Origin of the sequence: Shewanella alkalitolerans, from assembly GCF_019457575.1 — a bacterium.
In the GTDB taxonomy this organism is placed as follows: domain Bacteria; phylum Pseudomonadota; class Gammaproteobacteria; order Enterobacterales; family Shewanellaceae; genus Shewanella; species Shewanella loihica.
Map to the genome: position 1 here is coordinate 2,357,297 of NZ_CP080422.1, position 115,343 is coordinate 2,472,639.

The 115,343-nt window shown below is 54.3% G+C and carries 93 protein-coding genes, 2 tRNA genes and 1 riboswitch (2 of these 96 running past the window's edge); of the genes, 48 read left to right on the forward strand and 47 right to left on the reverse strand.

Annotated elements, in window-relative coordinates:
• The 8 genes from rsxA to gloA form a co-directional block, all read left to right on the forward strand.
• A protein-coding gene (gene rsxA / locus K0J45_RS10580; protein WP_011865864.1) for an electron transport complex subunit RsxA crosses the window boundary here: on the forward strand, positions 1-331 show its 3' portion. Its footprint begins 248 nt before the window's first position; the window shows 331 of its 579 coding nt (coding positions 249-579); the start codon falls outside the window, past its left edge; its stop codon occupies positions 329-331.
• Positions 332-333: 2 nt separating this feature from the next.
• Positions 334-903: an electron transport complex subunit RsxB gene (gene rsxB, locus K0J45_RS10585; protein WP_220042527.1), complete on the forward strand. Its 570-nt coding sequence runs from the start codon at positions 334-336 to the stop codon at positions 901-903.
• Complete coding sequence (gene rsxC, locus K0J45_RS10590) at positions 897-3,506, forward strand: electron transport complex subunit RsxC (protein ID WP_220042528.1); 2,610 nt, start codon at positions 897-899, stop codon at positions 3,504-3,506. Before rsxB ends, rsxC begins: the two co-directional genes overlap by 7 nt.
• Positions 3,507-3,508: 2 nt before the next feature.
• Positions 3,509-4,564: an electron transport complex subunit RsxD gene (rsxD, locus tag K0J45_RS10595; RefSeq protein WP_220042529.1), complete on the forward strand. Its 1,056-nt coding sequence runs from the start codon at positions 3,509-3,511 to the stop codon at positions 4,562-4,564.
• 20 nt (positions 4,565-4,584) lie between these two features.
• Complete coding sequence (rsxG, locus tag K0J45_RS10600; protein ID WP_011865868.1) at positions 4,585-5,223, forward strand: electron transport complex subunit RsxG; 639 nt, start codon at positions 4,585-4,587, stop codon at positions 5,221-5,223.
• Positions 5,216-5,914: an electron transport complex subunit E gene (locus K0J45_RS10605; protein ID WP_220042530.1), complete on the forward strand. Its 699-nt coding sequence runs from the start codon at positions 5,216-5,218 to the stop codon at positions 5,912-5,914. The genes rsxG and K0J45_RS10605 overlap by 8 nt, the downstream gene beginning before the upstream one ends.
• A gap of 3 nt (positions 5,915-5,917) precedes the next feature.
• The gene (gene nth, locus K0J45_RS10610; RefSeq protein WP_011865870.1) at positions 5,918-6,559 is read left to right on the forward strand and encodes an endonuclease III; all 642 of its coding nucleotides are present in this window, start codon (positions 5,918-5,920) and stop codon (positions 6,557-6,559) included.
• A gap of 604 nt (positions 6,560-7,163) precedes the next feature.
• Positions 7,164-7,574 carry a lactoylglutathione lyase gene (gene gloA / locus K0J45_RS10615; RefSeq protein WP_220042531.1) on the forward strand — a complete coding sequence of 137 codons (411 nt, stop codon included), beginning with the start codon at positions 7,164-7,166 and terminating at the stop codon, positions 7,572-7,574.
• Positions 7,575-7,630: 56 nt separating this feature from the next.
• On the opposite strand, the gene K0J45_RS10620 is transcribed toward gloA, so the two are convergent.
• From K0J45_RS10620 to K0J45_RS10650, 7 genes are all read right to left on the reverse strand, one after another.
• Positions 7,631-10,141 carry a TonB-dependent receptor plug domain-containing protein gene (locus K0J45_RS10620; protein ID WP_220042532.1) on the reverse strand — a complete coding sequence of 837 codons (2,511 nt, stop codon included), beginning with the start codon at positions 10,139-10,141 and terminating at the stop codon, positions 7,631-7,633.
• Between the two features lie 1,130 nt (positions 10,142-11,271).
• Positions 11,272-12,285 carry a Holliday junction branch migration DNA helicase RuvB gene (ruvB, locus tag K0J45_RS10625; RefSeq protein ID WP_220042533.1) on the reverse strand — a complete coding sequence of 338 codons (1,014 nt, stop codon included), beginning with the start codon at positions 12,283-12,285 and terminating at the stop codon, positions 11,272-11,274.
• Between the two features lie 19 nt (positions 12,286-12,304).
• Complete coding sequence (ruvA, locus tag K0J45_RS10630) at positions 12,305-12,922, reverse strand: Holliday junction branch migration protein RuvA (RefSeq protein WP_220042534.1); 618 nt, start codon at positions 12,920-12,922, stop codon at positions 12,305-12,307.
• Positions 12,919-13,440, reverse strand: coding sequence for a crossover junction endodeoxyribonuclease RuvC (gene ruvC / locus K0J45_RS10635; RefSeq protein ID WP_220042535.1), 522 nt, complete (start codon positions 13,438-13,440; stop codon positions 12,919-12,921). Before ruvC ends, ruvA begins: the two co-directional genes overlap by 4 nt.
• Positions 13,441-13,447: 7 nt before the next feature.
• A complete protein-coding gene (locus tag K0J45_RS10640) occupies positions 13,448-14,194 on the reverse strand; it encodes a YebC/PmpR family DNA-binding transcriptional regulator (protein WP_220042536.1) in 747 nt (248 codons plus the stop codon).
• A gap of 70 nt (positions 14,195-14,264) precedes the next feature.
• Positions 14,265-16,043, reverse strand: a complete 1,779-nt coding sequence (aspS, locus tag K0J45_RS10645) for an aspartate--tRNA ligase (protein WP_220042537.1) — start codon at positions 16,041-16,043, stop codon at positions 14,265-14,267.
• A gap of 169 nt (positions 16,044-16,212) precedes the next feature.
• The gene (locus K0J45_RS10650) at positions 16,213-19,017 is read right to left on the reverse strand and encodes a transporter substrate-binding domain-containing protein (RefSeq protein WP_220042538.1); all 2,805 of its coding nucleotides are present in this window, start codon (positions 19,015-19,017) and stop codon (positions 16,213-16,215) included.
• Positions 19,018-19,383: 366 nt separating this feature from the next.
• On the opposite strand from K0J45_RS10650, the gene cmoA reads away from it, so the two are divergent.
• The 8 genes from cmoA to K0J45_RS10690 are packed head-to-tail and all read left to right on the forward strand — an operon-like array spanning position 19,384 to position 28,150.
• Positions 19,384-20,115, forward strand: a complete 732-nt coding sequence (gene cmoA / locus K0J45_RS10655; protein WP_011865879.1) for a carboxy-S-adenosyl-L-methionine synthase CmoA — start codon at positions 19,384-19,386, stop codon at positions 20,113-20,115.
• A complete protein-coding gene (gene cmoB, locus K0J45_RS10660; RefSeq protein WP_220042539.1) occupies positions 20,112-21,104 on the forward strand; it encodes a tRNA 5-methoxyuridine(34)/uridine 5-oxyacetic acid(34) synthase CmoB in 993 nt (330 codons plus the stop codon). Before cmoA ends, cmoB begins: the two co-directional genes overlap by 4 nt.
• Before the next feature lie 25 nt (positions 21,105-21,129).
• Complete coding sequence (locus K0J45_RS10665) at positions 21,130-21,867, forward strand: ATP-dependent zinc protease family protein (RefSeq protein ID WP_220042540.1); 738 nt, start codon at positions 21,130-21,132, stop codon at positions 21,865-21,867.
• Between the two features lie 15 nt (positions 21,868-21,882).
• Positions 21,883-23,388 (forward strand): inactive transglutaminase family protein, encoded by a 1,506-nt coding sequence (locus tag K0J45_RS10670; protein ID WP_220042541.1) that lies wholly within the window; start codon positions 21,883-21,885, stop codon positions 23,386-23,388.
• Positions 23,389-23,390: 2 nt separating this feature from the next.
• Complete coding sequence (locus K0J45_RS10675; RefSeq protein ID WP_011865883.1) at positions 23,391-24,347, forward strand: alpha-L-glutamate ligase-like protein; 957 nt, start codon at positions 23,391-23,393, stop codon at positions 24,345-24,347.
• Positions 24,310-26,085: a gluzincin family metallopeptidase gene (locus K0J45_RS10680; RefSeq protein ID WP_220042542.1), complete on the forward strand. Its 1,776-nt coding sequence runs from the start codon at positions 24,310-24,312 to the stop codon at positions 26,083-26,085. The genes K0J45_RS10675 and K0J45_RS10680 overlap by 38 nt, the downstream gene beginning before the upstream one ends.
• The gene (locus tag K0J45_RS10685) at positions 26,060-27,211 is read left to right on the forward strand and encodes a DUF3541 domain-containing protein (RefSeq protein WP_220042543.1); all 1,152 of its coding nucleotides are present in this window, start codon (positions 26,060-26,062) and stop codon (positions 27,209-27,211) included. Before K0J45_RS10680 ends, K0J45_RS10685 begins: the two co-directional genes overlap by 26 nt.
• 15 nt (positions 27,212-27,226) lie before the next feature.
• Positions 27,227-28,150 carry a LysR family transcriptional regulator gene (locus K0J45_RS10690; protein WP_220042544.1) on the forward strand — a complete coding sequence of 308 codons (924 nt, stop codon included), beginning with the start codon at positions 27,227-27,229 and terminating at the stop codon, positions 28,148-28,150.
• On the opposite strand, the gene K0J45_RS10695 is transcribed toward K0J45_RS10690, so the two are convergent.
• The 9 genes from K0J45_RS10695 to K0J45_RS10735 form a co-directional block, all read right to left on the reverse strand.
• Positions 28,115-29,095 carry a putative metalloprotease CJM1_0395 family protein gene (locus tag K0J45_RS10695; RefSeq protein ID WP_220042545.1) on the reverse strand — a complete coding sequence of 327 codons (981 nt, stop codon included), beginning with the start codon at positions 29,093-29,095 and terminating at the stop codon, positions 28,115-28,117. The two genes, K0J45_RS10690 and K0J45_RS10695, sit on opposite strands and share 36 nt — an antisense overlap.
• A 432-nt stretch (positions 29,096-29,527) precedes the next feature.
• The gene (locus K0J45_RS10700; RefSeq protein WP_011865888.1) at positions 29,528-29,797 is read right to left on the reverse strand and encodes a hypothetical protein; all 270 of its coding nucleotides are present in this window, start codon (positions 29,795-29,797) and stop codon (positions 29,528-29,530) included.
• 102 nt (positions 29,798-29,899) lie between these two features.
• A complete protein-coding gene (thiH, locus tag K0J45_RS10705) occupies positions 29,900-31,018 on the reverse strand; it encodes a 2-iminoacetate synthase ThiH (RefSeq protein ID WP_220042546.1) in 1,119 nt (372 codons plus the stop codon).
• A 4-nt stretch (positions 31,019-31,022) separates the two neighbouring features.
• The gene (locus K0J45_RS10710) at positions 31,023-31,796 is read right to left on the reverse strand and encodes a thiazole synthase (protein ID WP_220042547.1); all 774 of its coding nucleotides are present in this window, start codon (positions 31,794-31,796) and stop codon (positions 31,023-31,025) included.
• A gap of 1 nt (position 31,797) precedes the next feature.
• Positions 31,798-32,007: a sulfur carrier protein ThiS gene (gene thiS / locus K0J45_RS10715; RefSeq protein ID WP_220042548.1), complete on the reverse strand. Its 210-nt coding sequence runs from the start codon at positions 32,005-32,007 to the stop codon at positions 31,798-31,800.
• Positions 32,000-32,848: a HesA/MoeB/ThiF family protein gene (locus K0J45_RS10720; protein ID WP_220042549.1), complete on the reverse strand. Its 849-nt coding sequence runs from the start codon at positions 32,846-32,848 to the stop codon at positions 32,000-32,002. The genes thiS and K0J45_RS10720 overlap by 8 nt, the downstream gene beginning before the upstream one ends.
• On the reverse strand, positions 32,835-34,586 hold the full coding sequence (locus K0J45_RS10725; RefSeq protein WP_220042550.1) for a bifunctional hydroxymethylpyrimidine kinase/phosphomethylpyrimidine kinase: 1,752 nt from the start codon (positions 34,584-34,586) through the stop codon (positions 32,835-32,837). The genes K0J45_RS10720 and K0J45_RS10725 overlap by 14 nt, the downstream gene beginning before the upstream one ends.
• Positions 34,587-34,588: 2 nt before the next feature.
• Positions 34,589-36,625, reverse strand: coding sequence for a phosphomethylpyrimidine synthase ThiC (thiC, locus tag K0J45_RS10730; RefSeq protein ID WP_220042551.1), 2,037 nt, complete (start codon positions 36,623-36,625; stop codon positions 34,589-34,591).
• A gap of 177 nt (positions 36,626-36,802) precedes the next feature.
• Positions 36,803-36,901: riboswitch (TPP riboswitch) on the reverse strand.
• A 146-nt stretch (positions 36,902-37,047) separates the two neighbouring features.
• Positions 37,048-38,220, reverse strand: coding sequence for a hypothetical protein (locus K0J45_RS10735; RefSeq protein ID WP_220042552.1), 1,173 nt, complete (start codon positions 38,218-38,220; stop codon positions 37,048-37,050).
• 223 nt (positions 38,221-38,443) lie between these two features.
• Between K0J45_RS10735 and trhA the strand changes: the two genes are divergently transcribed.
• The gene (trhA, locus tag K0J45_RS10740; RefSeq protein ID WP_258406668.1) at positions 38,444-39,154 is read left to right on the forward strand and encodes a PAQR family membrane homeostasis protein TrhA; all 711 of its coding nucleotides are present in this window, start codon (positions 38,444-38,446) and stop codon (positions 39,152-39,154) included.
• Here trhA and K0J45_RS10745 read toward each other — a convergent pair.
• The 5 genes from K0J45_RS10745 to def form a co-directional block, all read right to left on the reverse strand.
• Positions 39,128-39,679 (reverse strand): DTW domain-containing protein, encoded by a 552-nt coding sequence (locus K0J45_RS10745; protein WP_220042553.1) that lies wholly within the window; start codon positions 39,677-39,679, stop codon positions 39,128-39,130. The genes trhA and K0J45_RS10745 overlap by 27 nt on opposite strands.
• A 166-nt stretch (positions 39,680-39,845) precedes the next feature.
• Positions 39,846-43,067 carry an error-prone DNA polymerase gene (locus K0J45_RS10750; RefSeq protein WP_220042554.1) on the reverse strand — a complete coding sequence of 1,074 codons (3,222 nt, stop codon included), beginning with the start codon at positions 43,065-43,067 and terminating at the stop codon, positions 39,846-39,848.
• Positions 43,067-45,106: a Y-family DNA polymerase gene (locus tag K0J45_RS10755; protein ID WP_220042555.1), complete on the reverse strand. Its 2,040-nt coding sequence runs from the start codon at positions 45,104-45,106 to the stop codon at positions 43,067-43,069. Before K0J45_RS10755 ends, K0J45_RS10750 begins: the two co-directional genes overlap by 1 nt.
• Entirely contained in the window at positions 45,107-45,943 is an 837-nt protein-coding gene (gene imuA / locus K0J45_RS10760; RefSeq protein ID WP_220042556.1) for a translesion DNA synthesis-associated protein ImuA, read from the reverse strand.
• Between the two features lie 345 nt (positions 45,944-46,288).
• On the reverse strand, positions 46,289-46,780 hold the full coding sequence (gene def / locus K0J45_RS10765) for a peptide deformylase (protein WP_220042557.1): 492 nt from the start codon (positions 46,778-46,780) through the stop codon (positions 46,289-46,291).
• A gap of 179 nt (positions 46,781-46,959) precedes the next feature.
• Here def and K0J45_RS10770 point away from each other — a divergent pair, with 179 nt between their 5' ends.
• The 3 genes from K0J45_RS10770 (at position 46,960) to K0J45_RS10780 (ending at position 50,225) form a co-directional block, all read left to right on the forward strand.
• Entirely contained in the window at positions 46,960-48,681 is a 1,722-nt protein-coding gene (locus tag K0J45_RS10770) for an MFS transporter (protein ID WP_220042558.1), read from the forward strand.
• Between the two features lie 366 nt (positions 48,682-49,047).
• The gene (locus tag K0J45_RS10775) at positions 49,048-49,374 is read left to right on the forward strand and encodes an MGMT family protein (protein ID WP_041406634.1); all 327 of its coding nucleotides are present in this window, start codon (positions 49,048-49,050) and stop codon (positions 49,372-49,374) included.
• 47 nt (positions 49,375-49,421) lie between these two features.
• Positions 49,422-50,225 carry a DUF3108 domain-containing protein gene (locus K0J45_RS10780; protein ID WP_220045277.1) on the forward strand — a complete coding sequence of 268 codons (804 nt, stop codon included), beginning with the start codon at positions 49,422-49,424 and terminating at the stop codon, positions 50,223-50,225.
• A gap of 171 nt (positions 50,226-50,396) precedes the next feature.
• Here K0J45_RS10780 and K0J45_RS10785 read toward each other — a convergent pair whose 3' ends face one another.
• On the reverse strand, positions 50,397-51,182 hold the full coding sequence (locus K0J45_RS10785; RefSeq protein ID WP_220042559.1) for a class II glutamine amidotransferase: 786 nt from the start codon (positions 51,180-51,182) through the stop codon (positions 50,397-50,399).
• Between the two features lie 240 nt (positions 51,183-51,422).
• On the opposite strand from K0J45_RS10785, the gene fadE reads away from it, so the two are divergent.
• Positions 51,423-53,870 (forward strand): acyl-CoA dehydrogenase FadE, encoded by a 2,448-nt coding sequence (fadE, locus tag K0J45_RS10790; RefSeq protein ID WP_220042560.1) that lies wholly within the window; start codon positions 51,423-51,425, stop codon positions 53,868-53,870.
• Between the two features lie 107 nt (positions 53,871-53,977).
• On the opposite strand, the gene K0J45_RS10795 is transcribed toward fadE, so the two are convergent.
• The 5 genes from K0J45_RS10795 to dnaQ all read right to left on the reverse strand — a co-directional run bounded on the left by K0J45_RS10795 (position 53,978) and on the right by dnaQ (position 58,885).
• Positions 53,978-55,909, reverse strand: coding sequence for a cation:proton antiporter (locus K0J45_RS10795; RefSeq protein ID WP_220042561.1), 1,932 nt, complete (start codon positions 55,907-55,909; stop codon positions 53,978-53,980).
• Between the two features lie 594 nt (positions 55,910-56,503).
• Positions 56,504-56,580: transfer RNA gene (locus K0J45_RS10800), tRNA-Asp, on the reverse strand.
• 49 nt (positions 56,581-56,629) lie between these two features.
• Positions 56,630-56,706: transfer RNA gene (locus tag K0J45_RS10805), tRNA-Asp, on the reverse strand.
• A 117-nt stretch (positions 56,707-56,823) separates the two neighbouring features.
• Complete coding sequence (locus tag K0J45_RS10810) at positions 56,824-58,146, reverse strand: TIGR03503 family protein (RefSeq protein ID WP_220042562.1); 1,323 nt, start codon at positions 58,144-58,146, stop codon at positions 56,824-56,826.
• Positions 58,147-58,156: 10 nt separating this feature from the next.
• Positions 58,157-58,885, reverse strand: coding sequence for a DNA polymerase III subunit epsilon (gene dnaQ, locus K0J45_RS10815; RefSeq protein ID WP_220042563.1), 729 nt, complete (start codon positions 58,883-58,885; stop codon positions 58,157-58,159).
• 68 nt (positions 58,886-58,953) lie between these two features.
• Between dnaQ and rnhA the strand changes: the two genes are divergently transcribed.
• Positions 58,954-59,430, forward strand: coding sequence for a ribonuclease HI (gene rnhA / locus K0J45_RS10820; protein WP_220042564.1), 477 nt, complete (start codon positions 58,954-58,956; stop codon positions 59,428-59,430).
• 44 nt (positions 59,431-59,474) lie between these two features.
• On the opposite strand, the gene K0J45_RS10825 is transcribed toward rnhA, so the two are convergent.
• A complete protein-coding gene (locus K0J45_RS10825; RefSeq protein WP_220042565.1) occupies positions 59,475-60,197 on the reverse strand; it encodes a methyltransferase domain-containing protein in 723 nt (240 codons plus the stop codon).
• Positions 60,198-60,334: 137 nt separating this feature from the next.
• Between K0J45_RS10825 and gloB the strand changes: the two genes are divergently transcribed.
• Positions 60,335-61,114, forward strand: coding sequence for a hydroxyacylglutathione hydrolase (gene gloB / locus K0J45_RS10830; protein ID WP_220042566.1), 780 nt, complete (start codon positions 60,335-60,337; stop codon positions 61,112-61,114).
• A 98-nt stretch (positions 61,115-61,212) separates the two neighbouring features.
• Complete coding sequence (locus tag K0J45_RS10835; protein WP_220042567.1) at positions 61,213-62,748, forward strand: LysM peptidoglycan-binding domain-containing protein; 1,536 nt, start codon at positions 61,213-61,215, stop codon at positions 62,746-62,748.
• 213 nt (positions 62,749-62,961) lie between these two features.
• Here the strand turns inward: K0J45_RS10835 and K0J45_RS10840 are convergent, their stop codons facing one another.
• Positions 62,962-64,806: an AsmA family protein gene (locus K0J45_RS10840; protein WP_220042568.1), complete on the reverse strand. Its 1,845-nt coding sequence runs from the start codon at positions 64,804-64,806 to the stop codon at positions 62,962-62,964.
• A gap of 37 nt (positions 64,807-64,843) precedes the next feature.
• The gene (locus K0J45_RS10845) at positions 64,844-65,338 is read right to left on the reverse strand and encodes a putative 4-hydroxy-4-methyl-2-oxoglutarate aldolase (protein ID WP_220042569.1); all 495 of its coding nucleotides are present in this window, start codon (positions 65,336-65,338) and stop codon (positions 64,844-64,846) included.
• A 209-nt stretch (positions 65,339-65,547) separates the two neighbouring features.
• Between K0J45_RS10845 and K0J45_RS10850 the strand changes: the two genes are divergently transcribed.
• Complete coding sequence (locus K0J45_RS10850; protein WP_220042570.1) at positions 65,548-65,862, forward strand: hypothetical protein; 315 nt, start codon at positions 65,548-65,550, stop codon at positions 65,860-65,862.
• A gap of 35 nt (positions 65,863-65,897) precedes the next feature.
• Here K0J45_RS10850 and K0J45_RS10855 read toward each other — a convergent pair whose 3' ends face one another.
• Positions 65,898-67,544 (reverse strand): methyl-accepting chemotaxis protein, encoded by a 1,647-nt coding sequence (locus tag K0J45_RS10855; RefSeq protein WP_220042571.1) that lies wholly within the window; start codon positions 67,542-67,544, stop codon positions 65,898-65,900.
• A 225-nt stretch (positions 67,545-67,769) separates the two neighbouring features.
• On the opposite strand from K0J45_RS10855, the gene K0J45_RS10860 reads away from it, so the two are divergent.
• Together K0J45_RS10860 and K0J45_RS10865 are read left to right on the forward strand one after the other, a co-directional pair.
• Positions 67,770-68,750: an ABC transporter substrate-binding protein gene (locus tag K0J45_RS10860; RefSeq protein WP_220042572.1), complete on the forward strand. Its 981-nt coding sequence runs from the start codon at positions 67,770-67,772 to the stop codon at positions 68,748-68,750.
• Between the two features lie 14 nt (positions 68,751-68,764).
• Positions 68,765-70,123 carry a GGDEF domain-containing protein gene (locus K0J45_RS10865; protein ID WP_220042573.1) on the forward strand — a complete coding sequence of 453 codons (1,359 nt, stop codon included), beginning with the start codon at positions 68,765-68,767 and terminating at the stop codon, positions 70,121-70,123.
• Here the strand turns inward: K0J45_RS10865 and msrQ are convergent.
• Together msrQ and msrP are read right to left on the reverse strand one after the other, a co-directional pair.
• Entirely contained in the window at positions 70,120-70,737 is a 618-nt protein-coding gene (msrQ, locus tag K0J45_RS10870) for a protein-methionine-sulfoxide reductase heme-binding subunit MsrQ (RefSeq protein ID WP_220042574.1), read from the reverse strand. The genes K0J45_RS10865 and msrQ overlap by 4 nt on opposite strands.
• A gap of 38 nt (positions 70,738-70,775) precedes the next feature.
• Positions 70,776-71,786 (reverse strand): protein-methionine-sulfoxide reductase catalytic subunit MsrP, encoded by a 1,011-nt coding sequence (msrP, locus tag K0J45_RS10875; RefSeq protein ID WP_220045278.1) that lies wholly within the window; start codon positions 71,784-71,786, stop codon positions 70,776-70,778.
• A 196-nt stretch (positions 71,787-71,982) separates the two neighbouring features.
• On the opposite strand from msrP, the gene rmuC reads away from it, so the two are divergent.
• From rmuC to K0J45_RS10925, 10 genes are all read left to right on the forward strand, one after another.
• Positions 71,983-73,458, forward strand: coding sequence for a DNA recombination protein RmuC (rmuC, locus tag K0J45_RS10880; protein ID WP_220042575.1), 1,476 nt, complete (start codon positions 71,983-71,985; stop codon positions 73,456-73,458).
• 91 nt (positions 73,459-73,549) lie between these two features.
• A complete protein-coding gene (locus K0J45_RS10885; RefSeq protein ID WP_220042576.1) occupies positions 73,550-75,487 on the forward strand; it encodes a transglycosylase SLT domain-containing protein in 1,938 nt (645 codons plus the stop codon).
• A 307-nt stretch (positions 75,488-75,794) separates the two neighbouring features.
• The gene (locus K0J45_RS10890; protein ID WP_220042577.1) at positions 75,795-76,706 is read left to right on the forward strand and encodes an AAA family ATPase; all 912 of its coding nucleotides are present in this window, start codon (positions 75,795-75,797) and stop codon (positions 76,704-76,706) included.
• 26 nt (positions 76,707-76,732) lie between these two features.
• The gene (locus tag K0J45_RS10895; RefSeq protein ID WP_258406669.1) at positions 76,733-77,728 is read left to right on the forward strand and encodes a DUF58 domain-containing protein; all 996 of its coding nucleotides are present in this window, start codon (positions 76,733-76,735) and stop codon (positions 77,726-77,728) included.
• A complete protein-coding gene (locus tag K0J45_RS10900) occupies positions 77,718-79,760 on the forward strand; it encodes a transglutaminase TgpA family protein (protein WP_220042579.1) in 2,043 nt (680 codons plus the stop codon). The genes K0J45_RS10895 and K0J45_RS10900 overlap by 11 nt, the downstream gene beginning before the upstream one ends.
• A 218-nt stretch (positions 79,761-79,978) precedes the next feature.
• On the forward strand, positions 79,979-83,593 hold the full coding sequence (gene recC / locus K0J45_RS10905) for an exodeoxyribonuclease V subunit gamma (RefSeq protein WP_220042580.1): 3,615 nt from the start codon (positions 79,979-79,981) through the stop codon (positions 83,591-83,593).
• A gap of 1 nt (position 83,594) precedes the next feature.
• Entirely contained in the window at positions 83,595-87,266 is a 3,672-nt protein-coding gene (gene recB / locus K0J45_RS10910) for an exodeoxyribonuclease V subunit beta (protein WP_220042581.1), read from the forward strand.
• Positions 87,263-89,251, forward strand: a complete 1,989-nt coding sequence (recD, locus tag K0J45_RS10915; protein WP_220042582.1) for an exodeoxyribonuclease V subunit alpha — start codon at positions 87,263-87,265, stop codon at positions 89,249-89,251. Before recB ends, recD begins: the two co-directional genes overlap by 4 nt.
• Complete coding sequence (locus K0J45_RS10920; protein ID WP_220042583.1) at positions 89,248-90,186, forward strand: hypothetical protein; 939 nt, start codon at positions 89,248-89,250, stop codon at positions 90,184-90,186. Before recD ends, K0J45_RS10920 begins: the two co-directional genes overlap by 4 nt.
• A 127-nt stretch (positions 90,187-90,313) precedes the next feature.
• Positions 90,314-91,318 (forward strand): D-alanine--D-alanine ligase, encoded by a 1,005-nt coding sequence (locus K0J45_RS10925; protein ID WP_220042584.1) that lies wholly within the window; start codon positions 90,314-90,316, stop codon positions 91,316-91,318.
• Between the two features lie 94 nt (positions 91,319-91,412).
• Here K0J45_RS10925 and K0J45_RS10930 read toward each other — a convergent pair whose 3' ends face one another.
• The 3 genes from K0J45_RS10930 to K0J45_RS10940 all read right to left on the reverse strand — a co-directional run bounded on the left by K0J45_RS10930 (position 91,413) and on the right by K0J45_RS10940 (position 95,279).
• A complete protein-coding gene (locus tag K0J45_RS10930; RefSeq protein ID WP_011865932.1) occupies positions 91,413-91,850 on the reverse strand; it encodes an Hsp20 family protein in 438 nt (145 codons plus the stop codon).
• A gap of 446 nt (positions 91,851-92,296) precedes the next feature.
• Positions 92,297-94,000 (reverse strand): bifunctional UDP-sugar hydrolase/5'-nucleotidase UshA, encoded by a 1,704-nt coding sequence (gene ushA, locus K0J45_RS10935; protein ID WP_011865933.1) that lies wholly within the window; start codon positions 93,998-94,000, stop codon positions 92,297-92,299.
• Between the two features lie 604 nt (positions 94,001-94,604).
• On the reverse strand, positions 94,605-95,279 hold the full coding sequence (locus K0J45_RS10940) for an alpha/beta hydrolase (protein ID WP_220042585.1): 675 nt from the start codon (positions 95,277-95,279) through the stop codon (positions 94,605-94,607).
• 192 nt (positions 95,280-95,471) lie between these two features.
• Here K0J45_RS10940 and K0J45_RS10945 point away from each other — a divergent pair, with 192 nt between their 5' ends.
• The gene (locus K0J45_RS10945) at positions 95,472-96,479 is read left to right on the forward strand and encodes a glutathione S-transferase family protein (RefSeq protein ID WP_220042586.1); all 1,008 of its coding nucleotides are present in this window, start codon (positions 95,472-95,474) and stop codon (positions 96,477-96,479) included.
• 88 nt (positions 96,480-96,567) lie between these two features.
• Here K0J45_RS10945 and K0J45_RS10950 read toward each other — a convergent pair whose 3' ends face one another.
• From K0J45_RS10950 to K0J45_RS10965, 4 genes are all read right to left on the reverse strand, one after another.
• Complete coding sequence (locus tag K0J45_RS10950) at positions 96,568-96,792, reverse strand: DUF3389 family protein (protein ID WP_220042587.1); 225 nt, start codon at positions 96,790-96,792, stop codon at positions 96,568-96,570.
• A gap of 95 nt (positions 96,793-96,887) precedes the next feature.
• Complete coding sequence (locus K0J45_RS10955) at positions 96,888-97,370, reverse strand: FKBP-type peptidyl-prolyl cis-trans isomerase (RefSeq protein ID WP_011865937.1); 483 nt, start codon at positions 97,368-97,370, stop codon at positions 96,888-96,890.
• Positions 97,371-97,444: 74 nt separating this feature from the next.
• Entirely contained in the window at positions 97,445-98,317 is an 873-nt protein-coding gene (locus K0J45_RS10960; RefSeq protein ID WP_220042588.1) for a WYL domain-containing protein, read from the reverse strand.
• A gap of 282 nt (positions 98,318-98,599) precedes the next feature.
• On the reverse strand, positions 98,600-99,787 hold the full coding sequence (locus tag K0J45_RS10965) for a lytic murein transglycosylase (RefSeq protein WP_220042589.1): 1,188 nt from the start codon (positions 99,785-99,787) through the stop codon (positions 98,600-98,602).
• Between the two features lie 256 nt (positions 99,788-100,043).
• On the opposite strand from K0J45_RS10965, the gene K0J45_RS10970 reads away from it, so the two are divergent.
• On the forward strand, positions 100,044-100,418 hold the full coding sequence (locus K0J45_RS10970) for a DUF2750 domain-containing protein (RefSeq protein WP_434086934.1): 375 nt from the start codon (positions 100,044-100,046) through the stop codon (positions 100,416-100,418).
• 57 nt (positions 100,419-100,475) lie between these two features.
• Positions 100,476-101,174: a hypothetical protein gene (locus K0J45_RS10975; RefSeq protein ID WP_220042590.1), complete on the forward strand. Its 699-nt coding sequence runs from the start codon at positions 100,476-100,478 to the stop codon at positions 101,172-101,174.
• A gap of 54 nt (positions 101,175-101,228) precedes the next feature.
• Here the strand turns inward: K0J45_RS10975 and K0J45_RS10980 are convergent, their stop codons facing one another.
• Together K0J45_RS10980 and K0J45_RS10985 are read right to left on the reverse strand one after the other, a co-directional pair.
• A complete protein-coding gene (locus K0J45_RS10980) occupies positions 101,229-102,182 on the reverse strand; it encodes a chemotaxis protein CheV (RefSeq protein WP_220042591.1) in 954 nt (317 codons plus the stop codon).
• A 108-nt stretch (positions 102,183-102,290) separates the two neighbouring features.
• A complete protein-coding gene (locus tag K0J45_RS10985; protein WP_220042592.1) occupies positions 102,291-103,904 on the reverse strand; it encodes a mechanosensitive ion channel family protein in 1,614 nt (537 codons plus the stop codon).
• A 490-nt stretch (positions 103,905-104,394) separates the two neighbouring features.
• On the opposite strand from K0J45_RS10985, the gene K0J45_RS10990 reads away from it, so the two are divergent.
• Positions 104,395-104,568 carry a hypothetical protein gene (locus K0J45_RS10990; protein ID WP_011865944.1) on the forward strand — a complete coding sequence of 58 codons (174 nt, stop codon included), beginning with the start codon at positions 104,395-104,397 and terminating at the stop codon, positions 104,566-104,568.
• A 149-nt stretch (positions 104,569-104,717) separates the two neighbouring features.
• Here K0J45_RS10990 and K0J45_RS10995 read toward each other — a convergent pair whose 3' ends face one another.
• The gene (locus K0J45_RS10995) at positions 104,718-105,644 is read right to left on the reverse strand and encodes a 1-aminocyclopropane-1-carboxylate deaminase/D-cysteine desulfhydrase (protein WP_220042593.1); all 927 of its coding nucleotides are present in this window, start codon (positions 105,642-105,644) and stop codon (positions 104,718-104,720) included.
• Positions 105,645-105,873: 229 nt separating this feature from the next.
• Between K0J45_RS10995 and K0J45_RS11000 the strand changes: the two genes are divergently transcribed.
• Complete coding sequence (locus K0J45_RS11000; protein ID WP_011865946.1) at positions 105,874-106,281, forward strand: YccF domain-containing protein; 408 nt, start codon at positions 105,874-105,876, stop codon at positions 106,279-106,281.
• An 87-nt stretch (positions 106,282-106,368) separates the two neighbouring features.
• Here the strand turns inward: K0J45_RS11000 and K0J45_RS11005 are convergent, their stop codons facing one another.
• Positions 106,369-107,214, reverse strand: coding sequence for a substrate-binding periplasmic protein (locus K0J45_RS11005; protein ID WP_258406832.1), 846 nt, complete (start codon positions 107,212-107,214; stop codon positions 106,369-106,371).
• A gap of 136 nt (positions 107,215-107,350) precedes the next feature.
• Here K0J45_RS11005 and K0J45_RS11010 point away from each other — a divergent pair, with 136 nt between their 5' ends.
• Positions 107,351-107,578 (forward strand): PGPGW domain-containing protein, encoded by a 228-nt coding sequence (locus K0J45_RS11010; protein WP_220042594.1) that lies wholly within the window; start codon positions 107,351-107,353, stop codon positions 107,576-107,578.
• Positions 107,579-107,729: 151 nt separating this feature from the next.
• Here K0J45_RS11010 and K0J45_RS11015 read toward each other — a convergent pair whose 3' ends face one another.
• Positions 107,730-108,107, reverse strand: coding sequence for a DUF6508 domain-containing protein (locus K0J45_RS11015; protein ID WP_220042595.1), 378 nt, complete (start codon positions 108,105-108,107; stop codon positions 107,730-107,732).
• Positions 108,108-108,462: 355 nt separating this feature from the next.
• Here K0J45_RS11015 and K0J45_RS11020 point away from each other — a divergent pair, with 355 nt between their 5' ends.
• Positions 108,463-108,807: a hypothetical protein gene (locus K0J45_RS11020; protein WP_011865950.1), complete on the forward strand. Its 345-nt coding sequence runs from the start codon at positions 108,463-108,465 to the stop codon at positions 108,805-108,807.
• Between the two features lie 87 nt (positions 108,808-108,894).
• Here K0J45_RS11020 and K0J45_RS11025 read toward each other — a convergent pair whose 3' ends face one another.
• The gene (locus K0J45_RS11025) at positions 108,895-109,800 is read right to left on the reverse strand and encodes a LysR family transcriptional regulator (RefSeq protein ID WP_011865951.1); all 906 of its coding nucleotides are present in this window, start codon (positions 109,798-109,800) and stop codon (positions 108,895-108,897) included.
• A gap of 154 nt (positions 109,801-109,954) precedes the next feature.
• On the opposite strand from K0J45_RS11025, the gene K0J45_RS11030 reads away from it, so the two are divergent.
• From K0J45_RS11030 to K0J45_RS11040, 3 genes are all read left to right on the forward strand, one after another.
• Complete coding sequence (locus tag K0J45_RS11030; RefSeq protein WP_220042596.1) at positions 109,955-111,115, forward strand: homogentisate 1,2-dioxygenase; 1,161 nt, start codon at positions 109,955-109,957, stop codon at positions 111,113-111,115.
• 91 nt (positions 111,116-111,206) lie between these two features.
• Positions 111,207-112,247 (forward strand): 4-hydroxyphenylpyruvate dioxygenase, encoded by a 1,041-nt coding sequence (hppD, locus tag K0J45_RS11035; protein ID WP_220042597.1) that lies wholly within the window; start codon positions 111,207-111,209, stop codon positions 112,245-112,247.
• 125 nt (positions 112,248-112,372) lie between these two features.
• Positions 112,373-112,990: a LysE family translocator gene (locus tag K0J45_RS11040; protein ID WP_220042598.1), complete on the forward strand. Its 618-nt coding sequence runs from the start codon at positions 112,373-112,375 to the stop codon at positions 112,988-112,990.
• Positions 112,991-113,046: 56 nt separating this feature from the next.
• On the opposite strand, the gene K0J45_RS11045 is transcribed toward K0J45_RS11040, so the two are convergent.
• Positions 113,047-114,438 carry a GNAT family N-acetyltransferase gene (locus K0J45_RS11045; RefSeq protein WP_220042599.1) on the reverse strand — a complete coding sequence of 464 codons (1,392 nt, stop codon included), beginning with the start codon at positions 114,436-114,438 and terminating at the stop codon, positions 113,047-113,049.
• 118 nt (positions 114,439-114,556) lie between these two features.
• Here K0J45_RS11045 and ggt point away from each other — a divergent pair, with 118 nt between their 5' ends.
• Positions 114,557-115,343 carry the beginning of a gamma-glutamyltransferase gene (gene ggt / locus K0J45_RS11050; protein ID WP_220042600.1) on the forward strand. The gene runs 944 nt beyond the window's last position, so 787 of the gene's 1,731 nt are visible here — the first part of the coding sequence; the start codon lies at positions 114,557-114,559; its stop codon lies beyond the right edge, outside the window.

Consider the following 115,343-nt stretch of genomic DNA (forward strand, 5'->3'; position numbering starts at 1 on the left):
CGTGGTGCAGTTTACCGAGATGCTGGTACAGAAGACCAGCGCCGCCCTACACAGGGCCCTGGGTATCTATCTGCCGCTGATCACCACCAACTGCGCCGTACTGGGTGTAGCCCTGCTCAACGTCAACGAGAAGCACGACTTTATCGAGTCGGCCATCTATGGTTTTGGCGCGGCGGTCGGTTTCTCCATCGTCTTGATCCTCTTCTCCGCCATGCGTGAGCGCCTCGCCGCAGCCGATGTTCCGGCGCCCTTCAAGGGCGGCGCCATCGCCATGATCACCGCAGGCCTGATGTCTCTGGCCTTCATGGGCTTCACAGGTTTGGTTAATTAAGCATGAGCCAAGTTATTATTGCCATCATCCTATTAGGATTACTCGCCCTCGCCTTCGGGGCGCTTCTAGGCTACGCCGCCGAAAAATTTAAGGTCGAAGGCGATCCCATTATCGACCAGGCCGAGGCACTACTGCCGCAAACCCAATGTGGCCAATGCGGCTACCCAGGCTGTCGTCCCTACGCCGAGGCGATCGCCAACGGCGATAAGATCAACAAGTGTCCGCCGGGCGGCACCGCCACCATGGAGAAGCTTGCCGAGCTGATGGGCGTCGACCCAGAGCCGCTTACCGCCAGCGCCGAGACCCAGGTGAAGAAGGTTGCCTTCATTCGCGAGGCCGAATGTATCGGCTGCACTAAATGTATTCAGGCCTGTCCGGTCGATGCCATCCTAGGCACAGGCAAACAGATGCACACGGTTATTACTGACTACTGCACAGGTTGCGATCTGTGTGTCGAGCCTTGCCCTGTAGACTGTATCGACATGATCCCCGTTGCCGAGACACTGCAAAACTGGAGCTGGCAGCTCAATGCCATACCCGTGGTCAATATTAGCGAGGAATCTAAGTGTTAACCTTGTTAGAACAGATAGATAAAGGCACACTCTGGCGTATCCCCGGCGGTATTCACCCACCCGAACATAAAACGCTTTCCAACCAGAGCAAGATAAGCCGCTTGCCCCTTGCGGATCACTACCTCGTTCCTGTCCCGGGCGTCGGCGAAAACTGCACCTTAGCAGTGAAAGTCGGCGACACTGTCGCCAAGGGACAGCCCCTGACCCTGGGCGAAGGCTTTCGCCATCTGCCTGTCCATGCCCCTGTCTCGGGTAAAGTCGTCGCCATCGAAGAGCGTGCCAGCAACCACGCCTCTGCACTACCCGTGCTCACCTGCGTGATTGAAAACGATCATCAGGAGCAGTGGATCGAAAGTGTTCATGTGCCACTGAGTCTTGAGCAAGTGGCTGAGATGGACAATGATGCCATCATCAGGCGGATTCAGTCGGCTGGCATAGCGGGCCTTGGCGGCGCCGCCTTCCCAACCCATATCAAACTCAAACCTGTTAGCGAAATTGAGCTGCTGATCATCAACGGCGTCGAGTGTGAACCCTATATCACCTCTGACGACAAGCTGATGCAGGAAAGCAGCGATGAGATTGTCCGCGGCATAGAAATAGTCCATCAGTTACTCAGCCCGAAACGCATTATTGTCGCCATCGAAGACAATAAACCAGAGGCCATCGAGCAGATGGGCCATGCGCTCAACCGCAGCCAGCTGCCGAGTCACTGCGCGCGAGTGAGCAAGATCCCCACGCTCTATCCGTCAGGCGGCGAGAAGCAACTTATCCAGATCCTCACAGGACAAGAGGTGCCATCGGGTGCCATTCCGGCCAACCTGGGCATTCTGGTGCAAAACGTAGGCACCGCCTACAGCATCGCCCAGGCAGTCTATCGCAATATGCCGCTGATCGAGCGCGTGGTGACCCTGACCGGTCAAAATATCGCTAAGCCCGGCAACTACTGGGTCCCTATCGGCACGCCAGTCGAGCATCTGCTAGAGGTGGGTCAGTTTAGGGGCGATGCCAATGCCCCGGTGATCATCGGCGGCCCCATGATGGGCTACATGCTGCCGAATGTCGCGGCGCCTATCACCAAGGGCACCAACTGTGTGCTGATGCCGAGCGAGCAAGAGGTTGCACCGCCGAGTCCGGAGCAGCCCTGCATCCGCTGCGGCGAGTGTGCCCAGGCCTGTCCGGCGCAGTTGCTGCCCCAGCAGCTGTTCTGGCATGCCAAGGCCCAGGAATATGACAAGGCTGCCAGCTACAATCTGCGTGACTGTATCGAGTGTGGCTGCTGCAGCTATGTCTGCCCCAGCGACATTCCTCTAGTCGAATATTATCGCGTCGCCAAATCTGCACTACGCCAAGAGGCGGAAGAGAAGAAACAGGCGGAGCTTGCCAAGCAGAGATTCGATTCCCGCACCCTGCGCCTCGAGCAGGAGAAACAGGCGCGTGAAGAGAAAGCCAAACAGGCGGCCGAGCGTCGCAAGGCGCAGATGACAGGCTCTGATAAAGATGCCGTTGCCGCCGCCATGGCAAGAATCCAGGCCAAGAAGGCCGCAGAAGCCCAAGCCTCGGCAGGCGCTACGACAGAGCAGCCACAAGACAAGGTCGCCGCCGCTATCGCGAGGGCTAAGGCTAAGAAAGCCGCGCAGAAAGCTTCCAGCGAAACAGAAACTGAGACGAGCGAGCAGCCAGCATCACAAGTCATGGGGGCCGACAATAGTGAATCGGCCGCTATGAGTCAGAAAGATAAAGTCGCCGCCGCCATCGCCAGAGCCAAGGCGAAGAAAGCCGCACAAGACACGAGCGATACCACTGAAACAAGCCAAGCGCCCGCTCAGCAAGGTGCTGAGACTGCGCCATTAAGCCAGAAAGAGAAAGTCGCGGCGGCAATCGCCCGCGCCAAGGCCAAGAAAGCCGCTCAGGCTGGCTCAAATGAGCAGCAAACCGCGACTGTTGAGCACAGCGACGAGCCAATTGAGCGCAGCGACGAACCAGTTGAGCCAAGCGAAAACCAGAGTGCTAGCACAGACAATGTCGAAGGCACCGAAAAGGCAGATGCTGCGGCTGCTAAGAAGGCAAAAATTGCCGCCGCCATTGCTAAGGCCAAGGCAAAAAAGGCACAGCAAGAAGCTGAGGCTTCCGATGAGCCAGACGTCATGACCCCAGCTGAGGATATTGAAGCCAACAGTCCTGAAGCCATCAAGAAGGCAAAGATAGCCGCGGCAGTCGCCAAGGCCAAGGCGAAGAAGGCACTGCAGGCCGGATCAGGCGATGAGCCAAAAGCAGAAGTCGTAACTGATAAAGAGACTGCTAAAGCGGCAACTTTACAAGCTGAGGCGAATGATGATGCCGAGGCCAACAGTCCTGAAGCGATCAAGAAGACCAAGATAGCCGCCGCTGTCGCCAAGGCCAAGGCGAAAAAAGCCGCTCAGGCAAGCGCAAGTGATGAACAGCTCGCGCCCAGTGAAAGCCAGACCGATATCGAAGACTTTGCCGATACCAGCAGTCCTGAAGCCATCAAGAAGGCCAAGATAGCCGCCGCTGTCGCCAAGGCCAAGGCGAAGAAGCAGGCTAAGGCCCAGGCAGAGACCCCAAACAATGAGCACAAGGATTAATCATGGCATTTAAGTTGGCCTCATCGCCACACCTATCCACCAAGGCACAAACCCGTGGCCTGATGTTTAAGGTCATGCTGTGCGCCCTTCCCGGTGCGCTGGCCCAGTGCTACTTTTTCGGTTGGGGAACCCTGATCCAGATAGCCTTGGCTATTGCTATAGCAGTGGCTACAGAGGCGGCGGTATTAAAGTTACGTGCGCGTCCTGTGGGCAAGACCATCAGTGACAACAGCGCGGCCCTTACCGGCCTGCTCATCGGTGTGGCGATTCCCGCGCTGGCGCCATGGTGGATTGCGGCCATAGGCGTAGTCTTTGCCATCTTAGTGGTCAAACAGCTCTACGGTGGCCTTGGCAACAACATCTTCAACCCGGCCATGGCGGCCTATGTGATGCTGCTGATCTCCTTCCCGGTGCAGATGACCACCTGGGTCGCCCCAAGCGGCGCTGCCCTGCATGACCTGGGGCTGATGCAGAGCCTGAGCATCATCTTCCAAGGCGCCGACGCCGAGCAGATCCTCGCCTATCGCGCCGGCATAGACGGCGTGACCATGGCCACCCCTCTGGATGCGGTTAAGACAGGCCTCTCCACCGGCCTGACCCTGAATGAGATTTTAACTAAGGCCAGCTTTAGCGACGGCTTTGGCATCGGCTGGGCGCTAATAAATCTGGCCTACCTGGCTGGCGGTCTGGTGATGCTCAAGCTGAAGCTGATCCGCTGGCAGATAAGCACCGCCATCCTGGCCAGTTTGTTTGTCTGCGCCAGCATAGGTTATCTGCTGAGCCCTGATACCCACATGGGCCCCTTGCTGCATCTGTTTTCCGGCGCCACCATGTTAGCAGCCTTCTTTATCGCAACCGATCCTGTAACCGCGGCGACCAGCACCCGCGGCCGACTGATCTTCGGCGCCCTGATCGGTCTCCTGGTCTATCTGATCCGCAGTTTCGGCGGCTATTATCCCGATGCCTTTGCCTTTGCCGTGCTGCTGGCAAACCTGTGCGCGCCCTTTATCGATTATTATGTCAAACCCCGAGCCTACGGCCACAGAGCAAGCCGCTAAGCCCACGGCAGGAGTATGAAGTGAAACGTTCTATCGTCAAAAATGCTAGCTTATTGGGGTTATTCGCCCTCCTGTGTACCGCCTTGGTGGCCCTTGTTAACCAGTTCACCTTCGAGCGGATCAAGCAGCAGCAAGATCTCGAGCTGATGCGCACCTTGCATCAGATCATCCCTGATGAGATGCATGACAACGCGCTTATTGAGCACTGCATCCTGATCCAGGACGCCGATGTCCTGGGTATAGATGAGCCCCTGCCCGCCTACATCGCCAGCCAAGGCGGTGAGCCGGTAGCCATCGCCATGGAAACCGTCGCGCCAGACGGCTACAACGGTCAGATTAAGCTGATCGTCGCCATCGATGCCAAGGGCGAGGTTCTTGGCGTGCGAACGCTCAACCATAACGAGACGCCGGGCCTTGGGGATAAGATCGATCTGCGTAAGTCTTCCTGGGTACTCGGCTTTAAGGGCCAGAGTATTCAGGGCGAGCAAGATAAGCGCTGGGCGGTGAAAAAAGATGGCGGTCAGTTTGATCAGTTTACCGGCGCCACCATCACGCCAAGGGCCTATGTCGGCGCGGTTAAGCGCACCCTGGCCTATTTCAATGCCAACCAGCAGACCCTGTTAAACCGCCCTGCCAACTGTGAGGTCCAGTATGAGTAACTATCGTGATATCGCCTGGCAAGGACTGTGGAAGAATAACCCGGGCCTAGTACAGCTCCTGGGCCTATGCCCGCTGCTGGCGGTCACCGCTACCCTGACCAACGCCATAGGCCTCGGCTTGGCAACACTTGTGGTGCTGGTGGGCTCCAACGTGCTTGTCTCTCTGGTGCGAGAGTTTGTACCCAAAGAGATCCGCATCCCGGTGTTTGTGATGATCATCGCCGCCCTGGTGACCTGTGTGCAGCTGCTGATCAATGCCTATGCCTATGGCCTCTATCTGTCACTGGGGATCTTCCTGCCGCTTATCGTCACTAACTGCGTCATCATTGGCCGCGCCGAGGCCTTCGCCTCACGTAACAGCGTGGTTAAGGCGGCGTTCGATGGTCTGATGATGGGACTGGGCTTTACCCTAGTGCTCATGCTGTTAGGCGCTTGCCGCGAGATTTTGGGCCAGGGCACACTGTTTGACGGTGCCGATCTGCTGCTTGGCGACTGGGCCAAGGGACTAACGATTCATCTCTGGCAGGTAGATACCAACTTCCTGCTGGCCATGCTGCCGCCTGGCGCCTTTATCGCCATGGGTTTCCTCATTGCCATCAAGAACATGATCGACAAGCAGCTCGAGGCGCGTCAACCAGCCCCAGAGGCCGCGCCAGCCGTCACCCGCGCACGCATTACCAAGGTGAGTTAAGTTATGAATACCGAGAAGCGCCGTAAGATCCTGGAGATCTTTCGCGATAACAATCCTAAGCCAGAGACCGAGCTTAACTTCTCCTCTCCCTTCGAGCTGCTGGTTGCCGTCACCCTGTCGGCCCAGGCCACGGACGTGAGCGTCAACAAGGCCACCGACAAGTTATTTCCCGTCGCAAATACCGCCCAAGCCATCTATGACCTGGGCGTCGAGGGACTCAAAGACTATATCAAGACCATAGGCCTGTATAACAACAAGGCAATCAACGTCATCAAGGCCTGTGAGATCTTGCTGGAAAAGCACGGTGGCGAGGTGCCCGAAGATAGAGAGGCGCTCGAAGCCCTGCCTGGCGTGGGTCGTAAGACGGCCAACGTAGTATTAAACACCGCCTTCGGCTGGCCGACCATTGCCGTCGATACCCATATCTTTCGCGTCGCCAACCGCACCAAGTTTGCCATGGGCAAGAATGTGGATCAGGTGGAGCAGAAGATGTTAAAGGTGGTACCGGCCGAGTTTAAGGTAGATGTGCACCACTGGTTTATTCTTCACGGGCGATATACCTGTGTCGCCCGTAAGCCTAGATGCGGCAGTTGTTTGATTGAAGAGCATTGCGAGTTTAAAGAGAAGGTCTATCCAGACGAATAGGCGTTCAGGCTTGAGCTGATTCTTGAGCTAATACTTGAGTAAACTATTGAGCAAACACTTAAGCAAACTCTTGAATAAAAATAAGCTCTCAAAGATAAAAAAGCCGCAGATGCGGCTTTTTTCAGACTCAGTAGCGAGGGTTCGCTGATGAGTTATACCAATCACGGTAAGTAAGTGATCAGAAATAACACGGGAAAAACGTTCGAGAACAAGGCAGCATTTTTTGATAAGTAGTTATTCTACAATCACAAATGATAACACCGTTATCGGACGTTTTAACACGCTAGAGTGATCAGTTATTTACTACGATTGGTATCAAAACATACAGACAAAAAACACAGATAGAAACAGTGCTATGGTGGCCGTTAATCCCAGGGCCATTTTCAATTCGTTTGGCATCGACAACTCCTCTAGTAACCAAGCTCAATTATCTCAGCCATCCGGGTTAACACCAGTGACATCACCCCATTCTGTGACAAGGATCATGGCGATTTACGCCTGTTATTCCCAGGCTGTTATTGAGCAAGCAAACCGATAGCGCAGATTTAAATGGCGGATAAATAAGGTATACTTGGGCCTAGCATTCCCCTAAAAAGAGGTCCTTATGGCACAACTTTTACACACCATGCTGAGGGTCGGCGATCTCGATCGTAGCATACATTTTTACACCGAGATCCTGGGCATGAAGCTACTGCGCAAGTCCGAGAATCCAGAATACCGCTATACCCTGGCCTTCGTTGGCTTCGACGAAGAGGCGACTGGCGCCGCTGTGGTCGAGCTCACCTACAACTGGGACACGGACAAGTATGATCTCGGCACCGGTTTTGGTCATCTGGCCATTGGCGAAGAGGATATCTACAGCCGCTGCGCCGCTATCGAAGCCGCCGGTGGCAAGGTGACCCGTCAGCCTGGCCCGGTTGCCGGTGGCACGACTGAGATTGCCTTCGTAGAAGACCCTGATGGCTACAAGATTGAGTTCATTCAGATGAAATCTGCCCAGCACGGCTTAGGCTAATCTTGATACCCACATAAAAAAGCGCCCTAGGGCGCTTTTTTATTTCCAACTACTCGTTAGAACTTAACGGTTACACCGCCGTAGATCTGACGACCGATAGTGTCGTAAACCTCAGGCACTGTGCCAGCCTCGTTACCACTTGCCACCATCACAGGCTTCTCGTCGGTGAAGTTCTTCACGCCCAGGCTTGCCGTAATGCTGTCGTTGATGTGGTACATACCCGAGATGTTGTGGTACAGCACTGAATCAACTGTGTCACCATAGTTGATGTCATCCATCTCACCGATATAACGGTTAGAGTACATCAGACTCCAGTCACCCTGGCCGGCCTTCACACTAAAGTTGTTCTTCACCTTAGCGTAACCACCAAACATGCCGCCGATGGTGCCAGTGTAGTCGATGCCATCCTGTTCAAACTCGAGCAGGTAGGTCAGATCGTTGCTGATGCTCCAATCTAGGCCCAGGCCTTCGAAACGGTAAGCCAAGTTAAAGTCGATACCACTGGTGTCTTGATAGCCCACGTTGGTTAGCGGGTTAGTCAGGTTCTCCAGGTTACCGTCAGGCGTGATGCCGAAGGTTTCACAAGCTGTAGTATCACCGGCGTGACAAGCATTCAGACCCGCTTGAACGTCCAGACGCGAGATGGCGTCTTTGATCTTGAAGCGCCAGTAATCCAGCGTCAGTGACATGCCGTCGATATAGCTTGGCGAGTAGACCAGACCAGCTGTGTAAGACTCTGAAGACTCAGCCTTCAGATCGGGATCTGAGGTGTAGTTCACCAGGATCTGTGGGTCTTGCTCGTTGCCCCAAGGATCGTCCAGATAGTCGTATGAACCCACGTTACCACCGAACAGCTCGCTCACGTTTGGCGCGCGGAAACCGGTTGCCGCTACGGCGCGAAGCATAAGGTCATCGGTCGCCTCATAGGTCAAACCTATCTTCCAGGTCGATGCGTTACCAAAAGTTGAGTAGTCATCGAAACGCAGCGCAAATTCACCTGTCAGCTTGTCGGTGAAAGGTACGCTCACCTCCTGATAGACAGACACCACGCTGTAGCTACCATCAGTAGGATCTTGCTGGGCTGCAGTGCCTTCACCGGCGACGATCACTGGATCTGGATTGTAGTAACCACTGTCATGGCGATACTCGGCGCCAATTGCATAAGCCACTGGGCCCGCTTCCAGGTCGAAGGCTTCGCCGCTGATCACGCCAGAGACGATGTGCTGCTCGTTACCACCGGTAGTGCTTTCCTGGTAGCTGATGTCATCGACGATGGCTTGAGACAGTGGGTCACCGCTGAACCAGGCATCCTGGTTGTCATAGACAGACTGCGCCATGTTCTTAGCGTTGATTGAGTTGTGCACCCAAGTCTCTGCCTTGTTCTTACCATAGGTGTAGGAAAGATCCCAGGCGATGCCTGTGTGAACATCGAATTCACCAGCTAGACCCGCTGAGACACGCAGAGTGTCAGTGTCTTGCTCATAGATACGGTTACCCGCATCTGTGGTTCTTCTGCGATATTCGACGCGGCCTTGGTCGTCAGGCGTGATGCCACCGGCAAGCATCTCGTCGGTTAGCGTGATGCAGTTACCTGTAGAAGTTGGCGTGCACACATCTAACATCACAGAGGCTGGCTGAGCCGCCATCATCTGCTCAGATTGACGCTTGGTGTAAAGCAGGTCGCCGGTAAAGACGATTTCGTTCGCAAACTCTTGGGTCGCGTTGGCGAAGAAGCTGTAACGCTCGTTAGGCGTCTGTAGCCAGCTGTCCTGGGTATAGTCATAACCTTCGGTGCGATCGACCCAGTTGCCGTTCTCGTCTTGTACCTTGCCGCCTAATGATCCGGTTGGGATGAAGCTACTGGCACCCTTCTCTACCCAGTCGCGATCTTTTTGCATCACGCCGCCACGGTCTGAGTAAGCCACACCAAAGGTATAGTTACCACCGTCTGTGTTGAATCCGTAAAGCGCGCTGATCTCAACGTTTTCGCCATCGCCCTTGTCGGTCGCGCCGCCATTGATGTCCAGCTGGAAGCCTTCGAAATCTTTCTTGGTGATGATGTTCACTACACCGGCAATGGCGTCAGAGCCATAAACAGCTGAGGCACCGTCTTTCAGGATCTCCACACGGGCGATCATCGCCACTGGGATAGTGTTCAGATCCACTGCACTGTCGGCGCCCGAACCTGAGTTCACCATGCGGCGGCCATTTAACAGCACTAGCGTACGGCTTGCGCCCATACCACGTAGATCCACCTGGGCGACACCGTCGGCACCATTGTTAGTGGTAGAGCCTACTGCCATACCCGCCATGGCAGGTTGCGCCTGTAGGATCTCATCGACCGAGTTGTAACCCTCGGCGCGAATGGCACTGGCGTCGATAACCGTAACAGGTGAAGCCGTTTCCATGTCTTGACGTTGAATGCGTGAACCCGTTACCGCGATACGTTCAAAAGAGGCACTTTCTTCGGCAGCAACGGCATTGTTGGCAACAAAATATCCGCTGGTCGACACTGTCGCAATTAAACTTAATTTAACTGCCGCAGCTAATCTGCTTGTTTTAATCATGTAGGTCTACTCCCTAATTCAATTTTTATTCGGCGCCGTTCTTTTATTTATTCAACGCTCGATTCGATACTCTCCTTTCACCCCAAATGCGTCAATCCACCAATTTATTAACCAATGAAAAATAAACGTTAATACAAAGTATTATTTAAGTAACAACGCAAGTTTAATATTTCACCCCAGAGAGTGAATAAGCATTCACCTAGTTTAATTAACTAGAAAATTTGATCCGAGCCAGTGTTTTACTCGGCAAGAGTTGCAACACAATCACAACGCACACAAAAGGCAAAAATGTGATCACTATCACAAAACAATGGTCTAAACACTTGTTTCAATCTGGCGTTTTTACGCCGCAGGCACATAAACACGCCAACATTAACAATTCCACCGACCTGAGCCTTAAATGAATAAGGATGCTGAGCGATGATTAGACTTGCTTGTTACAATATTTTACAAACGCGCAGAAACTCAGCGTTAGTCAATTTATCTCTCTACCTAGTTTCCACGCCACTGCATTAAATCAATTACTGACTTAACGCATTTAATTTTAAGGAGTAACTAAGTGCGGAATTAATAAAATGGATATAAATCAAGACTCAATTTAAATACAGTCAATCTTTGTGGAGAATTAACAAAATAACTAACAAGTAGGCTTATTAAATTATATAAGTGTAACGCTTTGTATCTCTTATTCCCTTAACGGGAACTCTTTTAGCTTATATTTTAAACGAAAGGATTCTGAAATAGGATTCAAGAATAAGTAGATAGCAACCGACTCAAATCACCGACCTGATTGCATAGAAATTCGAGTGCGTCCCCAGCAACGACAGAGTGACAGCAGCAAGATCATGACGCTCACGGCACACCCATGAAGACGTTTATTAGCGCCTTAGATTAAAGGCTTTGATTGAATGCTTTGATTGAATGCTTTGATTGAATGCTTTGATTGAATGCTTTGATTGAAGGCGTTGATTGAAAGCTTTGATTAAATGCTCAGACAGGGAGGTACTGGGTAGACAGCAAAGGCGTCGTATGTCGAGCCAGTAGGTGACAACAAAAAAGCGCAGTCTTTCGACCACGCCTCTTAACGCTCAACTCACTACTGTGAGAGATAATAGCCGTTCGCCTAGCGATTATTCCGGCTGGATCAGGTTGAAGTGCTGATAGGCTCTCGCCGTCGCGATACGCCCTCTTGGGGTGCGCTGGATGAAGCCTTGCTGGATCAGGAAGGGTTCGAGCACATCTTCGATAGTCTCACGCTCCTCGCCGATGGCCGCGGCCAGGTTATCCAGGCCCACAGGGCCGCCCATAAACTTATCTATGATGGCCAGCAGCAGCTTACGGTCCATATAATCGAAGCCTTCGACATCCACATCCAGCATATCCAAAGCGCTCTCGGCGACCACCTTGTTGACCTCGCCATCATGCTTCACCTCGGCGTAGTCTCGCACCCGTCTAAGCAAACGGTTAGCGATACGCGGCGTGCCGCGAGAACGTCTGGCGACCTCTACCGCGCCTTCTTGATCGATCGGCAGCTCAAGCACCTTGGCCGAGCGCGTGACGATACTGCTAAGATCTTTGACGTTATAGAACTCGAGACGCAGTGGGATGCCAAAACGGGCACGCAGCGGCGATGTCAGTGCGCCGGCACGAGTGGTGGCGCCAATCAGGGTGAAAGGAGGCAGCTCTAGCTTAATGGAGCGCGCCGCCGGGCCCTCGCCTATCATGATATCCAGCTGATAGTCTTCCATCGCCGGGTAGAGGATCTCCTCCACCACAGGGCTTAGTCTGTGGATCTCGTCGATAAAGAGCACGTCACCGGCCTCGAGATTGGTAAGCAGGGCTGCGAGATCACCCGCCTTCTCCAGCACGGGACCCGAGGTGGACTTGATGTTAACCCCCATCTCGTTGGCGACGATCATGGCAAGCGTGGTCTTACCCAGCCCTGGTGGTCCGTAGATCAACATATGATCCAGGGCCTCGCCGCGCTTCTGCGCCGCCTCGATAAACACCTTGAGCTGGGCCCTGGCATCGTCCTGGCCCGTGTATTCATCCAGCAGCTTAGGACGCATCGCCCTATCTATCTGCTCGTCCCGCTCCTCAGTGCCTTGGGGCTGGGCGTGAACTAACCTATCGGCTTCAATCATCTATTTCTCACTCTGAGCGCTAGAGCATCGATTTCAGCGATGCCTTAATCAAGGTTTCTGAATCCATGCCCTCTTCGAAGACACTGGACACCGCCTTACTGGCCTGTGCCGGCTTATATCCTAACGCCAAAAGCGCCGAGATGGCATCTTCTTCGGCCGTGTTGGCCACAGGTGCAGGAGTATAGTTAGACTGCAGCACAAACTCGCGCTCGTTGCCATGGGAGGCTTCCATCAGGCTCTTGAGCTTATCGCGCATCTCAACCAGCAGACGCTCGGCAGTCTTCTTGCCGACACCCGGCAGCTTAACCAGGGTTGCGATATCGTCATGCTCGACGCATTTCACGAATTCGCCCGCCGTCATGCCAGAGAGTATGGTCAGTGCCAGCTTAGGACCGACGCCATTGGTCTTGATCAGCAGCCTGAACAGCGCCCTCTCCTGCTTGGTGATGAAACCGTACAGCAGCTGGGCGTCTTCACGCACCACGAAGTGGGTGTAGATCACCGCCTCTTGATTTAATTCCGGCAATTCATAAAAACTGGTCAGCGGCATCTGCACCTCATAGCCGACACCGCCAGCTTCAATCAGCACCTCGGGCGCCTGCTTCTCGACGAGTAATCCCCGTAAACGACCTATCATCTATATCTTCCGTAAGTTCTCGCGCTAGCCTTACCGCCCATGGCGATCAGGCTCTGATATGTGTGGAAATGGCACAGGGCAACGCCTAACGCATCGGCCGCATCGGCCTGCGGCGCCGCCGGCAACTTGAGGATCTGCTGCACCATGTGCTGTACCTGGCTCTTCTGCGCCCGCCCCGTGCCAACCACGGCATTCTTGATCTGGGTGGCCGAATATTCGGCCACAGGCAATTGAGCATTGGTGGCGGCGACGATGGCCGCCCCCCGCGCCTGCCCAAGCTTTAACGCCGAATCGGCATTCTTCGCCAAAAACACCCGCTCGATGGCAAATTCGTCCGGCTGGTATTGGCGGATGATCTCGCTTATCCCGTCGAAAATTACCTTGAGACGGGAAGGCAGATCATCGGATTGGGTACGAATACAGCCGCTGCCCAGGTAGATCTGCTGCCTGCCCTGGCACTGGATCACCCCATAGCCTGTGATCCGCGAGCCGGGATCCACCCCCAAGATTATCGGCATAGTCTGCCTATTCGAGGCTGGCTAAGATCTCATCGGAGATCTCGGCGTTATGATAGACCTCTTGTACATCGTCGTGATCTTCAAGGTTATCGATGAGACGCAGGAATTTAGGCGCCGTTTCAGCATCAAGCTCAGCCTTAGTCGATGGCACCATGGTCACCTCGGCGTTAACCGCCTCGAGCCCGGCGCCGTCCAGTGCATCCTTAACCGTACCAAAGGCCTCAGGCGTGGTGTAGACATCGATAGAGGTATCATCATTGGTCACCACATCTTCGGCGCCGGCGTCGAGCGCCGCATCCATGATGGTGTCTTCATCGCTGCCTTCGGCGTAAGAGATCACGCCACGCTTCTCGAACAGATAGGCTACAGAGCCATCCGTGCCCAAGTTACCGCCCGACTTGCTAAAGGCGTTACGTACGCCAGAAACGGTGCGGTTACGGTTATCTGTCATGGTCTCGACCATCACGGCGGTGCCGCCAGGACCATAACCTTCATACATGATGGTTTCCAGCACCTGACCGTCTAGCTCACCGGCGCCGCGCTTGATGGCGCGCTCGACCGTGTCGCGGGTCATGTTATTTGACAGCGCCTTATCAATTGCAGCCCTGAGTCTCGGGTTAGAATCGGGATCCGAGCCGCCTTCTCTGGCCGCTACCGTGAGTTCGCGAATGAATTTGGTGAAGAGTTTACCGCGTTTGGCGTCTTGTGCCGCCTTGCGGTGCTTGATGTTGGCCCATTTACTGTGACCGGCCATAGGGACTCCTTATTCGAGTTTGCCTCGAAAAAGCCGAGCAAGATGCTCGGCTTATTGGTTCAATCTTGATCTATTCCTGCTCTTTTTTCGCTTCCACTACGCTGACCCCGAGCTCCTCGAGCTGTACCGGGTTAGCAAAGCCAGGGGCATTGGTTAGCGGACAGGCTGCCGTGGTGGTCTTAGGGAAGGCCATCACGTCACGAATCGAGCTGGCACCTGTCATCAGCATGACCATACGGTCTAGGCCGAACGCCAAACCTGCGTGTGGCGGCGTGCCATACTTGAGCGCTTCGAGCAGGAAACCAAACTTCTCTTGTGCTTCCTCGTCGTTGATCCCCAGGATTCTGAATACGGCCGACTGCATCTCGGCGTCATAGATACGTACCGAGCCACCGCCCAGTTCGCAACCGTTAAGTACCATGTCATAGGCATCAGAGATGGCCGCCGTTGGATCCGCTTCCAGCTCGGCTGGCGTGATACCACTTGGCGCAGTGAATGGGTGATGCATGGCGTGCAGGCCACCGTCAGAGGTGCGCTCGAACATTGGGAAGTCAACCACCCATAGTGGTTTCCAGTCGCCTTGAAGCAGGTCGAAATCTTCACCAACCTTGAGACGCAGCGCGCCCATGGCTTCTGCTACTATGTTCGCCTTGTCGGCGCCAAATAGGATTAGGTCACCGTTGGCCGCACCTGTGCGCTCAAGGATCCCCTTAACCACCTCTTCGCTTAAGAACTTAAGCACTGGCGACTGAATGCCTTCCAGGCCTTTCTCCAGCTCATTGACCTTCATCCATGCCAAGCCTTTGGCGCCATAGATGTTGACATACTTGCCATACTCATCGAGCTGCTTACGTGACAGGCTAGCACCGCCCGGCACACACAGCACGGCAACACGGCCTTCGCTGTCGTTGGCTGGCTCTTGGAACACCTTGAAATCGACATCTTTAACCAGATCGGCAACATCGACCAGCTCTAGCGGGTTACGCAGGTCTGGCTTGTCTGAGCCATAACGACGCATCGCCTCGGCGAAGGTCATCTTAGGGAATTCGCCTAGGTCGACATTAAGTAGCTCTCTAAACAGGCCGCGTACCATCTCTTCAGTCTTGTCCATCACCTGAGCTGAGGTCATGAAAGAGGTTTCGATATCGATCTGGGTAAATTCAGGCTGACGGTCGGCGCGTAAGTCTTCGTCGCGGAAACACTTGACGATCTGGTAGTAACGGTCGAAGCCAGACATCATCAGCAGCTGCTTAAACAGCTGTGGTGATTGTGGCAGCGCGAAGAACTGGCCCTTGTAGGTACGGCTAGGCACCAGATAGTCCCTGGCACCCTCTGGGGTTGCCTTGGTCAGAATTGGTGTCTCAATATCGAGGAAACCATTGCCGTCGAGGAAACGACGCACGGCGCTGGTCACCTTAGAGCGGAAGATGATGCGCTCGGCCATCTCTGGGCGGCGCAGATCCAGGTAGCGATACTTCAGGCGCTGCTCTTCGGTGTTGTGTTGATTTTTGTCCATGTTGATCGGCAGTGCCGGTGCGCTGTTGAGTATGGTCAGGGCCTTGCCCAGCACCTCAATCTCACCTGTGCGCATCTGGTCGTTGATCTGGCTGTCTGGACGGGCGCGTACCAAGCCTTTCACCTGAACACAGAACTCACTGCGCAGTGTGCTGGCGACATCGAATACCTCGGGCAGATCAGGATCATATACTACCTGAATCACGCCTTCACGGTCGCGCAAATCCAGAAAAACCACGCCGCCGAGATCGCGACTGCGGTTAACCCAACCTACGAGAGTAACTTCTTCCCCAACATGAGACCGATTAACGTCTCCACAATAATGACTGCGCATCTAACACTTTCCTTTCATCCGTCAAGGCCGTGCTTGAGGATATTCAATACATGACAAAAGCGGCATTATAGTGAAATATTGCCGATTTCAAAACAACTTCATCCGCTTAAAATGAAGTAAACCTTTGGGTTGGATAAATATCCATCAAATCCTGAACTGGGGTCACAGATCAGGCGCTCTGGTAACAGCGCCCACCCTGTTTAACCGCCCGTGACATCAACTTGTCGGCGGTCTTGAGTAGCTCCACCACAGTATCGCCATCGCTTGGGAACATGGCCACCCCTATGCTGACCGATAGTGCCACATCCAGGCCGTTGATCGCAAAGGGAGCGCTAAAGCCGCCTACTATACCGTCGGCCACCTGGCACACGGTATCGAGATCTTTGCTGCGATTAAGCACCATCACAAATTCGTTGCCGCCAAAACGCGCCAGAGTATCAGACTTACGCACCGCAGACTTAAGGCGCTGCGCGCCCTTGGCCAGCACCCTGTCGCCCACCTGATGGCCATAGGTCTGGTTGATTTCACGCATATTGTCGAAGCTGATAAAGAGTACGGCAAAGGACTGCATCTCGCGGCGATGTAAGAGCACAGACTGCTGCAATCTGTCATCGAGCAGGCTGCGATTCGGCAAGCCGGTGAGTGCATCAAACTGCCCCGCTCGGGTCAGCTCATGGGCCAGCTCCTTGGCGGCCGCCAGGCGGCTACGCTGAGCGCGCCAGATAAGATAGACAAACACCACAAAGCTGAGTAGCGCCAGAAGATAGAAGGCACTCTGATAGTTCACCCAGGCCCTCCAGCTGCTAGGTTCTTCTTTCACCCAGTGCTGATAAATCTCCTCTTGCCGCTCAGGAGTGATCTGGGCGATGGCCTGATCCCACAAGGGCACAAGCGCATCAAACTTGGGGCTTAAGGCGAAATGGCTCTGCTGCTGGGAAAAGTCCGCCAGCACAGACATCTTAAGTGCCTTGTAGTCTGACTCCTTAAGCACCATGGTCATGTTGATCACCTTCTCGATGAAGGCATCGGCCTTGCCCTGGGCCACCGCATCCACACCGGCGCGGCTGTTGGGCACAATCACCAGCTCGATGCCCAGCGCCTTGTTCATCAGATTGGCGATGAGATGATACCCCTCGACGATCGCCAGGCGTTTACCACTCATCTGACTCAGGTTAAATACCGTCACCTGACTGAGGTTAGTCACCAATCCCCAGGGCGATGGCCAATAGGGGGTGGTAAAGACCATCTCCCGCTCGCGTTCTGGGGTATGGGCGACGCTGCCGACGATATCGATGTCACCCTGTTTAAGCGCCTCCAGCAGACTGCTCCAGCGATCGAACGGCACCCCCTCAATGGTTAAACCCAGCTGCTCGGCGACCCAGTGGCTTATCTCGCTGTTGATCCCCATAAACTCGCCGGACGGCCCCTGATACTCCATGGGCGCCCAGGCAGCAAGGTAGCCCACTTTAAGCGTACCCAAGCTGTCTAGATAACGGCGCTGCTCCTCTGTGATAGCGAGCGGATTAAGCAAAGACTGCACGCTTCTGTCGTCTCTATCCAAGATCCATTTATTCTCTATCGCGGCAAGCTCGGCGTTGCTGATCAGACGAAAGCCCGCCGCAATGCGCTGAGCCAGTCCCTTGTCCTCATTGCGGGTCAAGGCATAGATATCTGTGGTAAAGGCCAGCTTGCGATACTGGTGAAAGTCAGACCAGGATTCGGCGCGCAGCAGATAGTGCTGAGTCCAGGCAGACGCAGCCACGAAGGCGGCGATATGCCCCTGCTGGGCGGCCTGGATCATCTGGGTCACATCGGTATAGAGCTTAAGCTCGGAGTTTGGCAGCGCCTGCTTGAGTTTATCCAGATAAGGCGCGGTAGGCACTGCGCCGACACGCTTACCCTTTAGCTCATCCAGACTATTGATCGCCTTACCATAACTGAACAGGCGACTCTTGACCTGATAGGTGCGCCAGGCCCGGGTGAGATTGGTCTTCATGGTGTCGCTCTCGGGATACCCCACATGAATATCGGCGCGGTGAAACTTGAGTTCATCCAGGCCATCTTCCATAGCGGCCGGGCGAAACTCCACTTCTATGCCCGTCTTCTTAGACCAGAGCTTCCAGATATCGATATAGAGACCGTGAGGTTCGCCGTCACCGCCGGTATCGACAAAGGGTTGAATTCCTGTCGTGGTGGCAATCACTAAGGTGTTGGCATCATGGCTAAAACCTAGCCAACGCTTGTCTATCTCGGCGCGGCTGGTTTGACTCAAGCGGTCAAAGCCGCGGTTGATCTCTGTGATAAGATCCAGCCTTCCCTTGCTGACGGCGGGCACCAGCGCCGTCTTCTTGATAAGCAAACGATTATCCAGGGGAAACTCTTCCAGAACGGCGCGGCTAACGGCGTTATCCTTTAAGTAGCCTTCCATGCCGGCGAAGACATCGACCTCACCGGCCACCACGCCACGAAGCAGTTCGGCGCGGCTATTATAGTAGCGATAACTCAAACCAGTAACTTGCTGATTGAGAATGGATTCATGGGATGAACCCGTCACTATGCCGATGCGATAGGGCTGGAGATCGCTAAAACTCTTCTTACCCTTTAGCGTGTTGCGCACATAGAGATAGGTACTGACATAGGCGATGGGCGCCGCGAAATCGAAATCTTTATCCCGCTCCTTGGTGATCCCAAGGCCGATGTGAATATCGGCATCCCCCTGCGCCAGCTGTTTCAAGGAGTCCTGCCAATGACGGGCGACAAATACAACGGGCACCTGAGTCTGAGACGACCACTCACGCCAAAGATCCACCAAGACCCCCTTGACATCGCCATTCTCATCGACGAACTGATAAGGGTAGCTGTCCTCCCCCATTACCAAGACTAGCGGGGCTTGCTGCTCTTCTGCAGACACCTGAAAACTGAGCATTAAACTCAGCGCCAACGCGGCAGTTCCCAGCACAAAACGGGCCATCATAAGGGGCGCAAAGACTAAGCATGCCGACAGGATACGTCGCCAGGCAACACAGGCCGAAGCAAAAGAGTGTAGTGGTGTCAAAGGTAGGTCCCAGTTTCTATTATCATTTTTATATCAAGCCAAGCTATCACTTGTTCTAAAAACAGTCCCTTATAAAAAGGGCTTATAAAAGGCAGCTTATATTACAAGCTGGCTACAAAAAATAACCTTAGCATCCCTGCGTCGAGCGCAAAGTCACCGCGCTGTAAAATATATGTTGTTATTAGGATATTAGACAGAATTTTATTCCTAATTACCAGTACCAGACTTGCTGCGAACTGTTATCATTAGCTAGAATGAAATATTGAATTTACTCAAAAAACTCTGATGAACTCAACTCAAGATACTATTTACGCACAGGCCTGTGAACATATCAGTGACTTTCAATTCGACGATAGAGTCGCAGGCGTCTTTAGCGATATGATCCGCCGTTCTGTTCCCGGCTATGGACAGATCATCAACACCCTGGGCGATTTCGCCGACAAATGTGTCACCCCCAATAGCAAGATATATGATTTAGGCTGCTCCCTTGGCGCGGCCACCCTGAGCGTGCGTCGCCGCATCGAAGGTCGCGGATGTGAGATCATCGCCGTCGACAACAGCGAGTCTATGATCGAACGCTGTAAACAGAACCTCAGCGCCTATGTCAGCGAAACCCCGGTCGACCTTATCTGCGCCGATATACGCGATATCGAGATCCAAGATGCCTCCATGGTCATCTTAAACTTCACCATGCAGTTTTTGGCCCCGGAAGACAGACAGACGCTGATCGCCAAGATCTATCAGGGACTCAAGCCCGGCGGCATTCTGGTGCTGTCAGAGAAATTAGTGTTCGAAGACGAGCCGGTGCAGCATCTGCTGGACGAGCTACACCTCGACTTTAAGCGCGCCAACGGCTATAGCGAGCTTGAGATCAGCCAAAAGCGCAGCTCGCTCGAGCATGTAATGAAACCTGACACCCTGCCCCAGCATCAGCAAAGGCTTAAAGCCCAGGGCTTTAGCCATTTCAGCGTCTGGTTCCAATGTTTTAATTTCGCATCTATGGTGGCCATCAAGTGATCAGCTTCAGCTCCTTTTATCAACAAATCGCCGATTCCAATCTTCAACATTGGTTAGAAGAGCTGCCGGCGATCCTCGGCCAGTGGCAACGTGAACATAAGCATGGCAACCTACCCAAGTGGGAGAAGGTGCTCAATAAGTTGCACTATCCTGCGCCGGACAGAATCGATTTCACCACTAAGGTAGAAGTGGGCAGCGGCGAGCAGCTCAGCAAGGGACAGCAGGAGAAACTCAAGAACCTGCTAAAACTCTTCTGCCCCTGGCGCAAGGGGCCCTTCGATCTACACGGCATCCATATCGACACCGAGTGGCGCTCAGATTGGAAATGGGAGCGAGTTCAGCCCCATATCTCACCACTGAAGAATCGCACCGTGCTGGATGTCGGCTGTGGCAGCGGCTATCACATGTGGCGTATGCTAGGTGACGGCGCTAAACGCGTCGTGGGTATCGACCCCTCGCCGTTGTTTCTGTGTCAATTTGAGGCGGTAAAACGCCTGGCGGGCAATGACCACCCAGTGCACCTGCTGCCACTTGGCATAGAGCAGCTACCGCCACTGGATGCCTTCGACACCGTCTTCTCCATGGGCGTGCTCTATCACAGACGCTCCCCCATAGATCACCTGCTGCAACTGAGGGATCAACTGAGGACCGGCGGTGAACTCGTCCTCGAGACCTTAGTGGTCGATGGCGATGAAAATACCGTACTGGTCCCAGGGGAGCGCTACGGCAAGATGAACAATGTCTGGTTCCTGCCGTCGGCCAATGCGCTGGAAGCCTGGCTGAAGAAGGCGGATTTTGTCGATGTTCGCTGCGTCGATATCGATGTGACTTCACTTGCAGAGCAGCGCAGCACAGAATGGATGCCTAATGAGTCCTTGGTGGACTACCTGGATCCTAACGATGTCAGCATGACGGTTGAGGGGTATCCGGCGCCCAAACGCGCCACTTTTATCGCCGTTAAGAATCAACCCAACAAAGATTTGGTTTAAACAAGAATAGTAAACGGGAAGCACTATGTTAAAACAGATGACCACTCTCGCCCTGGTAACCAGCCTGGTAGGCTGCGCGGCCACCCAAGATCCTAAGCAGCCCGCGCCTGTCGATGTCGACACCTTCAATGCCAGCCTGAGCGAGCAGAAGAGCGAGCTAGTCACCCTGATCAGCACCAGCCAAAGCGAGCAGCAGGCGGCGCTGACTTCCCTGTCTGCCCAGCTAGAGCAGCTGTCCAAGCAGGTGGCGGCCGTTAAGACCCAGCCCGAGAAGCAGGTGGTACAGGTGCCAGTGCAGTGTGACCCATCTCCTATCGGTGACAAGTTTATCCTGGGGGCGGTAGAACACGTCTATGTCGATGAGATCAAGGCAGGCTTCGAGACCCGTATCGATACCGGCGCCGAATCCTCATCGCTGGATGCCCACAACATCATACTGTTCGAGCGTAATGGCAAGCAGTGGGTGCGCTTCGATGTGTTCACTCAAGGCGCTGATAAGCCATCACAGACCTTCGAGTCAAAGGTCGAGCGCTTCGTGCGCATCAAGCAAGATGCCGATGATAAGAATGACAGACGCCCGGTGATCCATGCCCATCTACAGATTGGCAACTACAAGGCGGAAACCGATCTCAACCTGGTCGATCGTAGTCACCTCGACTATCAGCTGCTGCTGGGACGTAAGTTTATGCAAGACATTGCCGTCGTCGATGTAGGACAGACTTTTGTGCACGGTAAGAACAATCCATCAAAAACAGCCAAATAATAGGATGTAAATTCGATGCACTCTAAAAAACCTTTTTATATCTTAGTGGCCCTGCTGTTTATCGCAGGCATCGCCGCCAGCGTCTATCGCGGCATAGAACATAATGTCCCCTTCCTCCCTGGCGAGCAGGTACAGAGCTGGGCCGTGGATGCCAAGGTGAGCTTCCAAGGAACCGGCGAACCTGCCGAGGTGACCTTCTCGCTGCCCAAGGATCCTGCCTTTGAGATCTTAGCGGAAAACGCCACCTCACCTGGCTACGGCTTGTCAGCCACAGAGGATGACACAGGCCGTCAGGTCACCTGGTCGACCCGCGAGGCGATTGGTCAGCAAGATCTCTACTATAAGGTGACACTAGTACCGACCGGCAAGAATGAGATCCCGGCCGACAAAGAACCCGACGCGCCGCAGGCCTACAACTGGCCCGCCACAGAGAAAGCCGCCGCCGAGCAGGTGATGAACGAGATCTGGTCTCGCAGCGCCACTAACCTGTCGTTTGCTCAGCAGCTTAACAAGAGCTTCAATGCTACAGAACGTAGCCAGAACCTTGAGCTACTGCTGACCAGCAACTCCCGCGCCGAGCTGTTTATCCGCATGCTCAACAGCAAGGGGATCCCGGCGAAGAAAGTCAGCGGTCTGTTTTTAGAAGATCAACGTCGTCGTCAGCAGCTGACCAACTATGTTGAGGTCTATCATCAGGGTCAGTGGATCATCTTCAATCCCAACGATGGTACTCAGGGACGCCCTGACAACCTGCTCATCTGGGATAGAACCGCCAAGTCGACCCTGGACGTAGTAGGCGGGGTTAACTCTCAGGTTAACTTCTCTATGTTACAAGACACCCGCTCGGCGCTCGCCACCTCTATCGACATGCTGAAGAACAAGAATGCCTTGGACTTCTCCCTCTATCAGCTACCGCTGGAAGAGCAGAGCCTGTTTAAGGGTATCTTACTGATCCCTATCGGCGTGCTTATGGTGGTGTTCCTGCGGGTGATTATCGGCATCAAGACCTCGGGTACCTTCATGCCCGTGCTGATCGCCCTGGCCTTTATTCAGACCACACTGCTGACCGGCCTTGTTGGCTTCCTGCTGATCGTCGCCTTCGGCCTGATGATCCGCTCTTATCTATCGGATCTCAACCTCTTGCTGATCTCGCGGATCTCGGCGGTGATCATTGTGGTGATCGGCATCATAGGCCTGTTTACCCTGCTCTCTTACAAATTCGGTTTGAGCGAGGGTCTCACCATCACCTTCTTCCCGATGATCATCTTGGCATGGACCATCGAACGTATGTCGATTCTCTGGGAAGAGGAAGGCGCCAAAGAGGTAATGGTTCAGGGCGGTGGCAGCCTGTTTGTTGCCACCTTAGCCTACCTGGCCATGAGCGCTACCTGGGTACAACACTGGGTATTTAACTTCCTGGGTATCCACCTGGTGATCCTGGCAACTGTACTCCTGATGGGCCAATACACAGGTTATAAGTTATTGGAACTTAGACGCTTTAGACCTTTAGCGGGAGAATAACTATGCTGTTTGCAAAGCCCCGAAAGCTGAAGGAAAACGGCGTACTTGGCATGAACAAGCGCAACATCGACTACATAGGTCGCTATAACCCGCGCAAGTTCTACAAGCGAGTGGATGACAAGCTCACCACCAAGCAGCTGGCCCTGGCGAACGATATCGCCGTGCCGGCGCTAATCGGCACCGTCTGTCAGCAACATGAGATCATGCACATACCCGAGATGGTCAACAACCGTGACGGTTTCGTGATCAAGCCGTCACAGGGCTCTGGCGGTAAAGGGATCTTGGTGATCACTAAGGTGGAAAATGGCCACTATTTCAAGCCCAACGGTCATGAGGTGACCCCAAGCGAGATCGACCGCCATATCTCTAACATCTTGAGCGGCCTCTTCTCCCTGGGCGGCAAGCCAGATGTGGCCATCGTCGAGGGACTCATCGAGTTCGACCCCGTGTTCGACGGCTACTCCTTCGAAGGGGTACCCGACATTCGTTTGATCGTTTTCAAGGGCTTCCCCGTGATGGGCATGCTCAGGCTATCCACTGCAGCGTCCGACGGTAAGGCCAACCTGCACCAAGGCGCCGTGGGCGTTGGCTTGGATATCGGCACAGGCCGTGGCCTGCATGCGGTGCAGTTTGACCGTCCGCTCGATCTGCATCCGGATACCGACAAGAAGCTCACCGAGATCCAGGTGCCCCACTGGGACACGCTTCTGCATACGGCCTCTAAGGCCTATGAGATGAGTGAGCTGGGTTATCTGGGTACCGACATGGTACTGGATCAAAAGCTTGGTCCTCTGCTGCTTGAGCTCAACGCCCGTCCTGGTCTGGCGATTCAGATCGCCAACGGACAGGGCCTGCTGCCAAGGCTCAAACATGTCGAGCAGATGAAGAACAAATCTATGTCAGTGGAAGAGCGCGTCGCCTATGCTAAAACGCATTTTAGCAGTCTCCCTAGCGCTTAACTTCAGCCCGGCGGCCCAGGCCGCCTCTCCTATCACACTGCTCAGCGAGCAGTGTATCGACTATCAGGTTTCCCTGTCTCAAGCTCAGGAAAGCCCCACGCAGCTCGATGCCAGTGTACGACTCGAACGCGAGTTGATCGGCCTGTTTAACCTCAAAGACAGCGTGCGCTTCTATCGCCACTATCCCTTAAATGCCGAAGATAAAGAGGCGCTGCTTCAATGTCAGCTGCATCTGGCCGATGAGTTTGACCGCCTGGCACACGAGCCTTGGCTCCAGACCCAAAGCCAGAACTGGTCTCAAAGCGACGCGCCAGGGCTGCGCCAGTTTGGTCAGCTGCTGACGCAGCAGATTGCCGAGCAGATTGACCAGCAGCAGAAGGCAAAGATCCATACCGCCCAGGCCAGCGTCGCCCACGGCCTGAAGCAGAAAGACCTGTCGCTCAGCATAGGTCAGAGTCAGTGTCGCCTTACTGATGAAGAAACTCAGCATGCTGACCGACCAGAACAGGCCTTCGATAATTCGATAGCCAGCTACCTTATCCATCAAAAAGATGAAAGCTGTAAGCGTCAGGTGTGGCAGGCCTACCAAGTCAGGGCCAAACAGAAAAATCAGGCGGCCATCTCCCTCATCATGGCGACCAAACAAACGATAGCGCTCGAGCATGGCGCCGACGACTATGCAAGCTGGGCCCTGAGCCATCAGCGGCTCGCCAATCCCGCACAGGTCAAGCATTTCCTCGACAGCCAGACTCAGCTAGCCCCAGCCCCCTGGACACTGGGTTCCAAGCTTGCCGTGCTTTCCAAGGTCGAAGTAACACCGCGCTCGGGTGAGCAGCTGCTGGATGATATTCAAGCCGAACTTTCGCCATTCGGCCTTGAGTTTGAAACCGTTAACACCAATATGCTGCGGCTTTGGCATAAGGGGCGTTTGCTGGGAGATGTTTTTCTCGATCGCCCGCCCAAACCCCAATTAACAGGTTCGCAGCGAGCTAATCCGCCGCTAGGAAAACAAAAGCACCCCCCAACAGAGAAGGCGCAAACGCCGACAATTAAGACGCCGACGTTTAAGGAACCTAAGGCCCAGTTGAGCCCCCTGAGACAAACCGTAGTCGGGCAGCAATTTGGTCAGCTGACCCTGACCCTACCAGACCAGTTAAATGATTATCGCAGTCAGGAGCAGCTTATCGCAGCGGTGGCCGAGATGATGTCTCGCCTGCTCACCGGTGGGCGCTACTATCTCAACAACACCTTAGGCGATGGCCAGGCGATCGCCAGTCTCTGGCTGAATCAATATCTGAGCCAACAGCTGCTACCCGAGTTGCCATCCAATAGCCGCGAAGCCGAGCTTAAGGCCTTCTCCAAGCAGCTAAAGGTATTTCGCAGCAAGCTGGCTTTGTCTGCGTATCAAACCTCTGATAATCGTCTCTACCGGAATCTCAGCCAGGAATTTGGTGCCAGTTTCGGCGCGCCCTGGCCAGGTGCCGATGACGCCCTCTACAGTTTTACCGGTGTGGTGACTCAAGGGCCACTTTATTACCTCACGCTGTGGCATCAGCGCCTGGCTGAGCAGATCTTGAGTGACGCTCAGCTGGAGGCAACAAGCGTTTTTGAACTCCTTCTCATCAACGAGCAGCAACAGCCCCTTGATGAGCAACTCACCGCAATTTTTGGCAGCGCGCAATCTGTCGCCACCATCCTAGAAAGGAGCCAACATGATCAACCTAAGCCCGTACTCTAGAATCTTTGGTGCACTCGCACTCACCTCCGCCCTGCTGCTCCCTAGCCTGCCCGCCTCGGCTAAGGCGACAGCATCACTGGACGCACAGGGCGTCAAACAGGCGATCCAACAAAATCTGGAAGATAACCTCTACCAGCTGCCACCAAGGGTGCAGGGACATTACGGCATCCGCCTCTATCGCATGACGGGCGATGACAAGTATGCCAATGCGGCCCTGGTCGATCTGTACGCCGTCACAGAGTCTCAGGCCTTTTATGCCTGCCAGCTGGATAAACCGGGTTTTATCGAGCAAGAAGCTCAGGCCGCCATCGACGTGCTGGGTAAGGGCCCAAGAGCCAAGGCGCGCAAGAAGGCGCTGGCTCCCTTCCCCGAATTTCTCTTCTATACCGACGTGCTACTAAGGTTCTCCAGCCGCATCGATGAGTTTGGTCTACAAGGTCCCTGCCACGACAAGTTGATCAAGGCGCTAAAGGCCACCGATCTTCAACGCGGGCTCACCGACAAGGCGATGATCGAAGCCTGGGCGGCGCAGCTGGTGAACTATGTTTACTGGGCGAAGCAGCTTGGTGTGGGTGATTATGTGCAGGAGTATAAGGACGGCTTCAATCGCGTCTATCCTCAGAGTCGCGATGCCAAACTCGATAAGAAGCAGTTTCGCAACAAAATCTACGGCATGACACACTTTATCTTTGCCGCCAGTGAGTACTATCAGCATCCGGTCGATAGAAAGGAATTTGCCTGGATCTTAGATTACTTCGAGGCCAACATAGACAGGATCCTGAAAGACGCCACCGACGATATCATCGCCGAGGTGGGCATCAGCTTCCACCTGGCGGGAATGTCAGACAATCCTGTGGTGAAGAAGACCCAGGCGCACATCATGGCCGCCTTCGATCCTAAGGCGCAGACCATACCCTCACCCCGTGGCAACCCAGATCTCGCCTTGGGCGAGCACCGCAACGTATTAGCCATGATGCTGTTAGATTGGCCTAAGACTCTGCATCAGGGCCCCTATTTCCATAATCTTAAGGCAACCAAGAAGTACCTGCCTAAGCTGGTCAGCATCAAGGCTGATGCTGCAAAGGAAAAAGCCGATAAAGCAAAATCTAAAGCCGAAACGCATTAGGAGCGCAGGAGCAGTATGAGTCAGGCAAAATCGACCTTCGAGCAGTGGCGCATCCTACAGGCGGTCGTCGACTGTGGTGGCTACGCCCAGGCGGCAGAGAAGCTCAACAAGAGTCAATCTTCCCTTAACCATGCGGTGGCCAAACTGCAGACCCAGTTGGGGGTCGCCCTGCTGGAAGTCAGAGGACGCAAGGCTTACCTTACCGAGAGCGGCGAGGTGCTACTGCGACGCTCTCGCCACATCACCCGCTCGGTGAGTGAGTTGGAGCAGTTAGCCAGCAATCTGGAGAAAGGCTGGGAGCCGAGCCTATTGATCTCCCGCGAGATGATCTATCCCATGGAGCATCTCATCGACGCCCTGGCCGAGTTTGAGCCTCAGGGGCGCGGCACCCGGATCACCATCTTAGATTCGGTGATCAGCGGCAGTGCAGAACTGGTAGAGTCGGAAGCCGTGGATCTCGCCATCATAGGCGGCGCGCCGCCAAAGGGTCATCTGGCTCAGCCCCTATGTAACGTCGATTTTCACCTGGTCTGTCACCCCTCTCATCCCCTGGCGAGCATGGAGTTACCGCTGGACGATCAGACGCTAGCTGAGCAGCTACAGATAGTGATCAAAGATACGGGCCAGATCGCCCGCGGCGAGCTGGGTTGGCTCAAGGCGGAGCGGCGCTGGACGGTAGCCAATTTCCATGAGGCCCTGGTGGTTCTGTCCAAGGGGCTGGGCTTTTGCTGGATCCCCAGTCATCTGATCTGCGATGCTATCAAGGAAGGTCGCCTCACCCGCTTGACGCTCAAGGGCTCGAGTCACCGTCAGGTGCCGCTCAGCCTGGTTATCCCCAACCGCGATAAGCAAGGACCCGCCTCACAGCTGCTCGAGCAGTTGATCCTTAAGAATCATTCAGTCTTAGAGGGAGAAGGCGAAGGACGAGGAAGATGCTGAAGAAGCGTCAGACTCTCCCGCTTGGTAGCGCATCGACAGGGCTTCAGCGCTAAACAGAAGACCATTGGCGGCCAGGAGCTGGCGACTGATCCGCTCTATCGATTGTGAAGGGCTTCTATCATCATCCAGCGGTGAGGGGGAATCGATTCTGGCCGCAGAGATCTTGCCCTTTTCATCCACGCTACCGCTCACCTTTGGCGTCACTGGCTCTGGCAGCTGACGCTGCTGCTCACTCTTACCGGCATCGATAAGCGGCTTCATCTGCTCTGGGGTGATAGCGCTTTGCTGACGCGTCTTAGCCAGCTCGGCCTTGGCCGTATTCATCTTACGCAGGGCTTCGCTGGCCACCCGGATATCTGCCATCGAAGGGGTCGCGGGCGCCATCGCCGCCGCGTAGACCTGCTTCATCTTGTTCAGGGTAGCCAGGGGATCTCCAGGCACAGAGGAGATATCGATCGCCACCTCGCCATCAACCGCATAACGCCTGCCATCGCTACCCTGTTCATACTTAAAACTTGGGCTGCGGGCGAAGGTGCCGCCAACGCTGGCGTGGGCCTGCTCATGGGCTCTCACCTCGGCGTCACGTCTGGACAGCTCTTTCAGCTCAGCTTCCTGACGGGCAAGTTCAGGATCTTGTGAGTGGCTCTCATCACCTGGTGCGTCCTTTCGATCTTGCTTATCCGCGAAGGGGTTGTATGCCTCGCCGCGGGTTTCCTTGGCCCCACCAAAGATATCGACTACCGGCTTTTCACCCTCAATTGAACTGCCGCGACTAACGTCAACGCCGCCTTGTCCGCCTGCTGTACTCGGACTTTGTCCTTCATGACGACTTGTATCAGGCGCTAGACCGGGAGTTAAACCAAAGTCAGGTATTACGCCGCCTCCAGTGCCCGGTAGTGCAGGAGCGACATCGGCCCCGCCGCCATTGCCCATGCCTTTGCTCAAGCCACTGCTAAAACCAGAGCTCGCCGTTTGGTTGAGTAGGCCGCCGACTCCGAGCGGCCCGCTGGAGAGGCTATACCCCCCTTGAGTCGACGAACTGCTATTGAAGATAGGCTGGCTTATACTTGAGCCGCTTTGTGTTAACAGGCCAGAACTTAAGTGACCAGAGGTAAGTACACTGGTTGCACCCGAAGGCGTCGAAGAAACCGCCGTGTTGGCCTTTAGGCTGGCATGCGACGCTTGTTGAGTGACTGCTGGCGTTGAAGCGGAGCTTATGGAACTTGAAACAGCACTTACAGAACTTGAAGCTCTATTTGAAGAAGATAAAGAAGCTGTAGAGGATGAGGAAATTGAAGACGTTGAAGCAGAAGAAGACGGCAATGCGCTAAGGCGCATTGCCGTTAAGGGGGGCGTAGTCATGGCGCCGGCCATGGCCTACACCTTGATATCTATCACTGTACCTAGGGTCTCGTTAGCGGTCTCTAATACTTCAACCGCGGCTTCCCCTTGGTTTTTCGATTCTATCGCCGAGACCAGGGCCTCAGTTTTATCTGTGGCGTTGACCGGATTGGTCGTCTCTGTGCCGCCAGCTTCACTCACCTGAGGTTGGCTGGGTTTGGCGACATCCACAGTAGCCTGAGTCAGGCCAGACTGAGCGCTCTGCAAGCCGGCCAGACCGGAAGAAAAGCTCGATGGTATTTCCATAATTGATGGCCCTTTTTCATGAGTCACAGTTATGGCTAATTATTAATCAAAGGCCAAGCAAAGTACAGCATTACAGAGGGCTCGGCTAACATCTTGAATTGGTTAGCCTGCGCCTATCCAGCCAGCCTCCCAGTCTTTCCACACAGGGGTAAAGCCACGGCTTCGAAGGACACTGGCAACCTCGGCGGCGCTACGTTCATCGCTGATCTCAAACTGATCTAGCTGAGCGGCCGGATTGACATAGCCACCCGGTTCGGTGCGACTACCGGCGCTCATCTGGGTGATGCCGAGCCCTATCAGGTTATCTCTCAAACTAGGCGTCTCTCGGGTCGAGAGGCTGATCTCAAGCTGCTCGTTGAAGAGACGAAAGGCGCAGATAAGTTGTACTAAACCTTTGTCGGTCAACTGCACCTTGGGCGTGATACCGCCGACGCAGGGTCTGAGCCTAGGCAGGGATATGCTGTAACGACTGCGCCAGAAGCGGCGCTCGAGATAATCCAGGTGATAGCCCATCAAGAGCGCGTCCATGCGCCAATCATCGAGACCCAGTAACACACCTAGGCCTATCTTATCTACGCCCGCCTGGGCGATCCGCTCCGGCGATTCGAGACGATAGCCATAGTCCTGCTTATTGCCCCTCAGGTGATGTCTGCGATAGGTCTCAGGATCGTAGGTTTCCTGATAGAGCATCACGGCATCCAGCCCCTTCTCCACCAAAATCCCATAGTGTTCACGGCTCAGCGGCTGCACCTCCATGGCCACATGGCTAAATTCCGCCTTCACCAAGGGTAAGATATCGGCAAAGTAATCTATGCCGACCTTGGTTTCATGCTCGCCGGAGACCAACAAGATGGAATCAAATCCCTGAGGCTTGATCACCGCCATCTCCGCCGCCAGTTCATCATGGCTAAGCACCTTGCGCTTAAGCTTGTTGCTCATGGTGAAACCACAGTAGTCACACTCGTTGGCGCAGAGATTTGAGAGATAGAGCGGCAGATAGAGGCCGATGTTGTGACCAAATCGCTGCCGGGTTAAGGCGGCAGCACGTTGCGCCATCGGCTCTAGGTACTCCTCGGCGGCCGGCGACAGCAGGGCTAACAGATGATCCAAGTTGCCCTGCTCACCCTCGATCGCCGCTTCTACCTGGGCCGCCGTGGTGGAATAGAGCGCCATACGCAACTGCTCGCGAGAGAGTCCACTCAAGGTATCGAAGAAACTCATTGGGTTACTCCGATAAGAAGGCGGTGAGCGCCTGCTGGGGACTGGTGCCAATCGCCCTCTGGTGAACCTGGGCCAGGCCCGCCTCATAGGCCTTACGCCCAGTGGCGACTGCATCGGCAAAGCAGAGCGCCATCTTCACCGGATCGCGGCTGGCGGCAATTGCCGTGTTCACTAGTACGGCGCTCGCGCCCATCTCCATCGCCGCCATCGCCTGAGAGGGTGAGCCGATCCCGGCATCGACCACCACGGGCACCTTGGCCTGCTCTATGATGATCTTCAAAAATGCAGCCGTCTCCAGTCCGCGATTTGAGCCTATTGGGCTACCCAGAGGCATCACGGCCGCGCAGCCCACAGACTCAAGATTACGGCAGAGCACAGGATCGGCATGCACATAGGGCAATACGGTAAAGCCGCGCTCACACAGCACCTTGGCGGCGTTAAAGGTCTCGATGGGATCTGGCATCAAATACTTAGGATCGGGGTGGATCTCAAGTTTTACCCAGGAGGTACCCAGCACCTCACGAGCTAGCTCGGCGACGAAGATCGCCTCCTTGGCATTGCGCGCCCCCGAGGTGTTGGGCAGCAGCTTAACGCCGCTCTGACGTATGGGCGCCAGAATATCATCGAAACCCGCCTTAAGATCGAGCCGCTTCATCGCCAGTGTCACCAACTGTGAACCGCTGGCCGCCAAGGCCGCCAACATCTGATCGGCACTGGCAAACTTTCCCGTGCCGGTAAATAAGCGTGAAGAGAACCGATTATCGCCTATCGTTAACATATTAACCTCCTGCCACTACGCCAAAGAGTTCAATCACATCGCCCGCTTCACACAGGGTCAACGCCCACTGTGACTTGGGGACCACCTCGCCTGCCCGCACCAGCGCCACACTATCCAGGGCTATCTGCTGGCTCTCCAACATGGACTGCAGACTCGCGTTATCTGGCACCTGTATTATCTGACCATTCAAACTTAAGCTGATCTCACTCATCTATCTCTCCTAAGGCCGATGAACAGGTAGTCTCGTCATGTGTCGCATAAACCTCTTCATTCAATTCTTTAATTGCCGCACAGACCGAGCACTTGGGATCCCGGCGCAGCGTGAACTTTCGCATCTCGCCAGTTAATCCATCGAACCTATGCAGCAAGCCTAGACCCGGTAATCCCAAAAATAACTTTATCGCCAGCAGCGCCTGCATAGAGGCCATGGTGCCCACCATGGGCCCAAGTATGCCGATAGTGCTGCAGCTCTCGCTCACCCTTAGCTCTGCCGGAAACAGACAGTGATAACAGCCGCTGTCTGGAGATTTACTCAGATCGAACGCCATCAACTGACCGGCAAAGTGGGCCGCTGCCGCCACCACGTTAGGCGTGCTCAGCGCCACACAGGCGGCATTGATATGCTGGCGCGTGGCGAAGTTGTCGCTGCAATCGAGCACCAGATCCACACCTGAGAGCAGAGACTCGGCGTTATCGCCATCCAGACGGACAACCTTGGCCGATATCTGCACTTGTGCTGAGAGTGGGCTGTTTTGAGCCGAGCCTTTTTCTACCAGCCTGTCTCTGGCGAGTTCGACCTTATACTGGCCGCAATCGTCATGGGAAAACAGCAGCTGCCTGGGCAGGTTACTCAGCTCCACCTTGTCATCATCGATCAGAGTCATGCGGCCGATCCCCGCCGCGCTCAGATACTGGGCGCAGAGCTGACCCAAGCCGCCAAGCCCCACGATGGCAACACTTGCTTCCATCAGCCTTTGCTGGCCCAGTTCGCCGACCTCGGGCAACATGATCTGCCGTGAATACTGAATAAACGCACTATCATTGAGGGACATAGGCTTTCTCCCACATCCTGGCCAGCTGTTTATAGGCCTCGCCCGGCGAATCCGCCTGAGTTATCGCGCGCACCACGGCCACCGCCTCAACGTTTGTTGCTTTAACCTGCTCTAAACGCGAAGCATCTATACCGCCGATGGCCACTCTGGGGCAATCGGGCGTCCAAAGCGCGACCATACGAGCGAGCATACTCAACCCCTGAGGATTGGAAGGCATAGATTTCGTCGGTGTGGGGAAGATATGCCCCAGCGCCAGATAGGAAGGATTAAGCTGACTGGCCAGCGCCAACTCGAACACGCCATGACTGGAGACACCTAGGGCGATCCCCGCCTCGGCGATCCTATCGAGATCCGCCTCAAAAAGATCTTCCTGCCCCAGATGGATGCCAAAGGCGCCATGCTTTAACGCCAGCTGCCAGTGATCGTTGATAAACACCTGAGCATCGTATTTGCGCCCCAGCGCGATAGCCGCTTGGATCTGTGCATCTAACACGGCGGCACCTTGGCTCTCTTCTTGTTTGCACTTTCTTTGTTTGCTGTCTTCTCCTTTGCGACCTCTTTGGCCATCATCCTCAAGCTTGATCCTCAGCTGCGCCGTGCTTGCACCGGCGGCCAGTACCTGCTCTAAAGTATTCACATTATCCACCACGGGATACACCCCGATGGGACGTTTAAGCCTTGGAAAACTAAGCCCCGGGAAACTAGGCCTTGGAAAACTCAGCGTCGAGGGGCCATCTGAAGCGCGATCTGAAGAGCTAAACGAAGTGATGCCAGCCACCTCTGTGATACGGGGAAGCAATACCAGGCCAGAAGGCCAACCGCAGCGGGCTAAAGGCCCGGCGCCGGCGCCCAAGGCTTTGGCCGACACTATGCCTTGGCCTACATAGGTTTTAGCGAGCAAGATGGCGTCGTGGAGCACCAGGCCCTGGGCCAGAAAGCTGGCGATCGCCGAGGACAGGGTACAGCCGCTACCGTGATGATTGGGGTTATCGACCCGCTCGCCGCTCAGGCGAAAGCTAGTGTGCTGGTGCAGCGGCGAGGTATGCGCCACCGCATTACAGATAAAGAGATCTTCCGCCTTATCGCTATGCCAGAGCGCGCCCTTGTCACCGCCTGTGATCAGCAGATTACAGGCTAAGCGCCTTGAGAGTGCGCTTGCCTGAGCTAGCATCTCATTGTTTGTTTTCGCCTCTTCGCCCACTAACTTGCCAAACTCGCTGGCGTTTGGTGTCACAAGGGTAAGCAGCTTAGCGAAGGGACTGAAATCCAACCCGGCAAGGTGCTTGGGCTCAGTTTTGAGCTCAGTTTTGAGCTTAGTTTTGGGCTGAGCGGAGGCCTGAACAGCAGATTCGCCAGTCAAGGCATCGCCGCAGGACGCTACCATCACGGGATCCAGAATAATCGGGATAGGCTGGCCATCATCCGTTTTCAGTGGCGCCATATGGGTCGCCAGCCAATCGGCGACAAGGTTAATCTGACGCTGATTGGCAAGCAGCCCTATCTTGATCGCCCTTGGCGGCAGATCTGCCAGCAGGGTATCGAGCTGAGCGAGCAAGATACCCTTGCTCACAGGCTCGACACCGTTAACCGCCACCGAGTTTTGCGCGGTAACGCAGGTGATCACGCTGCAACCATGGCAGTCCAGATCCGCCATAGTCGCAAGATCTGCCTGAATGCCAGCACCGCCCCCGCTGTCTGAACCGGCAATGGTCCAGACGATAGGTTTTTTAGCGGACATGGCTACACCTCTTCTGCTTTTTCGAGAGCCGTAATTTCAAGAGCAGTACTTTCAAAAGTGGTACTTTCAAGAGAGGCGCTTTCAACGCCAGGGCTTTGCTTCACCGCGCTGTGATAGAGCTCGCTGCCACTTTGCTTAAACTGCGCCGACATCTGCGCCATCCCTTGCTGGATCTCTGCCTTTGGCGCGCTAGCAGTAACGTCAATCTGCTCAACCTCAATCTCCCTCACCTCAATCGCTTGGGCCGCGGCGTATTCGCGCACTTCTTGGGTGATCTTCATCGAGCAGAACTTGGGACCGCACATGGAGCAGAAATGGGCTACCTTGGCCGACTCCTGCGGAAGTGATTCGTCGTGATACGCCCTGGCGGTATCGGGATCCAGCCCCAGGTTGTATTGATCTTCCCAGCGGAACTCGAACCTCGCCTTAGACAAGGCGTTGTCGCGGATCTGCGCGCCAGGATGCCCCTTGGCTACATCGCCGGCATGGGCGGCAATCTTATAGGCGATCAGCCCCTGCTTAACATCTTCCTTGTTTGGCAGACCAAGATGCTCCTTGGGCGTCACGTAGCAGAGCATGGCGCAGCCATACCAGGCGATCATCGCCGCCCCTATGCCTGAGGTGAAGTGATCATAACCTGGAGCAATGTCGGTGGTCTGAGGGCCTAGGGTATAAAACGGCGCCTCGTCACACAGCTCGAGCTGCTTATCCATGTTCTCCTTGATAAGCTGCATCGGGATATGACCCGGCCCTTCGATGATGGTCTGCACGTCATACTGCCAGGCCTTCTTAACCAGCTCGCCTAAGGTTTCCAACTCGGCAAACTGCGCCTCGTCGTTAGCATCGGCGATGGAGCCTGGTCGCATGCCATCACCCAACGAGAGGGAGACATCGTAGGCGGCGCACAGCTGACAGATCTCATCGAAGTGTTCATAGAGGAAGTTTTCCTTGTGGTGAGAGAGGCACCACTTGGCCATGATGGAACCGCCACGAGAGACTATGCCTGTGAGGCGCTTGGCCGTCATGGGCACATAGCGCAGGAGCACACCGGCGTGAATGGTAAAATAATCCACCCCCTGCTCCGCCTGCTCGATCAGGGTATCTCTGAAGATCTCCCAGGTGAGATCTTCGGCGACGCCATTGACCTTCTCCAGCGCCTGATAGATGGGCACAGTCCCGATGGGCACTGGCGAGTTACGGATGATCCACTCGCGGGTCTCATGGATATAGCGACCGGTCGAAAGGTCCATCACGGTATCCGCGCCCCAACGGGTGGCCCACACCAGCTTCTCCACCTCCTCTTCGATAGAGGAGGTAACCGCCGAGTTACCTATGTTGGCGTTGACCTTCACCAGGAAATTACGGCCGATGATCATAGGTTCAGCCTCAGGGTGGTTGATGTTAAGCGGTAAGATTGCCCGGCCTGCCGCCAACTCCTGACGCACAAACTCTGGCGTGATCGGCTTACCTAGCTTGGCGCCGAAACTCTCACCCGGCGCGCGCTGATTTAGCACCTCGTCGGTCACTGTCTCGCGTGCCATGTTCTCACGCAGGGCCACATACTCCATCTCGGGGCTGATGATGCCGCGTCTGGCGTAGTGCATCTGAGTCACCACCTTGCCTTCAAGGGCGCGTCTTGGCTTGGGCAGCTGCTCAAACCTCAGATGATCTAGCCCCTCATCGGCCAGACGCTGCTGGGTAAAACCTGAGCTTACCTGCTCGAGTTCTTGGGTATCGCCGCGCTCGGCGATCCACTCGCTGCGCAGCTTAACAAGACCACGACGCACATCGATATCAGCCTCGGGATCTGAATAGGGCCCGGCGCAGTCATAGACTGTGATGGGGGGATTCTTCTCATAGACAGGCGCCTCAGCCGTGCCGCCAATCAGGGTGTCTGACTGAAAGATCTGCCGCATCGCGACCTTGAGATCTGGCCTGCTGCCGCTTAGGTAAAATTTTTGCGAATTAGGGTGTTGTAGGGGTTTGAGGTTATCGATAAAGGCCTGGGCCTCTGCTCGCATTTCACGACGTGTTGACATAAGCAATCTCACTATAGGGTTAGATGAAGTTGCTTGTCTGGAGAAGTTTGGCGTTGAGGGCATTGAGTCAGGCCAAATGGCCTGATTCAAAAATATGCTGGGTGTCACTGGGATTGCGCTCGCCAAATTTGCGGCGATTTTAATCCTATTGGCCGATAAAAAACGGCGGGACACTAAGGTCATATTATGCTTGTTTCCTTCGCAGGGACTAACCTGATCAGGTTCAACGGATCCCGAATAAACGGTCTCAGCCTAATGGCACTCCGACAAGAGGGGCTCAGTATAGACCTAAGAGATTGAGGGTGGCAAGCCCCTTTAAATGAATGCTGGCATCAAATTAACAGTGCATAACAACCAAGTAAAATCAAAAACTTGAACAACACATAAGGCGAAAAATATTATTTAAATGAAAATATATCACGCTAATTTTTATCTTTAACCTTCACGCCCATCATACTCAGATGCTTATCGAGAGAGTCTTTAATCGCCTGTTTCACCTTGTCGCCACCACACTTAAAGGGGAAGCCTAAGTTTTCCCCATGGGGGTTAATTGCTGTCGCCACACTCACGACCCGATAACAGGTATCCCCTATCTTGACGATGCGATTGGGATCCACCTTGCTGTCTAAGGTGATTGCCGTCTCATACTCGTTCTCCTTAGGCAAGGCTAACACCCTCATCTCGCCATCCATCTCGCTCATCGACTTTTTCTGGGTGGCCTTGTCGGCGGCGTGCTCGACTAGCTTGTCCAGCTGTGCCTGTCTGTATCTTGCCATATAATCGCCAGTTGCAGCGCTTACCGCTCCCGAGTCTGCTGCTCCCCTCTCCAGATTAAGACCTTTCGCAGCCTTGAAAGAGAATGCTTCATTCTTTTTCTGAGTGTCAGCGTGCACTTCGATTTTAGGCGCGATGTTAAACTCGGAGGGATCAACTGCTGGAACAACGGAGGGCTCAACACTTGCTTGGGTAACATTAGGCTGGAAACGAGTAACTTGAGTCGCTGACGCCTCCTTCTCTGGACTCGGCTTAATCGGAGCGGCACTTTGCTGAGCGAAAATCGGCGCCGGATTGTCCTCTGTCACTTCAGCCCTTTGATTAAGCGTATCTTGCTTTGGCGCGTTTACTGGTACCTCAGCAGGGCGAGATTTGGCCTTCATGGCGTCAAACTCTGCCTGAGTCAGCATATAGGCGCTGATGGCCTTCTTGTCTTGCTTAATTGATTCCTGAGCCAGATATGGCCCCTTAAACTGCCAACTCAAGAAAGCCAGCAATGCAAGATGTGCCAGCAAGACGACCAAGAAGAGTGACAGATCTTTCCAGCCAATCCTTGCAGCTATAGCGATAGAAAGTGGGCCTTCAAAAGGTGCGTTAGGAACAAGTTCCTTAAGCGAAAGTTCCTCAAGCGAAAGCTCCTTAACCAAAAGCTCCTCTGCATGAGCGCCTTGGTCGGCTTGCTTACCCGCTAATGGCTCACTTGCTAGATGGCAGAAGACTAACTGCTCGATATCAATATCAGCATTAAGGTTTAGGTTTAGATTAAGATTGAGGTCAAGCCAGGAAGATTGGCTATCCTTAGGGTGCACTCGCAATAGCAACTCATCCTTTCCTTAGGAAACTTAGCATTTTAGAGAAGAAGAGATGCTATTAGTTCAATCAAGGATAGATAGTGGACAGTCTGAAATTTAAAAAGCAATAAATTCAATCACTAACATGACAAAATCCGAATTAGGCGTACACATGTACGCTTAACTGTTTCTTTTGCACCAGCATGCTGTTAGACTCACCATTAACGAGGTCTAACCAGTTTTAGAGAGTCTAATGCCACCACAGTCCCTGCCGCCACAAACCATACAGCCCCAAGAGATCGGCCTGAATAGTCAGCCCAGCTTTGCTGCTACGGCCGCTCCCTATAGCCGCGCAGAAGAGCTGGCAAACGCCCTCAGCCATGGCCTGGGTGTGATTGCAGGTATTCTGGCGCTAGCGTTTTCACTGCATAAGGGATGGGACAGGCTCACCGATCTTCAACTGGGCGGATTGGCACTCTATTGTTTGAGCATCATACTCCTGTTTCTCTGCTCAACGCTCTATCACAGCGTCTCGGCACCTAAGTTAAAGCATAAACTCAAGATAGCCGATCACTGCGCCATCTATCTGTTGATCGCCGGCACCTACACGCCGCTGATGCAGATCCTGCTCGACAGTGTCGAGGCCGATGCCATTCTCATCGCCATCTGGAGTCTGGCCCTAGGCGGGATCCTGTTTAAGACACTGTTTATTCACCGCTTCAAGATCTTTAGCCTAGTGCTTTATCTGGTGATGGGCTGGTTGTGTGTCATAGTGATGAAGCAGCTGCTTGCAGCCATGACGCTACTGGGCTTTCAGCTACTGCTGGCGGGCGGGATCTTCTACAGCACCGGGGTGATCTTCTATGTGGGTAAACGCATTCCCTATAATCACGCCATCTGGCATCTGTTTGTGCTCGCCGGCGCCCTCAGCCACTTCCTATGCGTCTACCTGACGGTGATCTAACATAAAGAGATCAAACGCCTCATCAAGCTGCTGTGCCTCCTGGCTCATCCCTAAACTGTGCATCAGGCTAATGATGCACTCTATGGTGCACAGACCTTGAGATAACTGATTCCGCCTTAGGCGATAGCGTGACGGTTCGCTTTCCTGCAGCGTCAACCTCTTCGCCGCTTGCAGATAGGGGCTCTGACGCATCATCTTTCTAGCCTCCTGCCAGGTGGCATCGAGAATGATCACCTGACGCATGCCCTGCTCTTCATCTATTTTGGCTAGGAGTTGCTCGGGCGTGCTAACCTGATTCACGCTCGAGCCCATTCTCGAACCTGAGTCGGTTTCGTCTGTGTCGCGCTCCTTTGGAAAGAGCAGCAGAGCTTCACCCGATTCACAGGCCTGCTTCAACGCCTCATCGGGCGCGATCCGTGACCAGGGCACACGGCGACACAGCTCAGGAAATGCAGCTAACGCCAGCTGGCCAGTGTTGCTGGGACGATCGTACTCCCGCTCGTGCGTTAACAAGACAAACTTCACCCTTTCTCTCCCGGTCATTTTGCTGGTATTTGGAGCCTAAACTCACGCCTATCGTTGAACCAAAGGCGATGAGTATACCTCAAAGGGCTAGAACGAGGACAATGACAGGAACAACCCGAGTAAGCCTGTTGTGGCTCGCCAGGATGGCATCATTAACACGCGACCACTAACGAAAGTCCCGCGAGCTCGATTCAAAATTATTCACCAAAGCCGATAGATCGTCCAGCCTGCCCGCGATGATATGTGATACGCCAGACTGAGTCTCTAGCATCCCAGTTACCTTTAAAATTTTTGATGTTAAAAATGGCTGACGCTGCGCCCTGGCTGTGGCACTCCAGACGATCACATTGATGTTGCCCGTCTCATCTTCTAAGGTCACGAAGGTAACCCCAGAGGCGGTACCGGGACGCTGACGCCCCACCACCACGCCCGCCACATGCACAAGCTGCCCATGACGACAATCGGCTAACTCACTGGCGCGGCGACAGCCCACAAATGGCGCCAGCCCTCTAAGCTGAGCCATCACATGGCGCCCCAGGCTGAGCCCCAGATGGCGATAGTCGCTCTGCATGGCAGCCATCTCACTTGGGGGCGCCAACACCACATCACTGGCGACAGCAGGCAAGTCATCGAACAGCGGAAGGCTCGGCTGATAGGCACTGAGTTGCCAGCGCGCCTGATACCTATGCCCGGCCAGCGTCAACAGGGCATCGGCGCTGGCCAGCAAGGTCAGACAGCCCTGAGATAAACCTAGCTCATAGAGCTGCTCGGCCCGGGTAAAGCCGCCTTCGGGGCGCGCCGCGACAAGGGTCTTGATCTCCTCCAGCCTGAGTCCCTTCACTTGCCTAAAGCCCAGGCGTATCGCAGGCTGCTCAGCCTCCTGCAGGGGCACCAGGCTATTATCCCATTCACTGTAATTGACACATACCGGCAGTACCATAACATCGTGGCGCTGCACATCCTGAATAAGCTGCGACGGGCTATAGAAGCCCATGGGTTGGCTGTTAAGCAAGGCGCAGCAGAAGGCCGCCGGATAATGATGTTTAAGATAGGCCGACACATAGGCCAGCAGGGCAAAGCTGGCCGAATGCGACTCGGGAAAGCCATACTCGCCAAAGCCTTTGATCTGCCTGTAGATCTGCTCGGCGAATGTTTGGCTGTACCCCCGCGCCGCCATCCCCTGAAGCAGTTTAGCCTCAAACTTTTCAAGCTCACCGGTACGCTTCCAGCTCGCCATCGCCCGGCGCAGCTGATCTGCCTCGCCGCCACTGAACCCTGCAGCCACCATGGCCAGCTGGATCACCTGTTCCTGAAAGATAGGGACCCCCATGGTACGAGACAGCACGGACTCGACCGCCGGGCTGGGATATTCCACCGCCTCCAGGCCATCACGTCGCCTCAGATAGGGATGTACCATGTCCCCCTGAATTGGCCCGGGCCTGACGATGGCGATCTGCACCACCAGATCGTAATAACAGGCTGGCTTAAGCCTTGGCAGCATGGCGCTCTGTGCCCGGGACTCGACCTGAAACACCCCTATGCTGTCGCCCGCCTGCAACATGCCATAGACCTCGGCTTCCTCCCATGCCACATCGGCCATGGAAAAGGCTTTCTCAGGGCGACTCAGCAAGGCGAAAGTCTTACGGATCGCCGTCAGCATCCCCAGGGCCAGGATATCCACCTTTAACAGCCCCAGGCTCTCTAAGTCATCCTTATCCCACTGGATCACGGTGCGATCCGCCATGGCCGCATTTTCAATGGGCACCAGCTCAGACAAGGGCCCTGCCGAGATGATAAAGCCTCCCACGTGCTGAGACAGATGGCGGGGAAAACCGATCAGCGTCTGCACCAAGGGCTGCAACATGCGCCCGCGGCCAGCCTCCGGCAGCATGGCGGCAAGCTGAGTCGTCCAGTGATGTTTGGGATCCCGGCGATCGATATTCTTTATCATTAGGGCTACCTGCTCGGCATCTATCCCCAGCGCCTTACCTACATCGCCCATGGCACTCTTGAATCGATAGCAGATCACCGCCGCGGCCAGCGCCGTACGCTCACGGCCATATTTGCGATAGATGTACTGGATCACCTCCTCGCGCCGCTCATGCTCGAAGTCCACGTCGATATCCGGCGGCTCGTTACGCTCCTTGGAGATGAAACGTTCAAACAACATGTTGATCTTGGTGGGGTCCACCTCTGTGATCCCCAGGCAATAACAGACCACAGAGTTAGCCGCCGAGCCCCTTCCCTGATAGAGGATCTGCTGAGACTTGGCGAAACAGACGATGTCATAGATGGTCAGAAAGAAATACTCATAGGCCATCGCCGCGATCAGCTCTAGCTCCTTCTCATACTGCGCCTTCACCCTATCGGGCACCCCATCGGGAAAGCGGCGTTTGGCGCCTTCACGCACCGCCTGCGCCAGATAGTCACTGGCCAGCATGCCGGCGGGCACCACCTCGGCTGGGTACTCATACTTGAGCTCATCCAGAGAGAAGTGGCAGCGACGGGCCAGGGCCAGACCGTTATCGATCCACTCCTGAGGATAACGTTTATGCTGCGCCGCAATCGGCTTGAGGCTGGCCTCGGCGTTGATGGAGCATAGCGCCGCGCCGCTGTCGAGATCCCGCCCATGTGCGATACAGGTTAAAATATCCAGCAGCGGCTGACGCTCCGCCTCGTGCATGCGCACGCCGCCAGCCGCCACGCAGGGAATGTTCTGAGCCTGACTCAGCCATTGCCACTGCTGCAGATTAAGCGCCTCTCCCGGTAGCAAGAGCCGCTCCATCAGCAGATGCAGACGATCCGGAAAGGCTAAAACCAGCCGTGAGGCGATGCTCACTATGTGCTCACGATAACGGGACAACAGATTAGGCCTATCACTCTGTGCAGCATGGTTCCCTGCCGTATCACTCTCTGCCGTATCGTTTACGGCCAAGCCACTCCTTGCATCATCACTCCTTGCCTCGCCACTCCTTGCTTCGCCAGCCTGCCTGAACTGCGCCAGCGTGGGCGGGTGCCATAGCAGCAGGCTCTCCTGCTGAGCCAAGATGGCCTCCAGGCTCACTCGGTACTCACCCTTGCCCTGGCTTCGCCTGGCGTTGGTGATCAGGGCGCTGATCTCACCATAGGCCAAACGGCAAGGCGCCAGCAGCACGAACAGCCCCTCATCGAGATGAAACTCGGCGCCCAGGATCAGCTTAAGATCGCAGCGCTTGGCCGCCTCATGGGCCTTGACCACACCGGCAAAGGAGCATTCGTCGGTCAGCGCCAATGCCTGATAGCCAAGGCGCTTAGCCTGCTCCACCAGCTCGTGAGGATGGGAAGCCCCGCGCAAGAAGCTGTAGTTCGAGAGGACGTGCAATTCGGCGTACTGTAATTCGCTGTACATTAGCCAAACCATCCCTGTAGGAATAACCCCTCAGGCGAGCGAAATACCCAGCAGAGCCCCCCCTGATGCATACGGGCAAGGTAATAATCCCGCGGCGAGGCCGCCGACCAGGGACTGTGCAGCCGCTCCGGCCCCTTAAGCAGGCTCACCGACTCCGGCGCCAACGGTTCGGGCTGGCGCAGTAACCAATTAGGGCGGATGCGGCCATCGCACAGGCCATGAAACAGATCTGCAAATAAGGTTGCCTCCTCGCTCAGCGCCCGAGTCTTGCCCTGATAGCTTGCCCTCGGCTCGGCGCACCGATCATACGCTTGGCGCTCAAGCGCTTGGCTTTCAAACTTTTGGCTGGAAGCACCTCGAGTAGAAACGCTTTGACTAGAAATACTTTGACAAGAAGTGTTTTGACGGGAAGCGCTTTGAGAAACGGCTTGATTCGATCGCTTACCCCCCAAAGCGCCCGAGCGGCTTTGAGAGGCTCGGCTCTGAGAAAGCGAGCGGCTCTGCCAGCTCAGCTCCGGCAGATGGTGACTGCAGTGCTCAAGTCCCTTGACCTTATCCGCACCTAGACGCGCCTCAAGCAGTGAGAGCAGGCGCATGCTGGCATCACTCTTACCCTCGCCCTGCCACCAATTGGATGTCTGCACCGATAGCGGCACTAGGGTATCGGCCTGAATCGCCAGGCTGATCACCGGCGCCGCCAGGGTGAGACTCTCTAGCTGCACACGGCAGAGTTTAAGTAAGGCATCTGCCCTATGCTCGGCGAAGGGATAACGGATCTCGCAGCGCAGTGGCACCAGACTCAAGTCGCGAAACACTAAGGTTAATGACAGCGCCAGCACCGCCTGCTGGCGCTGCACCAGATAGGCCGATAGTGTTCCTAGCATGCGCCCGAGGGGAAAGGCCAAGCCTTCGAGATGACTCACCTCATAGAGCAATTCAAGCTTGTGACGATAAGACTCTGGCATCTGGTAAAACTCGTGTACCTGAGGCAGCAGCCCCTTGAGCTGAGCCAGCAGGGTTAAGACACTCTCGCCAAAGCGCTCACCAAGCTCCTTGAGTGGCAAGGCGAGCAGCGCCTGCACCTGAGTAAGCCCCATGTTCTCGCAAGACTGCAGCACATGCCCAGGCAGTGGCAAGACAGAGAGCGGCAGAGGCGCGACCTGCTTGAGAGCGATCAGAGGTAAACTAACCAGAGATGCCCCCGCTTGCTCATCTATCGATTGCGCTTTGGTTTCTTCTCCTTGGCCTTTCTCTCCTAGGGCTTTCTCTTCTTGGTTTTTCTCTTCTTGATTTTTCTCTTCTAGGGCAGCTTCTCTCACTTCTCGATTAGCGAGATATGTGGATGCTGTGGCACCAATTTCCGACTCTAGGCTCTCTGGCTTAAAGTTCCCTCGCTTAGAGTTCCCTAACTTAGTGCACCTAGACTCGCGAGTTTCTTTCGGGTTCCTCTTGTTATCACAGGTGACATCTGCAGGCAGAGTGAGCGGTAGATGCCTAGCTCCCAACTGAGCCAGCAAGGCATTCTCCCCCAGGGCAAATTGACACTCGAGGCCATAGCCTTGGGCGCTCTTCTGATATTGACGGATGAGCCTATCCAGGCCGCCGAAGATCTTTGCCATGGAGCCCACCTCCAGCAGTAGGGTGTCTGCCACACTGGGCACATCATAGGATCGACTCGATTTGCTTGCTTTATGTGACTTACTCGGCTTATTTAGCCTATGCTGCTGGGCCTGCTCGAACGGGCAGACAGGCGGCACGACCCTGGCACTGTAGCCATAACTCCACTGGCACAGCCAATGGCTGGCCTCCTGACTCAAAGAGGGTTCATAGGCCAGCAGTTGCAGCGATGGGCAGAGCGCCTGGGCGGTAGCCAGGCTCTGCCCCGGCTCCACGCCCAGCTTAGCCGCGGCACTCGATGCGATCAAGATCTGACTCGACTGACGCTCAAAGAGGGCCAGCTCGCCGCCCTGGGGCAAGCCTTGATGATAGCTTTGATACTGGAGTAACCAGTGGGGAAAATAGACCGCCAGCCACAACATCTACGCACTCCAGGGGCCTTGTAAGATCTGACCGCTCAGCTGCTTATTCAGCTCATTTTCCAATCTCTTATCCTGCTCCTGCTGTTTAGTCACATCGAGCATCAGACTCTGGGCTAGTAGCTCGGGTAGCAGGGATAAGGAGAAGCGCGGCGCTGGCCAGCCACCACGGCGCTTTAGAATATCCACCTGGGTCTCGAGAAGCCTATCGTTGCCCATTTTTGTGTTAGCTTCGCTACTGCTTTCTATCTTGGTTCCTGTGTTGATTTCAGTGCTAGGTTGCAAGGCGATCCGCAGTGGCACGGGATGAGCCTGCTCCTTGAGCTTGCTTGGCAGATAACAGAGACACAGGCTCTCGCCCTTCTCGCAAGCAAGCTGCAAACGCCTGGCCTGACTGACACTGAGATCCTCGAGCCAACATAAGACCAGAGGCGAGGCGCCGCTGGTTAAGATCTGCTCGAGCGCCCAAAGCTGCTCCTTCGGCGTCTGAGTATCGACCCACAAGAGACGGCTTACATCTATCCCCTGCATCGCCAGCGACTGGGGATAAGGCACGTGAGGCGGCGCCACCAGACTCACCAACCCGGCAGCACTTCCCTCCCTCGATTGCCTAGGGATCAGACGGCGCATCAGAGGCAGCGCCAGGCTCAGCTCGCCGATCCCTTCGCTGGAGCAGAAGATCTCGCACAGCCCCTGACTGGGCCAGCCTCCCTGTCCCAGATGACGATTAAACTCAGGATAGCCGCTATCCAGCCCCATTTGTTGGGGATGATAGGCATCGCCGCGCCAGAGATCGCTGCGCTGGAGTAAACGTTCAAGTTGAAGATCTGCCAAGGCCATGATACACCCGCTCTCATTCGGTTCGATTCGGTTAAGCGCCCCTCGGAAATCGGACTATAGGCTAAGCCCTCATCAAGACTAATGCCTAAACCAAGACCTAAACCAGGACTTAGACCTGACTTAACCTAGCGTTATCCCAAACGCACCGAGTCACGCTCAACATAAATACCGCAAATACTGTATATAAATACAGTATATTTATAAATTGGCAGATCGCAAGCAGAGAAACCTGAGATTTGAGTGGAAGATCACCTCAAAGCATCGAGCCAACAGGCGACAGGCAGACACAAAAAAACCACCCTAGGGTGGTTTTATCGGTTATGGGTTATCGGCTATCGCTATCGATTAGCGATATTTCTTTACCTTCTTGAGCGCTATCTGCTGCTTGAGGGGCGACAAATGCTCGATAAAGACCTTGCCATCGAGATGATCCATCTCGTGTTGCAGAACGATTGCCAGGAAGTCATCGCTCTCGATCTCAAAGGCCTCACCCTGACGGTTAAGCGCCTTGACCTTCACCTTTTCGAAACGTGTCACCTTGGCGCGGTAGCCAGGAATTGAGAGACATCCCTCCTCGCCGACGATCTCGCCCGAACGCTCGACGAACTCAGGGTTGATCACCACCAAGGGCTGATCGCGATCCTCAGACAGATCAATCACTAAGATGGCGTGTTCGCTGCCCACCTGGGTAGCGGCCAGCCCTATGCCATCGTCTGTGTGGTACATGGTTTCGATAAGATCATCGATAAAACCTTGCACGGCGGCAATGTCTTCTACGGGCTTGGCCTTACGTTTCAGGCGCTCATCGGGAATGGTCAATATATCGAGTACAGGCATAGTCTCAGGTTCTGGTTAATCAAATTAGGCATATAAAGTGGCGCCATTATGACCGAAATCACATTAAAGGCAACCGCAATCGGGTTTTCCCTTCAGGCCAAGCCTTGCCGGCGACTTGTATTTCATCGCCCAAGTCGATAGCATGACCAGACAAATGTATACAATATACGAGAATAATAATGACGACCCCTACACGTACCCCTCTGCCCAGTACCTTTTATGTGGCCAACACCATGGAGATCTTCGAACGTCTCGCCTGGTATGGCTTCTTTACCCTCTCCTCCCTCTATATGACCTCTCCTGCTCACCAAGGCGGCTTAGGCTTTAGCGAACAGGAGCGTGGCCTGTTGCAGGGAATGATCCCCTTCTTTCTCTACCTGTTTCCCGTGCTTACCGGCGCCCTGGCCGATCGCTATGGCTACCGTAAGATGTTTCTTATCGCCTACGCCATCATGTGCCCCAGCTATTTCCTCCTGGGTCAGGTGAGCAGCTTTAGCGGCTTCTTCATCGCCTTCATGGGGGTCGCCATAGGCGCAGCCTGCTTTAAACCTGTGGTGACTGGCACTGTGGCGCGCACCACAGATCACACCAACCGCGGCCTGGGTTTTGGCATCTTCTATATGATGGTCAATGTGGGCGGCTTCCTCGGCCCCTTCATCGCAGGTTATGTCCGCGCCATCAGCTGGGACTGGGTCTTCATCATGTCGGCGATCTGGATAGGCATTAACTTCATACCGGCAACCTTCTTCTATCGTGAACCGACGGATCCCCACCAGCAGCGGGGCAAGCCGCTATCTCAGGTGTTGAGAGACATCCAAGAGGTTCTGGGCAACGCCCGTTTCGCCCTGCTGTTTTTCGGCACCTTAGTGATCCTGCTCTCCTACGGCGCCAAGTGGATCAGAGGCGAGCAGTGCCTCACCATCTATCTGGTGTGGTTTAGTCTGCATTTTCTCTGGAACACGCTGGCCAAGTCAGACAAGCAACTGCCCTGGTATCAGCAGAAGATCGCCCTTGGCAACAAACCCTTCGTGATCTACCTGCTTATCCTCTCCGGTTTCTGGATGGTCTACCAGCAGATCTTCATCACCCTGCCCATCTATATCCGTGACTTTGTCGATACCTCAGATCTTGTCACCATGCTCGCCTCCTGGCCCGGAATGCTCGACTTCTTCGCCCCCGTAGATATCACTCTGCTTAGCGACGAGCTTCTGAGCGCGGCAAAAGCCTACACAGCAGGAAGCCTGAGCCTGTCAGAGGCCTACTTCGACTTGGTACATGCCAAGGTGATGCTCCCAAAGGAGGAGCTGGGCGCAGCCCTTGGCGCAATCGCGCAAAGCCCAGAGCTGGCCAGCCAATATAGTCAGCAGTTTGCCCAGCAGTATCGTCAGGTGAACCCCGAATACCTTATCGGCTTGAACTTCCTCTCTATCGTGCTGATGCAGGTGATGGTAAGCCGCATTGCCGAGCGCTTCAGTCCGCTACCTGTATTGGTGGCCGGCACCCTCATCCTGGCACTGGGTACGGCGCTAGGTGGACTAGCTCATGGCATACTCATGGGCGGCGCCATGGTGCTCACCTCTATCTTAGTCTTCTCCATCGGCGAGATGGTGGCGTCCCCTAAGAGCCAGGAATATGTGGCCAGCTTCGCGCCCCAGGATAAGAAGGCGATGTTTATGGGCTACTATTTCGTCTCATCGGCCATCGGCTTCCTGCTGGCGGGCCCGCTATCGGGTTACCTCTACGCCGAAGTGGCTAAGGGCGCTGGTGAGCCCTCCCTGATGTGGTACATCATAGGCGGCTTCGGCCTGCTGGCCGCCATAGGCCTGGTGCTGTTTCATCGCTTTGGTGCCAAACAGGAGTTATCACAGGCTCAGCCAACCGCCTTGGGCGCACAAGGCTAGCGATACCGCCACGTCACACAGACAAGTGAGCAGACAGTTGAGCAGACAGGCCAAGCGACAAGGACCTGTCTGTTCTTTCCATCCCAAGCAACTCATAGCAGCGCGATCCAGCACTAAAGCGACTACCTCCCCCATCTTACCTCTCTCGCCGCTCAGGCTCTCGGATAGATTAACTCCCCCTTTAACCTTAGAAATTATAAAAAATCTGGTTTACTATCAGAACATAGCCTTAAGCCGGACAGAGGCGTGCTTAAGTTAAACGCATTAAGTTAAGCACTCTGGGCTTAAGCAATAGATCACTAACCTAATATGCAGAAGCCTTAGGGCCAAAACGGAGAACGCGTGGATCAGACACAGTTATCGCCCATGGCCAAGATATGGCATGTGATTGCCCTGATCCCCGAGGGGAAGGTCAGCTCCTATGGCAAGATAGCCGATCTCGCGGGGCTGCCCGGACGGGCACGCTACGTCTCCCGCGCCCTCAAGATGGCGCCCGATACATTGGAGCTTCCCTGGCATAGGGTGATCAACAGCCAAGGCAAAATAGCCTTTCCCGAGACCAGTCCCTATTTTATCGAGCAGATGCAGAGATTAAGAAGTGAAGCGATAGAAGTGAACCGAGGTAGGGTTAAGCTGTCCAAGTATGAGTGGCAGCCGGATCTGGCGACCCTAGTGTTTGCATTACCCTTTTAACCTTTAGTTACCGGGAGAAGGCCTTGTCGATATTCAAATCCGCATTCATGATTTCATCTTTCTGTGCCATTGCCCTTACCGCACAGGCCGATGAATACCCCTTGACCCCCCACACGGCCGAGTATCAGGTGAACTACGGCAGTATAGAGTTGGGTAAGGCGCGCTATCAGCTGCCGGCGCCTCAGGACAACTTATACCAATATCGTTTCGACAGCGACGTCAGCCTCTTGATGCTGTGGGATAAGCGCACCGTCATCAGCACCTTCAGCAAGGAGGGAGAGCAGCTTATCCCCATGCGCTTTACCCATAACCGCAGCGGCACCGGCTCCGACTATCAGGAGCAATCCGCCTATGTGCTGGATCAGAAACTGGTGCACAGCCGCTACAAGGATGAACGGGCAAAGTTTCCCTATACCCCGGATCTCTTCGACCCTCTAATGGTTCAGCTGCAGTTTAGGCTAGATATCATGAAGGGCAGCAATAAGCTGCACTACAAGATGCTCAAGAGCGGCGAGATCGATGAGTATGACTTTAAGGTGGTCGGCAAGGAGCGCATGGTGATCGCGAGCGGCACCTATGAGACGGTCAAGATAGAGGTGGTGCGGGACAACGATAAACGCCAAACCTTTTTCTGGATGTCACCCGAACTCGGTTATCTGCCTATCAGGCTGACCCACTTCGAGAAAGGCAGCAAACAGCTAGATATCACCCTGCTTAATTATCAGTACAGTGAGCCGACCATGGCGCAAACCAGCGAGCAGACCAATAAACAGGCGAGTAAACAGGCAAATCAACAGACAGGTGAACAGATCAAGGCCCTCGCAGATAGACAAAACCAGTCTCAGCCGTAGAAAGTCAGCCATAGATTTAGTTACTTGTCTGAATTACTCGCACATTCTGCCCGAAGGATTGGCATTCCCAACATCAGCATTAAAAAGGGGCCTTATGCCCCTTCTCTTTCTCCAAGGTTTACAACTAACCGTTTGCTCGGCCTAATCCCTTTAATTTAAGCTCTCTTGGCTTCAGCCTTCTTGAGTTAAAACAAGCTCGCCCCGGGCAAACAGCTTCCACTCTCCGGGCTTCAGAATATGCCAGTCTTCGTTATCGGTCAGCGGCCTGGTCGCGATCACGGTGACGATATCGTTGGGCGTCGTCTCCTTATCGAAATCGATCACCACGTCGGTATCGATAAGCTTGGCCTTACCAAAGGGGGCCCGTCGGGTAATGTGGCACAGGTTATTGCTGCAATAGCTCATCAGATGCTCACCGTCGCTCAAGATCATGTTAAACACCCCAAGGGCGCGGATCTCATCGGCCAGGGTGGCGATAAACTGATAAACGGGCAGCAGATCCGCAGGCGCCTGATCGCCAAAACGCTCCACCACCTTCTCTAAAATCCAGCAAAACGCCAGTTCGCTGTCGGTGTCACCCACAGGCTGATAACGGCGCACCGCAAATTTTTGCTGATAATCGCTAAGCTGACCATTATGGGCATAGGTCCAGTAGCGTCCCCATAACTCACGGGTGAAGGGGTGGGTATTTTCCAGCGACACACAGCCGCGATTGGCCTGGCGGATATGACTGACCACCACTTCACTCTTGATAGGGTAAGACTTGATCAACTGCGCCACATGGGACTGGCTACTCGGGCAGGCATCCTTGAAGGTGCGGCTGCCCTTACCTTCATAGAAGGTGATCCCCCAACCATCGACATGGGGACCTGTGACGCCACCACGCTCTGCCAGCCCGGTAAAACTAAACACGATATCCGTGGGCACATTGGCACTCATGGCCAGCAACTCACACATAAACAGACACCTTAACTCTAAATTGCTTATCTTATTTAATTCTAACGACTTGACCCAATTTGTGGAATCCTCGCCTCAACAAAAAAGTTAAACAATTGTTTGAAAAATGCTTGTATAAAACCCGCCATAGGGTTAGATTTTATGCGACACAGGTCTGACCAGCATCTATAATTGTGATTATGGTCATATAAAAAATGCTGACATAGAGCAGCTTTCGGTCGCTATTGAAGGAGAATTACCGTGACTAGCTTACTTTGGATTTTTGTGATGCTCTTTGCGTTAGGCGCCTTAGCCTACCTTAGAGTATCCCTGCTGACCTCGACCATCATCGCGGCTATCGTGATGGCACTGGGTACAGCAACTGCGAGCATTTCCCCCCTTGCCTGGCTGGTCTTTCTGGCCATCGCCCTACCGCTTAACATAGGCGCCTTCAGAAAAAGCGTGATCACCCGTCCGCTGCTGAAACTCTATAAAGGGATCATGCCGGAGATGTCTTCCACCGAAAAAGAAGCGATCGAAGCCGGTACCACTTGGTGGGAAGCGGATCTCTTTGCCGGTAAGCCTAACTGGAAGAAACTGCATAACTACCCTGTCGCCCGTCTGACCGCCGAAGAGCAGGCCTTCATCGAAGGACCGGTTGAGGAAGTGTGTAAGATGCTCAACCAGCATCAGGTTTCTCACCAACTCGGCGATCTGCCCGAATCTATCTGGCAATACCTCAAAGACAACGGCTTCTTCGCCATGATCATCAAGAAGAAGTACGGTGGTCTGGAATTCTCTGCCTATGCCCAGTCTCGCGTACTGCAAAAGCTAGCGGGCGTCTCTAGCGAGCTGGCCTCAACCGTTGGCGTGCCTAACTCTCTCGGCCCCGGCGAGCTGCTACAGCACTATGGTACCCCGGCGCAGCAAGATCACTACCTGCCTCGCCTGGCCAAAGGCCTGGAAGTTCCCTGTTTCGCCCTCACCAGCCCGGAAGCGGGTTCGGATGCAGGCGCCATCCCTGACTTTGGTATCGTCTGTAAAGGCCAATGGCAAGGCGAAGAAGTGCTGGGGATGAAACTGACCTGGAACAAACGCTATATCACCCTGGCGCCGGTTGCGACCGTGCTGGGTCTGGCGTTTAAGCTGCAAGATCCCGACAAGCTACTGGGCGACAAGGAAGAGCTGGGCATCACCTGCGCCCTGATCCCAACGGATGTGCCCGGCGTCGAAACCGGTCGTCGTCACTTCCCGCTGAACTGTATGTTCCAAAACGGTCCGACACGCGGCAACGAAGTGTTCGTTCCGCTGGACTTTATCATAGGTGGTCCAGAGATGGCCGGTCAGGGCTGGCGCATGCTGGTCGAGTGTCTCTCGGTTGGACGCGGTATCACACTACCTTCTAACTCAGCCGGCGGCATCAAGACAGCGGCAGTGGCCACAGGCGCCTACGCCCGCATTCGTCGTCAGTTCAAGCTACCTATCGGTAAGCTAGAAGGGATCGAAGAGCCAATGGCACGCATCGGCGGCAACGCCTATCTGATGGATGCGGTTACTACCCTGACTACCACAGGTATCGATCTTGGCGAGAAACCATCCGTTATCTCGGCCATCGTTAAGTATCACCTGACCGACAGAATGCAGAAATGCGTCATCGACGCCATGGACATTCACGGTGGTAAAGGCGTCTGTCTTGGCGAGAACAACTACCTGGGCCGTGGTTATCAGGCGGCGCCTATCGCCATTACCGTTGAGGGGGCTAACATCCTGACCCGCTCGATGATCATCTATGGTCAAGGGGCGATCCGTTGCCATCCCTACGTACTGGCCGAAATGGAAGCGGCGTTTGATCCCGACATGCACAAGTCGCTTAACGACTTCGACTCTGCCCTGTTTGGTCATATCGGCTTTACCACCAGCAACCTGGTGCGTAGCTTCTGGTTGGGCTTGACCTCTAGCTACTTCTCAAACAGCCCGTACAAGGACAAGACTAAGCGTTACTATCAGCACATGAACCGTTTCAGTGCCAACCTGGCCCTGCTATCGGATCTGGCCATGGCAACCCTTGGTGGCGGCCTCAAGCGTAAAGAGCGCGTCTCGGCCCGTCTTGGCGATCTGCTAAGTCAGTTGTATTTGGCCTCGGCGACCCTGAAGCGCTATCAGGATGAAGGCCGTCAGAGCGAAGATCTTGTGCTGGTACAATGGGCGGTTGAGGATGCCCTCTACAAGCTGCAAGACTCGCTGGACGATCTGCTCAACAACTTCCCGATGGGACTGGGCCGCGTGCTAAGAGTCATCCTCTTCCCATTTGGTCGTCCACTTAAGCGTCCAAGCGATGTTCTGGATCATAAGGTGGCTAAAATCATGCAAACCCCTTGTGCCAGCCGTGATCGCCTGGGTAAAGGCCAGTTCTGGACACCGTCTCCATTCAACGCCGTAGGTATTCAGGAGCAGACGTTTAAGGACATTCTGGCCTGTGAACCGCTGCACGATAAAATCTGCAAGGCTACCGGTAAACGCCACCCCTTCATGTGGCTGGATAAGCTAGCCGCCGAGGGTAAGGCGCTGGGGATCTTGAGCGATGAGGAAGTGGCGCTGCTCGAGCGCGCCGAAATTGGCCGCATGAAGTCAATCAATGTCGATGACTTCGACCCAGCCGAGCTTAGAGCGCAGACCCTAGACGATGAGACTCAACATCAAGCCGCCTGAACTCGAGGCGATAACTGATTCGTAAAAAAAGGAGGCAATCGCCTCCTTTTTTATGTCCTAAAACTACCAACGCTAATATTCAAGCAATAAAGATTGAAGCTAAAACATTAACCTGCCGCTTTCTCGTCTGCCGTCACAGCTGATGGCACCTGACTGCTTTTAATTTCCTGATTCCCATCAACTGGCCTAGAAGGCACACATTCACCGTCTTCAAGAGACGCTGCCGCCTTCTTCTCATCGGCCAACTGGGCTTCATTGAGAGCCTCCTCGGATAACAGGCTGATAAGCTCTATGCCCACTGGCAAGTCATCCACCGCCTGGGTGATAAGCTTCACCTTACCCTCTTGCAGATAGATGAGCGGCAAGGCGCCTTCGCCGTAGCGCTGCTTAAAATCGGCAAAGCTAAAGTTCTCCGTCAGGCTGGTACTCTTGATCTTGCCGCCTTTGGCAATAGTGCTGGCGAGCCTTGCATAGGTGACATTGTCACCAAACAGGCACAGACGCTCCAAATAGGACTCAGACAACTGATGGCGGGCGCTGTTACCCTCGCCGCTTCCCAGGCCAAACACCTTATTCTTGCCAAGAATATCTTGAAAATGAAAAGTCACCAGCGGATTGAGCTGACGATAGGGAGACAAGACCAGGAGGCGACCCAATCCCGTCATATCCAGCGCATTATCGGCATGCTCGGAGGCCGGGTTACCAAAATATACGGGAATATTATCCATGCGCGATAAACGTATGTTATCCCAGTTGTTATCAGCCAAGACCACGGACACATTCTTCTGCAGCAGTACCTTGGCAAGCTCTCTGGCGAACTTAGAGGCGCCAAAAATCAGCAGCCCCTGAGCGGAACCCGCCTTCACCCCTAAAAACCGCGCCCAGGCCCCGGCCGTGAGGCTCTGCGACACCACTGTACCTATGATGATCAAAAACACCAGCGGCACTATCTTGTCGGCCCCCGCCACCCCGAGTCGCTCAAGCTTGATGGCAAACAGCGAAGACACCGCCGCCGCGACTATCCCCCGCGGAGCCACCCAGCTGAGAAACCATTTATCGGCGCGAGGCAGCGAGGTGCCCACGGCGCAGCACCAGACACTTAATGGTCTGGCGACAAACATCACCACCAGCAAAAGCGCCAGCCCCTGCCATCCCAGTTGCATTAGCGCGGTAGAGTCCAACCTGGCCGCCAGCAGAATAAACAAGCCAGAGATGAAGAGTACGGTAAGCGTCTCCTTAAATTCGATGATCTCACCGATATCCACACCGCGCATATTCGCCAGCCAGATCCCCATCACGGTCACGGTAAGCAGGCCAGACTCTTCCTGCAGCAGGTTAGAGGCCACGAAGGCGCCGAGCATGATGGTGAGCACGGCGGTATTCTTAAGATAATGCGGCACCCAGGCCCGGCGCAGCATCACCCCTATGCCATAACCAAACAGGGCGCCAAGTCCCAGGCCGACACTCAGCATGGAAAACAGCGACAGCAGCACATGACTGGCGGGCTCGGCGGCCACAGTCAAATATTCAAACACTAACACGGCTAGCAAGGCGCCGATGGGATCGATCACTATCCCTTCCCAGCGCAAAATACTGGCCAGTTGCGATTTTGGCTTTATGCTGCGCAGCATAGGCACGATCACCGTTGGGCCGGTCACCACCACCAGCGCGCCAAACAACATGGCCAGCTCCCAAGAGAATCCCATGATGAAGTGCGTCGCAACACCGATACAGAGCCAGGTGACTAAGGTGCCGAGCGACACCAGATGGGTCACCATGCGGCCATGTTCGCGGATCTCGGAGAAATTGAGTGTAAGTGCGCCCTCAAACAGGATCACCGCTACCCCAAGGGAGATCACAGGAAACAGTAGATCGCCAAAAATGGCATCGGGATCCAGCAAGTTAAATACAGGCCCCACCAACAGACCACAGAGCAACAAGGGGAGTATCGCCGGCAGTCGCAGCCGCCAACCGAGCCACTGACACACAATTGATAAGATCCCCACTAACCCCAACATGGCCGTGATCTTTTCTACCATTATTTTTATCCTTAATGCGCTAAGGCTGACTCGCCCCAGTAACTAGCATGAGTATAGCCAAGACGGGCGACTAAATAGCACGCCTACTTTCCCTTTGTTTGCAAGATAACACTGTCAGCTCAAATGTATAGGACAACTGGATGCGAGCAGCGCAGTTTGGAGAGTCTGCTTGCTGCAGAAACAAGATATTAGAAAGATTGCTCGTCCCTTCACCATTGAGACCTAAATCTTGTAGGAGAGTTGGACAGGACTCGAACCGGCGTCCCAGACGTGACAGGCCGCCATGCTTTCAAAAAGCTAACCAACTGAGCTACCGCGCCCACCCTAGAGTTCTTTTATCTTCGACTGAATTCATCACAAAGGAAAACAGATACAAAAAAGCCCCGTCATTGCTGACGAGGCTTAAATGTTGTTGGCGGAGCAAACGGGACTTAAGCCCTCGTCACCGTCGTAACAGCCCGCCATGCTTTCAAAAGCGCTAACCAACTGAACTACCGCGCCTACCCTAAAACCCTAGCAATATGGGACTTATGCAAATTAAAGAAAAACAGATACAAAAAAGCCCCGTCATTACTGACGAGGCTTCGATGTAGTTGGCGGAGCGGACGGGACTCGAACCCGCGACCCCCGGCGTGACAGGCCGGTATTCTAACCAACTGAACTACCGCTCCTAAACTCGGATAAAACGCCTTGGCATTCTATCAAAACTAGGTACTTGATTGGCGGAGCGGACGGGACTCGAACCCGCGACCCCCGGCGTGACAGGCCGGTATTCTAACCAACTGAACTACCGCTCCACATCAAGTTGCGAAGGATAATACTTAGGCCACCTAGTCCCGTCAATAACTTTTTTCCTGAAACAAACTAATCAGTTAAAAAATCGCCAACCTAGCCTGATTATTCAATAAGAGCGGCTAGCTTTTCTCCGGCTCGGCGCCTTTTAGCTCACCCTCTTCCGGCATGGTCAAGTCGATCTCATCCAGGGTCGGTCCTATCTCCTTAGCCCGCTCCTCTTCAAGGCGCGCCGCGGTCACCGCCAGCGCCTGCTTAAGATTTTGTCGTTTGCGCCACACCAATAGCGCCAGCGTGCCCAAGACCAAGAGGCTAAGGTTCACAGTAATTATCCAGAACATGGCATCATCTTTTGCCTTGGCCTCGGCGATGGCTGCCTTCTTGGCCGCGATGGCCGCTAGCTCTTCAGCCGTTGGCGGTGGCTCGGGTGGTGGAACCAGATTAAAGAACTTCTCAGGCAGAGTGAGCAGCACCTCGCGCCCGGAGACAGAGGTGGCCGCGGCAATCCCCTTGATGCGATAACTGCCGAACTCAGACACCTGAGGCAGGGTCAACTGCATACGCTTATCGGTAACACTTTGTACAGGGAGGGTCAGCTGCAGCCCGGCGGGGCCGACTAATTCAAATTCGAAATGGGTGTTTGCCAGCTGCAACTGCTCATCATCGACAATCACCTCCACCTGCCAGCGGCCTTTGAGGTGATCCTCCGGGGCGATGACAGAGAGGGAAACCGGCATAGGCAGCAAGACGATGTCGCCGCCAACCTCGCGGCTAAAGGTGTTGTTCTTGGCACTGACCAGAAAACGATAGTGGCCCCAGGGCTGATTGAGGTTGATATCGGCGGTAAAGATGCCATCGTCGGGGGCACCATCCAAGCCTTCGCCGTTATCCTTATAGCTGCCGACGATTAAGGTACCGGCGGCAAAGTTCTCGTCCCCGGGCCTATGCTCGCTGATAAACTTCGCCGTCCAGTCCACCAAGTAATCCAACCCAGGCATGCGCATGCGCTGCTCGTCGCCTAACAGCTTGGCGGTTACCTTGACTCGCTCGCCCTGATAGAGCGGCTGCGGCATGGGGTCGACCTCGATCCCCAGCTTGGAGACCTTATCGATTTTAGAGCCCTTAGCGACTTTACCCAGCAGCTGCCAAGGCCCAGGCATGGGGGATTTGATGGTGATGATGTCGCCGCTTAAACCATCGACCCACTGCACCGACTCTGGATGGCGCGAGACATACCACTTGCCACCGTCGGGCAGCACGATGATCACAGGCGCGCTGCCATAGTCGCGCTGCACAAACAGGGTCAGCTCATCGACCATATGATCGATCCTGAAACGGTTCTTAAGCTCGCTCGCCTGGGAAGATGGCACGACCTGGGCCGTGGCATTCAAAGTAAGCAGCAATAATCCTGAGGTGAAAATCGCGCGTAGCAGCCAATTTCTCATAGGATGACGTTTATCCTCGCCAAATACATTGTCCTGATTTTTCGACTAAATCTAATCTTTGCTCATGCATATTCAGTTCATCGGCTGAAGCGCCGATCACTTTAAGATTTGGACGATTATTTGCGAGCCGTATGATGCCACCGCTCTCCTGCCCCGGCTTCTCATTTGAGAGTTCAAACTTGGTCTGTCCCCCCGTCATGATGAGGTATACATCGGCCAGGATCTCGGCATCCAACAATGCCCCGTGGAGTTCGCGACGCGAGTTATCTATGCCGTAACGCTTACACAAGGCGTCCAGGTTATTCTTCTGACCTGGGTGAAGAAACTTGGCGATCTCCAGTGAATCCAGCACCTGACAGATATCCGTGGTTTTGGGTCCCCTGGGGGTGAGCAGCGAAAACTCGTGATCCATGAAGCTCACGTCGAAGTTCGCGTTGTGTGCCACAATCTCGGCACCATCGATAAACTCGAGGAAGGCAGGCGCTATCTGGGCAAAGACAGGCTTATCGGCCACAAACTCATTGGTGATACCGTGCACCGTGATCGCCTCTTCGTCAATCGCCTGCATCGGATTGATATATTCGTGAAAATGGCGGCCGGTCAGCTTACGGTTAATCACCTCGACACAGCCTATCTCGATAATACGATGGCCAAAATAGACGGCACCGGCCCCCTGGTTCATACCCGTGGTTTCGGTATCGAGAATCACTTGGCGCTTAGCATTGGAGATAATATTCATATAATTACACGCTTTTACAAAAAAATATTGGGTATACTGCAGTCCTATTTGGCTATGGTAGCAACTTGATGCACGGACTGAAACAACTCTTAATCTTTACCGATGGTTCTTGCCTGGGCAATCCGGGTCCCGGCGGCTATGGCGTGGTAATGAAATATAAGGCCCACGTGAAGGAACTCAGCGGCGGTTTTGCCTTGACCACCAACAACCGCATGGAACTCCTGGCCCCCATCATGGCGCTGGAGGCGCTCAAGGAGCCCTGTCAGATCATTCTCACCAGCGACAGCCAATATATGCGCCAGGGGATCACCCAGTGGATCCATGGCTGGAAGAAGCGCGGTTGGCTTACCGCCGCCAAGGAACCGGTGAAAAATGTCGACCTCTGGCAGCGCCTGGATGCCGCCACCGGTGCACATAAGATAGACTGGCGCTGGGTAAAGGGCCACGCGGGTCACATCGAAAATGAGCGCTGCGATACCCTGGCGCGAGAAGCCGCCGAGGCTGGCCCGAGTGAGGTAGATACCGGCTATCAGGCGAAAGGCTAGCGCTTAACACCTAATTAATTAACACCTAACTAATTAACGCCTCATTACTTAAGCTTAAACTGCTTGACCCTTCCCGCGGTTGGCGCGGTAGACCATTTAGGCTGACGCACCTTCTGCCTGTCCAGGATGGGCGTCATGGGCGAGTCTAACTTGCGAGCCACCAGAATATAGACACTGCCACTGCCAGGCAGCCAGGCCTGCAGCGCATGCTGCCAGATGGAATCGCCGCGGATCTCACTGAGCAGATGATGGTAGACCAAACGTTCATCGCCCACCACCTGGTAACCCAGCAGGCCGAGCCAGTCCTTGACCCTTGCGGGGGTAAAGAAACGGCCGCTCCAGGGTAATTTTTCCTGACGACTGGGGAGCATCTTACCGAAGAAAGCCGGGCTCAGTGGGTTAAAACCTATGATAAACAGATAGCCGCCGGAGATAAGCACTCGGTCGGTTTCGCGCAGCACGCTATAGGGATTGGCCTCGAAATCGAGCAACATGGAACAGACCACGGCATCGATCACCCCATTTTGAATCGGCAGTTGGGAATACTCTCCCTGTAGGCAGCACAAGGCAGACTCACACAGGGAAAACTCACGGCCGATTGGCAGGTTAGGCTTCTCAAGCGCATGACTGAGGGGCCCCATGCAGAGCATATGATAGCCAAACACCTTGGGCCACCAGGGCATCAGCTTATCCTCGATGGCTTCTTGCAGCCACAAGCCGTTGGGCAACTCCTGCCAAGACTGGGGTTTTATCACATTAAAGGACACTGGCCACTCCGCGACTCACTTTTCCGGTTTCCCTAATGATTTGACTATTTTAGTATTAAATCCTTAAAGCGCTATACACGCAATAGCTTTGCTCAGTAAACTAAACCCGTGTCACCCAATCCCTGTGAGAGTCGAGTATGCATACTGTTACCCCCATCCCCGCCTTCAACGACAACTATATCTGGCTCATTCATGCTAAAGATAGCGGCGGCCATTATGTGGTCGATCCCGGTGATGCCCAGGCGGTGCTCGACTATCTCGAGCAACATCAAATGGTGCTCGATGGCATCTTAATCACCCACCACCACAAGGATCACACAGGTGGCATCGAAGAGCTGCAGGCAAGCCATGACCATAAACTCACTGTCTACGGCCCGGATAACGAAAATATCAAGGGGATCAATCATCCTATCTCGGGGCAAACTGAGTCCGTTTGGCCAGAAAAACTCGACAGTGACGCCAAGATTTTTCATCTTCCCGGCCACACCTTGGGGCACATTGCCTACCTGATTGACGATCACCTCTTCTGCGGCGATACCCTGTTTAGCGCCGGCTGCGGCCGCCTGTTCGAAGGTACCCCTGCTCAGATGCGTGAGTCCCTGCAAACCTTGGCACAACTCGATGAAAATACCCAGGTCTATCCCGCCCACGAATACACCCAGGCAAATCTGGCGTTTGCCCTGACTGTCGAAAATGACAATGAGGCCCTCATCGCCCACGCCGCCAAGGTTAAACAGCTTCGAGACCAGAATCTTCCGAGTCTGCCCTCCAGCATAGGTTTAGAGAAGCAGATCAACCCCTTCCTGCGCCCTGAGCAGGCAAGCATAAAACAGAATCTCAGTCGCCATTTCTCCCAGGAGGTGACAGATGACGGCACCAGTTTCACGCTTCTACGTCAATGGAAGGACAATTTCTGATAATTCCTATACAATGGCGCGCTAATTAAGTCCCCACCGAGGCGGCCCAAGGGTTATCGCCTTGCCGAGAGGGACCCAAAAGTAAGGAATTATTGTCGATGCGCTTACCCATTGTCCTGGTCGCAGGGGGACTCTCCCTGCTCGCAGGCTGTCAAACTTTTACCCAGCCGGAACCGGCTGCGCCGGCGATCACCACTGCGCCCGTGGTCGTCGAGCCCCAAGTTACCGCTCCTGTCGAACCTGAGCCAATTCAGATCACCGATGTGTGGCAACGTATCCGCCTGGGCCTCACTCTCCCGGTACCGGATCAGAAACTGGTTAATCAATACCGTAACTGGTACCTGAAACATCCACAGCACCTGGCCCGGGTATCGGAGCGCGCCGAGCCCTTCATGTATCTGATCGTCGAAGAAATTGAGAAACGCAACCTGCCGATAGAGTTAGCGCTACTGCCGATCGTCGAGAGCGCCTTCGATCCCTTCGCCTATTCCCACGGCGCCGCCTCAGGCCTGTGGCAGTTTACCGCCCCCATGGCTAAACACTTTGGCCTGGAGATGAACTGGTGGTACGACGGTCGCCGCGATGTGCCCGCCGCCACCGTTGCCGCGCTGGATATGATGGAGTACCTCTATCAGAAGACACACAACAACTGGCTGTACGCCATCGCCGCCTATAACACGGGCGAAGGCCGGGTGCTCAACGCAGTTAAGCGCAACGAGGCCAAGGGGCTGGCGACCGACTTCTGGGCACTAGACTTACCACGGGAGACTGAGCGCTACGTGCCTCAGCTACTGGCACTGGCCGATGTGATCGCCAACGCCGATGATTACGGCATCTCCCTCTACCCCATTCCTAATGAGCCACAGCTCAAGGTTGTCGAGGTGGGCAGTCAGATCGATCTGGCACTGGCCGCCGACATGGCAGGCATGAAGCTCAACGAACTGCATTCGCTCAACCCAGGCTTTAACCAGTGGGCGACGGCGCCCGAAGGCCCACATCGTCTGGTGGTCCCGCTGGATCACGCCGAGCTGTTTGAAACCAAGCTGGCCGCCAGCGACCAAGACCAACGCCTCAAGTGGCAGCGCTATAAGATCAAGTCCGGCGATAGCCTGGGGCTGATAGCCAAGCGTTTTAACACTACGCCGTCGGCCCTTCGCGCGGTAAATGACATTAAGAACAACCGCATCATCGCAGGTAAGCATCTGTTGATCCCTGTCTCCTCCAAGGATCCGGCAAAATACCTGCTCTCGGCGGAGCAGCGCCTGCAAAAGCGCCAGTCCGGCGGCAGCGGTTACAAGCTGAGTTACAAGGTAAAATCTGGCGACTCACTCTGGCTGATCGCCAAGCAGCACAAGGTGAGCGTTGCCAAGCTTGCCAAGTGGAATGGTATGGCGCCAAAGGATCCCCTCTCTATCGGACAGAAGCTGGTGATCTGGCAACAGGGCGACAGCAAGGCGGTGACCCGCACGGTGAACTACACGGTACGCTCGGGCGACTCACTGGCTAAGATAGCCACTAAGTTTAATGTCAGCGTGAGCCAGTTGGTGAAGTGGAACAGCCTCTCGACCAAGAAGTACCTGCAACCAGGCCAGAAGCTGACCCTGTATGTGGATGTGACTAAATCTCGGGTGTAAAGTCTGGGTTTAAAGTTCGGGTCTAAAGTCTCGGGGGTAATCTCGCACACTTACAAGCATGACCGCTTTATCTTCATGACAGCTTTAATTTAAGCAGCAATTACCACACACAAAAAAGCGATGCCTCGGCATCGCTTTTTATTAGTGCTTTTTTATTTGTGCTCTTTTGTTAGCGCTCTTTGTTAGCGCTTGTTTATCGGTTACAAAGCTCGCTTACAGCCCTCCTAGCTTCTTAAACAGCTTGTCTTTTAGCTCGTCGGTCGCCTTCTCGGTTTCCTTTTTCAGCTTGGCATCGAACAGGGCTGCAGTATCGAGGGAGAACTTAGGCTCGCTGATAGTGCCGGCGATGGCAAAGGGGATCTCGATGCCGTAGAGCACATCTTTCTCCGCGCCGCCCTGACCCTCTAACGAGCCGACCACCGAAGTCTTCAACGCATAATCGATCGCCTCGGAGAGTAGGTTCACATTGCCCTTACCCTGCAAACGAATCAGCGGCGATGCCATGTTGAGATCCGGGTTGTTCACTATCCCTTTGGCCATGGTAAAACTGCCAGTCAGGCTGGTGAAGTCGGTTTTCTTCTCACCGCTCGAGGCCGCATTCAAGTTACCACCGAGTTTTGCCTTCGCGTCACGCAGCATCTGCGGAATGTTCACCCCATAAAGGGCACCGTCGGCGATCTCAAACTGTCCCTTGGCATCGAGGTTACGCTTGATGTTATCCGGGATCAGGCTGTGGCCGCTGCCTGTCACCTCGAAGTTAGTCGTACCGGCCAGCATGTCGACCTCGGCGGCATCGGTCAGCAAAGGACGCACCTTGATGCCGGAGATCTTCTTGTTGAAGCGGTAGCTGGCCACAGATTTACGACCATCGAGCTGCGCGCTGGCAAGTAGTTTACCTTGATAGAGATCGGCGCTTAGCTGGCTGACATCCAGCACACCATTTTTCAGGGTCAGCTTCATCAACCAGTTCTCTGTCTTGATCTTATCGGCAGTCACAGACTTGGCATCAAGATCCAGCTTGAGGTTAACCGCCTTCATGCCGCTAAGGTCAGGCTCCTGGGCAGGTGCCGCGCCCTCACCTTTAGCCGTCTTATCTTCGCCCTTAGTGCCATCATCTTTGGCCATAAATGGCGTCACATCGACATCGCCAAAGCTCATCGAGGCCACCACATCTGGCACCTTGGCGCCGTAATTAACCGACATTTTGCCCTGGGCCTTAATCTGCTCGACATTCAGACTTGAGAGCACCAAGGCCATGGTCTTGGCGTTGTTGTCCAGCTCGAGTTGAGTGGTGAGATTGATGTTCATGCGCTTATTGGGAATGGCATCCCCTTCCAGGCTGTTCTCAATCTCAAAATCCTTGATGGCGATTTTCGCAAGACTTGGGTCGACCTTGATCTGTCCCTTACCTTGGCTGCTGACCTTCATCTCAGGCTGGGTCATGGAGAACTTGTAACCCAGATCGGCAAACTGCCCCAGAGAGAACTCGCCTAAGGTTAACGACTCAAGTGTCAGTGCCTGGGTCTTACCCGTCGCCTCATCATAAAGATTCACCTGAGTGTTGGTGATGGCGATGCCACCGATATTTAGGCTGCTCAGCTGCACGCTGCCCTGAGCGGCTCCATCGCTACGGGCTTTGTTGCCAGCCTTATCGGCCTTCTCGCCAGCGGACGTCAAACCATCCATGCTGCTGCGGCCATTTTTGTAGCTGTCGAAGTTTAGGGTCAGGCCATCTAAGTTAAGCTGGGCGATCTCCACCTCTTTACTCAGCAGCGGCATTAGTGCTACCTCGGCCACTATGCCGTCGACTTTAAGCATGGTGTCATGTTTGAACCCCTCAGGATTCGACAGGCTGATGTCACCAAGGGCGATGCCTATGCTGGGGAAGAAGGTCCAGCTGAGGTCTTGCTTGATAAGTAGATCGCGCCCGGTTTGCTTTTTCACCGCCTCGACAATTTGCGGCTTAAAGTCATTGGGATCGAAGATAAGGGTGAGATAGGCGATCAATAATAGGAAAAGGGAGGCAAATACTATGAGTAGCCATTTTACAAATTTCATAACAGGTTCCGTCTGGTAAGGGTGAGCAATTGGCCCGTTAGGCCAATTGCGAGAGATCCAACTGCTCTGACGACACGGCAACGCCATTATCGTCGGCATAAAGCATCATACCTGGCTTTATTATAACGCGATCTATCTCAAGCGTAACGTTAACATCGCCATGATCCCGTTTATCCGTTTTGATGGGGTTAGCGCCAAGTGCTTGAATTCCAATGGGCATCTGCGCCAAGGCGCCGACATCACGCACATAGCCATTGATCACTATACCGCTCCACCCATTGTCCACCGCACTCTGGGCAATCATATCGCCAAGCAGGGCGCGCCGATTCGAACCGCCGCCGTCCACCACCAGGACTCTGCCTTCACCGGGCTGTCCCAGCAGTTGCTTGACCTTGGAGTTGTCTTCGAAACACTTCACCGTGACCACCTCTCCCCAGAAGATTCGCTTCTGGCCAAATTGTCGATAATGGGGCGCCAATAACGACAGTTGAGTCTCATAGTGGTCAAAGAGATCGGGCAGTAGATCTTGCATTGCAGCCTCCCTGCAGAACTGAGAAAAGTTAAGTTACTATAACAAGGCGAATATAAAATGAAAATTAGATGAATTTAAATTCGATCGGTTTTAGAATGTGCCTTCGCTAATATATGTTGGCGATTTAATCATCAAGATAATAAACACAAGACCCTGGCTAATAGACCCGTCGATATTGACCAATATCGACCAAGCGATAATGGAATCACATGACAGATCATCTCAATTTACATGATGCAATGGCTGCGCTCGACGAATATGGCTACGAGCAAAAACACAGCAGCGAACTGAGTCAGGCCCGCACCCATGCGCAGATGGATAAATATCTTAGATCGTTAGACTTCAACCTGCGCAGATTGCTGATTTTGCAAGAGGTCGTTGGCAAACTGGTCGACGAAGAACAGGCCAATCTGGCCCGCCAGGAAAACATCCAAACCTATAAGACCAAGGTGATTAACCTGTCCCGCGAATATGGTATCTCTTACGACCGCGTACTTGAGATCATGCAGCAGGGAGTTAAGTAATCCAAATAACCTGCCAGATAGCAGGTTATTTTTCATTAGAGCTTAAAGGTCGAAATAAGGGATTCGAGATCCGCCGAGCCCGATTTTATCTGCTCACTGGTACTGCCAATCTCTTCACTCTTCTGCTGATTCTCCAGCGAAATATCGTTAATCCGGGTCACATTCATATTCAACTCGGCGATCACCGCGCTCTGCTCCTCGGTCGCAGTGGCGATCTGGATATTCATGTCGGAGATCTGTCTGATGGAAGACTTGATGGTCTGCAGCGCCTCCACCACCTGACTGGTTTCACCCACCGTCTGCTCCGACTGCGCCTTGGCCCTGGCCACCGAAGCGTTGACACTGTCTACCGAGGCGCGGATCGCCTCTATGATGGCATTGATCTCCTGGGTCGATTCCTGGGTTCGACTGGCCAGGGTGCGCACCTCATCGGCCACCACGGCAAAACCGCGCCCCGCCTCACCGGCCCTCGCCGCCTCGATAGCCGCGTTAAGCGCCAGCAGATTGGTCTGTTCGGCGATACCGACGATCACATCTAATATCTGGCCTATCTTACCCGAGCTTATCTGTAACGCCTGAGCCTCATCGGCAGTCACCTCTAACTCGTTAGACAGACCTTTGATCTTAGCCACGGCGCCATCAACGACAGCCACGGTATCATCGGCTTCGCCATCTGCGCTGCCGGCGCTATCGGCGGCAAGCTGGGCATTGGACGCCACCTCGGAGGAAGCCATGGACATCTCATTGATGGCGGTGGCGACACTTTGGGTCTCCGCCTGCATGTTGGCCGTCACCATACTGGCCTGGGCCGAGATATCCGCCAGCCCTTCGGCCAGTTCGCGGCTGTGAGTCACTGAGGCGCTCACCGAATTGACCAGCGCCTGTATCTTGGCAACGAATTCATTAAAGCTCGCCGCCACCTGCTTGAGTTCATCCCGGCCCGACTCTTCGAGCCTCAGGGTGAGATCGCCTTCGCCGCGAGCGATATTTTCGAAGGCGGCTATGGTATCGGCCATAGGCGCCGAAATACTGCGGGAAATCACCCCTAAGATCAGGATCACCGGCAGCCACACCGCAATGCAGATCAGCAGATACTTGTAGATGAAGGCCTGCATCTCCTCTTGGATATCATCCACATAGATGCCGGTCCCGACGATCCATCCCCAAGGGACGAAACGTTTGACCACACTCATCTTAGGGCTGGGCGCCGAGGCATTGGGACGATTCCACATATATTCTATAAGCGCATAATCGCTGTTTGCCGTACCTGTCACCATCTTCTCAAATAGCCTGACGCCATTGGGATCTTTCATCCCCAACACATTAGTGCCCACCAGCTTCTTGGCGAAGGCATGCTGCACCATGATCCCCTGTCTATCTATGGTCCAGAAATATTCGTTACCCTCATACCTCAGGGCATCCAGGGCGGCGATGGCGTTGCGCTTGGCCTCTTCCTCACTCATGGTGCCGGCTCGTGACGCCTCATAAAACTGGCTGATCACCTTCTCGCCCACGTCTGACAGGGCCGATAACTTGGCCTGTTTCTCCTTAACCAAGACCTCTTCGATATTTGCCAGCGCAAACACAAACATGATGCCGGTCGCGACGATGGCAAGCAGCAACATAAACAGTAAACGATGGGCAATTTTAAACTTGCGAAACAGGGCGTAAATGGCGTTCATGGCGATCACCTTCAGGCAAGTGACAGGAGAAATAGGACAGCCCTTTAAATCTCGCCCATTCAAAACCTTTTGTCAAAGCCGCTAACTACCTATAAATGCATACTTTAGTGGAATAAACAGGGGTCAAAAGCAGGATATAATACCTATTGGTTAATTATTCGTCTCTGTCGGCCGATAACAACTAAACTAAAGTGTCAGTACTTTTTATAAGGGTAATCTTTCACGATGAAAGCTAAGGGAATAGTGCTTCTGGTCTTAGTCGTTATGGGGCTCTTATCGATCAACTGGTGGGGTGGCAAGGCGCCCGCTACCGAGCCACCCATTAAGTTAAAAATAGCAACCTCTACCACTCCCCTAAGTGCCCCGCTGATCATCGCCAGGGAGCTTGAGCTGTTTAAGCCCTACAACCTGGATATCGAACTTATCCCACTGCGCGGTGGTCACCTCTGTTTTCAGGCGATGATACAGGGCGTTGCGGATCTGGCGACCAGCTCGGAAACCGTGATCATGTTCAACGGCTTTCAGCGCAGCGACTTTCGATTGCTGGCAAGTTTTGTCGAGTCGGATAACGATCTCAAGCTGCTCACCCTCAACGATGAACAACCCAAGAGCATCACCCAGCTCGCCGATAAGAGGATAGGCATGGTCAAAGCCAGCTCCAGCGAGTTCTTTGCCGATGCTTTCCTGATCATCAGTGGTCATCAACAGCAGGATTTTCAGAAGGTATTCATGTCCCCCCAGGCGTTAGGGCCAGCGCTGCTGGCCGGTGACGTCGACGCCATCTCGGTATGGGAACCCTTCGGCTACAAGCTGATCGAAGAGCATGGCGATGCCATCTACCAGTATCCGGGTAAAGGGATCTACAACCTCTCCTTCAACCTGGTCACCTCGGCGGTCAACGCCAGGCTGCATGAGAAGCAGCATGCCGATATTCTGCGGGCGTTAAAGAGTGCACAAAACTTTATTAATCAGCACCCTCAAAGTGCCAAGCAGATCATCAGCGACTATCTGGATATCTCCTTGTCCGAGCTTGAATGGGCGTGGAATGATTACGTATTTCGGCTATCTTTAAATAACTCACTGATCTCAAATTTACATGCGCAGGCGCGTTGGGCCATTGCCAGCGGCGCCGTCGATGCACAGACCACCCCGGATTTTAGGCTGCTTCTGGATGATTCAGCACTCAAGCAGGCGCTCGATAACTAGGACGTTAACAGCAAATGATGATCAATACCCGGTTGAAATTGTTGCTCTTTATCAGCCTTTTTCTGACAACTACCATACTGTTAACCTTTGCCGGGCTGAGACACATACAGCAGGAGAACCTGCAGCAACTTTCCCATATCATGCAGCTGGAAAGCAGCATAGACGTGCTCAGGAGCCGGCTCTGGGCCCTGCAGGAGTTTCAGGATGAGGAGGTGTTGACCCAGACCCTCAACGCCCATCAACAGCTCAAGGCCAAGCTTGCCGAGGCGCAGTTCTTGGCGCCCGCTACCAAAGTATTAACCACCAATTTGAATCGTCAGGCAGACAGCCTGGCCGCACTGCTCAAACTCACCCAGCAGCATATGAGCTCGCCCCCACAACGTGGCATCACCTCCGCCCGCGGCATGTTAACCACCCGGTTTAACATCACGATACAGTCGATGAGTGAAGATCTCACTAGTCTACAGCGTCTGGTGATCGACAGCCTGGCCGAGCAGCAATCGCAGATCCTCTCATCCACGATTCTCTTCCTGCTGGCAGGTTCAGTCATCTCACTGCTGGTTACCATGTCGACTCTCAAGGCGTTCAGAGAGAGCCTGCACCGCATGAAGATGGGGATCAGCAAACTCAGCCAGGGGGATCTGGACAGTCATATCGAGATAGTCCACCAGAACGAGCTGGCGATACTGGCGCAGAAATTTAACGCCATGACCCACAAGCTCAAGGAGACCACCATACGCAAGGAGGCACTTCAGGGCGAAGTGGCGGCTCAGACCAAGCAACTCAAGCGCCAGACCCAGAAGCTCAAGTATGTGGCGGAGCACGACGATCTCACCGGCCTCTATTCCCGCAGCGCCTTCGAGCGCCAGATAGATACCGCCATCGCCCGCTGTCAGCGCACTCAGATGCACGCGGCCATGTTGTTTATCGATCTGGATAAATTTAAGCAGGTTAACGACAGCCTGGGCCATGACAATGGCGACAAGGTGCTGTCGACGGCGGCGAGGCGTATACAGAGTGCGGTGCGAAGCTCAGACATCTGTGGCCGCCTGGGGGGAGATGAGTTCGTGGTCTGGCTCGAACCCATCAACGACATCGAGGAGGTGACCATAGTGATCGATAAGATCATACGTCAGATCTCACCGCCTATCGTCTGTGGCCGCACCACGGTTTCACTCACCGTCAGCATAGGCGTAGCCATGTATCCGCGAGACGAACTCTCCCGTCTCAGCCTGATCAAAGTCGCCGACGACAACATGTACCAAGCCAAGCAGGTTAAGGGGAACAGCCACCGCTTTACCGAGCAGGTAGCCCGCCAGGTTGACAAACACCAGGTAGACGAGAGTCAAATAGATGAAAGCCAGCTGGGCTAGTTGGCCCGCAGCGACAGTCGCCGCTGCAACTGCTTTAGATTAACCCGGATAAGTAGCAAGCAAATCAAGCCGATAAGATAGAGACTCGGCTCTATCACCTCAGATTTCACCGACCAATAAAAGTGGATAGGCGCCAACAAGGCCACCAGATAGACCCAGTTATGTAGCTGTTGCCAGCGACGCCCCATGGCACGTTTGACCTTTGCAAAGGAGGTGATCGCCAGCAGCACCAAGATAAGATAGGCGGTGGCACCTACCAGAATATAGGGCCGCTTAACAATCTCACTCAGCAGCAGTTGCCAGGCGAACAGCAGATCCAGACTCAAGAAGGCCAAGATATGTAAGCTTGCATAGGCAAACACATACAGGCCCACTAAACGGCGAGTCTGCATCAAAAGCCCTACCTTGAAATGTTTCGCCACCGGCGAGATGAGCAGCACGGCGATCAGTGAATTGATCGCCCCCATCCCGGTATAGTGGATGATGTACTGGACGGGATCGCCCCCAAGCTGGTCATTTAATACGCGCCACACCAGCACCACCAAGGGCACCAGGGCGATAAGATGAAAAGCTATCTTTAAGGGCAACAGATGCCTGGCTTGCAATCGAAACAAAGGCTTCTCCTTACTGGGTCAAATTAATGTATGAGGGTTTAATAGTACTGGCGCAGGTTCATCCCCTTATAGAGATGGGCTACCTGCTCGCCATAACCATTAAAGGGCAACGTTGCGATACGCTGGGCCGAGAAGATCCCGCCCTCACCTATGCGACGCTCCGTCGCCTGAGACCACCTTGGATGATCCACCTCGGGGTTCACGTTGGCGTAAAAGCCATATTCGTGAGGCGCCAACTGATTCCAGCTGGTGGGTGGCTGCTTGTCCATCACGCGGATCCGCACCACCGACTTGATGCTCTTGAAACCATATTTCCAGGGCACGACCAGTCGAATAGGCGCACCGTTTTGCGGTGGTAGCGTCTTACCATAGAGACCGACGGCCATGAAGGCCAGCTCGTTGGTCGCCTCATCCAGCCTTAGGCCTTCGACATAGGGGTAATGTATACCGCCGCCCATCAAACGACTCTTCTGCCCCGGCATCTGGTCAGGATCGAACAGGGTCTCAAAAGCAACGTGGGTCGCACCCGCCTTAACCCCGGCCTTAGCCAGCAGCGCCTTCAGGGGAAAACCCACCCAAGGGATCACCATAGACCAGGCCTCGACGCAGCGCAGGCGATAGATGCGCTCCTCCAGTGGCAGCAACTTAGTCAGGTCGTCCAGCTCCAGTGTCAGCGGATTATCCACCAGACCCTCAACCCTCAGCGTCCAGGGATCCACCTTAAAGCCTTGAGCATTCTCGAAGGGATCTGTCTTGCTGGTACCAAACTCGTAGTAGTTATTATGGGTGGTCACCTTCTTCTCGGGGGTGAGGATCTCCTGTTGGCCATAGGCCTTGTTGCCGCTAAAGGCTAACGGATGCGTCACAAAGGGGGCGTGGGGCTCAGACTTACCGAACAGATCAAACAAGCCTGCCTGCACCTGGCCGGGTATGCTTGCTCCCAGCGCGCCGAGGCCGAGCGCCTTGATGATGTTGCGTCTATCGTTAAATACCGCCTCTGGCGTGACATGCGCACTCTTCTCTTGCCAAGCCTTTCTTCCTGTACCCATGATGCCCTTCGCCATATCTGTTACCACCTTTTATCCATTGCGTTTCAGTCCATGCTTAATTAGATAGTCAAAACCCTTAAAAAATTTCACCTAAATAATATTTAACGAACAAGTGTTCGTCATTTGCCCTATCTCCCCTTGAACCTGCACTGGCCTCATGAGAGGCTTAACGCCAAGCTTATAACGGGTATCGACTATGTTGACAGAACTTCCTTTATCTCTCCCACAAATCATCGTCTTAGGCGCGGTGGCCATGTTAGCACTGCTGATCGGTGCCCTACTCAACCAGCGACTCACCCGCGGTAAATGGCAGAGGGTCAGAGAGGAGCTTCTCCAAGAGCACACCACGGCCATCGCGCTGCTGGAAGCCTCCCTGGAAGAGAAGCGCAGCGATGTCGCCCAACTCAACCAGAAGCTTGAACATCAGATTAATCTACTCGGCATGAGCCAGGCCCAGGCCCAGCGCGCAGACGATCTCGAGCAGCAGCTCCAACAGAGCCAACGTAAACAGATGGAGACGCAACTGGCACTGTCCAAGTCTAATGCTATTCAACAGACCCTGACGGTAAAGTTTGAGACAGAGCAGCAGGCGCTGGAAGACAAGATTAAGCACCTGCATGAATCAGAGACCCGCCTGACCCAACAGTTTGAAAATCTCGCCAACAAAATTTTTGATGCCAAGGCGCAGCGTTTACAGCATGAGAGCGAGCAACAGCTCTCTAATGTGCTGTCTCCATTCAAACAGCAGCTTGAAGGTTTTAGAAAGCAGGTTCAGGAATCTTACACGGTTGAGCAAAATGAACGTAGCGCCCTCAAGCATCAGTTGGAATCACTCAAGGCGCTAAACCTGCAGATGAGTCAGGATGCCATCAACCTCACCAAGGCGCTTAAGGGTGACAACAAGCAGCAAGGCAACTGGGGGGAAGTGATCCTCGAGCGCGTACTGCAAGAGAGCGGCCTTAGAGAGGGTCACGAGTATGAGACCCAGCAGGATCTCAAACACGACAACGGTAAACGCTTCAAGCCCGACGTGATTGTGCATCTGCCAGAAAACAAAGATGTGGTGATCGATGCCAAGATGTCGCTGGTGGCCTACGAGCGTTACTTCAACAGCGAAGATGAGACCGTCAAGGCGGCCGCCATCAAGGAGCACTGCCTGTCGATCCGCAACCACATAAAGGGCCTCAGTCAAAAGGATTATCAAGCGCTTCACGGCTTAACAAGCCTGGATTATGTGCTAATGTTTATTCCATTGGAGCCCGCGTTCCTGTTGGCACTCGAGCATGAGCCCAGCCTGATCAACTATGCGCTGGAGAACAATATCATGCTGGTGAGCCCGACAAACTTGCTGGTGGCGCTGCGTACCATCAACAACATCTGGCGCTATGAATATCAGAACCAGAACGCCCAGCTGATTGCCAAGCAGGCGGGTAAGATTTACGACAAGTTATGCGGCTATCTCGAAGACATGGAAAAGATTGGCCGCGCGGTGGAGTCGCTGGACAAGCACTACCAGGCGGCCATGGGCAAGCTGAGCACGGGGAAGGGCAACCTGATCCGCCAAGCCCATCAGATGCAGCAGATGGGGGTCACCACCAACAAGCAGCTGGATAATCAGTTGCTCGACAAGGCTCTCAGCGACCACCTGGAGCATGACATAAAACTGAATTGATCCGGCGTTACACTGTAAATGGGTAAGTAGATGGGTAAATCTGCGTCATTGGACGAATCGAGCACTGCAGGAAAACAAGGATAGGAAGACAATGCCAAAGCGGTTAGGCACACTTTTTCAGGCAAAACGTTATCTCCTCTTAGGCTTAGGGGCGCTCATCCCCATGACGCTGTCCGCCGCCAGCTTAACCCCAATCCAGCAGCGCTATCTGGATGCCAGAGAGGCGCTGGATAAGGGCCAACTAGACAGCTATCAGGCGCTGAGAAAGCAACTCAATGGCTATCCCCTCACCCCTTATCTCGACTACCACGCCGAGATAGATAGCATTCTCGACGCGCCGGGAGCTAAGGCGCTGGAGTCCATGGCGCGCTTCGATGGCACACCTCTCTATAACAGCGCCCGTCACCGCTACCTAGAAAATGCCGGTAAGCAAAAACATTGGCAGGATTTTCTCGCCATGAGTCCTGAACTGCCCCGCAGCATCAACTTGCAGTGCTATTACTACCGCGCCCAACTTAGCCAAGGCGACAAGGCCGCAGCCTTCGACGGCGCCGAGAAGCTTTGGCTCCACGGCCATTCGCGCCCCAAGGAGTGCGATCCCCTGTTTAACGCCTGGGAAAAGGCCGGACATCGTAGCCAATCTCTGCTGTGGTCGCGCATGTTACTGGCCTTCAACGGTGGCGAGTATGGCCTGCTCAAGTATCTTGCCAGTAAGGTCACCGCCCATCAGAAAGAGGCCAAGCAACTCCTGGCCGTCTATCAAGATCCCCGCAGCCTGAGGCACACCAAACGCTTCAAGGTTAAGGCCGCCATCTATGGTGATATCGTCGATGCTGGCCTCAGGCGTCTGGCCCGAAAAGATCTTGTTAAGGCAGTCAGCCTGTTTACTAAATATGAAAAGGCCCATCGCTTCAGCGACTATCAGGGGCAGAAACTGGCGCGCTACCTGATGAAACGCGCCCTAGTTTCCCAGGAGACAGAGCTTAAATCCTTCGTCGACAGTCGCCTGCCCAAGACAGACAGCGACGATCTTAAGGCGCTGCGCCTGCGCTGGGCGATTCGAGAGGCGGACAATCAGAGTCTGGACAACTACCTGCTCCTGCTAAGCGAGGCTAAGCGGCAGAAGGCTCGCTGGCAATATTGGATAGCCAGGCGTCAGATGGAAACAGGTGCAAAGCTGGCCGAGACCGCGCTGCCGAGCTTAAGTAAACAACGCAACTTCTACGGCTTTACTGCGGCCGACCTGGTATCAACCTCAATAAACCTGGCGCAGATAGACACACAGTTCGACGAGAGCCTGACACCACAGCTCGTCCAGGATCCAGGCCTTGCCCGGGTCGAAGAGCTGTTGGCGCTGGATAAAAAAATCGATGCCCGCGCCGAATGGGTGTTGCTGCTTGGCCGCCATCCACAGAACAAACAGGCGCAGTATGCCCTGCTGGCTCAACGCAACCAGTGGCACGATCTGACCGTACAGGCCAGTATTCAGGGCCAGCTGTGGAACGACATGACGCTGCGCTTTCCCTACGCAGCCGACGAGGCCTTCAAGGCCGCCAGCAAGAGCGCCAAGGTTGATATCGATGAGATCCGCGCCATCGCCCGCAGGGAGTCCGCCTTCTATCCCTACGCCACATCAGGCGTGGGCGCCCGCGGCTTGATGCAGCTGATGCCGGCTACGGCAAAGGAGACCGCCCGCAAGCACGGCATGAAATACAGCGGCAGCAAGAGCCTCTACGACGTCTCCTTCAATACTGCATTGGGAAGCCGTTACTACAAGTCGCTACTGGACAAGTTCGACGGTAACCGCGTGTTGGCTACCGCCGCCTATAATGCCGGCCCCCACAGGGTAACCCGCTGGCTGGAACAGAGCCAAGGCAAGTTGGATGTGTATGCCTTTATCGAGTCTATCCCCTTCACAGAGACCCGCGAGTATGTACAGGCTGTGCTCAGTTATCGCGCCATCTACCAGGCAAGACAGCAAAAACCGGTCGCTCTCTTCTCCGCCGAGGAGCTAGCGTTTAAATATTAACGCCAGCAATAACCACTTTATTCGTTGCTTAGTTATCAGCTTAGTTAACCTCTTGATTGCGCCAACTGGCCGTCAAGAGGCTGGCGCTTGTAGTAAATCTCTCTTTCCCCTCACCACTCGCAACAAGCCCCTGCAATAAAGCCAAGGAGATGTCAAAATTCTGGCAAAACTCAGAGCAATATTTCTCTTAAGAAAAAGATGAAAAAAGCTGGCCAATCATAGACTTCTACCTCATAGTTAAAGGTCATCATCATGGTGATTTTCGACTTTTTCTTTGATTAATACCTGCTCGCCATTAAGGAGTTCCATGTCTCATACCAGCATCACGGCGATCTTAAACCAGCTGCAACGAGTGCTTCTGGGTAAACCCCATCAGATAAAATTGGCCCTCACCTGTATCCTCGCCAAGGGACACCTTCTTATCGAAGATCTGCCCGGCATGGGCAAAACCAGTCTCTCCCAGGGGATGGCCCAGAGCCTAGGGCTGAGCCATCAGCGCATCCAATTTACCAGCGATATGCTGCCGGCGGATATTCTCGGCGTCTCCATCTTCGATAAAGAGCAGTCCCAGTTTGTGTTCCATCCAGGGCCCATCTTCAAGCAGATGATCCTGGCCGATGAGATCAACCGTGCCAGCCCCAAGACCCAGAGCGCGCTGCTCGAAGCCATGGCCGAGCAGCAGATCTCGGTCGATGGCGTTACCCACGCCCTGCCCAGCCCCTTCTTCGTGATCGCTACCCAGAACCCCAGCGAGCAGTCGGGTACCTTTCCCCTGCCGGAATCCCAGCTCGACCGCTTCATGATGCGGATTTCCATCGGCTATCCCGACGAAACCGCCGAGTTGGCCATGCTGAAGGGGGAAGATATCTCGCCGCAACTACAACACCTGCCCGCCTGTATCGATCCGCTCACCCTGATTGAGCTGCAGTCTCAGGTGACTAAGGTTAAGGCCTCTGAGGCGCTGCTCAACTATATTCTCGCCCTGGTAAAAGGCTCCCGCCAGCTCAACGAAGGGTACGGGCTATCACCCAGGGCCAGCAAGGCGCTGCTCAACGCCGCCAAGGCCTGGGCCTTCATTCAGGGTCGCAACTATCTGGTGCCCGACGATGTACAGGCGGTGTTTGCCTCTGTCGCCGAACACAGGCTAAGACACACCAGCCAGCAACAGGGCGAGGCCCTCTCCCAGCGCCTGCTCGCCAGCACCAATCCCATCTTGTAAGCCTATTTATTAAACCCATGGCCAGGATGAAGACGAAAAGCAGTAGATTAACAGCATGGTGGCAGGCCTGGATCGCCAGACGCCTGCCCGCCAGCAATAAGGTGACCCTGGCCCACCGCAGCATCTTTATCCTGCCCACGGGCTTTGGTCTCTTCTGGCTGCTGTTTGTGGTCTTGCTGTTTCTCTTTGGCACCAACTATCAGAATAATTTGGTGATCGGGCTTTCTATTTTGCTGCTCAGCCTGTTCAACACCTGCATCATATACAGCTATCGTAACCTGGCGGGCATGACATTAGAGGCGAAAACCGGGCCCGAGGTCTATGCCGGCGAGACCCTGCTCTATGGCATCTCCCTCCATGCCAAACAGGTGCAGCATCAGGTGGAACTCAGCTATGACAAGACCCAGGTGCAGACCATAGACAGGGTAGATGATAAGCCCCAAGAAGCGCTGATCCCCCTGAGCAACAACCAGCGAGGCTGGATCGCTCCCGGCCGCCTCAAGGTAGAAAGCCGCTATCCTCTGGGGCTTTGCCGGGCCTGGTCCCATGTGGATCTCGCCAATGCGCAGATCGCCTTCGCCCAGCCCAAGGCGGGCCAATATGAGCTCAGCGCCGAGCAGCAAGGCGACGATCATCAGGCGAAAGATATGGGTAAGAGCGTCATCGGCGTCGAGGAGTTTCGTGGCCTCAAGCCCTTCGTCACCGGCGAGTCGCTCAATCAGATCGCCTGGAAACAGCTGGCTCAGGGCCGCGGCATGCTTACCAAAGAGTTTGAGCAGCCCCAGAGCGCGCCCCAATGGCTAACCTTAGACACTAACGCGCCGTTAGAGGAGCAACTTAGCCTGCTGACCTGGGCCGCAGATAGACTTGCTGCCAAGGGACAGGTCTTCGGTCTCAAGCTTCCAAACAAAACCTTAGCGCCCGCCAGCGGCGAGCAACACAGACGTTTAGTGCTCGCCACTCTCGCCGTCTATCCTGTCGCCGTCTATCCTGAGCATCTGGGGAGTCCCCATGGCCGATAGCAAGAGCGAAAATATCGGCCGTCAAAGCCTGCTCTGGTTACTGCTGGTTAACCTGAGCGTGCTTGCGCCCCTCTACGATAAGATGACCCCCTGGAGCATGGCCATCTGCGCCATCTGCCTCCTGTGGCGAGTGGGGATCTTTGCCGGTAAAGTCGCCAAGCCGCCGAGATACCTGGTCACCACGCTGGCGATCGCCTCCGCTGTCACTCTGGCCTTAGTCACAGCGCAGATAGGTCTGCTTAACGGTTTGATCAATTTGCTGATCTTGGGCTATGCCCTCAAATATATCGAGATGCGCGACCGACGCGACGTGCGCGCCGTGGTGCTGGTGGGATTTTTCCTCATCGCAGTCACGCTAATCGAGAAGCAGAGCCTCTGGTTTACCTTGCAACTGACCCTGGTCGCCACCATTAACATCTGTGTGCTGGTCAGCCTCTATCTTAATGCCGGCTCCATTCGCCGCACCGCCAAGCTTGGTGCCAAAATCATGCTGCAGAGCCTGCCATTGGCGATTGTATTGTTTATGGTGCTGCCAAGACTGCCACCACTCTGGCTGGTGCCAAACCCCAAGAATGCCACCACAGGACTGAGCGACGAGCTCTCCTTCGGCGATATCGGCAAGCTGACCCGCTCCAGCGCCCTGGCCTATCGCGTCACCTTCGATAACCGCCGTCCTGCCAACAATCAGCTTTATTGGCGCGCCCTGGTGCTGGATCACTATGATGGCAAGACCTGGAGCCAAGACCCAGGCATCAAGACGCTGCAGCGACAGCTCACAGTATCAAACGCTCGCCCTAGCCCCGAAGGCACCTCGATAAATTATGAGGTGATCGCCGAGCCGAGTTACCAAAACTGGCTCTTCGGCCTGGATCTCGCCTACACCAATACCCGGGAGATCCTTGAACTGCCCGATGGCCGCCTCTACGCCAAGGCGCCCCTGAGTCAAAAATACCAGTATCGAGTCTCCTCCTATCCGCAGGCGAAACTGGATCCTCGTCTGTCACCAGAGCTTAGACGCCGCAACCTGCAGTTACCGCCAAATACCAATCCAAGATCTCAGGCATTGGGTCTTGAACTGAAACGCGACTATCCAAATCCCGAGCGTCGCCTAAAAGCCATCATGACGCTGTTTAACGAGTCGCCCTATTTCTATACCCTGGAGCCGCCTAGGGTCGGCCCACAGCAGATCGATGACTTTCTGTTTGAGAATCGCGCCGGTTTCTGCGCCCACTACGCCAGTGCCATGGTGTTCCTCGCCCGCCAATCTGGCCTGCCCGCCCGCATGGTCACGGGTTATCAGGGCGGTGAGTGGAATCAGGCCGGCGATTACCTCAGCGTCTATCAATATATGGCCCATGCCTGGGTCGAGGTCTGGCTCGAGGGCAAGGGCTGGACCCGCTATGACCCCACCGCCATGATCGCTCCCGAGCGGGTCGAGGCAGGCTTCGATGCCATGTTCTCCCCCGAGCAGAGCTATCTGATCAACAACCCCTTTAGCAGCCTGAGGCTGCGTCAGTATCCCCTGCTCAATAATTTGCGCATGTCCCTGGCCAGCATAGATTACTACTGGAGCAAGTGGGTGCTGGGTTTCGATGAAGAGAGACAAAGCCAGCTGCTCAAGGAACTACTTGGCGAGATCAACGCCACCAAGCTGGCGATCTTCATCATCGCCTCCTTCAGCGTCATCGCCCTGTTTATCGCCTACAGCGTCGGCCTGCTGCGCTTTACTCGCCACCCAGATCCTGTCGTTGCGGGGTTTGAGCAGATAGGCGCCATGCTGGCCAAACGGGGCCTGCCCCGTGCTCAGGGTGAGTCGGTCGATGCCTATCAAACGCGGGTACTCGCTGCCGCGCCCGAGCTTAGCGAGCCAATGACGCGCTACACCACAAGTTATATGACCCTTAAATATCGCGCCCCCTCACTAAAGGCCAGCAAACAGCTTAAGCGCCAGCTGAAACAGGATCTGCGCCGCCTGCGTCTCGCTATCCTCAAGCTCAAGGGCCGCTTGGATACCAGCGAAACCACAGATTAGTGTCCACATAAATACAAATTAGATCGATAGCGTCAGGATACTTGTTCAGGTGTTTTTGATGCAGGCTAATCCTCAAGCAAAGCCATTGAAAATGTGTGAAAAACAAGCATAAACTGGGCTAACATATCGAATTACGCCGATATTGTGCGGCGAGCATTGGCCGGATAACCCAGATGCCCTAGAATGGCCACAGAACAACGAAATGGATAAGTGATCTCATGCTGTATTTGGTGCAATCGAATCGAATGGAAGCTTTGGCAGAGCTGCTCGCCAACGAGCTACAGACGCCCCTGCCGGGTCAGTCGCCGCTGAGCAATGAGCAGATCTTGGTCCAAAGCCCCGGCATGTCCACCTGGCTCAGGCTCGCCATCGCCAAACAAAACCAGGTCGCGGCGGCGCTGGAGTTCCCCCTGCCGTCGAGCTTTATCTGGCAACTCTGCCACCAGCTGCTGCCGGATGTTCCCAAGGAGAACGCCTTTACCAAACCGGCCATGACCTGGAAGCTGATGGAACTACTGCCAGGCCTCCTGTCTCAGGAGGTGTTTACCCCGCTGGCAAACTACCTGAAAGACGATGCCATACTCACAGACAACGCGGCGCCGCACTCGTTAAAACTGTTTCAGCTTTGCAGCCAGATAGCCGACATCTTCGACCAATACCTGGTCTATCGCCCCGACTGGATCTTGGCCTGGGAACAGGGTGAGGATCGACTGCCCCCCAAGGAGAGTTCGCTAGATGCCAACCAGCAGTGGCAAAGCCTGCTGTGGCGCGAACTTATTCACTACAATCATCACACGCTGAACCAGAGCCGCTATCACAGGGCGAACCTGCACCAGGCGCTGTTTGATGCCTTAAGCGATCCCCTGTGCGATCTTAGCAAGTTGCCACCGCGCCTGTTTGTCTTTGGTATCTCCTCCATGGCGCCGCAGACCCTGGAAGTGCTCTACTTTTTGGCCAAACGGATCGATGTGGTGATGCTCAATCTAAGCCCCTGCCAACACTATTGGGGCGACATAGTAGATCCTAAGCTCAGGGCGCGGATGGCGCTGCAATATGGCGACAAGCAGCAACTGGCCATCGATTGGGAGAGTAAGCTCGAGGTGGGCAATCCCCTGCTTGCCAACAACGGTAAGATGGGCCGCGAGCTGTTAGACCTTATCCTGGAGTTGCCGGAAAACGATACCAACTTCAACTTCGAGTGCTATCAAGATCCGGGCTCAAACACCCTGCTCCACGGCGTGCAGCAAGATATCTTGGAGCTTTGCACCCGGGGAGAAACCCTAGGACCGGACGCCGAACTCTATCTCACCACCAAAGGCAGACGAGTACTTAAGAATGACGATGATTCCCTGACCCTCAGGAGCTGTCACAGCCCACTACGGGAGCTTGAGACACTGCACGATCATCTGCTGGAGAAGTTGTCACAATCGGATGGTCTCGCCCCCAAAGATATCGTAGTGATGATGCCTGATGTAGCGGCCTACGCGCCCTACATAGATGCGGTGTTTGCCTCCAAGCGCGGCGATCATTTTATCCCCTATGCCATTGCCGATCGCGGCGCGGCCCAGGAATCCCCGCTGATCAACAGCTTCCTTCACCTACTGGGCCTTAACAAGAGCCGTTTTGCGCTGACGGACATCTTAGGCATACTCGAGGTGCCCGCCGTGATGCGCCGCTTCGACCTGGACGATGATGATCTCCTGCTCATCCGCCGCTGGCTGGAGCAGGCGGGCGTGCGCTGGGGACGGGATCAGCACAGCCGTCAGGCACAGCAGCTGCCCGCCTTCGAACATAACTCCTGGGCCTTTGGCATCAAGCGGCTTATCTTAGGCTATAGCTTCAGCGATGAGGCGCCTATCTACCATGACAGCCTGGCGCTCCCCGGCGTCGAAGGGCAATCGGCCCAGGCACTGGGTAAGCTGCTTAACTTTATCGAGGCGATCGACGAGTTTAATCTGGCGCTCGGCGAGCATTGCCCCTTAAGCGTGCGCATTACTCAGCTGCAGACCCTGGTAGAGACCTTCTACGACTGCGTCGATGAGGAGCTGAGTCAGAAACAGGAGCTGTTACAGGCGATCACCCGTCTGAGTGAGGAGCTCACCGCCACACAGTATCAGAGCGAACTCGAACTCGAGGTGATGCAGAACTGGTTTACCCGTCACCTCACCGAGTCCCGGGTAGGACAGCGTTATCTAGCCGGTAGCGTCAACTTCTGTACCCTGATGCCGATGCGCTCCATCCCCTTTAAGCTGGTCTGTCTGCTGGGGATGAACGATGGCGTCTACCCCAGGGTACAGCACCCGGTCGGCTTCGACCTGGTTGCCCAGGAAGGGCCGCGTAAGGGCGACCGTTCCCGCAGGCTGGATGACAGATACCTGTTCTTAGAGGCGCTGCTCTCTGCCAGGGAGCAGCTCTACATCAGCTATATCGGCCATAGCGAGCGGGATAACAGTGAGCGCATCCCCTCGATGCTGGTGTCTGAGCTCATCGAATACTGCCAGCTCTGCTATTTGCCGGAAAGTTGTGCCCACCTGCTGAATAAAGCGAGTGAAGATGACACAAGCACGGCAGATATCGCCAAAATCGAGCAGGCCATCTTAGACCAGCTAATCATCACCATGCCGCTGCAGCCCTTCGATGAACGCCTCTATCTGGCAGACGAATCTGAAGGCGCAGAGTGTGAAGGCGCAAAGAGTGAGCCAAGACGTCTTCGCCAGAGCTATAGTGAGCAGTGGTGCCCTAGCGCCGTTGCTGAGGATGATAAGCAGCACGACGGGGAGCAGGGTGCCAAGCCAGCAAGTGCTGGTCATTTCATCGAGGCGCCGCTGACTCTGGTTGCCGATGAAGATAAGGGTGAACCACTTGAGCTCTCGGCGCTGATCCGCTTCTACCGTAATCCGGCGCAGTATTTTTTCAATCGCACCCTCAAGCTGGATCTTAATCTCAGCATACAGGCGGATGAAAACGATGAGCCCTTCGCCCTCAATCCCCTGTCTCGCTATCAGCTGCAATCGACCCTGATAGAAGATGCGGTCAAATCGGGCGATGAGCGGCCATCGAATGAACTACTAGAGCGGCTGCGGCTCTCGGGTCAGTTGCCCCTTGCCCCCTTTGATGATCTCCTGCTTAAACAGTATCAGCACGATATTCGCGCCTTGGTCGGTCGCACCCTCTATCTACAGGGAGAGAGCAGCCATACCCAGGATATCGACCTGCTCTTGAGCGATAGCGCCGCAACGGCTCTGGTTGGGCGAATCGACGGCGTCAGCGCCAAGGGACTGGTCAACTACCGTCCGGGGACGGCAAACGCAAGGGATCTGATCCGCGTCTATCTGCGTCATCTTTGTCTTAACGCTAGTCTTAACACCTGTCTTAACGCCAGCCTCAAAACCAGTCTTAGCGACAATACCAACATGGAAAGCCATGAAGCGACGCCCTGGCAGCGCCACAGCTATCTGCTCGATATCGGCCATTTCCACGCCTTCGCGCCGATAACGCCTGAGCAGGCGCTCAATCAGCTCTCGCTCTGGGCCGAGCATTATCATCAGGGGCAGAGCCAGCCCCTGCCCTTCATGCCAAGAACCGCCTTTGCCTATGTCGAGGCTGAAGGTGATCATATTGAGAAGCTGATCGCCGCCCAGCCACAATGGCTGGATGAACAATCTAACCTGGGTGAAGGCCAGGAGGCCCACTATCAGCGGTTGTTTACTTTCCCCGATGACTTTAGCGAGGCAGGCTTTGGCACCATAGCCAGCACGCTGCTCTCACCTATGCTGAGTCTTTATCACAAGGCGCCGCTGAGCGAGTTGGCCGATTTCGTGGAGGGCCAATAAGATGGCGACACAGACACTAAATCCCCTAAGCCTGCCGCTCTCGGGCACTCGCCTCATCGAGGCCAGCGCAGGTACCGGCAAGACCTACACCATCGCCGGACTCTATGTGCGCTTATTATTGGGCGATAGCCAGCGCGCGCCGCTAAGCTGCGAGCAGATCCTGGTGGTGACCTTTACCAACGCCGCCACTCAGGAGCTTAGGGATCGTATCCGCAAGAAGATCCAGCTGGCCTACCGCGCCTTTCTCGGCATGGAGGTGGACGATCCCCTGATCAACACACTCTATTCTGAGGCCGAGCCCGAGGCGCGCAGTCAGGCGCTGAAGCGCCTGGATCTCGCGCTCAAGTCGCTGGATGAGGCGGCGATTTTTACCATACATGGTTTCTGTCAGCGCATCCTGTCGGATATGGCGTTCGAGTCATCCCTGCTGTTTGAGTCCGAATTTACCCTGGATGACAGCCAGTACCTACACCATGCGGTGCGCGACTTCTGGCGAGAGGCCTGCTATCCGCTGCCCGGCTATCTGGCACAGATCATCAGCAACAAGTTTAGCGATCCCGACGGCCTGACCAAGCAGCTAAGGCCGCTACTCGGCGCCAATCAGGCCAGTGTTTCGCCAACACCCGAAGCCTTCAGTCAGGTGGCGGAGCGCCTGAGCCAGAGCCTTTCGAGGCTGAGGCTTATCTGGCCGCGCGAGCGCGATGCCACCCTTGAGCTACTCAAGGCGCTGCCGCTAAACGGCACCCGCTTTGGCAAGAAAGATCAGGGCTATCCCAAGCTTGAGACACTATTCGCCGCCATGGATAACTGGGCGGCTCAGCCGCTCTCCCTGCCCGACAACAAGGTGCTGGGGGCCCTGGCCTTAGGCGGCCTCAAGCTCAACAAGGGCGGCGAGATCCCAACGCCGGAGCAGGCGCCGCTACTTGCCCATATAGAGCGTGTCACAGAGACAATCGACACCTTAGTGCCCAGCTTCCTCTATGGCGCCCGTGATGGGATAAAGCGCCGCTTTGCGGCGCAGAAACAGCTTAAGAATCTGCGCACGCCAGACGATCTACTGATCGCCCTGGCCGATGCCCTGAGCGAAGAGACCGACCAGGAGCAGGCGCTGGCAAAGGCAATCGCCAAGCGTTTTCCCATCGCCCTTATCGATGAGTTTCAGGACACAGATCCGCTGCAATATCAGATCTTCAGCAGTATCTATCAAGGCCAGCAGGTCTCAACAGACAGCGACCTCGGCCTCTTGATGATTGGCGATCCTAAGCAGGCGATCTACGCCTTTCGGGGCGCCGATATCCACACCTATATCCATGCCAGGGGCCAGACGGAAAACCATTACAGCCTGGACACCAACTACCGCTCCAGCCAGGCCATGGTCGAAGCGGTCAATCAGCTGTTCTCAAGAAGCGTCGATCCCTTTATCAGCCAGGCGATCCCCTTTGAGTTCATCAAGCCCTCCCCCATGGCGGCAGAGAAACGCTTGGTCGAGAAGGTACCTCAAACGAGCGCGCTGCGGCTTAAGCTGCTCGGCGAAGATCCCAACGCCGGACTCAATAAGGCCAGCGCCCGCAGCCAGTTGGCCGAAGATGCCGCCAACGAGATAACCAGGCTGCTCAACGAGGCTCAGCGCGGCGAGTGCTTGAAACAAGATAAGCCGCTCAAGGCAAAAGATATCGCGGTGCTTGTCAGGGATCGCAACGAGGCCGCCTACATCAAATCGGCGCTGAGTAGCCGAGGGATAGGCGCCGTCTTTCTCAGCCGCGACAGCGTATTCGATACCCTGGTGGCCAAGGAACTTGCCCTGGTGCTACTGGCCATCGCCAATCCCAAGGATGAGCGCGCGCTGCGCAGCGCCATGGCCACCGCCCTGCTGGGCTATGATGCCCAGGCGATCCATGGCTTTAATCTGGATGAAGATGTGCGTCAGCAGCAGCTCGAGGCCTTCGACAACCTGCATCAGACCTGGCTCAAGCGCGGGATCATGCCCTGCATGATGGCCTTGGCGGCCGACACCCGCCTCATCGAGCGTCTGTTGACTGCAGATGAGGGGCAGCGCCGCCTGACCGATTTCAGGCACCTCGGTGAACTGCTGCAACAAAAAGCTATGGAGCTCGACGGGATCAGCGCCCTGCTCAACTGGTATCAGCAGACGCTGATCGAGGTGAGCAGCACGGAAGAAGCCCAGCTCAGGCTGGAGAGCGAGCAGAATCTGGTACAGATAGTCACCATACACAAGAGTAAGGGTCTGGAATATCCCATCTGTTTCCTGCCCTTCGTCAGCCTGGCCAGAGACAATCGTCGCAAGCCTGCGCCTATGCTCTACCACGAGCAAGACGCCCTGGTGTGGGATATCGACCAGAGCGACGAAGGCTGGGCCAAATACAAGGCGGAGAATCTCGCCGAAGATCTGCGCCTGCTCTATGTGGCGCTAACCCGCCCCGTGCTGGCCTGCTACTGCTATGTCGCCAACCATTCGCGCTTCACCAAACGTGACGGCATCAGCAGCCAGTTGTTCGAGACAGCCATCGGCTACCTGCTGGGCATAGAGACCAAGGCCTGCGAGTTTGCCGACATTCAGGCCGCCGCCCAGGCGCTGGCGAGCGAGGCTATCTCGGTCGATCTGGTGGACGGCGACGCGCCCAAGTTAGACTTTGACCCTATCGACACTGCCGATGCCGTCAAGCTGGCGCCGCGGCCACTTAGCCGCAGGCGCGAGATCCCCTGGCGGGTGGGCAGCTACTCAGGCCTGGTAAAACACTCAGCTCACGAGCAGGTCAGCCCAGGTATGGGCGATGAGGCCTTTCCCGAACTTGAACAGTTAGCTCCCGATAGCGAACAGCTGTCCAGGTTTAGCTTCGAGCGCGGCGCCAACGCGGGGAGTTTCCTCCACTGGGTGCTGGAGCAGATAGACTTTACCCAGGCCGATACCAGCCTAGGCGATGAGCTGCCCAAGGCTATGGAGCGCTTCGGTATCGATAGCGAGTGGCAAGAGATGCTGCATGCCTGGTATCTGGATCTTCTGCATGTGCCGCTCGATGGTGATGCGCTGCGTCTTGCGAGCCTAAGCCATGCACAAAAACTGGTGGAGATGGAGTTTTACATGCCTATAGGCAAGCTCGATGCACCTGGGCTTAATCAGCTGCTGAGTCAGTATGGCTATAGCGCCGCCCTGAGCTTCGAGACCCTAGAGGGGATGCTCAAGGGCTTTATCGACTTAACCTTCGAATATCAGGGCAAGTTCTATATCGCCGACTACAAGTCCAACCATCTGGGGGATCATCTGAGCCATTATGAAAAGCCCGCCATGCAACGGGCCATCGCCGGTCATCACTATGACCTGCAGTACATCATCTATAGCCTGGCACTGCATCGCTACCTCAAGCTGCGCCTTCCCGGCTACCAGTATGACCAGCATGTAGGCGGCTGCTACTACCTCTTCCTTAGGGGCATGTCGGCCAACTCACCGAGTACAGGTGTCTATTACGACAAGCCGCCCCTTGGACTGATCCAGGCCCTGGACACCCTACTTAGCTACGCTGAGGCCAGCGAGTCTCAAGCTGATTCACAAGCAGAGTCTCAAGCAGAGTCCCAAGCTGAGTCTCAGCCGCACTCGCCAACAGACAGGCAATCTGACATGCCATCAGGCCCAGCACAAGGAGAGCTAGACCTATGATCCAGCTAGCACAGCCACTTAGCCAGCTCCTTAAACTTTGGCAGCAAGAGGGACTACTTACCCCATTGGATCGCCACTTTGCCCTGCAGATGCAAGCCCTGCACAGCGATAGCGACGATCTCTTTACCCTGATCTGCGCCCTGCTCAGCCGTCAATTGTCTCAGCAACACACCTGTCTGCCCCTGACTCAGATAGACAGGAATAACCCGCTGCATGAACAGCAGCCTCAGTGTCAGCTTGAGCAGTCACCCCAGGCACTGGCCGAGCAGTTGACGCAATATCAAGCCATTAGCCCGGCCGATGGTGAGCTAAACACCCCCTTGATCCTCGATGGCGACAGGCTCTACCTGCAGCGTTACTACCAGTTTGAGACTCAGGTGGCCGAGCGTCTTACCCGCCTCAATCAGCCCATTACAGTTGCCGCGCCAGATAAGGTAGCCAGCATACTGAATATTCTGTTTGCCGATCAGGCGGAGAAGCCTGATTGGCAGAGGGTAGCCACCGCCACCGCCTTTAGCCAGAAACTGGCGGTGATCACCGGCGGGCCCGGTACGGGCAAGACCACCACAGTAACTAAGCTGTTACTGCTGCTCTGTCTGGAGCAGCAACTCACCATCAAGTTGGTGGCGCCAACGGGCAAGGCGGCCGCGCGCCTGAGCGAGTCGATCAAGGCCTCCAAGGCGAGGCTTGCACAGGAGCTGGCCCCCTATGGTGACGAGTTAGATCTTGAGCAGCTTAAGCAGGTCCCCGAAGAGGCGGCCACCCTGCACCGTCTGCTGGGAGTGATCCCCGGCTCCCACAGATTCAGGCACCACAAGGATAATCCTCTCAGGCTGGATCTCTTGATCCTCGATGAGGCTTCCATGGTGGATCTGCCCATGATGCACAAGTTGCTGGCCGCGCTACCCGAACACGCCAGGCTCATATTGCTTGGCGATCAGGACCAACTCGCCTCGGTGGAGGCTGGCGCCGTGCTGGCTGATATCTGCGCCGGGCTAAAACAGACAGACTCGAAGGAAAGTGGCTGGCGCATGCGCTACTCACAGGAGAAAGCCACACTGCTCAGTAAACTCACTTGCGAAGATCTAAGCCCCTACATAGATGCGCGCCCGGCACTGGGCGATAGTCTGGCCATGCTAATGCACAGCCACAGATTTAAGGGCGATGCCGGTATCGGACAACTAGCTGGCGCCGTCAACCGCCGCGATCTGACGGGCATATTAAGTGTCTGGCAGAAAGGATACGACGAACTTAGCTGGCTTGAGCATCAACTCTCGCCCCAGGGCAACGCCGGACTCAAGGCCTTGATGGCACAGAGCGTCGACAAATATCGCCCTTATCTTGACTTGGTTGGTCACCTGGCCAACAAAGAGCAGGCTCAAGAAGTAGATAAAGAGGCAGATCAACAACTGGATCTGGACGAAATCGCCAACCAGATCATCACTCGCTTCAACGACTACCGTATCCTCTGCGCCATGCGCGCCGGCGAATATGGCGTCGAGGGGATCAATGCGGCGGTCACCCAGGCACTGAAGGATGCCCAGCTGATCCAGCCATCCAGCGAATTTTACGCCGGACGCCCCATCATCATTCAGAGTAACGACTATAACCTAGGGCTGTTTAACGGTGATATCGGGGTGATCTTGCCAGGTCATGGCCCCACCCACCGCCTGATGGCCTATTTCGTTCAGGCCGATGGCAGCCTGCTCAAGGTACTGCCCGCTCGCCTGCCCAGCCACGAGACCTGTTACGCCATGACGGTGCATAAGAGTCAGGGCAGTGAGTTTCAGCAGGTCGCCTTCGTCTTGCCGCCAAGGCCCAGCGTCGCCCAGCGCCAGCTACTGACCAAGGAGCTGGTCTACACCGCCATCACCCGCGCCAAGGGACACTTTAGCTGTCTTGGCAGCCAGGCGGTGTTCGAGGCGGCATGCAGCCAGGCGACCCTTAGGGCCTCGGGTCTGGCCAAGAGGTTGTGGCCAGCATGAGTCAAACCTTATCCCAGCTGCTCAACCAGCGCCCGAGTGCCCATCCGAGGGCGTTAGTGGTGGGTAATGGCATCAATCGCTATCGCCCTAGCAGTCAAAGTGACAAGCAAGTAACCAGCATCAACGCCTGGGATGAGATGCTCCTCAGCCTTTGGCGTGCCCACCAGGGCAATGAGGTGGCCAGCATTCCTGTTGGTATCGCGCTCACCGAGTTTTATGATGCGCTTGATCTCATCAGTAGTCAGCCCAACACGCAGCTACAGAAAGCGTACTGTAACCTGATGGCCAGCTGGCAACCCCAGCGTCAACACCAACGACTGATAGCCTGGGCAGCGGCGAACAACACGCCCGTGCTAACCACTAACTTCGAACAGACTCTCGCGAAAAGTCACCAACTTAAGCTACATCACCTACAGGCCAAACATTTTACCGACTTCTACCCCTGGTCCAGCTATTTCGCTAGCGCGCCCATAGCCTCACCCACAGAGGAATTTGCCATCTGGCACATCAACGGCATGCAGAGGTATGCCCGCAGCGTGCGCTTGGGACTGAGCCATTACATGGGGGCGGTAGACAGGGCCAGAGATATTCTGCATCAGGGCCATCTGGGGGGCGGCTTTAAAAAGGCGCTAAAGGAGCATTGGCGCGGCAACAGCACCTGGCTCAATATCTTGCTGCATAACGAACTGGTGTTTATCGGACTCGGGCTTGAGAGTAACGAGATCTTTCTGCGCTGGTTGCTCATCGAGCGCGCCAAGCTCTATAAGGCCTTTCCCGAGCGCAGGCGCGCGGCCTACTATGTTTACGCCGGTGAGCCCATCTCCCAGGGACAAGCGCTGTTTCTTGAGGCGGTAGGGGTAACTGTGCTGGCGCAAACCGATTATGATGCGCTCTATGAGGCGCCCTGGGCCGAGCGTAAAGGCGGCTATAGATAATGATTTCGGCCACAAATTGCCCGGTCAGACATTAAGCTTTCTTTAAGCTGCATCCAGGACTTGCATAAAAAAATCAGCACGTCATAGTGAGCATGGAAAACGATACTGAGTCGAAAACGGAGACCCGATGAATCCGATCAACCTTTTACTTTTATGCGGTGGCGGCGGCGATGAACACGCCATCTCCCTGCTGTCGGCCAACTACTTCGAAACCTCGCTGGAGAAGCTCCCCCACCTGAATGTGCTGCGGGTCGAACTCGATGCCAAGGGACAATATCAGACCAAATCAGGTGAGCGTTGTGAGCTGACCAACCGCCGCGAGATCCGCTTCGAAGATGAGAACCTAGCGCCCTGGCCGGTGGATTATGTGATCCCCTGTATTCATGGCTACCCTGGCGAGACCGGCGACATTCAGTCCTATTTCGAACTCATAAACCTGCCCTATTTCGGCTGTGACGCCGAGGGCTCGCGCAACTGTTTCAACAAGATCACCGCCAAGATGTGGTTTAGCGCTCTGGGGATCCCTAACACCCCTTACCTCTTCCTGAATCAACTGGACGAGCAGGCAATTGCCCAGACCACAGATGCCCTGGCCAAGTGGGGCTCAGTATTCGTAAAGGCCGCCTCACAAGGCTCATCGGTTGGCTGTTATCGGGTCGATGACGCGGCGCAGATCCCGGCCATTCTGGCCGATGCATTTCGCTATTCTCCTTATGTGGTGGTGGAGAAGACCATTCAGGCGCGTGAACTGGAAGTCGCCGTCTATCAATATCGCGGCGAGACGGTCGCCACCCTGCCTGGCGAGGTGATCTGCGCCGGTGGCACCTTCTACACCTATGATGAAAAGTATGCCGCCGACAGCAAGGCCACCACTCGGGTCGTGGCCGAGATCAGCGATGAGATAGCCCAGCAGATCCGCGCCTATGCGGTAAAGGTATTCGATGGCATGAAGCTCAGGCATCTGTCGCGCATCGACTTCTTCCTCACGCCAGAGGGCGAGATTTTACTCAACGAGATCAACACCTTCCCTGGCCTAACGCCGATATCTATGTTCCCTAAGATGCTGGCCAACCATGGCGATGACTTTAGCCAATACCTGAACGAAGCCATTCTGACTGGGCTTAATCGCTAAACCTGAAAGGTGAACGTTAGCCATCAAAAAAGGGAGCCTGGGCTCCCTTTTTTATTCGATGCTGCGCTCTAAAGCGCAGCACTTAGCCATTCAATTAGGCATCTAGCAGCCTTGAAGTTGAGATCTCAATCTTGCGCGGCTTTAGGGCCTCGGGGATCTCACGCTGCAGATCGATATTCAGCAGACCGTTTTCAAGGTCGGCGCCAATCACAGTCACATAATCGGCCAGCTGGAAGGTGCGCTCAAAACCGCGCTCAGCGATGCCTTGGTACAGGTATTTGCGCTCGCTCTCCTGCTCCGCCTTGGTGCCTTTCACCACTAGCTTGTCGCCTTCGCTAGTGATATCTAATTCTTCCATCGCAAAGCCGGCCACCGCCATGGTGATGCGATAGCGATTCTCGCTCAGCAACTCGATGTTGTATGGGGGATAACCCGAATTACCCTTGTTCGATGCAGCATGCTCGGCAAGCTGGGCTAAACGATCGAATCCAATGGCACTACGGTATAGAGGGGTTAAATCATAATTACGCATAGGTATATCCTTTTATTAAGCAATATAGAGGTTAGTGGCCGACAATAATTCACACGATATGATTCGAATAAATTGCGCCGCGCCTTTTAGTGATATCACCGGGCAGCCCAAAGGCACTGCCATAACAAGATCAACATCTTGGGTAACATCAGGGGCCTCGATGAGCGCCCCATACTCACTATATGTGGATAGGCATTTATGATTTCAAGGAAGAAATTTAAAAAATTTTTCTGCGCTTATGAATGGGCGAATACACAAGCTGATCACCCAGAAATTGCACCAGAAATCGAATCAGAGCGTGGATCAGAGAATGGCCCATAGAATCACCAAGAGAATGACCCGGCTAATTCCTCTCATAAACTGACTAGGTCCCAATACGGTGAATGCGCAATCTCGGGCATGAAAAAGGCAGCCCTGAGGCTGCCCTTTGTGTCGCTTAATCCTGCTTATTGAGCAGTGATCTGACAACCTTCAACACTTTCAGAGTTTTCGTAAACGATATCGCCTACTGGGTTGTAGTCGGCCGCTACGATAGTGCCTGCATCCTTGAAGAAGGTGTACAGTACTTCGGCATCAACATAACCAGTTTGTACTGGGTTTAGCTTAGGATAGCCGTCACCACCTGCCGCGTTGTAGCTAGGTACTGTCATGGTGTAAGAGCCAGTCGCGCTGTACTCTTTACCGTTAACTTCGCTGATAGCCACTGTCTTAGCCGCACAGTCAACCGTCATCTTAACGCCAGTGATCTGAGCGTAAGCGCCTGCACCAATCTGTAGGCTAGCCACTTCACCCAGGTAAGCGCTAAGCTCTTCACCTGTCATAGTGCTTAGAGTCACCATGTTACCGAAAGGCTGTACAGTCAGAACGTCACGGTAAGAGATGTCACCGGCTTCGATTGACGCACGAACACCACCAGAGTTCATCACGCCCACATCGGCCGCAACCTTAGTGCGCTGCGCATCGGCGATTAGACGACCCAGGTTAGTCTGCATGTAACGTACGTTTGCACGCTCACCGTCTAGTAAGCCATCGGTAGAAGCAATCACTTCATCCAGTTGGCCTTGACCACGCTCTTGGTAGTAAGAAAGCATCTCTTTCAGCGCAGCATCTGCCTCGATCGCTTCACCTACCAGTACTTTAGTCTCGTTACCTTGCTCATCTTTTACTTTCTTCACTAGGTTAACTGGAACCAGCTTGTAGTTAGCCAGGTGCAGTTCACCGTTGAAGTATTCGAAATCGGCACGGCCAACATACTTACCCCACTCGTGAGCTTGCATGATGTAGGTACCGTTTTGCTGATCAGGCGTACACTCGTCGCCCGGTGCGAAGTCAGCATACTCGCCGCCTTCCATACAAACTGGGTTTTGTGAGTGACCACCGATCACAGCCTGAAGTTGACCTTGCTCAAGCGCCTTGGCCAGAGCCACGTCGCCAGGTGCGTTGCTGCCGTGTTCGCCGTTCGCATAGTGACCCATGTGAGTCGTTGCGAAGATAAGATCGGCTGCCTTAGCGTCTTTGATCTCTTTGATCACCTTAACGATCTCTTCTTTAGGATCGGTGAACTTAAGACCTGAGATAAATTCTGGGTTACCCAGTTTAGCCGTGTCTTCGGTGGTTAGACCGATAACAGCAATCTTGATGCCGTTAACATCGAATACCTTGTAGGCTTCGAAGTAGCGAGTGCCATCTTCTTTGTAGATGTTAGCCGCCAGCATTGGGAAGTTAGCGATAGAACGCTGTGAATCCAGTACCGCCAATGGGTTATCAAATTCGTGGTTACCGACCGCCATAGCGTCATAACCGATATCGTTCATGCCAAGGAAATCTGGCAGTGCGTCTTGCAGATCAGACTCAGGTACACCTGTGTTGATATCACCACCAGAAAGTAGCAGCGTTTCGCCGCCATTGGCCGCCACTTCGGCGCGGATCTTTTCGATCAGCGTCTTACGTGCCGCCATACCATATTCGCCGTCTTTGTTTTCCCAGAAACGACCATGGTTATCATTGGTGTGCAGTACGGTAAATTTGGTGCAAGCAGTGCCAGCTTCAGCACATGTTGTTGGCGCCTTGTCGTCATCGCTGCTGTTACAACCAGCAAGTGCTGCCAATACAGCGGTAGCGACTAATCCTTTTAAAAGCTTATTTGTCATTACATCAACCCCTAGATTATCTTTTTTATTAACCATCATATTTTTTGATAGCGAACGTCATAATCTCGCCGCGAAATATAATAGCAAACAATATCTAGGAAATGTGGCATTTTTATGAACAAACATAGGGCAAATGTTTATTTTAAAAGCGTTTTACGCCTTTCATTGTTTCATCATCAGAACAAGGTAAAAATGAATCGCGAGACCCATCGATAAATTAAAACGGCCATAGATATCGATTTCCCATCTATTTTATTAACTTGCACCTATTTTCCAAAAAATAAGGATACTCCCATTAAACAAACAAGCTCTAGCGTACCTAGATCACAAAACCGGTAAAAATTTCACACTAGATCAACTTTATCTAAAGCAGTAAAACGTAATACAGCGCAAATCGATGTTTTTTTAGCCGCAAAGGTCGCCATTTATGGGTAATTGTTAACTTATGGTTACGGCAAAATGATCAGGCTGTACCCGCCAATTGATTGACGTGATATCCATCACACTCTTGCAAACATAAAAAAGAGGCGCCAACTGGCGCCCCTCGCTTATTTTAATAATCCTGTTCCAATTCAGGCAGGTAACAGGCAGGTAAACAGGCACGCTATTGGCTCAGTCGCGCCTTAAGCCACTGACCTATCTCCTGTAGCTGATTTGGCAACACGCTATGGCCCATAGGATAGGTATGCCACTCGCTGGAATAGCCCGCCTTAGAAATCAGATCATAGGCCGCGCGGCCAAGAGCCAGTGGCACCACCTCATCCTGCTCACCGTGTTGTTGCAGCAGCGGCGTATTACGATTGGACTCGCTCAGGTTATCGGGCATGGCATGGCCCGTCGGCAGATAGCAAGATAGCGCCATGATCCCCGCCAGACGCTTAGGAAAGCGCAAGCCGGTGAACAGGCTCATCACGCCGCCCTGGCTAAAACCGGCCAGGACTATCTTATCGCTCGGCACGCCAGAGGCGATCTGCTCCTCGATCAACGCGCTAATCGCCAGCTCAGAGGCCAAGACACCAGCCATATCGGCGCGATTGTCTACATCCATCCCCTTGATATCATACCAAGCGGGCATCACATACCCCTGGTTGATGGTCACCGGCATGCTTGGCGCATGGGGAAAGATGAAGCGCACACCGAGTTCATCGGGCAGACCCAGAAGTGGCACCACAGGGGCAAAACCGGCACCGGAATCGCCAAGACCATGCAACCAGATCACGCAGGCGCGACACTGGGATTGAGGTTCTATGGTGATCCGCTCTAACGGCTGTTGAGACATAGGGTTTCCTTTATTACTCTTCATTAGGTGTTTATGTGCGGCCGATCATATCAGGAAGCCTAAGTCCACCCAACTATAGTCCGCCCAACTATTCGATAAAGTCGAATAAAAAACGCCAGTTTTCGCGTTTTTTATCCGCTTAGTCGACTGTTACACTGCACTTAACGAGTTAGATAAGCGAGGCAGACACAGATGGGATTACTTCAAGGTGGCCAATGGGTCGATAAATGGTATGACACTGACAAGAGCAAGGGCGCATTTGAGCGGGAAGACGCCGCCTTTCGCCGCTGGATAAAAGCGCCATGCGCAGATGAGCCTGAGCCCGAATTTAAAGCCGAGTCGGGTCGCTACCATCTCTATGTCTCTCTTGCCTGTCCCTGGGCGCACAGAACCCTTATCTTTCGCGAGTTGAAGTCGTTGCAGGCCCATATCGGCGTCACGGTCGTCGAGCCTCATATGCTGAGCAACGGTTGGGAGTTTAGTGGACCCAAGCAGACTGAGAGCGCCCAGCATATCGAAGGCAGCGAGATCGACAGGCTTAACGGCAAAGATTATCTCTACCAGATCTACCAGTTAGCAAAACCCGACTATAGCGGCAGAGTGACAGTGCCCGTGCTGTGGGACAAGCAGCGACGCACCATAGTCAGTAACGAGTCGGCGGAGATCATCCGCATGTTTAACAGCGCCTTTAACGAGATCACCGGCAATCATCTCGACTTCTACCCCGTCGCTTATAGAGAGGAGATAGATGAGATCAATCACTGGATCTACCACAAGATCAATAACGGGGTATACAGAGCCGGTTTTGCCACCACACAGGCGGCCTATGAGCAGGCTTTCGATGAACTGTTTGACGCCTTAGACACCTTAGAGACTCGTCTTAGCCAGCAGCGCTATCTGGTGGGTGACCAGATCACCGAAGCCGACTGGCGCTTGTTTACCACACTCGTGCGCTTCGATGCCGTCTATGTGGGTCACTTCAAGACCAATCGCAATCGCATCGCCGACATGCCGGCAATCCAGGCCTACCTGAAGGAGTTATACCAACACCCAGAGGTCGCCAAGACGGTCAACTTTGAGCATATCAAGCAGCACTACTATTTCAGCCATGGCCAGATCAATCCGACGCGCGTGGTTCCCAAGGGGCCCAAGTTAGATCTCGACTCGCCCCACGGCCGCGACAAGCTTGGCCACAACTAGCCCTGCTTAGACGCGACCAGCTTATTCGCCACAAGCATGGCCGTTAACGGGCGGCATCGGCAGAAGATGAAGTAAAAATCAAACGTAGCTAGGCGATATCGATACCGAGACACTCGGCGATATCACCTAGCTGGTTTGCATCGTCTAAGCTGAGGTGCCAACGCACCGCGCCCGCATCGGCCACCATGATATTGCCGGCGCTGAGTAGGCGCAGATCATCTGCCATGGCAAAGAGGCTGACACCTGTGGTGAGTTTTACCAGCACCTCTTGGGGCGAGACGATTATCCGTCCCCCTGAAAATTCGATGACCACAGCTTACTTCCCCGTTAGATATGCAAAGACCCAGGATCGCCCGGGTCTCTATGGTTATTCAGGTACTCGCCACTAGCCTAGTGGCCGTGACCATTCTAGTGGTGGTGACCGCCGACGCCATGGGCGTGACCGTGGGCGATCTCTTCGGCAGTCGCCTCGCGCGCGTCGACAACCTCAAGATCGAAAGTCAGCTCGCGGCCAGCCAGCGGATGGTTGATATCCACGGTCGCCATAAACTTACCCACCTTGAGTACAGTCACCTGGCGCTGACCCTGGTCAGTGCTCACGATGGCACGCATGCCAGGCTTCCACACTTTCGCGCCTTGCAGATGCTTAATAGATACGCGCTGTTCGCCGTTTTCGTTACGCACACCATAGGTTTCTTCCGGTGGCAGGGTCACAGAAAACTTCTCACCCACAGCCTTACCTTCCATCGCCTTCTCGACGCCAGGCATCATGTTGTCATGCCCATGTAGGTAGGCAATAGGATCTAATCCTTCGTTGGTTTCGAGCACTTCACCTGCTTCATCGCGTAAGGTGTAGTTAAACTGCACGACCATATCGTCTTTAATGCTCATCAAGCGTCCTTAGTTAGTCTCTTTTCATCAAGTGGGCGAAGCTTAGCAAAACTTCCCCCGGGGCGCTACGCCTGTTATGCCTTGGCGCCGGGCACTATGGCCAGATGCTCTATCTCGCTTAAGATGGCGTGATTCTTAAGGGCGAGCTGACAGACGCCGCTGCGGATCTGATGCAGGGCCGAGCAGTCTACGCTCCACTGGCGCAGCAGATAACCGGCCAGGGCCGCGCGGCAACTAAGTACCAATTCCCCCTCGCTCATCTGATAGTCCAGCGCAATCGCCTCGGGATGCTTCAGACTGGGATGGGGGATCAACACCAGAGAGACCAGCTTCTGCCAGTAGCCATCCTTATCTTGCAGCTCATGATCGAAGGGTTCGGTGGCGCTCTGAGTCACCGCCTTGAAGCGGGTCACCACAAAGTCGGTAAACACTTGATGGGTGCGGTCGAAACAGCGCACATGCCAGCGCTGACCGTTGTTCACCAGAGTGTGCGGCACCAGCTCTCTGTGAGTTTCTCCCGATGACACCGACACATAGGTCACGGCGACCGCCTGCCTATGGGCGATAGCCCGCATCACGGCGGCGATAATATTGGTATCGGGATGAATAAGCTGCACCGCATCCAGACAGACGCTACTTGGCGTCACCGGATGGGATAGCCCGTCACCGAAACCATTGGCCAATCCGTGGAGGATCGCCTCGGGATCATGGTCAAACAGCGGGGTAAACTCGGCGCGCCTATGGTAACGCTTGGTCTGATGCACCAGCTCCATGTTGTGGGGCGCCAACTCACGGTAGCTGGAGAAATCCCTTGTCGCCGCCGCCAGGCCTGTGGCGAATTTGGCGATCAAGTCCTGGCGCGATACCTGGCCAAAATATTGCAAACTAAAGTCGATAAACGCCAGACGTTGCCGCTGGGCAAATGACAAACTCTCCATCGCATCCATATTGCTACCTTTTATTGTCACTCGTAATACCAATCATGGTAAGTAAGTGATCAGAAATAGCGCAGGAAAAACAGCCGAGAACAAGGCAGAGCTTTTTGATAAGTAGTTATTCTACAATCAAAAATAATAACACCGTTATCAGACGTTTTAACAAGCTAGCATGATCAGTTATTTACTACGATTGGTATAAAATGCTGTCATTAACAAATGGCCGAGCAAAGTGCCCGGCCAAAATCTTAAGCTAATGTAATTCTTAGCGAGATGCAATCATAATGGTTAGCACTATTTGATGCCCAGGGCGCTGAAGGTCTCATCGCTTGGAAAACCGTCTGCCACCAGGCCAACGCTACGCTGAAAGGCCTGCAGGCCGGCGCGGGAATTGACCCCAAGCACACCATCAGGCTTACCCACCTCATAACCCTTCTCGTTGAGTTTGGCCTGCAACTGCTTGAGCTTGGCACGGCTGATGTTGTCATGTTTCGGCGGCGCCACATGCAGGCGCGCACCACCATTGATGCGATCGGCCAGATGCCCGACGGCGATGGCGTAAAACTCTGAGCGGTTCCAGCGCATGATCACATCAAAGTTGCCATAACCTAAGAAAGCAGGCCCCGTATGCCCGGCCGGAAGATAGAGGGCGGCTTGCATGTCGGGGGTCGACAGCGCGCGGCCATTGGCCTGAGTGATCCCTAAACCGGCCCAGATCGTTAAACTTTGTTTATCGTTACGACCCAGGTGACGATAATCATAATCCTTAGGCAAGCTTACCTCGCGGCCCCAGCGCTCATTGCGCATCCAGCCAAGATTATTCAAGAAGTTAGCTGCCGAGGATAAAGCATCCTCAGTGCTGTTAAACAGATCGGCCTTGCCGTCACCGTCTGCGTCCACCGCATACTTGGCATAGGCCGAGGGCATAAACTGAGTGTGCCCCATGGCGCCGGCCCAGGAGCCTTGCATCTGGGCGTTATCAAATTGGTAGGCCTCTTTAAGCTTCAACGCCTGAATTAATTCACCCGTAAAATAGTCACTGCGTCTTGGATCGCAGGCAAGAGTTGTCAGGGAGTCGATCACCGGCATCTTGCCTTTATAGGAGCCGAAATTGGTTTCCAGCCCCCAGAAGGCCACCAGATACTGGGGCGGAATGCCATATTCCTGCTGCAACTTATGCAGCAGCGGGCCATGCTGCTTAAGCAGACGTCTGCCCTCCTGCACCCGCCAGTCAGTCACCCGCTTGGAGAAATAGTTGTCGAAGGTCTGACTAAATTCCGGCTGCTTCTTATCCAGCTCAATCACCCTGGCCACATACTTCACCTGACCCAGGCCCTCTTCTACCGTCTTGCTCGACACCCCGGCGGCCAGCGCCTTCTGTTTGAGTGCACTGACACAGGTATCGAAATCTTGGGCGAGCACGCTTAGGCTTGGCAAGCAGGTTGCCAGGATCAGGGATGCAAAGGTGAGCAATTTTTTCAAAATAGAGACTCCAAGAGAAAACGGCTAAAAAAAATTAGAAACTTAATGATCTGCAGCCGGCGAGAAACCAGACCTTCCCCAGACATGATAACGACTCGAGGCACTTATACTAAATGATTTATGATTAATTATTCGAACTAAGACCAGTTTGTCCCGTAAGCGGATAAATAGTGGACTGATCGGGTCACCTAGCGCTTGGCTCGTTAGCCACATCGCGTATAATGGGCTCGATTTTACCCACTCTAAGAGAACTCACATGACAGACACTAAGATGACAGACAATAGTCCCGTTTTAGCAAGCTTTATCGACAACGTAAAAGAGCAGCAAGCCGTTTGGGGCCTGCAAGATGAAACTGGCGAAGGCTGGGTCGTGTGTGACTCGTCAGAATATGAAGAGACGGATGTGATGCCGCTGTGGTCTAGCGAAGAACAGGCCAAAGTACACTGCACTGAAGAATGGCAGGATTATCAGCCGGCTCCCATTCCACTGGAAGAGCTGCTGGAATACTGGATTCAAGATCTGCACGATGACGGTGTATTAGTGGGTATCGACTGGGTCGCCGAGCAGGAATGCCTAGAGTTAGATCCTATCACCCTGGCCAAGAGCCTGGTCGACATAGAGCAAGAGTAAGCCCAGAGCTTGCGCTTTTATATGCGCTTATGCCAAGTAGCAGACAGGGAATAGCCCTTGTCTGCATGCCTGCCCCTGGTCGACATCCCCTTCGACAGACGCCACACCTGCTGGTTCTGCGCCGAGCCCTGTGCTCATCAGTTTGACTATCACGCCTTGGGCCATTGCCCTCACCCCTCGTTAGCAGTTCCAGCCTGCAAGGAGTGTCTGCAGATCGCCGAGAAGGCACCGCTTAGCTCTATCTGGGACTGCCACAGCGCAGTTAAAGACGAGTTAATGCGCCGCTATGCCAACCACTTGGCAATAGGCGAAAACTGGACCCAAGAGGAGCTCGAAGAGTCGGACTTTAGCTGTAAGGTGTTCGAAGGCTTTAAGAAGAGCGCCTGGTTTATGTATCAGGTCGCCAAGGCGCGGGTGAGCGTTGCCCCCTGGCCCCTCAGCCTCAAGGGGATCCCACTCGACACCGCAGGTTTTGGCGGCGGTTTTGAGTTCGATGGCGTGCAATTCTCGTCGCTGGCCAAGGCCGTGGAACATTACGCCAAGATGCTGGGGCTTGATAAGGCCTTCCTGCATCAGTTGCTGGCTGCCGTCGGCCGCGACCGTTTCGGCTACGCGGTGCGCATCGCCAGGATCAATATCGTCTCCACCGCCGTGGTCAAACGTCAGGTATTGCGAGATATCCTTGCCGAGCAGGCCCTCGACCATGACTCTATAGGCAATGATTCGATAGACAATGATTCGCTAGACGATGAATAGTTGGACCTTGAATAACTAGGCGATGAAAAGCTAATAGTACTAAAAGCTTTCCGCTTAATTTACCTGTTCGGGCAACTGAGTACGTAGACGCTCCTGCACCACATCCACCAACAGATCCGGCTGGAATTTTGAGATAAAGCGATCGCACCCCACCTTCTCCACCATGGCATTATTAAAGCTGCCACTCAGTGAGGTGTTGAGGGTAATAAAGAGATTGGCCATACGCTTGTCGTTGCGCACCTCATAGGTGAGACGATAGCCGTCCATCTCGGGCATCTCGGCGTCGGTGATCAGCATGAGTATCTCTTGGTTGATATCACGCCCCTCATCGCACCAGCGCTTCAACAGCTTAAGTGCCTGCAGGCCATCGGAGGTCTCTATCACCTCGATACCCAGTGGCGCTAGCGTGTCTTTCACCTGACGGCGGGCGGTAGCCGAATCATCGGCGATCAAGATTTTGCGCCCTATCATCTTGTCCACCAAGGCCTCATCCAATACCCCATCCGAGATGGCGATATCATAGTGAACGATCTCGGCCAGCACCTTCTCCACATCGATAATGGAGACCAGACGGGTCGCGCCATCCACCTCCACCTTAGTGATGGCGGTCAAGTAGTTATGACTGCCGGTGCTCTTGGGCGGCGGCATGATGTCGCTCCAGGTCATATTGATGATATGGTCGACCTTGCCCACCATGAAGCCCTGCACGCTGCGGTTATATTCGGTGATGATAAGGTTTGCTTCCTGGTCGCTGTTCATGGGCTGAAAACCGATGGCCGCGCGAAGATCGATGACGGGAATCGAGGTGCCACGTATGTTGGCGACCCCCTTGATGCTAGGATGGCTACCGGGCAAGGCGCTCAGCTTTGGCAGCTTAACCACCTCTTTGACCTTAAACACATTGATCGCAAACAGCTGCGTCGCATTGATACGAAACAGCAACAGCTCGAGACGGTTTTCGCCAACCAACTGGGTACGCTGATCGACACTCTCTAGCACTTTAGCCATACAATTCTCACTACGTCATGATGTGATGGACGCGATACGCCATTAATTATAGCCATGATCCCCGGATTTCGAGCCGACATCAAGACCCAGAGATCACAGCTTTAACATTTATCCATTATTCAGGGCAACGGGCGCCACCGGCACGATGCGAGAGCCATTCTTCACCACTATATCCATGATTTTTAAATGTAACTCTTCCGATGCCAACTGAAAGGTGGGAAAACTCTTGGTGCCGATATAGGCCAGCACATTCACCTGTAGACCATGGAGACCGAAGCCCTTAAAGGTAACCCTGAGAGGCTCTTTGAGCACCAGCTCATGCTCTTCGAGCATGGCTTTAATCTCGGCGACAATCGCCTTGAGCTGCTCTGAAGTGGTCACCGCATAATCGAGACGAATATCCGCCTTGAAACGGATCTTCTCGCGCTGGGAGATATTCTCGATCTCCATCTCCACCAACTTGGCGTTAGGCACATGGATAAGCGTCCTGTCCAGGGTGCGGATCTGAGTGCAGCGCAGGCCTATCTCCTCGACCGTGCCGCTGATGCTACCAAACTTACACAGGTTGCCCACCTTAATCGGCGCCGCGGAATAGAGGGTGATGGTGCCGATAAAATTCTCGATCGACTGCTTGGAGGCGAGCGCGATGGCGATGCCCCCTATGCCCATGCCGGCGATGATGGCGCTGGCGTTAAAGCCTAAGTGTTCTAGCCATAACAGCACCGCCATGATCACGAAGATCACCCGCAGGAAATTGGTCAGCGGCCGCAGCAGAGAGGCGGCCTGATCTTTGCCCTGCTCTTTCCAACGCTTCTTCAGGCCCTGCTGAAAGATCCCCATGGCGCTCCAGCCAAACCAGATGATGGCCGACACTAACAAGAATCCCGTGTCTATCATCTCGATTGCCGCCGGAGAGATGCTGCTATGAGACACCCAGGCTCTGACCAGTAACACGGCCGCCAGCAAACGCAATGGCCCGGCGACGATATAGGCCAGTTCCTCTTTAAGCTCATATTGGGTTAGCAAGATAACGCGCTTGATGATCCAAGTAATGGGCACCATCACCAGAAATGCGGTGATCAGATACGCCAGCAGCAGGGTCCACTCCCACAGGTTGACGTTAAACCAGCGCCCCTCGGGGATATGATTGACAAACCACTCAGCCACGGGTCCATAGCCCAGGTTTTGATAGAGCTGTGGCACCTTGGCCACGGTAGCGTTGGAGACCTTCCAGATGGTGCCTCCTTCACTGGGCACCCGCTGTAGATAGAGGGCAATTTGATCGCTCTGCAAGGCGACCCGGCCGAAGAGATCCCGATAGGCGGGAAGCTGATCGTTATCCTGCCCAAGTGGGGTATCGTTAAGCTGGCCCAGGTCGAGCCAGAGATTACGCTCTATGATCAGCTGTAGCTGCTTAGCATATTCGGCGCCTTTGCTGGCCGACATCCCCTCGGGCAGGTAACGCAGATCCAGATATTCTGCCGCCTTCTCATAATCCTGCTCGTAAACCGCCGCCATAAAGCCTTCTACCGTGCCCCTTGGGGTATCACGCTGCAGGCTGTCCTGATAATCGAAGTGCTCAACTGAGCGCACAAATTGGCTCTGACCACTGTCGGCGGCAGCATCGCTTAAGGCCCCCACCAAACTATTTGGCGCCGCGCTCCAGGCGCTGCCGACAAAAAAACTCATCACCAACATAAACTGCCAAACAACAAAGCGCATCCCAGTCCCCTTAATTGTTAACAAGCGCCTAGAAATATTAGCATTTATTCCTAAATTGCACAGTAGAAAGCTAAGCAGGAACGGGCCTTTTCATCGCCATGGGCCTGGTCAAATCGACAGAATTGATTAAATATTGACAAGTACGCCGCCGAGATTATAATGCGTTCCTTCTGCAGTCCCCTGCTTTAAGTTTTCTGCCTTCAAGTTTTGCATCGCTAGACTCTAAATCATCGCATAGTCATCGCTTCAACAACTCGCAGTTATCTCGTCACACTATTGTCATTTATTGATGATTTACTGTGTCCAATCCGGTGAAAAGCCCCCATTCAGGGCGCAAGCAACGGCTTTAGCGAGGCAGATCACTTGATTATTTAAATTAGGCTGGGTAGTCTCAGAAAGGATTTAATTCATCTTTCGCAACAGCTAAGGATCTATTATTTTTTAAATTTTTACTGCCACAAGGCAGTTATAGTAATAAGGAGTATGGCCTATGTCGTACAAAGTTAACGGTCATGAGATCACGGTAAACTTCCCGGTGGACTCAATTTCAGTCAACAAATCCTCTATCGCATTTACCGATAGCCTAGGAAAAAACAAACAAACTTTTGCTAAGCGTACCGACGCCCTGCAATTTATGAAATGGTTGCTCTCAAGCAATAAATAACCCCCACGCTATTCGATACACCTCCTCTCACACGTATCGAAGGTTGCCCAGGCAACAAGTAGGATTGACCCCATTCGTCAACGACTCAGCAGGTAACATTTGGCTCAGGTTGTACCCCTTTCACAGGTACCGACCTGGCCAAATGGCATTTATCTCTCTAGCTCACCAAACTTACGCCTATACCTAGGCAGCATAGATTGATTACCCAGCAGGCCCCCTTGGTGCAGATAGAGCACGGGCGCAGCTAACCCCTGTTGCCACAGCTGCTTAAGGCAGAGCCAGCCAAGAGGATCGTAGAGCAGCTCAAACGCTATCCCCGTCGACTCGAGTTCATGCCACATCTGGTAAAACTCAGGGTACAGCTTACCAAAGTGGTAGCGCTTGGCAGCCGGGATAATCTGAGGATGCAGCGCTTCGTCTTGCTCAAGTTCTAAAAATTGCTTCTTAAGATACTCATCTCCGCCCACCACGGCGCAGGTCATGACGCAAATGCTGGGATCTATAGCTAGGAACTGTTTCTGCAGATAGAGCGCAGTGGTACCTGTGCCGGATGGCAGGAACACCACTAACTCGTTAAGGGGCTGCGCGCTTTTCCAGCTGGCTATCTCGCGGGCGAGCTGGGCCACACCTGGCTCGGCAAAGGCGCAGCGCCCGCCTTCTGGCACAAACAGCTGCTCATCGCTGCCCGTCAACACCCTTTGCCTGATATAGGCTTCGCTATTCAGGTCATCTCTGTCGCTCTTGCTGGAGAGATCTATGATGTTGGCGCCATTATTTAACGCGGCGAGGTAGTTACCGCAGGGGTGCTCCGTCAGATAACCGGGGAGATGGTCCACATAGAAATCCAACTGCCACCCCTTGAGCTTAGCCAGGGCCGAAAGCGAATAGAGGGAGTTGGCCTGGGGCGAGCCATAGCCAATCAGTTGCCTTACAGAGGGGAAGTCGTTATCGAGGAAATAGGCGAACTTGCGCGCCTTATTACCGGAAAACTCGGGATGCAGCAGATCGTCGCGCTTCACATAGACCTTGTGCTCCCCAAGGCAGACAGCCTCTACGGGCGTGTGGCTAAGCTTCATGTTATCGAGCCTGAATGAAATGACGCGCCAGAGTGTACACCCTTTAACGGCAAATGCGTAATTTGACCGACTTTTGGCATATTATGTCAACACCCCAGAATCATGCCAACACAATAATCAATAAAAACATGCAGATATAACATGGCATGGTTTTCGCTTATTCCTTAGTAGATCTAATTTAAGGCCAATGCCTTAACAACAATAAAAGCACTGCAACAAGGAGCTCTTCATGGCACTACTGCGCTTAATCTTTAATATTGCATGGTTTATTTTAGGCGGATTCGTGATGGGGTTGGCCTGGTGGCTGGCAGGCCTGCTCTGTTTTATCAGCATCATAGGTATCCCCTTTGGACGCGCCTGTTTCGTTATCGGTGAGATGGCCTTCTGGCCCTTTGGTCAGCAAAACGTTAATCGCCGTGCGCTGCAAGGGGTCGATGACATCGGCACGGGTCCGCTTGGCATGGTAGGTAACATCGTGTGGTTCCTGCTATTTGGGATCTGGCTCGCCATCGGCCATATCACCCACGCGCTGGCCTGTTTCGTCACCATCATAGGGATCCCTTTTGGTATTCAGCATCTGAAACTGGCGCTGCTGAGTCTGACCCCTATAGGTCAAACGATCACGGCCAAGGCTTAAAAACCTTAAAGGCTTGATTTAGGGGCTGGAGGGGAGTTCGCGAACCTCGACAGCAGAAGCGAATCAGGATTACTACGGGACGACGAACTAGAGGCTTTGCAGGTAATCTTCGAGGAGCTGCTCGACTTGGATACGGGCCAGGCCGGCGTTATAGATCTCTCGCCACCTGCGCCCCTCTGGGGTGTTTCTAAAGGCGATATAGAGCTGTTTCGACTCCAGCAACTGCTTGTTAAATTGCAGCCTGGTCTTGAGTTCGCTCAGGTGTGGCTGCTCGATGAGAAACTGATAAACATAGAGATCCATGACGGCACCCTGAACCCTTCCAGTGGCCACCTTGCGGATATTGTGCTCATCTGAGCTCACCAGCTCTACCGGCTGGGCGCCGATGGCAATCATCTCATCGAGCGCCTGGGTGTTCACATAGTCTCTGACCACGCCCAAGGTGTAGGCATTGAGATCCTGCACCCGCGACCAGGTAATGGGGTGCTGGCTCTGCTCCAAGATCCCAAGGGGACTCTGTCCCATAGAGTCGGAGAAGATGAATTTATCGGTTGGGTGATGATACTCGGGGAAATAGCCCTGATAGCCAGAGTCGTCCCGGGTCACCACACGCACTGTGCGGCTCCAGGGGAAATAGTCCACCTGAAGCTCATGACCCATGGCGGCAAGTGCGGCTCTGGCCACCACCACACAGGCGCCGCCATCCTTCAGCGTCGGCCCCGAATAGGGTGGCCAATTTAAAGAGGAAAGCTTGAGGGTTTCGGCCTTCGGGGCTGAAACAACACACAACAAGGTAGCGATGAAGATGGAGACAAGCAGTAAATGGAAGCGTCGTAGCGTTGCTAGCCATAGCTTTACTGCCAATAGCGGCGTAGAGAGCAAGGCCTGCCTATTAGCGTTTTTTATGCTTAAGTTAAAGCCGCCTGTTCTCATCAACACCCTTCCCCCGAATCACTGTTTCGCCGCACTCCATCGCGCCATAGATGTCCTTTTGTTACACATTTTCACTGGCATGGATAAACAAGATGATGCAAAACAAGTATAGGAGAGAAGGTCAAATGAGGTATTTATGCTGAGAAAAACCGTGATCACCGTCATCGGCGGCGCACTTTGTCTACTCGGGTTGGCGCTGGTTATCTTGCCTGGCCCGGCCTGGTTACTGCTCCCCATAGGACTTGCCGTATTAAGCCTGGAGTACCACTGGGCCAGAGGCTGGCTAAAGAAGAGCCAGAAACAGATGACCCGCAGCGCCGCCTGGCTTGACGCCAAGGTGCGCGATTGGCGTTACAGCCGCTAATATGCGGCTATTTGCCACCATTAGCGCTATTTCCCGCCAATAGTGCTTATTCCCCACCAATGATGGCTTGGGCGCTAAGGCGCCTTAGCCCAATAAAGGGTGGCAAACCAACAAAAACTAAGCCAAGACAAAGAGTTGGGCCAGCACAAAGCTAGGCCAGCACAAAGAGGTCGCGCCCGCAGCTCTTGTGGGTAAGTACGTTGAGCCGCTCCAGAATCGCCAGCAACACCCCTTGCCTGCGCATGTTTTCCAATACGCCTCGGCTGAAGCGCTCCAAGCGGCTCATGGCGGTTAACAGCAAGCGGCACTGATAAAAGCTCGCCTCGCGGATATAATCTGGCTTATCGACCAGATGAGCATTTTGGTACCACTCCTGCCAGTTGAGGGTATCGAGTAACAGTCCCTGCTGAGCAAGCTGCTCGACAAAGCCCTGCATCGTCAGCTGACTGCTGGCCTGATCGCCACGGGCAAACTGCGTGGCATATTGAGAGTAGAGATTTGCTATCTGCAAAGATATTACACTTTTCATATCGCACTCCTTAGTCCCAAGGGCAGGTTGCCCTTAGCGGCCCCCATTGCCCTAACGCCTTTCGCCTTACTTTCTTGGCGTTTACCTGACTTCATATCTCATAAAACGCTTACTGAGCCTTAATAAGAAGCCATTCGCTCAGCGTCTTACCTAGAGAATGTGCATACTCCGTACCGCAGCTTATCTAGGAGGCTAATAGCCTGGTGTGCCCGGCGTTTTATCAATGACTTAACTCCAGGTTAATGAGAAGATGCTGAATACAAGCTGAACATGGCTAAGGTCCTGACTGGCTGGACATTAACAGAGCGAGACCATATGCTAGCTGAGAACGCAATGATTGCGCTGGAGAATTCAGATGAAGAAATACACCACAGGCGTTAGCCTTATCCTACTGGGACTGTCTATCGGTTTTTCGCCGCTGACCCTGGCCAAAAACGATAAGCATGAACATGGTGCCAAAGCCCATAACGAAAAGAGCCTGCCACCAGGATTGCAGAAGAAGGTGGCCCGCGGCGAGCCGCTACCACCGGGCTGGCAGAAGAAACTGCACAAGGGCGATTACCTGTCTGATGACTATTATGATCGCGGCAAGATCCATGTGCCTATCGACCGTGATGGCAACATCACCATAGATGTCGATGGCACCTTTATTAAGCTGCACGACAAGACACGTCGTATCCTAGACATTATTAACGACTAGCTATTATTAGCGACTAGCTTTCAATTAAGAATAGCCATTTAAAAAAGCGAGCTTAACGGCTCGCTTTTTGATCTAAAAATATCGGCTTTAACGACTGGCCTGGGCTTGGTAAAGGTTAAACTCTTCCAGGATCAGGCTGGTAAAGAGCCGCCCAGCGCGACCTAAGGGACGCTCCATGGTCGATACCAACTGAGGCGTAAAGCTGTATCGACTGCCACCGAGAAAATCCAGTTCCTGTAACTCACCGCTGGCCAGCTCTTCTTGAATCAGAAAGTCAGGCATCCAGCCAAAGCCCAGTCCCATCAGCAGGGCATTCTTCTTCATGATAAAGCCAGACAGGTAAAACACCTTATCGCCGCCAAATTGCAGCTCATCGCTGTGGATCTTGCCGGGGGAGGAATCCTCGATGGTCAGCTCCACATGCTGCAGCAACTCAAACAGGCTGAGCTCCTTGGCCTTGGCTAAGGGGTGAGAGCGACTCACCACCAGTATGCTGTTGATGTCGGGCAGAGGCTGCGGCCGATAGTTGGGCCCGGTGCGATAGTCTTTCACCAACATGAGATCGGCATTATCCCGCTCGAACCTGTGTTGTACCCCACCGAGAAACTCCATGTTGAGCTGGATCTTGGTAGGGATCTTATGCTCAGACACCCGCTTCAGCGCCCGCATGATGGGCTCCATGGGCAGTGAGCCATCCACCACCAACTCAAGTTTAGGCTCCCAGCCTTCGCTGAAACGGCTGGCTAAATGTTCAATGTTGCCAAGGTATTGCAGCAAGCGTTTGCCTTCGGCGAGGATCACCTTACCCTCTGGGGTTAATTCGGCGCGATACTGATCCCGACAAAAAAGCTTTACACCCAGGTGCTGTTCCAGCTTCTTTACCTGATAGCTCACCGCCGACTGCGCCTTGTGCAATCGCTCGGCAGCCTTGGAGAAACTGCCCTCTTCTACCAGAATCGACAACACTCTAAAGGCTTCCACATCGATCTTCATCTCACATCCTCGGCGTAAACAAAAGACAACCATCTAAAAATCAGATTGAGTTAAGCTATTTATTATTCTTTTTTTTGTTCATGCCAGCAACTAAATTGTTACTTAGATCACATAAACATAAGTGTGCCCGCTAAAGCACCCAAGGAAAGAAGCCATGCCATTTTATGTAAGACAGGGGGAGATCCCCCATAAACGCCACATCACCTTCAAGAAAGCGAACGGTGAACTATACCGGGAAGAACTCTTCTCCACCCATGGCTTCTCCAATATCTACTCCAACAAGTATCACCACAACATGCCGACCAAGGCATTAGAGGTGAGCCCGTTCGAGGTCAATCATGGCCATACCTGGCAAGACACCTTGATTCAGAACTACAAGTTGGACGCTAAGCAGGCCGACCGCGAGGGTAACTTCTACTCGGCGCGCAACAAGATTTTCTTTAATAATGACGTGGCCATGTACAGCGCCAAGGTCACCGAGGCGACCGAAGAGTTTTACCGCAACGCCTACGCCGACGAGGTGATCTTCGTCCACGAGGGCCAGGGCAAGCTCTACAGTGAATATGGTGTGCTCGAGGTTAAAAAGTGGGACTACCTGGTTATCCCGCGCGGCACCACCTATCAGCTTAAGTTTGACGATTACAGCCAGGTTCGCCTGTTCGTTATCGAAGCCTTCTCAATGGTTGAAGTGCCTAAGCATTTTAGAAACGAGTACGGACAGCTACTTGAGTCTGCTCCCTATTGTGAGCGCGACATCCGAGTTCCTTGCCTGCAAGAAGCCGTGGTCGAGAAAGGCGCCTTCCCCTTGGTCTGTAAATTTGGTGACAAGTATCAGCTGACACAGCTTGAGTGGCATCCCTTCGATCTCGTGGGCTGGGACGGCTGTGTCTACCCTTGGGCTTTCAACATTCAGGATTACGCCCCTAAGGTAGGTCAGATCCACCTGCCGCCGTCGGATCATCTGGTGTTTACCGCCCACAACTTCGTTATCTGTAACTTTGTGCCGCGCCCGTACGACTTCCATCCCCAGTCGATCCCGGCGCCTTACTACCACAACAATATAGACAGCGACGAAGTGCTCTACTATGTCGACGGCGACTTCATGAGCCGCACCGGCATCGAGGCCGGCTACATGACCCTACATCAGAAAGGGGTACCACACGGACCACAACCAGGCCGCACCGAGGCTTCGGTCGGCAAGAAAGAGACCTATGAATACGCAGTGATGGTCGACACCTTCGCCCCACTGCAGCTAACCCAACATGTACAAGGTTGCATGAGTAAAGACTACAACCGCTCTTGGTTAGAAGACTAATACCGTTCGGTACACACCGAATCACAATGAATAGCCAGACAAGTCACCAAAGAGTGACTGTGGTTGTAACAAATTGAACGAGGATACTCACATGGCAAGCGAACAAAATCCACTGGGATTACTGGGCATCGAATTTACCGAGTTTTGCACCCCAGATCTCGACTTTATGCACAAGGTCTTCATCGACTTTGGCTTCTCTAAGCTGAAGAAGCATAAGCAAAAAGATATCGTTTACTACAAACAAAACGACATCAATTTCCTGCTAAACAACGAGAAGAGCGGCTTCTCTGCCGAGTTTGCCAAGAAGCACGGCGCTGCCATCAGCTCTATGGGCTGGCGCGTAGAAGATGCCAAATTCGCCTTCGAGGGTGCGGTTGCCCGTGGCGCCAAGCCTGCAGGTGATGAGGTGAAAGACCTGCCCTATCCGGCCATCTACGGCATCGGCGATAGCCTGATCTACTTTATCGACACCTTCGGCGCGGACAACAACATCTACGGCACAGATTTTGTCGATCTTGAAAACCCAGAAATCGTACAAGAGAAAGGCTTTATCGAAGTCGACCACCTGACCAACAACGTCTACAAGGGCACCATGGAGCATTGGTCGAACTTCTACAAAGATATCTTCGGCTTTACCGAGGTGCGCTACTTCGACATCAAGGGTTCGCAGACCGCACTGATCTCTTATGCCCTGCGCTCACCCGATGGCAGCTTCTGTATCCCAATCAACGAAGGTAAAGGCGATGACAGAAACCAGATCGACGAGTATCTGAGAGAATATGACGGCCCAGGCGTGCAGCATCTGGCGTTCCGTAGCCGCGACATCGTAGCCTCACTGGATGCGATGGAAGGTAGCTCGATTCAGACCCTCGACATTATCCCTGAATACTACGACACCATCTTCGACAAGCTGCCACAGGTGACCGAAGACAGAGAGCGCATCAAGCATCACCAGATCCTGGTGGACGGAGACGAAGACGGCTACCTGCTACAGATCTTCACCAAGAACCTGTTTGGTCCTATCTTCATCGAGATCATTCAGCGTAAGAACAACCTGGGCTTCGGCGAAGGCAACTTCAAGGCGCTATTCGAATCGATTGAGCGTGACCAGGTGCGTCGCGGCGTACTCTAAACACTGGCTCATACAGAGCAGTATGACACTAAGAACCAGCCTCATCGGCTGGTTTTTTTTGCTTTGCAGCAAGGCGATAAATCACTACACTAGCCTGCCTAGTCACTCATTCATCGCACCACAAGATGTCAGATCATATTCTTATTGCCGTTTTTCTGCCCACCTTCTTCTTCGTCTCCATCACACCCGGGATGTGCATGACACTGGCGATGACCCTCGGCATGAGCATAGGGGTGCGCCGCACCTTGTGGATGATGATAGGCGAGCTGGCCGGGGTTGCCCTGGTGGCGGTTGCCGCCGTGATGGGAGTCGCCGCCATGATGCTAAATTATCCGCAGATCTTCGAGGTGCTCAAGTGGGTCGGCGGCGCCTATCTTGGCTATATCGGTATTCAGATGTGGCGCGCCAAGGGCAAGATGGCGAGTCTCGATGATCAAAACACACAGATCAGCAACCAGGCCTTGATCTCACAGGGTTTTGTTACTGCCATTGCTAACCCCAAGGGCTGGGCCTTTATGATCTCTCTGCTGCCGCCTTTCATCGATGTAGAGCGCGCGGTGGCGCCGCAGCTGAGCCTGCTACTGATGATCATCATGATGACAGAGTTTGTCAGCATGCTGGCCTACGCCAGCGGCGGTAAGTCGCTCAAGTTGTTTTTGGCTAAGGGCGATAACATCAAGTGGCTCAATCGTATCGCGGGTTCCCTGATGATAGGGGTCGGCTTCTGGCTGGCGTTGGGCTAAGCACACTTAAGCTTACTTTGCTTACTTTGCTTACTTTGCTTACTTTGCTTACTTAGCTAGTCTCCCTCACGCTTAAAGGGCAAGATGGCCTTAAGCTCACTCATATAGATCTTCATCGCCTGCGCTTCCTGCTCGATGAAATCGGCAATAGCGCGGCGAAAATCACTGTGTAAGATCTCGTGCACCGAGTAAGTGGGGATAGGCTCAAAGCCCCTGAGCACCTTGTGCTCTCCCTGGGCGCCGGCATCAAATTTCTTAAGCCCCTGAGCGATGGCATAGTCTATCCCCTGGTAGTAACAGGTCTCGAAATGCAGCCCCTCTATCTCCTCCAAAGCCCCCCAGTAACGGCCATAGAGGCAATCACCACCGACGAAATAGAGCGCCGCCGCGATAGGCTCGCTTTCTTGCGCGCTCTTTGCCTCCTTCTCTGCCTTGCTCCCGACCTCACTCCCTGCATCACTCCCTGCCTGGGCTTCAAGCTTGTTAGCTTGCGGGCGCTCTACCATTAAGAGCCGCACGCTATCGGCCATGTTTTTGACGATAGCGCTGAAGAAGGCGTCGTTTAAATAGCCATGATGGCCGGAGCGCTTGTAATAGGTGCGCTGATAGCAGTGCACAAAGTGAGTGAGTTCATCTTCTGTGATATCTACTCCGTCGATGAAACGAAATTTCAACCCAGCGTTTACGATGGCGCGGCGCTCTTTGAGGATCGACTTGCGTCTGCGACTGGTAAGCCCCGAGAGAAAGTCATCGAAGCTTTGATAATCTCGATTAAACCAGTGAAACTGAGTGCCGAGTCGCTGCAGATGCCCCTGACTCACCAAGGGCTGCCTCTCGCTTTCTAATAGAAACAAGCTGTGCCAGCTCGATGCCGAGCAGGCCTTGGCCAGCAAATCTAGATGCTCACCGATTTTACCGATAAGCCCCGCTTTTTGCGCCTCAGACAGATCGACTCTAAAACCGATGCGCGACCCCGTTACCGGAGTAAAAGGGATAGCATTGACCAGCTTAGGGTAATACTCGAGCCCGTGGCGCTCATAGGCCTGGGCCCAGGCCCAATCGAACACATACTCGCCATAGGAGTGCCCCTTGAGATAGAGCGGCATCACGGCAAGCACCTTGCTGGGATCAATCTGTCTGTCACCTCCCTGAGCACTCGCCTGATTATTATCCCCTATTTGCCCGGCCTCGCTGACCACAAGATGCATAGGTCGCCAACCCGTCTGTTCTCCCACGCAGCCGCTTAGCTCGAGGGCATGTAGATACTCATAACGACAAAAGGGATTAGCCGGTCCGTTCTGATCCTGCCTGTTCGCGCTCGCCATCAGGGCATTCCACAGAGGCGGGCCCAGGATAGCGATTTGACTAACACACTGAATTGAATATGATGCCGCCAAGACCTGCTCCTTAAAAAGATGGCTTGATTTCAGCAGTGATAATCGGCACATTGAAACCAAGAGAACTGACTCAGTAGATTAACACGCTTAATATTCTTATCACTCTTCTTACTCTTAACGCGCGTATTCATTGCAATACTCTTATTACTTTAATCATTAAGGAACCCGTGTGCGTCCAATAAAAACCTTACTCTTTGCCATCAGCCTCAGCCTGCCGCTCGTTGCGGGTCAATTTGCCCAGGCCACAGAATCCTCCATCTATAGCCACAGCGCCACAGTTCAACCCATCTGGGCCAAGCACGGCATGGTGGCCAGCCAGGAAGCCCTAGCCACTCAAGTCGGGGTCGATATTCTCAAGCAAGGCGGTAACGCGGTCGATGCGGCGGTCGGCGTTGGGTTTGCCCTGGCAGTCACCCTGCCAAGGGCCGGCAACATAGGCGGTGGCGGTTTCATGCTGGTGCATCTGGCCGAGGGCAACAAGACGGTCGCCATAGATTATCGTGAGGTTGCCCCAAAACGCGCCCACAAGGATATCTTCCTTAACGAGCAAGGCGATGCGGTCGCCAAACTCAGCCGCGAACACGGCCTGGCTGTAGGCGTACCCGGCACCGTCATGGGAATGGAGTTAGCCCTTAAGAAATATGGCACCATGACCATGGCTCAGGTGATCGAGCCCGCCATTAAGCTTGCCGAGCAAGGCATCACAGTCACCCCGGATCTCGCCACCTCCCTTGCCGGGCTTAAACGTCGCATCTCTCAGTGGCCAAGCTCCAAGGCGATCTTCTATCGCCCAGATGGCAGCAACTTCGAGATAGGTGACACCCTCAGCCAAAAGGCGCTGGCCCACTCACTCAAGCTGATCAAGGCCCAAGGCAGTAAGGGATTCTATGAGGGCGAAACCGCCGATAAGATAGTCGCCAGCGTCACCCAGGCCGGCGGCATCATGACCTTAGATG

Coding starts and splice junctions, on each gene's coding strand:
- K0J45_RS10945 (WP_220042586.1), top strand. CDS start 95,472: ATGGGATTACTTCAAGGTGGCCAATGGGTCGATAAATGGTATGACACT.
- K0J45_RS10900 (WP_220042579.1), top strand. CDS start 77,718: ATGGCCGATAGCAAGAGCGAAAATATCGGCCGTCAAAGCCTGCTCTGG.
- K0J45_RS11020 (WP_011865950.1), top strand. CDS start 108,463: ATGAAGAAATACACCACAGGCGTTAGCCTTATCCTACTGGGACTGTCT.
- rnhA (WP_220042564.1), top strand. CDS start 58,954: ATGCACGGACTGAAACAACTCTTAATCTTTACCGATGGTTCTTGCCTG.
- cmoA (WP_011865879.1), top strand. CDS start 19,384: ATGAACTCAACTCAAGATACTATTTACGCACAGGCCTGTGAACATATC.
- ushA (WP_011865933.1), bottom strand. CDS start 94,000: ATGACAAATAAGCTTTTAAAAGGATTAGTCGCTACCGCTGTATTGGCA.
- trhA (WP_258406668.1), top strand. CDS start 38,444: ATGCCACCACAGTCCCTGCCGCCACAAACCATACAGCCCCAAGAGATC.
- hppD (WP_220042597.1), top strand. CDS start 111,207: ATGGCAAGCGAACAAAATCCACTGGGATTACTGGGCATCGAATTTACC.
- K0J45_RS11040 (WP_220042598.1), top strand. CDS start 112,373: ATGTCAGATCATATTCTTATTGCCGTTTTTCTGCCCACCTTCTTCTTC.
- K0J45_RS10980 (WP_220042591.1), bottom strand. CDS start 102,182: ATGGCTAAAGTGCTAGAGAGTGTCGATCAGCGTACCCAGTTGGTTGGC.
- K0J45_RS10770 (WP_220042558.1), top strand. CDS start 46,960: ATGACGACCCCTACACGTACCCCTCTGCCCAGTACCTTTTATGTGGCC.
- K0J45_RS10865 (WP_220042573.1), top strand. CDS start 68,765: ATGATGATCAATACCCGGTTGAAATTGTTGCTCTTTATCAGCCTTTTT.
- K0J45_RS10750 (WP_220042554.1), bottom strand. CDS start 43,067: ATGTACAGCGAATTACAGTACGCCGAATTGCACGTCCTCTCGAACTAC.
- def (WP_220042557.1), bottom strand. CDS start 46,780: ATGCCTGTACTCGATATATTGACCATTCCCGATGAGCGCCTGAAACGT.
- K0J45_RS10700 (WP_011865888.1), bottom strand. CDS start 29,797: ATGGAAATACCATCGAGCTTTTCTTCCGGTCTGGCCGGCTTGCAGAGC.
- K0J45_RS10840 (WP_220042568.1), bottom strand. CDS start 64,806: ATGAAATTTGTAAAATGGCTACTCATAGTATTTGCCTCCCTTTTCCTA.
- K0J45_RS10845 (WP_220042569.1), bottom strand. CDS start 65,338: ATGCAAGATCTACTGCCCGATCTCTTTGACCACTATGAGACTCAACTG.
- K0J45_RS10985 (WP_220042592.1), bottom strand. CDS start 103,904: ATGCGCTTTGTTGTTTGGCAGTTTATGTTGGTGATGAGTTTTTTTGTC.
- dnaQ (WP_220042563.1), bottom strand. CDS start 58,885: ATGAATATTATCTCCAATGCTAAGCGCCAAGTGATTCTCGATACCGAA.
- thiC (WP_220042551.1), bottom strand. CDS start 36,625: ATGTCAACACGTCGTGAAATGCGAGCAGAGGCCCAGGCCTTTATCGAT.
- K0J45_RS10995 (WP_220042593.1), bottom strand. CDS start 105,644: ATGAAGCTTAGCCACACGCCCGTAGAGGCTGTCTGCCTTGGGGAGCAC.
- recC (WP_220042580.1), top strand. CDS start 79,979: ATGCTGTATTTGGTGCAATCGAATCGAATGGAAGCTTTGGCAGAGCTG.
- K0J45_RS10960 (WP_220042588.1), bottom strand. CDS start 98,317: ATGGATGCGATGGAGAGTTTGTCATTTGCCCAGCGGCAACGTCTGGCG.
- rsxD (WP_220042529.1), top strand. CDS start 3,509: ATGGCATTTAAGTTGGCCTCATCGCCACACCTATCCACCAAGGCACAA.
- K0J45_RS10650 (WP_220042538.1), bottom strand. CDS start 19,017: ATGATGGCCCGTTTTGTGCTGGGAACTGCCGCGTTGGCGCTGAGTTTA.
- K0J45_RS10990 (WP_011865944.1), top strand. CDS start 104,395: ATGTCGTACAAAGTTAACGGTCATGAGATCACGGTAAACTTCCCGGTG.
- K0J45_RS10810 (WP_220042562.1), bottom strand. CDS start 58,146: ATGAGAAATTGGCTGCTACGCGCGATTTTCACCTCAGGATTATTGCTG.
- K0J45_RS11015 (WP_220042595.1), bottom strand. CDS start 108,107: ATGAAAAGTGTAATATCTTTGCAGATAGCAAATCTCTACTCTCAATAT.
- K0J45_RS10835 (WP_220042567.1), top strand. CDS start 61,213: ATGCGCTTACCCATTGTCCTGGTCGCAGGGGGACTCTCCCTGCTCGCA.
- K0J45_RS11045 (WP_220042599.1), bottom strand. CDS start 114,438: ATGTGCCGATTATCACTGCTGAAATCAAGCCATCTTTTTAAGGAGCAG.
- K0J45_RS10895 (WP_258406669.1), top strand. CDS start 76,733: ATGAAGACGAAAAGCAGTAGATTAACAGCATGGTGGCAGGCCTGGATC.
- K0J45_RS10780 (WP_220045277.1), top strand. CDS start 49,422: ATGATTTCATCTTTCTGTGCCATTGCCCTTACCGCACAGGCCGATGAA.
- K0J45_RS11005 (WP_258406832.1), bottom strand. CDS start 107,214: ATGAGAACAGGCGGCTTTAACTTAAGCATAAAAAACGCTAATAGGCAG.
- K0J45_RS10885 (WP_220042576.1), top strand. CDS start 73,550: ATGCCAAAGCGGTTAGGCACACTTTTTCAGGCAAAACGTTATCTCCTC.
- gloB (WP_220042566.1), top strand. CDS start 60,335: ATGCATACTGTTACCCCCATCCCCGCCTTCAACGACAACTATATCTGG.
- thiH (WP_220042546.1), bottom strand. CDS start 31,018: ATGAGTTTCTTCGATACCTTGAGTGGACTCTCTCGCGAGCAGTTGCGT.
- recD (WP_220042582.1), top strand. CDS start 87,263: ATGATCCAGCTAGCACAGCCACTTAGCCAGCTCCTTAAACTTTGGCAG.
- K0J45_RS10620 (WP_220042532.1), bottom strand. CDS start 10,141: ATGATTAAAACAAGCAGATTAGCTGCGGCAGTTAAATTAAGTTTAATT.
- K0J45_RS10670 (WP_220042541.1), top strand. CDS start 21,883: ATGCACTCTAAAAAACCTTTTTATATCTTAGTGGCCCTGCTGTTTATC.
- nth (WP_011865870.1), top strand. CDS start 5,918: ATGAATACCGAGAAGCGCCGTAAGATCCTGGAGATCTTTCGCGATAAC.
- ruvC (WP_220042535.1), bottom strand. CDS start 13,440: ATGCCGATAATCTTGGGGGTGGATCCCGGCTCGCGGATCACAGGCTAT.
- K0J45_RS11000 (WP_011865946.1), top strand. CDS start 105,874: ATGGCACTACTGCGCTTAATCTTTAATATTGCATGGTTTATTTTAGGC.
- K0J45_RS10860 (WP_220042572.1), top strand. CDS start 67,770: ATGAAAGCTAAGGGAATAGTGCTTCTGGTCTTAGTCGTTATGGGGCTC.
- K0J45_RS10930 (WP_011865932.1), bottom strand. CDS start 91,850: ATGCGTAATTATGATTTAACCCCTCTATACCGTAGTGCCATTGGATTC.
- K0J45_RS10925 (WP_220042584.1), top strand. CDS start 90,314: ATGAATCCGATCAACCTTTTACTTTTATGCGGTGGCGGCGGCGATGAA.
- gloA (WP_220042531.1), top strand. CDS start 7,164: ATGGCACAACTTTTACACACCATGCTGAGGGTCGGCGATCTCGATCGT.
- K0J45_RS11030 (WP_220042596.1), top strand. CDS start 109,955: ATGCCATTTTATGTAAGACAGGGGGAGATCCCCCATAAACGCCACATC.
- K0J45_RS10970 (WP_434086934.1), top strand. CDS start 100,044: ATGACAGACACTAAGATGACAGACAATAGTCCCGTTTTAGCAAGCTTT.
- K0J45_RS10855 (WP_220042571.1), bottom strand. CDS start 67,544: ATGAACGCCATTTACGCCCTGTTTCGCAAGTTTAAAATTGCCCATCGT.
- thiS (WP_220042548.1), bottom strand. CDS start 32,007: ATGAGTGAGATCAGCTTAAGTTTGAATGGTCAGATAATACAGGTGCCA.
- K0J45_RS10685 (WP_220042543.1), top strand. CDS start 26,060: ATGATCAACCTAAGCCCGTACTCTAGAATCTTTGGTGCACTCGCACTC.
- K0J45_RS10940 (WP_220042585.1), bottom strand. CDS start 95,279: ATGTCTCAACAGCCGTTAGAGCGGATCACCATAGAACCTCAATCCCAG.
- K0J45_RS10755 (WP_220042555.1), bottom strand. CDS start 45,106: ATGTTGTGGCTGGCGGTCTATTTTCCCCACTGGTTACTCCAGTATCAA.
- rmuC (WP_220042575.1), top strand. CDS start 71,983: ATGTTGACAGAACTTCCTTTATCTCTCCCACAAATCATCGTCTTAGGC.
- imuA (WP_220042556.1), bottom strand. CDS start 45,943: ATGGCCTTGGCAGATCTTCAACTTGAACGTTTACTCCAGCGCAGCGAT.
- recB (WP_220042581.1), top strand. CDS start 83,595: ATGGCGACACAGACACTAAATCCCCTAAGCCTGCCGCTCTCGGGCACT.
- K0J45_RS10680 (WP_220042542.1), top strand. CDS start 24,310: ATGCTAAAACGCATTTTAGCAGTCTCCCTAGCGCTTAACTTCAGCCCG.
- K0J45_RS10775 (WP_041406634.1), top strand. CDS start 49,048: ATGGCCAAGATATGGCATGTGATTGCCCTGATCCCCGAGGGGAAGGTC.
- K0J45_RS10890 (WP_220042577.1), top strand. CDS start 75,795: ATGTCTCATACCAGCATCACGGCGATCTTAAACCAGCTGCAACGAGTG.
- K0J45_RS10720 (WP_220042549.1), bottom strand. CDS start 32,848: ATGTCCCTCAATGATAGTGCGTTTATTCAGTATTCACGGCAGATCATG.
- K0J45_RS10710 (WP_220042547.1), bottom strand. CDS start 31,796: ATGTTAACGATAGGCGATAATCGGTTCTCTTCACGCTTATTTACCGGC.
- K0J45_RS10850 (WP_220042570.1), top strand. CDS start 65,548: ATGACAGATCATCTCAATTTACATGATGCAATGGCTGCGCTCGACGAA.
- K0J45_RS10690 (WP_220042544.1), top strand. CDS start 27,227: ATGAGTCAGGCAAAATCGACCTTCGAGCAGTGGCGCATCCTACAGGCG.
- K0J45_RS10725 (WP_220042550.1), bottom strand. CDS start 34,586: ATGTCCGCTAAAAAACCTATCGTCTGGACCATTGCCGGTTCAGACAGC.
- K0J45_RS10665 (WP_220042540.1), top strand. CDS start 21,130: ATGTTAAAACAGATGACCACTCTCGCCCTGGTAACCAGCCTGGTAGGC.
- K0J45_RS10640 (WP_220042536.1), bottom strand. CDS start 14,194: ATGGCCGGTCACAGTAAATGGGCCAACATCAAGCACCGCAAGGCGGCA.
- K0J45_RS10795 (WP_220042561.1), bottom strand. CDS start 55,909: ATGGTAGAAAAGATCACGGCCATGTTGGGGTTAGTGGGGATCTTATCA.
- K0J45_RS10605 (WP_220042530.1), top strand. CDS start 5,216: ATGAGTAACTATCGTGATATCGCCTGGCAAGGACTGTGGAAGAATAAC.
- K0J45_RS11025 (WP_011865951.1), bottom strand. CDS start 109,800: ATGAAGATCGATGTGGAAGCCTTTAGAGTGTTGTCGATTCTGGTAGAA.
- K0J45_RS11010 (WP_220042594.1), top strand. CDS start 107,351: ATGCTGAGAAAAACCGTGATCACCGTCATCGGCGGCGCACTTTGTCTA.
- K0J45_RS10920 (WP_220042583.1), top strand. CDS start 89,248: ATGAGTCAAACCTTATCCCAGCTGCTCAACCAGCGCCCGAGTGCCCAT.
- K0J45_RS10955 (WP_011865937.1), bottom strand. CDS start 97,370: ATGAGCATTAAAGACGATATGGTCGTGCAGTTTAACTACACCTTACGC.
- rsxB (WP_220042527.1), top strand. CDS start 334: ATGAGCCAAGTTATTATTGCCATCATCCTATTAGGATTACTCGCCCTC.
- ruvB (WP_220042533.1), bottom strand. CDS start 12,285: ATGATTGAAGCCGATAGGTTAGTTCACGCCCAGCCCCAAGGCACTGAG.
- ruvA (WP_220042534.1), bottom strand. CDS start 12,922: ATGATAGGTCGTTTACGGGGATTACTCGTCGAGAAGCAGGCGCCCGAG.
- K0J45_RS10785 (WP_220042559.1), bottom strand. CDS start 51,182: ATGTGTGAGTTGCTGGCCATGAGTGCCAATGTGCCCACGGATATCGTG.
- aspS (WP_220042537.1), bottom strand. CDS start 16,043: ATGCGCAGTCATTATTGTGGAGACGTTAATCGGTCTCATGTTGGGGAA.
- msrP (WP_220045278.1), bottom strand. CDS start 71,786: ATGGGTACAGGAAGAAAGGCTTGGCAAGAGAAGAGTGCGCATGTCACG.
- K0J45_RS10675 (WP_011865883.1), top strand. CDS start 23,391: ATGCTGTTTGCAAAGCCCCGAAAGCTGAAGGAAAACGGCGTACTTGGC.